Below are 115,343 nucleotides of genomic sequence, written 5' to 3' on the forward strand. Positions count from 1 at the left end.
CCAACCAACCAACCAACCAACCAACCAACCAACCAACCAACCAACCAACCAACCAACCAACCAACCAACCAACCAACACCTCAAACCGCTTACCGTGTTGCTAGTCACGCACTTCAACACACATCTATAGCTATCCTGCACGTCCGCAGGATAGAGACAGAAAAAGGGTCGTGAAAGGCAGCTATCCTGCACGCCCGCAGGATAGGATTCTAAATGGAGCCCAAAATCGTGTGTTGAAGGTTCCGAAAGAGTGAAGTTAATGCAAACGTGCAGGATAGGCGGTAAAAAGTGTGCCAGAGGGACGAAGTTGCTGCAGGAGTGCAGGATAGCTCATGTGAGGGAGTCAATTAATTGGTAGTCGAGTCGGCAACAGCCAGTCAGCAGAGCACAGCAAACAGCAAACACTTCAGTTGCTATCTTGCACAATAGCAGGATAGGGGCGCGAGGCGGCAGTAGGTTATAAGTGAGCATAAGGTGGAAAACCTCCGTCAGTCTACCAACAGTTATTGCAAGCTAAAGGTGTCTATAATTTCGCCATATTGGAGGGCATGTGTCTCCTTTTCTGCGAATAAGTTATACATAAACGAATCCACTCGTTATGCCTGAATGATTTGCTGAACGATGTGGATTTTGTTACTGCAAAGCGTTGCTAGATGTTTTGCCACTAACTTGCTTCGTAAAACCTTAAGGAGGTTTGAACACACATGGCAGTGGATCTGAAAACGAAGGAACATATTCGAGGTATTCGCAAGGCTGGCCGTATTGTCGCTGCCTGCCACAAAGCTCTCTCAAAACGGATTGCGCCAGGGGTTACAACGCAGGAAATTGATCGATTTGTGGAGCGATTCATGTTGGATCGGGGTGCGACTCCAGCCCAAAAGGGGTATAAAGGTTATCCGTTCGCAACATGTGCCTCTGTTAATGAGGTTGTTTGCCATGGTTTTCCTGATTCGGAACCATTGGAGACGGGGGATATTGTTACCATTGATATGGTAGCTGATGTAGATGGCTGGAAAGCAGATTCTGCTTGGACCTATGCGATAGGGAAAATAAACACGGCTGCCGAAAAGCTGCTTTTGGCCGCTGAGCAATCGTTGCAGGACGGTATAAAGCAAGCAGTACACGGCAATCGGCTAGGGGACATAGGTTATGCAATACAATCTCGGGCAGAGAGAGCCGGATTCGATGTGGTTACCGCATTCGTAGGCCATGGCATAGGCAGAAATATGCATGAATATCCAGAGGTCATGCACCGCGGCATACCTGGTCAAGGAATTGTGCTCGAGGAAGGCATGGTCATTACGATAGAGCCCATTATCACTGCCGGAAGAGCGGATGTCTATATTGCGCAGGACGGCTGGATGGCGCGTACACGGGACGGTGCATGGGCAGCACAGTTCGAGCATACCGTTGCTATTACCAAGGAAGGTCCTATCGTATTAACACGTTGGGACTGAAAAGATCTCTTGCATGAAAGCAACATAGAGACCGGATGATGCAGCCAATGCTGACTTCAATCGGTTATTTATAGAGAAGTACAATGGCACAAGATCATTGCTTTGGAGGAGTAAGAAAGAGGCAGGCGTCGTTATGACGCCTGCCTCTTTCCTTGCTAGCTAAGCTTCGTTTTACGATAATCCGATGGAGTTACGCCGAAGCTCTTTTTGAACATGCGGTGGAAGTAAGAGCTGCTGGTGTAGCCGCTTTTCACAGCGATATCTACAACAGAGTAGTCGGTGTTCTCTAAGTATTCTTTGGCACGCTCGAGACGGACGGTATTAATAACATCAACGATTGCAGCCAATGTTTGCTGCTTATACACCCGGCTCAAATAGATGGAAGACATATCAAGCTCATCTGCAATCCAGTTGAGACTAAGATTCGGATTTGCATATTCTTTCTGGATGAGATCATTAATCCTGCGAATCAGATCACCTTGCTTTGTAGAACGCTTCGTCGACAGCTTCGCTTGAATGTCATCGAATAAGGCGAAGAAAACCTCATTCAGTTCCTCAATGGTTTCAAAATGATCTGGCGAAGGAATGTGAATGCTCAAGCTGGCTTCCACATCCAAGCTGTTATTTTTCTGAATAGTGAACAATATATTGTTAACGGTCATCGTCAAATGCGAGATCGCAAGATGGACGACATGAATCGGAAAGGCGGCAGTTTCTTGTACAATTTCGGCGAACAGTTTTTTTGCTTCTTCCGTTTTTGAAGTCATCAATGCGTCAGTCAGCTTCCGCTCCTTGTCGACAGGGAAGTTATATTCTTTCGACTTTAAGGAAATGATATCTTCTGCATCAATGAGCGAGCCAAGCCCGTAAAATAAACGATGCTGGGAAGCCTCTTTGACAAGCTTGTACAGATTGGACAACTGCTGTGATTGGAAGCCTTCTGGGCTGTAGGTCACCGAAAGACCGATCTTCAAGAAATCCAAAGAGGATTGCTGAATTTGGGTCAACATATCACGAAGCAGAGCATCGTCAGGCTCTTCTGAATGATCGAGACGGTTAAGCAGCATAATGACGTAATCCGCGTCCATATCAACGGTTTCAACACGGTAATGCTTCAATCCAATTTCCCCGCCGATGTTCATAACGGCGAATTTGTAGACATGCAGATCGTCGCCGCGCGTTTGCTTCAAGGCAGCAAGCTTATCGATTCGCAGCATGACAACCCGATAACTGGAATTGAAATCGAATGTGATGCCGCTTTGCAGCAGCTTCTGCTGCTGTGAGCTCGTTTGCAGCGACTGTGACCCTTGAATCAGGCTTCGCAGCATATTTTGCCTAATGGTATAGGAACTGTTTCGCTTCTCGGTTTCCAGAATGTTCATTTTGTTCATGATTTGATGAATAGGACGGTACAGCATGCGAGACAGCAACCATGAAATAAATAAGCCGATGACGAGAATAATGACGGCGATTAGTATTGTCGTGTTCCGGATGGAATAAATAGCCTTCGTCACTTGCTTGTATGGCGTTATGCGTACATACTGCCAATCAAGCGTATCTGGCGAGGTAAAAGTAATAAGTGATTTCTTACCCTCAAAGTTGGTAACTACATAGCCAGATGGCTGGTTTTTAATGTTCTTGTTAATAAAATCGGAATCCTTATCGTTAACGGATCTTGGAAGAAGCGTATCGCCCGATAGTAAACGATCCTCATTGTCCAAGATATAGGATTTTCCTTCATTGTCGCTTTTATTGACACCGATATCTTTATTAATCCAAGCAGACGAAATATTGATAATGACGGCAGAGTTAATTTTTTGTGTTCTGCCGACAGCATCATAACCTAGATAGGTGTAGGCTTTCGTTAACTGCTCTCCATTCAGATTTTTGGTAACATACGTCCGAGGAATAGGTGTAAACGGACGGTACTGCTTGAAATTATCAAGAATGTCGAGAATACCTTGATCCGCAAGGTTGTCCTTACTGAATGTACCACTTTCGCCTTGCCGTCCAGCTGTATAGAATTGACCATTGGCCGAATTGTATACATAGATCGATTCAATGAATGGCATAGAGCTGAGGTAGTTGTTCAACTCGTTCATCGCGGCCGTCACATCATAAATATTCGGATCGTTATAAAACATAAGCTTGGAGATGGTAAAGGTTCGATACATTTGGAAAGAAAGCGATTGGGCGCTCTCGGTCATGCTGATTACTTCTTTACTTGTTTGGGTTAGGTTACTGACATCGGATTGGTAAGCCTTCTTCAAATCGATCTGCATGTAAGTGAAGAAGTAGAACAAGGAGGACACTAATAAGGTAAGTACAATGCACAAGGTAATTGTGAACAGTAGTTTACTGTATAATTTCCCGTTGTTTTTCAATTGTACGGCTGGCACTCAAACTCCCCCTCTATGTGTATGTATGGTAGCTTGCCGGACGAACAGCTTTGTTCACTATTATCAGGAAAGCGCTTCCGTATAATCGCTGTTTAAAAATAGGGTGAGTTTTGAAATTGTACGAATAATTCACTCTGCACTCACTAGGTGCTTTCATTATTATAATCGTCACCTATTGCTAGGTGCAATGAATGAAATTTATGAAGGTGAATGAAGCTGATTTTATGAAGTGAACAATCTATACCAAAGTGAACTTACTGGTGAAATCCTGTGATTTTAGTGATAATAAGCCGCGTTTTCCTATAGAAAGTCACTGAATTCGGTGCTAATCACAGAAAATGGGATTTATGCGCACCTTGCAATTTCGACTGCTGCATAGCCGACTTGGATGTCGCACAAGTACGACAATGTGCTGCTTGTGGATGTAGTTGAGAGTTAATGAGCGTATGACGAGCATGTGAATATTGAATGCGTAAGTGTGAGGTGTCCATACAGACTTGTATCTCAATTGCTTCATATGCCATTTTGGAAGGAGCAAAGGTGGTGGCAGCAATGTTACTTCCATTAATGAAGCTGAACGGAGGACTGTTGGTAAATGCTTCTGGCTTCATTAAGATGGAGGAATCAGCTTATATTGACCAGCTCGCCAATTAAAAGATAAATGATTTGGCCTGTTTGGAGCCGTTTGGTGTAATGAATCTGCAACAAGCATAAGACTTTTCGTACAACCAGGAGGCTGCCCATCCCGAATAAACGATCGGGTAGACAGCCATCTGGTTATTTTTATAACTGATTCTCAGTTAAATCACTTGTTCATGTACAAAAGAGCATTCCGATCATGTGTAGAATCGCGGAGTAACCATACAGAAGGTGCTGAGAAATCAGGCTTTTGCACATTGGATATGGCAGAGATGCACGGTTTTAAGCCATGCACCACTCGAAGAGGTGTTTCTTCTATATAATATACAGGCGTTTAAGAGCCTAAGGATAGTTCGCTCGACAACATTCTACGAAATTCGCCCTGCAAAGTCCCGATTTTCAATCCGTAATTAGTTACGAATACCTATTCAGGGTGATCGGATTTATGCTTCTTTTGCGCACAAAGCTAGTGAATTCAATGGTTTCTGCATAAAAGTTTAAATCGTTCACTCGTTCATTCACTATTTCGTTCACTGAATTTGCTTTCTTACTCTATCCCGCAAATGCCTGAAAGATGTACGTTGTTAACAGAGCAGACGACCTACTAGCGAACACAACTGACACCGCTGCCCTAAGAGCGGAAGAACGTTTCGCGAGTAGTAGTATAAGCAGCGCATGAGTGCATCATGTATGCGTTCTTATATTAGAAAAATAGAAAAGAACGCTGTGAGAGGAGACATCATCTGTATGTTGAAAAAAAATGGATTGCTTAAGGAACTGGTAACGAACCGTATACTCTTCCTTATGTTACTGCCGGCATTAATCTTCTTCCTAATTAACTCGTATGTACCAATGGTAGGTGTATATTACGCCTTCACACGTTTCGACTTCAACACAAGCTTGTTCAACAGTCAATTCGTTGGACTCGACAACTTTAAGTTTCTATGGCAATCGGGGGTTCTTGCAAGGCTAACCTTAAATACGATTGGGTACAACATTGTATTTATTCTACTCGGAAACGTACTGGCCATTGCGCTGGCGATTCTTCTAAGCGAGCTGCGGTTGCAGTGGTTTAAGAAGCTCACGCAATCGATCATGTTCCTTCCATACTTTGTATCTTTCGTTATTCTAAGCGTTATCGTGTATAACATCTTCAACTATGAGAGCGGATTCCTGAACTCAACACTGAAATCATTTGGAATGGAAAGTGTTGACGTCTACAATACACCATGGGTATGGATATTCTTGATCATTATCTTCTACCTATGGAAAAACATCGGATACAGCATGGTTATCTACCTAGCTTCTATTACAGGCATCAGCGAAGAGTATTATGAAGCTGCCAAAATCGACGGAGCGAACATTTTCCAACGTATCTGGTATATCACGGTTCCAATGCTTAAGACGACCTTCGTTATGCTCCTGCTGTTCGCACTCGGCAGCATTATGAAAGGACAGTTCGATCTATTCTACCAACTCATTGGTAACAATGGCGTTCTGTACAATACGACAGATATTCTTGACACGTATGTGTATCGTTCATTGAAAGTAACATTCGATATCGGAATGTCGACTGCAGCGGGTCTTTATCAATCGCTATTCGGATTCGTGCTTATCATGACCGTCAACTACATCATTAAGAAAATTAACGACGAATACGCATTGTTCTAAAAGATCTGAAGTATAGGCTACAAGCCAAGCTTACTGTAGGAGGTTCTAAAGTGAAAATTAAAGACGACAGTTATATGAAGTGGTTTAGACTCATTGCATTCGTAGTCATACTAGGAGCGACGGTTCTGTGCTTGTTCCCGTTCCTGCTTATCATATCGGCTTCTTTCACACAGAATGATGCGATTATCAAGGATGGCTACCATCTGATTCCGACCGTATTCTCCTTCGAGGGTTACGCGACGGTGTTCCGTTTTCCTAAGCAGGTATTGACTGCATATGGTGTTACAACGATGACAACGATTATCGGTACGACGCTCGGCTTGTTCTTTATGACAATGGCCGGCTACGTTCTACAGCGTAAAGATTTCAAATACCGGAATTTTTTCGCCTTCATGATCTATTTCACAACGCTGTTCGGTGGCGGACTTGTACCATGGTACATCTTGATTACGAAGTACCTGAAGCTAACCGATAAGCTTGAAGTATTGATTTTACCAGGCCTTATGACGCCTTTCCTTATTATATTGATGAAAAACTTTATTCGCTCCGCCGTTCCAGATGAAGTCATTGAATCCGCGAAAATCGATGGTGCCAACGACTTCACGATCTACAGCAGAATTGTTCTGCAGCTTTCTATGCCGGGTATCGCAACGGTAGGCTTGTTCCTAGCGCTGCACTATTGGAATGATTGGTTCACTTCTTCGTTGTTCATCAACGACACGACGAAGTACCAGCTGCAATACTACTTGTACAACGTTATTAACGCGATGAGCTTCGTGGCACAAATGGGCTCAGGAACAGGCGTCTCGCTTGGAGATATGCCGACCGAATCAACGAAGATGGCAATGTCCGTTATCGTTACAGGACCAATCCTATTCCTGTACCCGTTCGTACAACGTTATTTCGTAAAAGGATTGACGATTGGCGCAGTTAAAGGTTAGAACTAGACGAGGAAAGAGTTATTCCGAATCTAGCTAACATAGATAAGTACTTATTAAAAGGGAGGATTCACATGACTAAGAAAGCAGTAAAAACGGTCACTATGTTTCTATCAATTATCATGTTTATCAGCGTACTAGCAGCTTGCGGATCGAACAACAATGGAAATAGCGGCAACACGGCTACCAACGCCCCGAAAGAGACAGAGGGCACAACAAACGAAGGTACAGAAAAACCAGGTATCGACACTTCGAAAAAAGTGGAATTGCAATTTTATATGCTAGGTGATGCTCCAAAAGACATTGCATCTATTCAAGAGCAAGTAAACAAAATGGCATTGGAAGATTTGAATGCTACCGTTAAATTCAACTACACTTCTTGGACAGATTGGGATCAAAAATACAAACTGCTTCTAGGTTCAGGCCAACAAGTTGACTTGATCTTCACAGCAGAGTGGACACAATACCAATCGTATGCAAAAAAAGGTGCATTCCAGCCGCTTGATAAAATTCTTCCTGTAGCTGCACCAACACTTAACGCTTATGTACCAGCAGATATGTGGGAAGCTGTTAAAATCGACGGCCAAATTTTCACAGTTCCAGCTACGTACAAAGAGTATGTAACGAACGGTTTTGTATGGCGTGAGGATCTTCGTGAGAAGTACAATCTGCCTAAACCAGTTGATGTTGCAACATTCGAGCAATACTTGGATGGAATCAAGAAAAACGAGCCGACAATGACACCATTGTCCATGAACTCTGATGTGAAAACGAACCTTATGGATGTGTACAAAAGCATTGCACATACGCCAATCGGCGCTCTTCCTTACGGTATTGAAGTAGACTACAAAACACCAAGCGACGTAACTAGCTACTGGGGTTCAGATGTACAAAAAGAAGATTTAGTAACGATGAAGCGTTGGCAGGATAACGGCTACATGGTGAAAAACGTTCTAGCCGTTAAAGATACATTGCAAGATCAAGTAACAAGCGGTAGAGCAGCAGCTCTTCTTGGCGACAACCCTACTCGTTTCAACGATATGGTTATCAAAATTCAAGCGACTCACCCGGACTGGAAGCTTGGCTACCACCCGTTCCCATTAACAAACGGAATTGCAACACCGGTTCACCCGATCCACAACGGTTTCGCTATTCCAGCTAGCAGCAAAAACGCTGAGCGCGCACTTGCGTTCTACGAGAAAATGGTAACTGACAAACGTTATAACCTTCTTACACAGTACGGCGTTGAAGGCAAAAACTATGAAATCAAAGACGGCTACTACTCTATGCTTGGCGATTCCAACTCCAATGGTTTCTCTCGTGAGGGTATGAACGGCTGGGCTTGGAGAAATCCCGAGTTCATGCTATTCGACAAAAACTATGATGGCGTAAAAGCAATCTTCGATGAACTTGATAAAATCCAAACACCGGATAAGTTCACAGGTTTCGCTGAGGACTACACAGCTTACCAAGCTGAGAGAGCAGCTCTTGAGCAAGTGGAGAAGCAATACCTGTTCCCGCTTAATGCTGGTCTTGTGAAAAACGTGGATGATGGCCTAGCTACTTTCATGGAAAAAGCAAACCAAGCTGGTCTTGAAAAAATTCAAGCTGAGTACACAAAACAATGGCTTGCTTATGTAGAAGCACAAGGCATTAAATAAGCATTGAAAACTGGCTGTCTCAAAGGTAGAGCTTCTACCGATGAGGCAGCCTTGATTGTAAAGAGTTAAGACAGCGCTTACAAATTATCCATATATTTGAAAATACAATAACTTGAAGGTAACGACCTTCTCGTAAGCGCTCCAATTCGACCGAATGGGGGGAACAAAGCTCGATGAAATCAGCTCCTGCACTATCCAAATTACTACTGGCCTTTATAATCGTATTCTCCAGCATTATCCCTGCTTACGCTTCAGCGGAGGATGTTCCAGTTTCACAGCCTTCGACTGTATTATTCGAGGATGATTTCCAAGATGGCAACACGGTGGGGTGGACTCTAAACAATACATCTATTATTACTGTAGCGAATGATCCGGCTAACGTCAGCAACAAGATGCTGAACGTAAGCGCTGGCGATGAAGCAATCGCATTAATTGATAATAGCCAAGGCAGCAACTATGTGTATGAAGCAAAGGTCAAAAAGGTAGCAAATGGGTCTTTTCCAGGTATACTAGCCCGTTATACCGACGTAAATAACTATTATATGTTTCAGTTAGGCGACGGCAAGTACTCGCTTTCCAAAAAAGTAGGCGGAACAGTCACGACGCTTAATGACTTTACGACAACGATTACAACAGGCCAGTGGTATACCATGCGTCTTGTGGTTGAGGGCAGTGTCATTAAAGCATATGTGGACAATAAACTGATCACGCAAGTAACAGATACTTCTCTAGCTTCCGGTAAAGCGGGCTTTCGTTCTCGTTGGGAGAAGTCTGGCTTGGACGATGTTCAACTTAGAAGCATTGCAAGTCCTGTACCAACATCTCCTGCCAATGTACATGCAGGAGATGTAACGTCTACTTCTGTAACATTGACTTGGGACAGCACGGCGAGCGGAGCGAATTATCGTGTATATCGCTCGACACTCGAGAATTCGAATTATGCACAGATATACAGTGGTTCAGCTACTACATACGCGGATACGAGCCTCGCTTCAGGCGTGACTTACTATTATCGCGTCTCATCCGAGGTTGACAAGTACGAAGCGACTGCTGCAACACTCCCTGTAACTACGATACTCGTGTTGCCAGCAACACCGGATTTATTGCCAGGTATTGTAGCTGCCTATACGTTCGATGAAACGTCGGGCACGACTGCATCACCGACCGCTGCAAGCAGCAACCAGACGAAAGCAAATCTGGTAAACGGAGCAGCTTGGACGACGGGCCATACAGGCGGCGCGGTTGATCTTGACGGTGTTAACGATCACGTTACGCTTCCGAATGGCATTTTGAATGGATTAAACGATATGACGATTACAACTTGGGTGAAGCAGGACACGCTCAAGAAGTGGGGAAGAATTTTCGATATCGGTATCGGGACTAACAATTACATTTTCTTGACAGCAAGTACAGATGGCGATGCAACCCGTTTCGTGTTCAAAAACGGTGGGGCGGAGCAAATTGCGACCGTTAGCCCAGCCCAACAGATTGCGAATGAATGGGTGCATTATGCAGTTACGTTGTCTGGCAGTTCGGCCATTATGTATGTAAATGGCGTCGAGGTTGCACGGAACAACAGTGTTACCATTCGTCCTAAAGATCTTGGCAACACACTCCTTAACTACATCGGCCGCTCAGTTTTCAGTGCCGATCCGTATATGGATGCTAAAATTGATGATTTCTTCATTTTCAACCGCTCACTTGGACCAGCGGAAGTTGCCTTGTTCACAGCTCCTGAGGATACCGCTAAAGTGGCGGCAGATACAGCTGCATTAACACTAGGGGACATTAGCAAAGTCATGGCGGATCTCAAGCTGCCTGCTCAAGGAGCAAGCGGTACTAAGATCACATGGGAGTCAGCTGACGCGGCTATTATCAGCGCGGGCGGTGTTGTAACTCGCCCAGAACTTGGTGAGCCGGATGTCGGTGTGGTACTAACTGCGACAATTAAACGCGGTAATGCCGTAGAAACTAAAACCTTTAATGCTACTGTTCTTGCGCAATTAGCTGATGCTGATGCGGTAGCGACTGACAAAGCAGCACTTGTGCTGCCGGATTTGAGTGCTGTAACGGCTAAGCTAACGCTGCCGAAAGCGGGACCGAATCAAACGGTTATTAGCTGGAAATCTGATTTCCCTGTCAATCTAAGACCGGACGGCATGGTTAGCCGCCCAGCGAACGGTAAAGGCGATCTGGCTGTCACGCTAACAGCTACAATCACAAGAGGAACGGTGACGGAAACGAAATCGTTCTCAGTGACTATATTAGAGCAAGATACGAACAGTGGCTTTTTGCTAGCTTTTACTAGAAAAGTATCGAATGTTGATACACTGTTCTATGCGGTAAGCCGCAACGGCCGATCATGGACCGAGCTTACAAGTAATGCGGGCATTACGGATATTGCTCCACAACAAACATTCAAACTCATATCTGAAGACAAATGGTACAAATATGAGTATGCCAATGATGCTTGGTCCCTGTATACGAGTACGAATGGAACGAGCAACTGGACGAAGGATACGGGCAGCATCACGCTTCCATCCGGAGCGATATCGGGTAACTTTAAGCCGATTAACGAGACGGAATGGATTCAGTTGGTTAACCAATTATCTACACCAAGAACACTTGATGTGTTGAAGACTTCGACAAGAATTGGTTTTGAGCCAAGACTGCCTGATCAAGTGAAAATCGATTACACGAACAATCTTTATGTAACAGCAGAAGTCGAGTGGGATGTTATTAATTCATCTAAGTATGCTGCTGTAAGTACTTTTACTGCTGCTGGTACGGTGAAGGGTACGAGCACTCGCGTACAAGCTTCAGTGACGGTCATTGACGATAGCGCGTACAGCGACACGATTCGCAATGGCGAGTTCTGGTATGACGATGAGGGCGGCATGATTCAAGCCCATGGCGGCCACATCATTAAAGTAGAAGATACGTATTACTGGTTCGGGGAAGATAAAGGCCATAATTCAGCTGTGCTGAAGGGTGTATCCATCTATGCTTCTAAGGATCTGAAATCATGGGAGTACCGCAATACGGTGCTTACACCGCTGGATCATCCGGAGCTTGCTTCCGCGAAGATTGAGCGTCCGAAAATTTTGTATAATGCCAAAACAGGAAAATATGTGTTGTGGGGACACTGGGAAGAATCAGGAAACTATAACCAAGCGAACGTGATCGTAGCTGAATCCGATACGGTGGATGGCGATTACACCTACGTTAATCGTTTCCAACCTGGCGGAATGCAGTCTAGAGACTTTACCGTCTTCCAAGATGACAACGGCAAAGCCTACTTGTTCTCATCATCGAATAACAATGCGGATATGAATGTATTCAGGCTTACGGATGATTATCTGTATTTGGATGAATACCTGTACACGGCATTCCCTGGCGGCAAGCGCGAATCGCCAGCTATTGTGAAGAAGGACGGTATCTACTACATGTTTACCTCCGGTCTGTCCGGTTGGTACCCGAATCAGGGCATGTATGCGACAACGACCAATATTGAAGATAAGAATGCATGGTCTTCGTTGAAGAAATTTGGCGACCCTGCTACGTATTACACGCAATCTTCCTTTATCGTAAGCGTGTACGGCTCGGAGACAACGTCTTATGTCTATGTGGGCGACCGCTGGACACCGACTGCGCTAAGGGAGTCTCAGTACATCTGGCTTCCGCTGCAGCTCGATAATGGCTTGGCAGAGCTTACGTATTCGGAAGACTGGAATTTGGATGCGGCTACTGGACATTTCGAAACACCGAAGGATTTGCTTGTATCGCAAGGCAAGCCGGTAGTAGCGAGCTCATCAGCATCGGGGTTTGGTGCATCAGCTGCGAATGATGGCAATTATGATACGTATTACGATTCGGGAACGACGGCTTTCGGCAATACGTGGGAAGTTGATCTTGGTAAGGATTTTGACCTAAGTCGTATTGATCTGAGCTGGAGAGAGTGGAACGGCTCTGAAGTATATTATCAATACACAATTGAAGGAAAGAAATCGAGCAGTGATACCAACTATGAGATGCTGGTCGATAAAAGACAAAACACAACGCCTTCTTTCAACAGTGATAAGCTGACTGGAAGCTACCGTTATGTAAAATTAACGATTACAGGGCAAAAAGGACATACGAATAACGCAGGTAATACCGTAACTTGGTACCGCGGACTATATGAAGTGAAAATTTACAGCTCAAACATGGTGCTGGATACGCCGACTGGTCTAACAGCAAAGGCTGTTCAAACTTCAGCTGATACGACGAGTATTCAATTAGGTTGGGGCACTGTAACGAATGCAGCCAACTATGAGGTGTTCCGTTCAGACAGCTTGAATGGAGATTACACAAAAATTCATGTAGGAAGCTCTTCCTCTTACGAGGATATTGGGCTTGCATCTGGCAAGACGTATTACTATAAAGTGAAAGCGGTCCATGCGGGAGGCGAATCTGGGTTGTCAGCAGCTGTAAGCGCGAAAACCTTCGTTGTACCTGCAGCATCGATTATTTTCGATAACCGCAATAACATTTGGTATGATACAGACGGCAATGTGATGCCGATCGGAAGTTATCTCAAGGTAGGAGATATTTGGTACTACTATACGACTATAGGTGACGGCATGCGTTTCACAGACATGATCGTCTATAAGTCGAATGACTTCAAAAACTGGACGCTTCAAGAAGAGGTGCTCTTGAACGACGAATCACATGCAGAGCTGGCAGCAAGCAAGCTGGAAGCATTGAGTGTGATTTACAACAAGGATACCGGTAAGTACGTGGCATGGTTCCACTATGAGAATGATACGGATTACAATCTGGCAAGAGTTGCCGCAGCGGTATCGGATTCACCAACAGGACCATTCGTGTTCCAAGGAAGCTTCCGTCCACTTGGCAATGATTCACGCGATCTCACGACCTTTGTAGACGAAGACGGATCAGCATACCTGATCTCTTCAACGAATACGAACTCGGATTTGAAAATGTATAAGCTCAGCAGCGACTACTTGACGGTTGACCAAACCGCAAGCGCAATCACCGTTTATACGGGTAAGCACCGCGAGGCGCCTTCCTTAGTTAAGCATGATGGCGTATACTTCCTGTTCTCCTCTGGAGCTGCAGGCTGGAAGCCGACACAAGGAACGTATTCGACAGCAACGTCGATTACAGGGCCATGGAGTGAACCGCAAAAGATCGGCAATGCTTCGACATTCGGCGGCCAATCAGGTGCTGTGCTTACGATTCAAGGCACAGAAGCAACTTCGTACATTATGATGTCGAATCAATGGAAGCCTGCTGACCTCAAGACATCGAAGCGGGTATGGCTGCCAATCAGCTTTAATGGCTTGACAGCTTCTTATGATTATTCCGATTTCATTACGGTTGACCCAAGTACAGGTATCGTATCGTCCAAGACGGATGGGCAGCTGTTGTCGGCTGGCAAACCTGCAACGGCGAGCGATTGGAGCGGTGCGAACCGTCCACAATTCGCGAATGACGGCGACTATACGACAAGCTGGGTTGGAGAGAACAATACTTGGCCGAAATGGTGGCAAGTCGATCTAGGCGGGGAGTACAGCCTGAGCAGCATCCAGATTTCTTGGTTCCTGTACAATGGTTCCGAGGCTTATCATAAGTTCAAGGTTGAGACGAGCCTAGATGGTATCCAATACACAGTAGCACTCGATCAGTTGGACAATACAAGATACGGCTTCACCTCTGACAGTCTTACAGGTACAGCAAGATATGTGAGAGTACAGCTTGTTGATGCGGTACTTGTCAATAATCCGAGCAACTGGTACACACCTCAGCTTGGTGAAGTAAAGGTGTATGGACACGAGCTTAACGCGCCTATACAGCTTGCTCTAGAAGAAGCGACAGACAGTGCTCTGACACTTTCATGGAAAGCGATTCCGCTTGCTTTAGGTTACAACGTATATCGTTCTGACTCTATTGACGGCAGCTATGTGAAAGTGAATAGTTCTGCTATTACAGCGAGTCTCTACACGGATACAAATCTGACAGCAGATACGACCTATTTCTATAAGGTAACAGCAGTGTATGATAGCAAGGAATCTGCACAGTCGTCCGCATTACAAGCAGCAACGTTGGAATTGCCTAATGGTGTTCCAAGCGGGCTGCAAACGGATGAAGTAACGACTAGCTCTGTGAAATTGTCTTGGCAGTCAACTGACAACACAGGAACATTCAACGTATACCGCTCGAACCAAATCGATGGTGTTTACGTGAAAGTGAATGCGGAAGATGTTGCGGTTAAATCCTACACAGATACAGAGTTGAGCGCTGACACAACGTACTATTACAAAGTATCAACAGTTAGCAATACGGACGAATCGGAACTTTCTTCTGCTCTTGAGGTGAAGACGAAAGCGGTAGATTCTACACCAACTCCGACACCGGAGACGACGCCAACAGCGACACCGGAGACAACGCCAACAGCAACACCGGAGACGACGCCAACAGCGACGCCGGAGACAACGCCAACAGCGACACCGGAGACGACGCCAACAGCGACACCTGAGACGACGCCAACAGCGACACCTGAGACGACGCCAACAGCGACGCCGGAGACAACGCCAACAGCGACGCCTGAGACGACGCCAACAGCGACGCCGGAGACGACGCCAACAGCGACGCCGGTTTCTACTCCTACAATTGGCGGCGGAAGCAACACGAATAATGATTCTGTCATCGTAACCGATGGAAGCATCGCAATGAAAACATCTGTTGATGGAAGCGGCGTTCTGAATGCCCGCATCACGGAGGCTGATTTGAAGAAGGCGATTGAATCAAACACAAGCACTACGCTGCAAATTAAGGTAGATGCAAGCAATAACAGCACTTCAGGCGGCCTTAAAGTAACGATTCCTGTTGATCAATTGCTTGATGCTAATCAAACGGTGAAGAGAGTTGCGGTAAGCACGGCTGACGTGACCGTATACTTTGGCACGGAAGCGGCATCGGGAATTCTGACAGCAGATTCTAAACAGGTTGAGGTTGTCATTCATAACGTAAAATCGGAGGACCTTCCAGAGAGCGTAAGAGCACAGGTTGGTGGTCATCCAGTATATGACTTTACGTTATCTGTAGACGGCAAGGCAGTTAGTGAGTTTAATGCTACTGAGCCTATTACCGTTGAAATGAAATACACGCTGCAACCTGGCGAGAAGGCGCATCAAATTGTAATCTATTACATTGGCGCTGACGGCAAGCTTGAGGTTGTACGCAATGCGAAATTTAATGAAGCAACAGGCTTGATTAGCTTCAAACCTAAGCACTTCAGCCGTTATGCGGCAGCTCATGCAGGCGTAGTCTTTAAGGATCTATCGAAAGCGCCTTGGGCACAATCGATGATCGAGGCTCTAGCTGCAAGAGAAATCGTACGCGGCACAGGCAATGACAGCTTTGAACCAGCAAGAACGGTAACAAGAGCAGAATTCGTACAACAATTGCTTGGAGCGCTTGGTCTTATTGATGAGCAGGCAAGCAGCAACTTTGGCGATGTGACTGAAGGCGCATGGTACTACGCGGCTGTCGCTTCTGCAGAGAAGCTTGGAATCGTAAAAGGCAAAGCGAACGGTTCTTTTGGTGGGGGCGAATCCATTACAAGAGAAGATATGGCAGTCATGCTGTCTCGCGCAGTTGAACTTGCAGGTGTGAACAGCGGAGCAACAAGCGCTGCTTCGCAAGCCTTCAAGGATCAATCCGCTATCTCGGCATATGCAGCTGAAGCGGTCGAAGCGATGCAAGAGGCCGGTTATATTAACGGCTTCACAGATGGCAGCTATCAGCCTAAGCAGCACACAACTCGTGCGCAGGCTGCATCCGTTATTTTCAAATTGCTGAAGCTTTAATAGCTGGATTTAAGGAAGGGCAGATCATCCTCGATGAGGGTGATCTGTTTTTTTATTTTTGACGTGTTATTAGGTAGGTGGTTTTGATATATGAAGTGTGAAGCATGATGCAGGCGAGTGTCTATGCTGCAGTTAGTGCAATCTCAGACGGTGTTGATCGGGTTGCGTAGCGCTACACTGTAGAAAGTACAATAGAATGTGCGGAAAAGATGGTTATCGTCTAATAGCGGCTTCTTTCGATTGCAGTAACGACAACGTAGCGTTTGCGATCGTCGCTAAAAGTGGATTCTATAGTATAAAGTGCAATGTAGATGGGACAGGTCGAAGAATCTTACATTAGTATGAGGAAGCTGCGCGGTTGATGGTAATGGAGTCGTATCTATGTCCGATCGGCGTTATAATAGAAGAAAAGAATGAAATTCTGGTGGCTTAGGTAGGGGACGCGTGTAGGAACTGGAATCAAATAAAGGTATACGGTAGATTTCTCCACCGTTGGAATATCGGTTTTGAGGAGCGCAGTTTGAACGAATAGGGAAGAAGAAGAGGAGATGGCATGAATGAGCGGATTAATCGATCGATTGCGCAAAGGCTATGGTAAAAAGCTCGTGTCGCTGCATGCGTGGAACGGCTGGATTGTAGTTATTTTGGCGTTGACTGGACTTATTCTCATTGGCGGCTTCTGGCGTGGCTTTCTAGGCGAAGGCCGGGTCTGGATCAAATGGGCGCATATTGTCGTCGGTATCGCATCGATTCTGCCTGTCGTCTATTACCTGCTGCTCGCGGGCAAGCATTGGAAGCAGTTGAAGCAAAAGCCATGGCAGCGGTTTAATGTGCTGGTCGTGCTTGGCTTGCTTCTGGGTTGGTTCGGTTCCGGCGTGCTGCTGTGGCAGTTCAAGGCGGTAGGGCCATCGGTATCCAACGTAGCGCTAACTGTGCATGATTTGCTGACGTGGATTGGTCTGCCTTATATCATTTACCACTCGATTACACGGGTCAAATGGCTGAAGGAACCGAACCGCCGCACGGTCAAGGACGAACGGAAGGAAGCCGAGTCTGGAGAAGGGGCGTTGCATCCAGCAGCGGGCTCGCCTCAGGCTGTCTATACGCGAAAAGCATTCATACGTGGCGCGATCGGGCTCGGACTTGCTGTAACGGTCGGTCCCTCTTTCTTGAAATGGCTCGGAACCTCCCTTGGCAGTGTAGGGGGAAGCCAAACCATCGATAAGCTCATCGAAAACGATGCGAATAGTTTGGTGCCGCTGCCACAGCCATTGCCTGCATCGGCCCCGCCTACGGGAGGCGGTGCGATTGGGCAGTTCCGGGTGTACACGGTCACTCCGATTCCTTCTTTCACAAATGCGAATTGGTCATTCAAGATTGACGGACTCGTTAATCAGTCCTTTCAATGGGACTGGGAGAAGTTCGTAGCGCTGAAGCGGACGGTTCAAGTGAGTGATTTTCACTGTGTGACGGGCTGGTCCGTATACAAAAACACGTGGGAAGGCATCCCGCTCAAAGAGTTGTTGAAAATGGCAGGCGTGAAGTCCGGCGCTGAAACGGTGAAGTTTTATTCCGGAGATGGTGTGTACACGGACACCCTTACGCTTGAACAAGCCGATATGGACGATGTCATTGTTGCGGTGTTGCATGATGGCAAGCCCATTCCAAGCGATCTAGGCGGTCCCGTTCGTTTGGTTGTACCTAAAATGTACGCCTATAAATCGGTGAAATGGTTGAATCGAATCGAGCTGATTAAAGGTGAGCATGTAGGCTATTGGGAAGCTCGCGGATATGCAAACGACGCGTGGGTTTAGTTCATTTTTGGATATGTAATAGAAGCAAGAGGATGAAACGATAAGGAGCAAGTGGATTAGTTAAAACGGAAACATCGTCGTAAGGGCCATGAGCGCTGGGCGATGTTTTTTGTGCTGAAAGCTTGCCTCTAGCCGATTTGCCGTTGGGAATAAAGGAGCAGCGTAGAATGGAGAGCATACCTGACTCCATGAAGCTAAGAGTGACAGGTAAAGTTTAACAATGCCTCACTCTAATGCGAGTTGCAGATATTGTAAGAAAATAGCGATATACAAGTTGTATCATTTACCAGTCCCGTTGCTGGAGGGAAGCCAACATAACGGACGTGATTATTGCGTCAATTCCATAAGCAAAGCTGAGGCTAGGGGGCGCTGAACGATTCGCCCCAATCATTAGCATCAGTAAAACCAGCAGGCCGGTTCCAAGTGAAATGGGGTCGACTTGTGTTCATAATAGGTCTTCGTCACGTATAGTAACTGCGCATGTATTGAAAGGTTACTGTAGGGAAGTCGCTACCCATGTTGTTCCCTGCAAGCCCATGAAATGACTCTAGTTGTCCACGTCTAATTATGCTAAAATGGGATTGGCTCGCAATGTATTTATTTGCATAAAATAGAATGTTGTGGCTAATTTTCTTTGTGCGAATCCGTTCAAGCTCCTTTGTTTTGAGCTGCCACACTTCATATTACAATTCGTTATCTGCCTAAACATACGGTTCTAGCTCATAGATAACTAAGCATGATTCCGAGTTTTGTGAATAACATGATGAATGATGCAGCAGTCCGTATTCTTCTGAAACGTACCAGCCGCTCCATGCCATGCCAGTTGATGCGACTATACGATGTTGTACGAACGGAAGTGTAAGGATATTTTGTGGGAAGGCCTATGATATCGAAAGCGTTAATTGTTAGGTAGTAGTAGAAGGGAGAACGAATGATGAAAGGTTCAGGACTTAGTAAGGGAAGTAAGAGGGTTACAGCAAAGATCAGAGGTTATTTGATGGTGATAGCTATCATCTTATCGTTAATGACAGCCGGGGTTCCTGCATATGCCGGAGGAGATACTGGGAGCGGATCCAACCAACTGGTGGTGACTTATGACACCAACGGTGGCTCAGCAGTTCCCCCTCAATTTATGAGTTCTGGAGGTAAAGTGATTTTTCAGAGTATACCGACAAAGGAGTGCTTTAACTTCGAAGGCTGGTATTACGACAGTGCGCTGACGCAACGATACAATGCTTCAGATGCAATTACTAACAGCCTAACGTTGTATGCGAAGTGGGTGGCCTCGAGTACAAATGCACAATGCGGCAATGCTGCCTTAACCTCGACGATCGGTACAGTAAGTACCGGTGGGACGGTGAATGAGACCATTACTGTTCCGAGTGGCGTTAAGTTAGCTGCGCTGAAGGCAGCGATTACGCCGTCAGCGAATGCAACGTTCGAAATTTACAATGCAGATGGGATAACGAAAGCGACGACGCTGGAGACAGGCATGAAGATCATCGTCAGCCCGCAAGCTGGAACGAGTAAGGTAACGTATACGATAACAGTGAGTTCGCCGAATTTAGCATTAAATAGACCCGCATCGACTGACAGCGCATGCACCCCCTTACAAAATGCGGCCAAAGCCGTCGACGGCAGTGTGATTAATGACAGCAAATGGTGCTCCATGTCTAGCAACCGTTGGCTGCAGATTGACCTCGGTTCCGTGAAGCAAGTGAGCCAATTTGTCATCAAGCACGCATCGGAAGGCGGTCAGTCTGCTTCTTATAACACGAAGGCTTACAACATCCAAGTTAGCAGCAATGGTACGACTTGGAATACGGTGGTTAATGTAAATAATAATACGAGTGGCGTTACGGTAGACAATACACCGGATACGCAGGCCCGATATATCAGATTAAATGTCACGACACCTACGCAAACTTCAGATTCTGCGGCAAGAATATATGAGTTCGCGGTATTCGAGCAGCAAAATTTGGCATTGAATAAACCAGCGACGGTTGACAGCGTCTGCAACGCCTCGCAGACCGCGGCCAAAGCTGTAGACGGCAGCGAAATCAATGATAGCAAATGGTGCTCCCTATCCAGCAACCGTTGGCTGCAGCTCGATCTTGGCTCCGTGAAGCAAGTGAACCAATTTATAATCAAGCATGCATCAGAAGGCGGGGAGACGACCGCATATAACACGAAGGCTTATCATATCCAAGTCAGTAATAATGGCAAGGATTGGAGCACGGTAGTCAAAGTGACCAATAATACGAAAAGCCTGACGGTAGACGATATCACTCCAGTATCAGCAAGATATATCAAGTTGAACGTTACGACACCTACGCAAACCACAAACCTTGCTGCAAGAATCTATGAGTTCCAGGTATTTGGACCTTCAAATTTGGCTTTAAATAAGCCTGCAACGGTTGACAGCACGTGCAACGCCTCGCAAACTGCGGTTAAAGCCGTAGACGGCACCGTCATCAATGATAGCAAATGGTGCTCTAAGTCCAGCAACCGTTGGCTGCAGATCGATCTTGGCTCTGTGAAGCAAGTGAACCAATTTGTCATCAAGCACGCATCAGAAGGCGGGGAGACCGCCTCCTACAACACAAAGGCTTACAATATTCAGGTCAGCACTGATGGTGTGACTTGGAAGCAGGTAGTAAATGTAACCAACAATACGGGCAGCATTTCCGTAGACAAAATTGCTGCAGTATCAGCCAGATATATCAAGTTAAACGTTACGACGCCTACGCAAACCCAAAACGCTGCGGCAAGAATCTATGACTTTGAGGTATACGGACCTTCAAATTAGACGTTAAATATACCTGCTGCAGTAGCAAGTGCCTGCAACGCCTTGCAAACTGCGGATAAAGAAGTGGACGGCAGCATAACCCATGCTAACAAGTGGTGCTCCTTGTCCAGTAACCGTCTGAAAAAAATGTTGTTGTGGAGAGTATTATAATGGACGTGGAATAGTTCCAAAGTGGGTGTCCCAAAAGTCATAAAATGACGAGGGGCACTCTTTTTATTTGCAAAGATGATTTCCGAAATTCAGGAAAAAAGCAGGTAGACTCAGGACAGATTACTATAATGGAAATAAGAGACTTATATAGAGTCCATCTATTAGATATATACAAGAACCAAGGGATTAATAAAACGATTAATGGAGGCAAACTCGTGGGAAGATCATTCGCGAATTTGCATATTAAATCAAGAAACCTGGAGAAGATTGTCGAAGCATTAAGAGTACTAAGTGAAGAGCATGCCGAAGTATTAGGATTGCCAAATAATGAGGCTCAAGACTCCAAGTTTGTTATGTACATAAGCAAAAGCAACGAGAACTGGATAAGCGTGCTGCACGATTATTTTGTGTGAGGTACGGTGAAGAAAATCGGCGAAACGTTGTCTCGACTTATTGATGAGCCAGTTACGTTCCAAGGGGATAAAGAGCCTTTTTTCGTTATCAATTCGATAGGCGTTCGTTCCCTGCCGTTTGACAAACAGGATATTCCTTCCGTAGCTACCGTCGCGTGGTTTCAGTACGACGCTTTGATATTGAAGAAGCAACTTCAATAAAGTTTTCTTCTTAAGCTGCTTTGTTTCTGGCAAACGTCTGGCGAGAGAGGCGTCCTTGCGATAGCATAAACGGCACAAAAATAAGGTGCATTTTCGCGGCGACTCTCCCATAGCTTCAGTTGAATCGTAGTTTACAAAGATTATGATTGACACAGTGACATTCCAAATTTTATTATATTATTATACCTATATGAATAGTTGGATATATTTGAGGTTTCCTGGTAGGTTAAGTAAGCGATGATTACGAATGCATAAGATTTAAGCTGCTTTTGGCTACAAGGTTACGTGATATCTTCCAAAAAACGTGAATATCGAACGAGACACATTTTATCGCTGGCATGGGGGCTTCTGGATCTTAAAGTTGGTTTCATGCGCGGGCTAGTGAATGGAATCCCAGCATGGCCAAGTATGAATTGCGGTTTCACAACAATACCACATAGATCAGGAGAGGTTATCTTATGTCGGATTCAAGTAAAATCGTTCAAACTCTAAGTGCGTCTTCAGCTTATCAGATTGCCAATGTAACCAAGACTCCCCCGGTATTCGAGTCGATCACCCCAAGGTGGTTGACGCAGCTGTTTGAGTGGAAATCGTTAGAGACAGGAATATTCAGATTGATTAAAGTGAATGAAGGAGAGACAACACTCGACATCCTGTGCAGCGAGAACGACAATGTCACCATTGCTGAAGGCTTTGTTGATTACAATGCTAACCCGCGTGAGTATATCCTGAACTCGATTTCTACAGTTATCAATGTACAGACACGGGTATCCGACCTGTACAGCAGTCCGTATGATCTAATCAAGGATCAACTGCGGCTCGGCATTGAAAGTATTAAGGAGAGACAAGAGAGTCAGCTCATCAACAGCGATGAATACGGACTTCTGAAAAATGCGGCAAAGTCCCAGCGAATCCAGACACGCTTTGGTCCGCCGTCTCCAGATGACTTTGACGAGCTGATCTCGAAGGTATGGAAGGAGCCTTCCTACTTCTTGGCGCATCCGCGGGCGATTGCGGCTTTCGGCCGTGAGTGCACAAGACGCGGTGTTCCTCCTCAGACGGTACAATTGTTCGGATCTCACTTCTTGACGTGGAGAGGGATACCGATTATCCCGACAGACAAGCTTTTTGTTGATGGTCAGAAATCTCCAAAAGGAAAGGGAGGAAAGACCAATATCCTCTTAGTCCGTACAGGGGAGAAGAAGCAAGGTGTTGTAGGTTTATACCAAGCTGGGGTTCCGGGTGAGCAGTCTAAGGGGTTGTCCGTACGCTTCACGGGTATCGATAAAAACGGCATCGGCTCGTATCTTCTTTCCTTGTATTGCTCCGCAGCTATTCTCGCTGATGATGCAGTGGCGGTATTGGAGAATGTGGATGTAGGTAACTACTATGACTACCAATAAGTGGTTGCTGGATTCGGCCGTGCTCGAGGCACTTGCGAACGAACATTTTCCGGAATTTTCATCTTCGCCGCTTAGCGGAGAGAAGGCTTCATTGCCCGCATACGCACCTGCAGCATTGTCCTCTAAACCTGTCTTGCGTGAAAATGATTGGCTGCAAGTGATAGCGGACTTGTCCGAAGCGCACGAACAGCCGATTGTTCAGCAGATTTATCATCAACCTTTTGAAGGTGATTTCTCATCTCCAGGCTTGGGGAGTACTATTCCGCAACTAGGCTCAAAGTCTTTCGCTGACAGACAGAGCTATGCGCCTGTTATTGTACCGGCTTCAGGAATATATGCAGGTTCGTCGCAAGCTGGGTTCAATGTGAATGCGATACGCCACGATTTCCCGATTTTATCAGAGAAGGTGAACGGCAAAAACTTGGTCTGGTTAGACAATGCAGCGACGACGCATAAGCCTAAGCAGGTCATCGACCGGATCAGCTACTTCTATGCGCATGAAAATTCCAATGTTCATAGGGCAGCACATGAGCTCGCGGCGCGTTCAACGGACGCTTATGAAGGTGCTCGCGAGAAGGTCAGCAAGTTTCTAAACGCGCCTTCACCGAAAGAAATTGTATTCGTTCGCGGAGCGACCGAAGCTATTAATCTGGTAGCTAACAGCTACGGAAAGCAGCATCTTCAGAAAGATGATGAGATCATCATTTCGTGGCTTGAGCATCACGCCAATATTGTTCCTTGGCAGATGTTATGCGCCGAGACAGGGGCAAAGCTCCGTGTCATCCCAGTAGATGATACGGGGCAGGTTCTGCTGAGTGAGTATGAGAAGCTGCTCAGCTCGAAGACAAAGCTAGTGGCGGTTACGCATGTGTCCAATGCACTTGGTACGATTACGCCGATCGCGGAGTTGGTCAGCTTGGCTCATCGCTACGGGGCTAAGGTCCTTGTTGACGGCGCACAGGCTGTTTCTCATTTGAAGGTTGATGTGCAGGAGCTGGATTGCGACTTTTATGTCTTCTCAGGCCATAAAGTATTCGGTCCTACGGGTATCGGAGCACTGTATGGAAAGCCTGAAGTGCTGGAGGCGATGTCCCCTTATCAAGGTGGCGGCAATATGATTGTTGATGTTACATTTGAGAAGACGATTATTCATCCAGCACCTTATCGTTTTGAAGCAGGTACGGGCAATATCGCAGATGCAGTTGGGCTTGGCACTGCTATTGATTATGTGTCGGCTATCGGACTTGATACGATAAACAAATACGAGCATTTTCTGCTTGAATACGCTACGGAAGCGTTACATCGAGTGCCGGGCTTACAATTTATTGGCACAGCCAAAAATAAAGCAAGTGTGCTATCATTTGTATTATCTGGTTATACGACGGAAGAAGTTGGAAAAACGCTTAGTGGTGAAGGGATCGCGGTTCGATCGGGCCACCACTGCGCCCAGCCTATCCTGCGGAGATTCGGTCAGGAAAGCACGGTACGTCCTTCACTCGCATTCTACAACACATGCGAGGAGATTGATTTTCTTGCGTCGGTTCTTCTAAGATTGAAGAAGTTTTAAGCTTAATCGTGTAGGGTGAGGGGGAGTGGCCGGATGCGTTCCGGTTACTTCTCGTTAGCTCCCATTAATCGTTCTATAGAGGGGTAGAAGGAGGATAAGATGAGTAAAAACTTTCACGAGCAAATTGATCTTCTCGTTTCCACGATTGCTGCCAGCCATCGAGAGGTTCCGCTGATTATTTCGGTTGACTCCCACGAACTTCCCAACAAGGATACCGTTATTGAAATCATTCATTTACTTAGAGAACTGCTGTTTCCAGGATATTTCGGAAGGCAGAATATTAGTAACGCCACCATGGAGTATCGCATTGGAGAGGTACTGATTGAGGTACATAAGAAGCTATCAGAGCAAATCGACCGTGTTCTGAGCCATCATAACAATAGGCGTAACGAGTTTAGCGGGGAAGTGAAGCAATCGTCTGAGAAAATCGTTTGCGAATTTCTAAGCAAAATACCGATGCTGCGGAATGTGCTGGCGACAGATGTGCAGGCCGCCTTTGACGGCGATCCTTCTGCTAACGATACCGATGAGATCATCTTCTCGTATCCCGGTATTTTTGCGGTGAGTGTTTATCGATTGGCGCATGAGTTGTATTTATTGTCCGTACCGCTTCTGCCACGCATAATGAGCGAATATGCCCATAGCCTTACAGGGATTGATATCCATGCTGGAGCGACCATTGGGTCTTGGTTTTTTATTGATCATGGAACTGGGGTCGTTATCGGAGAGACGACAATCATCGGGAATCGAGTGAAGATCTACCATGGTGTTACGTTAGGTGCGCTCTCTACACGTGGCGGACAGGCGTTGTATGGTATGAAGCGCCATCCGACGCTGGAGGATGAGGTAACGGTATATTCCGGTGCTTCCATACTCGGCGGAGACACGGTGATCGGTAAAGCCGTTGTAATAGGCAGCAATGTGTTTATCTCAAAATCGGTACCGGCGGGTGCGAAGGTTACGGTAAAAAACCCTGAGCTTGTCATCAAAGGTAGCGAGCCACAAGAATTTAAGCAAGAGTCGATCATCGATTGGGTCATTTGAGGAGGTATGGATGATTACGAGTTGCAATAATCGATTTCCAACTCGAACTGGGAGTAACGGGTATTTGGGGAATTTTGATATGTTTGGAGAGCCGTACATATTCAACTACCGGCATTGGCTATATATAAGTGCTGGCGCACAAGGGGATCTCGGCGTATGGGGACTGGTAAAACGAATAGATAGTCAGTACCATATGCTAGTATATGGGGACTGGGGCTTTCATAGGAACAACGCTCTTGGAGGCAATATTCAGATACCTAAGCATCAGATTGAGGGATGGATCGAGCAGGCGATTCAGAATAATCGCTACGAGACGGTAAAGTAATCAGGGCAACCGGCTATTATAAATGTAGCATATGGTTTTATTGCCTCAGCATTGGCCGAACTCACACAGGGTTACATTTTCTCTGATGACGGTGCTTGGCATGGTGGACCCATTCCCCCTCCCATATTTGATTCACAATACTTCGTTCCAAGTAAAGCCAAATCCTTTGATAATGCTTCATGGTATGAGGGTTGCTTAGAAGATATTGTTACTGGTTATACTGGCAAGCCATTTGAACCCCAGTATCAGCTTTTTGAGAGGCATGAATTATCATCGGAGCAGCGATTAGTTTATTATCCTTCAGGCAGGTTATTTAGAGAAGGTCCAGCAAAAGAGGATCGATTATTAATAATGTTAAGTTGCTATGAAAAATTCCCTTATTTGTTCATTGATCGTACGTTGGTTATTGCGACGGAGGAGATTTTGACTAACCAAATGAAACTGATAGATATTACATATGGATTCAGAATATTCAACAACCCAATTGTGAAAGTACTAGAAGAATATGACAAATTGAAGACAGTTCTTGATCATCACGATACAAGCTTTTGGATCAACCCTCTGTGTATTAAAGATGGAGAAGAAATAAGAAAACAGATTACATAAACAAAGAATGCGAATTGTCTATATCTAGCTTTGATGTTCTTTAACTACGCATAGAATGGGATGTGCTCGACGGGGGAGGGCTGTAACCGGAGACGGGCTTCAACATCAAAATGTACAGAGCTTTATGAGGATTTTACAAAGATAGCTGCAGCTTTGCCTTGAAAGTCCGTGCAAGGTAAAAGGGGGGGGAGAGCAATGTCGGAGCACATATATAGACAGCAATTTGAAGAAATCATTCGTAATAATGAGTGGTTTATGTCCATATTGAGAGATGTACGTCTTTGCAATCCTCCAGATTGGTATGTAGGTGCGGGGGTCATTCGCAATATAGTCTGGGATTACCTGCATGGCTTGGTTGAAGATAACTATAATTCACGCGATGTTGATGTCGCTTTTTTTGATCCAAGCAACCTAACACCAGAACGGGATGCGGAGGTACAGCAGCAGTTGTCTGCCTTGCGGCATGATGTTCCTTGGGAAGCTACTAACCAAGCGGCTGTTCATCTCTGGTATGAGAGCGTATTTGGTTATTCCGTTCCTCCGTTGGAATCGACCGAGTCAGCCATTCGTACATGGCCTGAAACGGCTACGAGCATCGGTGTTAAACTGCTTGCGAACGACAGCTTGAACATTTATGTTCCATTTGGCTTGGAAGATCTGATGACCATGAAACTGCGTCGTAACCGAACCCGGATTTCGTTAGAGCTTTATCGAAAAAGAATTGCAGAAAAACAACCTGCTCAAAGATGGCCACGGCTTCAGATCATTGACGAGTATAACTAAGCGGAAGGAGAACGATATGCTTTGAATTGATCCCCCTTATGAAAAAAAATGTGTCCATCATTTCTGTGTCCGAACGTGTCGAGAAGCAAGCTGGGTACATTAGACAAGCTGGGTCTGAGCATTTCGCTATCACTAGTTTTGTAGTTGAGCCTTGTGAGGGCTAAATGATCATTCTATTGAATAACAAAACTTGCATATAAAATGCAGCAGAAATTTATGGTAATATAGTTGTGATAGATTACCATTTCATTTCATGGAGGCGCTTACTTTATGGACCAACAGTTGCAGCAAGAGGGGTATTTCGGGGAATTCGGAGGCAGCTTCGTTCCGCCAGAATTGCAGGAAGTGCTAAACTATTTGAGCGAGCAATTTTATAAGTTCAAAGACGATCCAGACTTTCAGGAAGAGCTTAGCTATTACCTGCGTGAATATGTTGGCCGCAAGAGTCCGCTTACGTATGCGGAGCGGTTGTCCAAAGCTTGGGGCGGACCCAAGATTTACTTGAAGCGCGAAGATCTGAATCACACTGGAGCGCATAAAATCAATAATGCCATCGGACAGATTCTGCTCGCTAAACGGATGGGCGCCAAGCGTATTATCGCCGAGACGGGTGCTGGTCAGCACGGAGTCGCAACCGCCACGGCTTGTGCCATGTTCAATATGGAATGTATCATTTATATGGGAGCTGAAGACATGCGCCGTCAGGCGCTTAATGTGTTCCGGATCGAACTGCTCGGTGCTACTGTCGTACCGGTTGATAAAGGTCAAGGTCGACTGAAGGACGCGGTGGATGAAGCGCTGGGTGATCTGGTTCGCAATTATAAAAATACCTTTTACTTGCTTGGTTCCGCAGTAGGTCCGCATCCGTTCCCGACGATGGTCAAGCATTTTCAGGCGGTCATTAGTGAAGAGTCTAAGCAGCAGATACTGGAGAAGGAAGGCCGGTTGCCTGATGCTGTGGTAGCTTGCGCAGGTGGAGGTAGCAATGCAATAGGTGCATTCGCGCATTACATCGACGAGCCGAGCGTTCGCCTAATCGGTGTTGAACCCGATCAAGCTCCGTCCTTAACGGAAGGTGTTCCGGGCATCATTCACGGCTTCAAATGTTTGGTGTTGCTGGACGAGGAAGGTGAGCCGCGTAAGACGTATTCGATCGCTGCGGGTCTCGACTATCCGGGCATCGGGCCGGAGCATAGCCATTTGAAGGTGACAGGGCGCGCCGAATATGCGACGGTTACCAATGAAGAAGTGCTGGAAGCATTCCAAGAGCTGTCTCGTACGGAAGGCATTATTCCTGCCCTAGAAAGTGCTCACGCAGTTGCCTATGCCAAGAAGCTGGCACCGAGGATGAGTGAGGATCAAATCCTTATCGTTAACCTGTCGGGCCGTGGAGACAAGGATGTCGAGCAAGTATTCCAGATGATTAAATAATAACGCCGGCCAGGAGCCTCCGTATTGGAGAATTTCCTGGCTTTTGTTCTATAATGGATTACATAGATGAACGAAAGAGGCGAATTAGAATGAATAACATCGTGTCGTTGGAATGGCTGAAGGAGAAAATAGGTGACCCGAAACTAGTTATCGCGGATTGCCGTTTTCGTCTGGACGATCCTGCTGCAGGACTTAGAGCATATGAAGAGTCGCATATCCCGGGCGCTGTTTATTTGGACCTGGAGAAGGATCTATCAGGTGAGGTGGAGGAGTATGGCGGACGCCATCCACTTCCGGATATTTTTGCAATGACTGTAACGTTCGGCAAGGCAGGTATAAGCAACGACTCCATTGTGGTTGCTTATGATGATCAAGGCGGAGCGATGGCTTCCCGGCTGTGGTGGCTGCTGAAGTATATGGGACATGAGCAGGTGTATGTGCTGGATAAAGGATTCTCGGCTTGGGCTCAAAAAGGGTTGGCGATAGCAACCGAAAAGAAAGTGGTGCAGCCTGCGTCGTATCTTGCAACAGTGCAGCATACTATGCTAGTTGAAATGGATGAGGTCAAGGAGCTGCTGGGCAGCGAGGGAGTCACACTTATCGACTCACGTGAAGCTCCTCGCTACCGAGGTGAGATTGAGCCGATCGACCGCATTGCCGGCCATATTCCGGGGGCAATAAACCGTTTCTGGAAGGACAGCTTAACGGAATCGGGTGCTTGGAAGGATGTCGCTGCTCAGTCTGAGCGGTTCCATGACTTGGACAGGAACGGCGATATAATCGTTTATTGCGGCTCCGGCGTCACAGCTACGCCGAACGTCATTTCGTTGCAGGAAGCGGGCTTTGCGAATGTACGGTTATATGCGGGGAGCTGGAGCGATTGGATTAGTTATGAGGGGAATGCGGTCGCAGTCGGAGACGAAGGAGAACCGCGTAAGGCATAACAGTATACAGATTGTGAATACATCGTCTTTGGGCCTGTACGCCCTGGCGGTGTATTTTTTATGCCCCGAAGTCAACACGGAGTCAACAATCTAGCCCTGAAAGTACTTACGCAGCGAGCTTACCCGGCCGGGAGATCATGTTTGTGTTTAAAAAAATTAGGCCTAGGTATGTCCAACTATAGTGGTGTTGCTTGCAGGCTATCGTATGTAAATCAACAATACAAAAGTATAAATTTAGCAATCAACATAGAGTCAACAATCGCTAGTGAATTGCAATAAAACAAGGATTAGCCCGCAGACAGTTTGTTCAACCGCCCGCAGGCTAATCCTCCGTTTATTGCTCTACTCGCTCTATTGTGCCAGCATGTTCAGCAGAGCCGTGACTGCCTCGGCTCTTGTTACAGAGGCTCGAGGGGCGAATTCGTTATCTCCTCGTCCTTGCATAATGCCTGTTTTATTCACAGCAACGACGCTACTTTTCGCCCATTTTGGAATATCCTTGTCGTCTGTGAACCCTGTTATCGCAGTCTCGTCGAGTGTCAACTTTAGCGCCGTTGCGATTATCGCCGCCATCTCAGCGCGTGAAATCTCCTTATCTGGACGGAAAGAGCCGTCAGTATAGCCTTTCATAATGCCCAACTCGACCGCTAACGAAACTTCTTTCTCCGACCAGCTTTTGATATGATCCTTATCAGTGAAAGTTAGTTCCGTCCCCGTTCCTTCTAGCTTCAGCGCATTGATTAGCATTACAGCAAACTCTGCTCGTGTTACGGTTTGATTAGGCCTAAACGTATTGTCAGGATATCCTCTAACAATATCTCTGCTAATTGCAATAATGTTGGACTCTGCCCAATGTCCCGATATATCGGTATAAGGTACTATTTTCCACTGCGCATACAGCGTCACATTCGCTGATCCCATGGTAAACGCAGCATTTGGCATATACTCTTTTCCGCTTCTATCAGCAGCCGTGTTCCAGCCTGCAAACGCATAGTCCGTTTTCTCCAAACTTCCCGTGTTGCCTAATAACGTTATCAATTCGTTTTGCCCATAAGACTTGTTATCCGTAGGTACGGTTCCTCCCGTGTTACCGTTACCGTTATAGGTTACGGTATATGTCGGGGCAGCCGGAACCGAAACTGGAGCTGGAACTCGAATGTATTGCGCGTACAGCGTCACATTCGACGCACCCATGCCGAACGTTGCATTTGCCGCATATGATGTTCCTGTTCCGTCGGCCGCCGTGTTCCAACCTGCGAAGGTATTGCCCGTCTTCACCAGGCTTCCTGTGTTTGCGAGTACGGTTACTGTTGCATGTTGCTCATACGGATTGCTATCCGTTGGCACGGTTCCTCCCGTGCTACCATTGTCGTTATACGTTACGGTGTATGTCGGGTTGACCGTCCACTGCGCGTACAGCGTAACGTTCGACGCTCCCATGCCGAACGTTGCATTTGCCGCATATGATGTTCCTGTTCCGTCGGCCGCCGTGTACCAACCTGCGAAGGTATTGCCCGTCTTCACCAGGCTTCCCGTATTTGCGAGTACGGTTACTGTTGCATTTTGCTCATACGAATTGCTATCTGTTGGCACGGTTCCTCCTGTGCTACCATTGTCGTTATACGTTACGGTGTATGTCGGGTTGACCGTCCACTGTGCGTACAGCGTCACATTCGATGTGATGCTGTACGTACCGCCTGGGGAATAAGGTGTTCCGTCCCCGTCGGCTGTTGTGTTCCATCCCGCAAACATATAGTTCGTTTTCACCAATCCTCCAGCACCTGGTACCGTTACGGTCGCGCCAGGTACATACGGAGTGCTATCCGTAGGTGTGGTTCCTCCAGAGCTGCCATTGTCGTCATAGGTGACGTATACGGGGTCATAGTTCTGCAATAGAACAGAGCCTACTCCCACAGCCACATAGGTGCTGCTACCGTAAATGACACCAGTAAGGAGATCTGTAATTCCCGAATTAGCATTCGTCCATGTCCTTCCGTCGCTAGAGGTCAAGATCGTACCCTTGTCACCCACAGCCACAAATTCGCTATCACCATAAGTGACATCTAGAAGGTTATTCGTACTGACCAATGGTTGGCTCGTCCATGTTATCCCGTCGGCGGAGGTCAAGATCGCACCATTGTCACCCACAGCCACAAAGGTTCTGCCATAATCGGCTGTGCCATTATAGGTTACGCTAATTAGATGTTCGGTGCCCGATGTTTGACTCGACCAAGTCGCTCCGTTGTTAGTAGAGGTCTCAATGGCTCCGTTAAGTCCCACCGCTACAAACACATCAACACCAACGATGTTAGCATAGGTGACGTCAAAAAGAGATTGTGTTGAGCTTCCAACTGATACCCATGTCACACCATTATCGGCCGAGGTCCATATCTGGCCTCCTGCGCCCCCCGTGCCCACCGCAACAAACATACCATTGAGGTATTCAACGGCGACGATATCTTCTGATCCGCCCATAGAATTATTGACCCAAGTACTCCCGTTGTTAACAGAGGTCAAGATTGTTTCATTGCCCCCAACCGCTACAAACATATTGTTGCCGTAAGCAACGTCAAAAAGATGTGTCGTTGTATCCGACGTTTGCTGCGTCCAACTCTCTCCGTCAGATGAGGACCAAATATTCCCACCATATCCTACTGCCATATACGTACCGTTTCCATAACTGACTCCATCAAGATAAGGCGTTTCCGTAGTTCGGTTTGTCCAATGTTCCAGAGAGGCTCCGAATGCAAAAGTAGGAATTATTGTTACAAGTATCAAGAGTGCCATTACCAAGGAAATACTTCGTCTGATCACTATTTCTCAAAACTCCTCTACTGAATTAAATACTATTTTTCAAACTACTATTTTGTCCATTTCAATCGACAGCCAGGTGTTGCGGACGCCGTATTGGAAGAGAATACGTTCCGGTTCCTTCACAACCTGTACCGGAAAAACGAGCCAGTTGGAGTGCCTGAGCCGCTCGTGCTGCTTGAATTGCTTGAACTACTTGAGCTATTCGTGTCGTCTGTAGCACTGACAGTACCGCTATTATTTAATAGTACCCCCTCCAGCAGAAAAACCGCTAATAATGAACAACCAGTCTTTTTCCATATTCCAATTACGTCTGTTATCCTCCCAAAATTGAGATGTGGCCCTTCGTTTTGTTTACGTATGTAAACAAGCAAGTGCAACAAATTCAATTTTAGCTTAAAACCAACAGGGTATTCTTAATGAAATCTTAACGAATTTAAAGACCTAAAACACAAGCAGGCATAACATGACTCAAATTCTAATTGTTGATGACCAGGCAGAAATTCGATTACTCCTGAATTTAGTTCTTCGGTATCTTAATTAGAAACACGGTCTCTACATTGGGAATACTCGTCAATTGAATGCTGCCATGATGTGCTTCGACGATATCTTTAACGATAGATAGTCCGATGCCAAGGCCTTCGCCCTTTCTTCCCCGATCTATACGATAGAATCGTTCAAAGATTCTTTCCTGTTCTTCTGCAGCAATACCTGGGCCTCTGTCCTTCACCGTTAGGCATACCGTCTTCTCTTTCTCAAACAACCCAATCTGGAGATACTCCCCATTCTTTCCATAACGAAGGGCATTATCGAGCAGGTTGCGGATCATCCTCTCAATTAGCGATGCATCTATAACGGCATACACTTCATTCTCCGGCAGTTCCACTTCCAGCAACAATTCCTGCTCGTCTATAACGAGAAAGTAATCAGAGGCGATCTTTCGAATGAGCTCGGATAAGTTGTGAGAAAAAACATGGATCTCCAACGTATCGGCATCCTGTCGCGAGATGTCCAGTATTTGATCAAGTAATTTGTCCATGTATCGGGAACGCTGGTGAATGATTTTGGCGCTGGTCTGCAGTTCCTTCTCATCTTTATATTGACCTGTTCGAATAATTTCGGCATAGCCGAGCATCATGGTTAGGGGAGTGCGCAGGTCGTGAGACAAATTGGACAGCAGAAGCTTGCGGTTGTTTTCTAATTGCTCGATTTGAGCGACTTGCGTCCGTATCCTTCGTGTCATGTCATTATAATGTCGAGTGAGATGACCGATTTCATCTTTGGATGTATCCTTGAGCTCCATTACGTTCGCTTGGATATTAACTTAATTCAGGGCTGCATTTAACTTGCGGATACGCAGGTTGATAGAGTAGAAATACCATGAAGACAGTAAGTAGGGTACTAAAACTGCGACCAATAATGGTAATGCAAAAATAAAAAGGACTGCGAAGGTACGAACGTAGAAATACATTTGGCCCGGCTTTAAAGCATGAGTAGGCAGTCCCATTAGTAAATAATAGGTTTCCCCATTCTGTTCTGCTGCATAAACCAGTGAAACCGAATTTCCGTCGGTCGATAGCGTATAACGCATGTCGAGAAAACGATCGGCCAGTTCTTTAAACTGATAATATTTCATTACGCCGGAAGAGTGGTATATCGTTGTGCCATCAGAGACGATCCATTCAAAACGGATTTTCGGATGTTCCTTGGAAAAAGGCGTTAAAGCTGATTCAACTCCATGCTTACTGAATACTTGCTGCTCCTGCACGGATTCTAGTGCGGAATGTGCAATCTTGTCCAGGATGTGCAAGCTATATCCATTATTATCTACATTGTACATCATTTTAAAGAGAATGAGAAATACAACCAGGCTTATTACGTAGCTGAAAATGACGAAAATCCACATTTTTGTGAGAAGTTTCATAGTCCGTCTCCCGATAAACGACATTTCGAATAGTATGAATATGGTGGGAAGACGAAGGCAGGGGTTCTAGCTTTTTGCGTAGTCGGTATATCAAAACGCTTAACGTGTTATCATCATAATTTTCGTGATTCCAGATTTGCTGATAGATTTGTCTTTTGGTTAATACGCGATCTGGATTTTTCATAAACAAATGAATGAGTTCGCACTCCATCTGAGTCAAGGTATAGCTTTCTTCATTATGAATAAGGAGTAGATTGTCAACATCGAGTTTCAAATTATTCAGTTGAAGCACAGGGGTTTTGAGATGGGCTTTGGGACATAGTCGTCTGAGATTGGTTTGTAGACGGGCAATAAGCTCCATCGGACTAAAGGGTTTAGTAACGAAATCTACTGCGCCGAGACCGAGTGCAGTGATCTTATCTTCTTCGTCTCTTGTGGCACTAAGCACGATGACCAGTAGCTCCGATTCATTCTCTCGTAGATAGTTTACCGCGGAGCGCTTGATTTTCTGAAACTCTCTTGAAAAATGGGCTGCGGAAGACAACAGATCGAGAATATTTTGGAACGTTAGCTCGCTATAGCGCTATTGCCGACTAAGCGGAGGATCAAATTGATTATGAAGCCGTATTGGCGGCAGACCTTTAGAAAAGGCTGATTAATTTCGTACCAAGTATGGCTACTGACAATCTTGAGGATGTAAATTTAGAGCCATTCCATGTAATAAGGTTTTCGACATACCCTAATGTATCGGAATTAGAAGTACCAATAATTCGTTGAAGGGCCAGTAAATCATAGCCCATCCTATTTTCGTTGGTAACTATGGGATACAATGCACCTAAAGCAAGAACCTCACCCTTGATCGGTTGTTTGAGTTTTCCATTTTCGTCGTAGTATTGTGATAAATAATCATAGCCTTTGTAACTAATGTCTATTGTGAAAAGCACGTCAAGTTGAGGACTCCCTACACTTACTTTGTAAAAGTCTTCATAATTCACATTGAATTTGTACTTATTATTATATTTTTCAAAATCAAACATTTCACTTAGAACGTTATTCTTGAAGGAATAGATATAGAAAATGCCATATCCGCCGCTTCCTCCTGAATCAATACTTACAAAGATGTCCTTTACGTTGTCCTTAGAAAAATCCCCAAGGAATAGCCTAGGATTATATCCCGCATTGTTTTGAAGATTTACTGTTGTAAATTGGTTAGAATGTCCGTCTTGAATAATAAGCGTAATATTATCTGCGAAGATTCCATTGGGTTTATTTCCATATAAATATACGTTATCCATTATTCCGTCCCCGTTCACATCTCCTTGCTTCATATCAAGCAAAGTAATGCTTCTGTAAGTATACTCTTGGAATTGTCTGTACAAATTAAACAGCCCCTTTTCATTAGTCAAATACCCTGTGTCTACAAATATGTAGGTTAATAACTATATGATTGTGTAGATGCCCATGGACGGCTCTTTGCACATAGTACAATTTATGAAGTTATCCGTCGGTTCGATTGCCGTTACGCTGGCTTATGAAGCGAGGTCGGTTGACACTCTGGAAATTTCTGATATATAATTAGGATGCTAATTATATGAACACGATCTCAGAATGGAGCCGTAACGCATGTCTCAATCCGTCCTATATTTGAAAAGAACCTATATTATTATGCGCAAAGAGCTTGACGTGCGGTTAAGCACATTCAATCTGACGACTTCGCAATTCGAGACCCTGGGTTATTTGGCCCAATCCGGAGGGATGGAGCAGCAGAAGCTCCAGCATCATAGCGGGATTACATCCGCGACGTTGACCGGAATATTAGATAAGCTGGAGGCTCGGTCATACATCTCCCGTAAGCCTAGCCATACAGACGGAAGGGCTAACGTTGTGACGCTCACGCAGCAGGGCAACGAAGTGTTCGGTAAGCTGGTTGATCTTATTCTGGAATTCGAGAACGAGATGCTTAAAGGGTTCACGCAAGCCGAGAGAGATTTGCTGGGACAGTGGCTGCAACGAGTGGCCAAGAACTTAGGGGATAAGGAATATTATTAATAAGGGCTTTTAGCCTTCGCTAATAGCTAGCATCCTAGCAATCTGAGAGGAGGTGAGTGCAATGCAGCGAATATAAGGACGAAGATGAATAACGTTTGTTTTTATAGCTAGCATCCTAACTAATAGGGGGGTTATTATGCGAATCGTAGTTACGGGAGGAACAAGCGGAATCGGTTACGGGACGGCGCGCTTAGCAGCTGAAAGCGGTTGGAAGGTGACGATTGTCGGTCGAAATCGAACGCAAGGCGCGAAAATGGCCGCCGAGCTAGGGGTGGACTACTTTTATGCAGATTTGTCCAAGATGTCGGAAGTACGTCGATTAGCGGAACAGCTCGAAGAACCGATTAATGCGTTAGCGCTGTGTGCGGGAGGCATATCTACCGACAAAGAGGTCCGGCTGACCAATGAAGGATTGGAGGCGACCTTCGCAAGTAACTATTTGAGTAAATTTGTGTTATCGGAGATGCTTCTTCAGCAGAACAAAATCGTACCCGGCGGATGCATCGTTATGGTAGGTGGCAATGGCGTCCACAAGAAGGTTTCAACCGCTTGGGCTGAACCTCAAGCCGGTCTGCAGGCCGCGATGAAGGCGGCGCTTGCGGTCGATCTCTATGCTTCCGAGCTCGCCAAGCGATATCCGAAGTTACGCGTGCATACCTGCTATCCGGGAATGGTTCAAACGAATTTATTCCAAGAGGCGCCATTGCTGTTCCGATTGATGTCTCGATTATTCGGCCAGCCGATAGCCAAAGGTAGCGCGTATCAAGGTCGGCTGATCTTGGAAAAGCATTCGGGGGTGCATTGGAAGCAGGATCGCCCCATGCGTTTCCGCGTTCCCTTGCCCGAAGGCCAAGAAGCCGAGGCGCTATGGGCATATAGTCGACAATATATTTGACCACATAACAAAGGAGGTTAAGCATGCGCTATAAAGCAGGCTGGCTGGTGCAAAATCATATTTTGGCGTTGACGCATTTTGAACCGGTTGTAACGATGGAGGATTTCCGGGATATTGCTAGGGATGCGCATATGGCCTTGCAAGAGGTTACGCAACCCTTTCACCTTCTGATCGATAATCGGATTATCGCCGACAGGACGGTCGCCACTCTGGATTCGATGTTGAAAGCTCTGCCGATCCTCCAACATGAGCACCTGCGATGGATTGTTGTCGTGCTGCCCGAATTCGTCAAAGAGACTGCAGTTGCTAGACAAGTCGAGCGGCATGGAACGATTCAATTGAAACTCGTGGACAGTCTTACTTCCGCATTCCGGCATCTCGTCCGTGAGGATGACCGCATAGACGGGGTGGCTGGCATGGAATCGAGTTGGAGCGATTGGATTTCTTACCCTGACAATCCGATTGCGACGGGAGAAGAGTAGTACCCACGAGGGCTTTCCCGACGCGGGATTGGAGGCTATGACATTCTGGCGGGAGCCGGGGTGTTGTAGCCTCTTTGGAGTTCTTTTGCAAACAATCTGCATACAAGCTGTTGTAGAAAACGCTCGCAACCAACCAGGGCAACCACTGGACTAGGGGGGCAAACTGACCGATGCAAGCGAGCTTTTGTCGGCGTGCCTCCAACCACAAGATCGGCAAGCTTTTCCGTGCGGAATCGGAGGATGATCGCCGTTCGAGGCTATTCTCTGACGTTTCGCTGGCTGTCAAGTATCGGGTATCGTTCTTTCCCCATCCCACCCATCTACCACCGGCATTCCTTTCCATGGCGTTCCTTCCACTTGCTCTCCCTGTCCAGTGTAGCGATCTCGCGGCTTGGACCTCCTTGTGTTCCCAGCCCTTTCGTCTACGGTACCTTACTGGGTGGAGCGTGTCCCGAGATAGTGCACCGGAGCGAGACTTGGCCTCTTGTTTCCTGTGCCCGGAAACATGGTTGGAGTCTACGTAGGCCGGGGACAGACGGGAACCCTCGAGCTTGATAAAGGGCTGAGGGATTTTGATGGCCCTGAATATACATAAAGAAGGGAGGAAGCCTCTTTCAAGTGATTAATTGCTTTCTTAATTCTTTCAGAATTCTTTCATTGTGCTATGTTATCCTTTGAATTGATAAACTTTCGAATTGATAAACTTCACAATAAGAGGAGAGAGAATAAACAAATGAAATGTCTGACACAGAAAAAATCGCTATTTGTAAAAGTAGCTTTGGCAATCGCTCTACTATTTACGGTACAGACGCCTTTACAATCATTTGCAGCACACTTCCAGAGTATAACCAGCTATTCGGCAGGCATTAGAACTAATGATGTGACTAGCGCCGATTTTGACAAGGATGGTAATCTAGATCTTGCTATTTCAAGCTATTCTAATTCCATTTCAAACATCTCAGTTTTACTTGGCAATGGGGATGGTACCTTTGGAGCCTCGACCCAATACGATGCCGGAGGTAAGGCTGAAGCCATAACGAACGCGGACTTCGACGGGGATGGGAACGTCGATTTGGCAACCGCTAACAGGGATTCTAATACGATTTCTATTCTACTAGGAGATGGTAACGGGGGCTTTGCAAGCGCATTGGTTACTCCTGTAAGTACCAGTGTTTTTTCGCTTGCTGCAGCGGATTTTAATAATGACGGGATAATGGATTTGGTAGTGTCCCCTTCGGGAGACGGATATGTGTTTGTGATGTTGGGGAAGGGGGATGGTACCTTTGATCCTTACACTACAGTAGGTATTGGGGCAAAATCTTATCAAGTTGCAACTGGAGATTTTAATGCGGATGGTAATCCGGATTTTGTGGTATGTGCTTATGGTGATCATGCAGTTAGTGTTGTTTTAGGAAACGGTGACGGAACCTTCAATCCTAAAGTAGCTTATAGTACTGGGGAAAACCCGAGAAGAGTAGTTATCGACGATTTGGATAAGGATGGATCCTTAGATTTGATTACGAGTAACTTTTCAGGTACTGTTTCTATTCTACTGGGGAATGGCGACGGTACATTTAATAGTACGGTTAATCAATCTACTGGAGGGGTCGAACCGTGGGCTGTCTTAGTTGGAGACTTTACTGGCGATGGGGAAGCAGATCTTCTAGTAGGCAATTTTGATTCTACATTCCTCTCAATCCTGACTGGCGTTGGTGATGGAACCTTTGAAACAGCAACTGCCTATAATATTAGTTTGGGCAAAGTAATCAACTTTGTTAGTGGTCATTTTAACGGCGATAGCATGTTGGATGTGGCATTTGTTAGAGAACCTACAACTAATCTCTACGTTCTTCTAGGTAATAGTAGAAATGCAGATTTACAAGAATTGAGCCTGTCAGCAGGGGGAGCACTGAACATACCATTCAGTGCGGGTACACTCGGTTATACATCGAGCGTAGATTATAGCGTGAATGAAATAAACGTAACGCCGACCGTATTCGATTCTACGGCTAGGGTGACCGTGCAGGTGAATGGCAGTGGTATGCCGAGGGCGGTAGCCAGCGGGGATGAGAGCAGTGCATTGCCCTTGAACGTAGGCGTGAATAGGATTGACGTGGTGGTCACTGCGCAGGATGGTACGACAAAGAAAACGTACACGTTGGAGGTAACTCGCTTGCCCCAAGTCGTAATACCCGCAACGCCTACTGTTAGCGCGAACGCGAATCTTGACGGTTTAAGCCTGACAGAGGGAGCAACGTTAAGCCCTGCGTTTTCTTCAAACGTATACAGCTACACGTCAGGCGTGGCGAATCACATAGGCGGTATTAGCATAATCCCAACGTTGGCGGATGCGAAAGCGACCGTTAAGGTAGGCATGAATGGGGGGGCGCTAGAGGCAGTTGCTAGCGGAAGCCCGAGCGGTACAATGCCGCTGAATGTGGGAGAGAACGTACTAAATGTGATCGTGACGGCCGAGGACGGCACAAGCAAGAGGTATACCATTTCCCTGACTCGTCAGATCGAGACAGTAACTGAGCCTCAGGAAGTTGTATGTCCATTCACGGATATTGATGAGCACTGGGCAAAGACAGCGATCTGTGAGGCAGTGACCTTAGGGATTGTTACAGGTGTTAGTGCAAATACATTTGCACCGGACAGAACCGTTACTCGAACGGAGTTTGCGGTCATGATGCTGCGCACGCTTGAAATCCCAATTGACGAAGAACTGGGCACTCTTCCGTTCAGTGATAAGGAAAGCATTCCAGACTGGGCAGCGACATCAATCTCCACAGGTGTAACTGAGGGGATGCTCAGTGGTTACTTGGACGGCAAGTTCCGCCCGCAGCAGACCATTACGCGAAGCGAGGTGGCTGCAATGATTGCGAAGGTAATGAAGTGGACGGCAACAACCGAGCATTATTCAAGCTATGCCGACGGGACTAGCATTTCAGAGTGGGCACGAACTTATGTGGAGGCGGTACATGTGAGAGGGCTAATGCAGGGTCGCGGAAACAATCAGTTTGTACCAAATGGGGTTACGACACGAGCGGAAGCTGCAGTCATGATGTTGAGGCTATGGAACAAACAATATGAAATGAATGTTGCTCCCACAAGCTGAAGCGTATGCGGGGAGTTGGAGCGATTGGATTTCGTATAGCGAGAATCCGGTCGCGGTGGGGGACGAAGAGAAGTCTTAAGTAGACATATAGTATGCGCATCTTGAATACATCGCCATATGGGGCTTGTCCCTTGGGCGATGTATTTTTTATTTGAAGTCAACACGAAAAAAAGCGAAACTCGATTCGCACCGAAGTAGCGCAAGAGAATACTTCGGATAGGGATTAAATGTCCAACCTGCATCTTTGGGCCTTAGTTGGAATTCAACTCGGCTTGTTTCAGAAACAGGGTGGATGTGAACGAGAAGACCAGACATACATGACAATGTAACGGGGAAGCAGATTTGGTTGTCATGAGTCATGGGGCATACCAACGAATGGATGCACGCATAAAACTGTAATCCAAGCTTTTGGTCGCAGAAAAACAGATTTACGAGGGGATGCCATTGCTTGATCATGATCAAGTCATGGCAAGGATGCGAAAGAAGATCGATGCAGCCCAAGAAAAAAATTAGTTATTCACCGACAGCAGTCGATGATATGGATGGAATTTTTTCGTATATCACTGGGGAGAATGCTCCTGCGGCAGGACAGTATGCTGAGAAGATTGGATGAATCTATTTTTAAATTAGCCGATTTCTACAATGTGGGTTCTATGCTGCCCGAAGGGACTATCTTCGGAAATTGTTTAGTGCATTTTAAAGAATTGGTTCTGGTTAAACAATATCGCACGGTCTTCAAATGAAATAAAACAGTATATCTATTGAAGCAGAGCAAGGTGAGTTTGTCGCCGTCGCTCTGTTTTTTTATGGAGAAAAACCAACGCCACGTTGTACTAGTCGAGCATGTTACTTACGCTACTTGTGATAAAATTTATGGAAAAAGGTTGTATCTTTTTAGCTGTTCGGTCGTCTAACAAGAAGCTGGCAGAAGGGAGGGACGGGCTGGAAAGCTTTGCTGATGTCTATAAAATGTATGCGGATCAGGTTTATCGATATGTGTTGTCGATGACAGGTGGTTGGGATCAGGCGGAGGATCTAATCCAGGAGACTTTTTAACGTGTTTACTTGCATATTGGTAGATTTAGAGGCGACAGCTCCTTATATACCTGACTATGTCAAATTGCGCGTAAACTATACCTGAATGCAGGGAAGCGAGGAAGCAGGGAGCGCCGCAGCAGTCAACAGCAGCGGATGCAGCAGGCTGCGCCCCAGAGCCAGGGTGATTTTGCAGCCGATCTTGTGAAAAGAGAGCAGGCGACAGCGCTGCATCACGTGCTGCACCGCATGCCGGAGCCATTTAAGGAGGTGTTCACGCTCCGCGTGGCTGAGCTGTTTGGCACTATATTACAGTCATATAAATTTTACGAATTGACCAATTTACAGTGTCAACTGCTTTGACAGAAGTACATGGTGTCCGTTCATTGCATGTCAAACACCGACACTGAGGTTGAGTCATTATTTAGAGAATAAAAAGGATAATTGTCAAAATATATCGAATACCGAATATATAAATGGATTAATCAGCTTACGGAGGAATCAATCATGATTAGAAGCACAAAATTTCTTATTCCCCCTGCGCGAAAAGCACTGATCGAAAGGCCTCGGCTGACGCGAAAACTGGAGGAAGGCATGGAGGTCAAGCTGACGTTGCTGTCTGCCCAAGCCGGCTACGGCAAAACGACAGTATTAAGCGAATGGGCGCGGCAATGCGGCTCTCTGGTTGCCTGGGTTTCGCTGGATAAGTACGATAACGATTGGAGCGCATTCTGGAGCTGTATTATGGCGTCCATACGAGAAAGGCTGCCTCGTTTCGGTGAATCAATAGGCTTTCTGCTAGAACAGGAGTCGGCGGCTTCCATTGATTCCGCCATTGCGGCGTTTTTAAATGAACTTAGCACGATTGACAGCGATTTTGTTCTGATTCTGGACGACTACCATGTCATTTACAATGCACCTGTCAACGAATCGATCAGATATATGCTGCAACATCTGCCTCAGCATGTCCATATCTATATCGCATGTCGTACCGAGTTGCCTTTTCCCACGACCAGGCTTCTTGCAAAAGGCGAGATGCATGTCATTAGAATCGAGGACGTGCGATTCGAGCTGGAGGAGGGTATTGTTTTCTTCCGGGAGACGACGGACTTATCGCTAACGAAGCAGCAAGTCGTCACATTATTTAAACAAACGGAGGGCTGGGTGAGCGGACTTCAGCTTGCGGCCATCACGCTGAAACGAAGCGGCAATATCGCAGATACCATTCGTCAGTTCAACGGCCGACAGCGTCAAATCTCCGATTATTTATTGGAAGAAGTATTCGGGGACTTGCCGGAACCCTTGCGGAGATTCCTGCTATCCACCTCCGTTCTGAGCCGTATGAACGGGGAGTTGTGCGCTGCGGTAACGGGACAAACCGACAGCCAGGGCCAACTTGAGCGATTAGAGCAGTTGAATTTGTTTATTATTCCTTTGGACGAACAGCGCTATTGGTTCCGGTATCACCATCTTTTGGCCGAGTTTCTGCAGCAACTGAGCGCCAAGGAACATCCGGAGCTGTGGAAACAATCTCATCGTCGGGCTGCGATTTGGCATGAAGCTGAAAGGCTCTACGAGGAGGCGGTGGAGCATTACATAAAGGCGCAGCAGTCAGAGGACGCCGTTCGGCTTATCGAACGTATTATGCCGGCTCTCCTATTATTGAAGAGCAATGTGCTTTTAAGATGGATTGCGTCTTTGCCGGAGAGCAGCTACGCACACAAGCCGACGTTCGAATTGTTCTACATCTCTAAATTATTGATGGATGGAAAATGGAGTCAAGGGCTGCACAGGATCGAACAAGCAGAAAAGCGGTTCCAAGCCATGAAAGCCTTTATCCCTGAGCCCGAATGGAATCAGTTGATTGGCAATCTCTATTATCTAGGCGGGATTTTCTCGTATTTACAGCAGAACTTGCCGCTGACCTCACGCTATTTTGAGCTGTCGGAGCTGTATTTGCCGGAGGGAAGCAGTTTCCAGCAATCATCAAGCAAACGGTATCAGGGGCATGAAGGGTTTATGGATCTTCTTTCGCTGACTGACGAACTTCGCGAGGTGGAACAATTTCTGCTGAAGTGGATTAAGGCTTGGGAGAAGAAAAGAGTCTATCCGCATATCGGCTACCTGTATTTGTCGTATGTCCTGCTTCTATACGAGTGGAACCGGTTGGAAGAGGCGGAGTCATATCTCAGACAAGCGATGAGCCGAGAGGATCTGCGGACCAACGTATGGATTTGGATTCAGCTCGGTATTGTCTCATCTGGGCTTCAACAGGCGGTGGAAAGTGGATGTCAAGCGGTCGAATGGCTTGGCCAGTTCGGCTCGAGCGTCGATTCGCCCGATCGGCAAGTTATTTGGAAGAGAATCATAGCGGAGCAAGCCCGGCTTTTCCTAAATCAGGGGCAGCCACGGGAAGCATACGATTGGTTGGAGCAGAGTGGGATGTCGCCTTCTGATGAAGTCTCGGACCGCCATTACGAAGAGTATCTGGTTCTGGCAAGAGTTCTTGCAGCGAACGACCGGACAGAGGACGCACAGCAATTGCTCGAACAACTGGAGCATCTGGCAGACAAGGAGAATCGTTTGCGGGGCCGAATCAAGCTGAAGATCGTACAGAGTTTGGTGCTTCGGCAATCCGATCGTCCTGAAGCGGCGTTTGCTCCCTTGCAAAGCGCCTTGCAGCTCTCGGAACCGGCGGGCTATATTCGCAGTTTCCTCGACGAGGGTCCGCTGATGGTTGAAATGCTGGACGATCTTCTAAACGAACGGCAAGATGCTGCGATGTCACCGTCGCAATTGAAATATATCCGCCTGCTTCTTGAAGCTGCTGGCAATGGTCGGTCCAATAAGCTTTTGCCGGATGATGTGCTGACTGAGAAGGAAGAGCAGGTGCTTGTTTTGCTCACGGAGGGCTTGATCTATAAGGAGATAGCCGATCAACTAAGTATTACCCTGGACACGGTAAAGTTCCATGTAAAGAATGTCTATCGCAAGTTAGGGGTACATAATCGGGTGCAAGCGATTCAACGAGTCAAAGCAGCACCGGCATCCGGTTTGAGGCGATAATAGCGGGGATAAAGCTCTTAGACAGTGCCTATAGGTACTGTCTCTTATGCGTTCGGCAGAGCGTGCAGCGATAAAAAGCCTACCCGATTTAGTGTTGCCGACCTACCCGAAAGGGCGGGTCAAATCTATTAGTCTTTCTTTTATAATAGAAGACAGGTTTAATGACGATTGTAAGAGGAGTGTTGAGACTACATGATGAAGCGCGGTTTTTATTTATTCACGGTATTGTGCATGCTAGCGGGATTACTTCCCTCGTATGCTTCAGCCGCGAACGCTAATGCGTTTCTAAGCGGATTGACGATGTCCGGCGGAACGGCTTACGAGGATAAGTCGGACGCGTTATTTTTGAGTTACTACGCAGACGTGGCGAACGATGTGAGTGAAATCACGGTTACGCCTACGGCGCAGGACAGCAAAGCGACAATTCAGGTAAACGCTAAGGATGTGGACAGCGGCAGCGCTTCGGAGGCGATCGCCCTGGATGTTGGCGTTAATACAATTGCAATTCTGGTCAAGGCGGAAGACGGTGCGCAGAGAAACCACACCTTGACGGTAATCCGTGCGGGGCTTCCGGGCAGCGACGCGAAGCTGAGCTTTTTGAACGTAACTACGGAAGACAAGAGACCGTTTGGTTTAGGATTCAACTCGAGTTTGCCTAATTACGACATAGGCTCCGTTACCGACATGGGCAGGCTTCTTGTGAAGCCGGATTTGTCGGATATCGCGGCCACGGTGACGATAAACGGAATACCGGCGGCAAGCGGCAAGGATAATTCCGTCGATCTGAGCTTGGGTACGAACACGATTACGGTGAAGGTGACGGCCCAAGACGGCACGACAACGAGAATCTACACGGTTAAGGTCAAACGATTGGCCGCTTCGGATGCTTATTTAAACGCTTTGACAATATCTAGCGGCACGATTGCGAGGGATTCGACGGACAATTCGAAATTCGCGGCAAGCGTAACGAGCGGCGTGGGCAGTATTTCGGTTACGCCGACGACGCGAAGTGAATTTGCAACAATCAAGGTAGACGGAGAAGCGTCGCCAAACGGCGGAGCATCGAGACCGATTGCTCTGAATGTGGGAAGCAATACGATTGCGATTATGGTAACAGCGGAAGACGGAACGACGCAGGGATCCTACACGTTGACAGTAACGAGGCCGGCAGCTGCGGTAACCTTCAATTCGCAGGGAGGCAGTCCGGTCGCGGGCTTGACGGACGTCATGCCGGGCACCACGATTAGCGAGCCGATTACGACCCGTGAGGGCCACTCTTTCTTGGGGTGGTATGCCGATTCGAGTTACAGCAAAAAATGGCATTTCGACACGGATATAGTTGAATCGGACCTCACGCTGTACGCGAAGTGGGTTCAAGCCTACACAATCGTCTTCGAAGCGCAGGGTGGCAGCGGCACGATCGCATATCTAACCGGCGTCACGAAAGGACCAATCAGCGCTCCGGTTTCTCCGGTCAGAGAGGGCTACACCTTCGCGGGCTGGTACAGCGAAGCGAGCTATGTAACGCCATGGTACTTCGAGACGGATATTGTGAACAAGAGTATGACGCTGTATGCAAAGTGGACGGAGGGCCAGAGTTACACCGTATCCTTCGATTCGCAGGGAGGCCCTGCGTTTGCGAGCTTGACGGGCGTCGGCCCCGGGGAGAAGATTCGCATTCCCCTTCTAACTCGGGAGGGCCACTATCTCGAAGGCTGGTATAAAGAACCGAGCTATGCGACACAATGGAATTTTGCTGCGGATACGGTAAATGCCGACACCACGCTCTATGGAAAGTGGGTAGCGGTGTACACGGTCACCTTCGACACGCAAGGAGGCAGTGCTGTTCCGGACAAGTTGACCTATTCGGGAACGATTCCGACTCCGGCAACCCCGACCAAATCGGGGTACATCTTCACGGGGTGGTATAAGGATGCAAGCCTGACGACGGAGTGGAACTTTTCGGCCGATCCGGTGAACAAAGATATGACGTTGTATGCGGGTTGGTTCTCTGAGCCGGGCTACACGGTTACTTTCGACGTGCGCGGAGGCATCGAAGTGGACAGCATTACTGGTCTATATCCGGGAGCCAAGATCCCGATGCCGGCAGGCCCTTATAAAGAGGGTGAGTACGAATTCGACGGCTGGTACAAGGAAGCAAGTCTTGAGACGCCGTGGAACGTGGAGACCGATACGCTCAGCGGCGATACGACATTGTATGCGAAGTGGAAGGATAGCACGTATTCGGTCACATTCGAAATAGGAAGCGGCTACTTTGAAGGTGATCTCGAGACCCGATTGCTCCATGTAAGCCGCGGAGCGAAAATCGCGAAGCCCCCGAATCCGATTAGTAGATCCAAAGGGATTTATTTCAACGGCTGGTATAAGGAAGCGAGCCTTGAAACACTATGGGATTTCGATACCGATACGGTGATGGGTTTTACTTCTATATACGCGAAGTGGACGAGAATGTTTGAAGTCACTTACATCTCGGAATACGGCGGATACTCGAACACATATAAAGTTTTTGCAGGCTCGAAGCTCGAAAAGCCGGCTGATCTGACGTTTGAGCACTATACCTTCAAGGGCTGGCATATCCGTGGAGGGAAAATGTGGAACTTTGATACCGATACGGTGAGCGATGATCTCTCCCTCTTTGACGAATGGGAGCTCAACAAATACACAGTAACGTTCGATTATCAGGATGGCAGAGCCGGCATCCCCGTGTTAGTAAGCTATGGAGATGTTACTGCCCAGCCGTACGTACCGGAGAAAGACGGGTACACGTTTGAAGGCTGGTACAACGACACAAGTTATGCAACGCCATGGGACCCTAGGTTCAATGCGGTACTGGGAAATATGACGCTGTATGCGAAATGGGCGGCTATTTCGGCAGTGACGTACACGGTGACATACGACACGCAAGGAGGCAGCGCGGTAGCGGCAGCAACTGGAGTAAGCTCCGGAGCGAAAATCGCGAAGCCGACGGACCCGACGAGAGTGGGGCATACGTTCGAGGGCTGGTACGGTGAAGCAAGCTATACGACGCTATGGAGCTTCGGCATGGATACGGTGAGCGGCAATATGACGCTGTATGCGAAATGGACGGCTATTCCGGCAGCGACGTACACAGTGACATACGACACGCAAGGAGGCAGCGCGGTAGCGGCAGCAACTGGAGTAAGCTCCGGAGCGAAAATCGCGAAGCCGACGGACCCGACGAGAGTGGGGCATACGTTCGAGGGCTGGTACGGTGAAGCAAGCTATACGACGCTATGGAGCTTCGGCATGGATACGGTGAGCGGCAATATGACGCTGTATGCAAAGTGGACGGCTATTCCGGCGAGCAACAACGCGAATCTGATTGCGCTTAGCTTGTCGAATGGAAGTTTGAATCCGGCGTTTGTGTCGGACACAACGAGCTATACGGCGAGCTTGGCCAATGGTGTTAGCAGCCTGAAAGTTAAGCCGACGGCGGCGGATAGCAAGGCTGAAGTGACGGTAAACGGTAAGGCCGTGGAGAGCGGAACGGCTTCGGAAGCGATCAGCCTGAGCGTGGGAAGAAACACGATTACGGTGGCAGTGACTGCGCAGGATGGCACGACAACAAGAACATATAAACTGATCGTGCAAAGAGCGGCAGTCTCGATGGTTAATTCTGCAACACCGATACTGGTAACGCCAGGCATACCCGTATCTATTGAAGTTCCCTTAGGCATAACGGATGCCAATGTTGCCGTCTCTCCGGTACCGGTGGGATCAAACAAAGAAGCGACTCTGCCACTAGTAGACGTGAAAGTGGCTACTTCATTGGGCAATGTGAGCGTAGCAATTCCGGAAGGAACGAAAATTACGGCTCCCGCGAGCTGGGACGGGATAATAAAACTACCGGTCGTACTGAGCGCTAGCAGCGTATTGGTTAATAATGCCGAAGTAAACGCCGTCATTGAAGTAGGTTCCTCGGACGTATCATTGACCTTCGATCATGCGGTGCGTTTATTAATCCCGAACATGGGGGGGAAATCGGTCGGGTTTGTAATCGGTGGCATGTTTACGCCGATCACAGGCACGATTTCGGAGGACACCCAAGCTGCGGCAGACAGTGAAATAGCAGCCGGAGGCGAAGCTAAAATCACCGTTGGCAGCGACATTGTCATTTGGACGAAACACTTCACGAAATTTGTGGCCTATACACCAGTTACGATTACACCGGATACACCTCCTACTGCTGGCAATGATGGAGGCAGCACACCATCCGATCGTTTTACGGTTGGCGCATTCTTCAGTGCCGAGTTCACTCTAGGCGACGTTAAGTTTTCAATTCCGGAAGGGGCTACGGACAAAACCATTCAAGTAACCGTGGACAAAGTGGCCGATATCTCAAAATTGCCTAAAAATGTTTCCCTTCAAAGGATTGGGGATGTTTACGAAGTAAAGAAAAACAGCGATGGAGAATTTATAAAGCCAGTTACGATAGGACTTACTTTTGACAAGTCAAAGGTAGACTTCAACAAGAATGAAGCAGCAGTCTATTGGCTAAATGAACAAACGAACAAATGGGTGGTACTGGACAATGCGAAGGTGGATCAAGCGAGCGCCACTGTATCCGGTTCTGTCACCCATTTCGGGAAGTTTGCCGTTCTCGTTTCGGAACGAGTTCAGATCCCCTCACCGTCGACAAGCGAAACAATCTTGACCGATATTAAGGGCCACTGGGCAGAAGCTAATATTCGAGATTTAGTTCAAACAGGGGCAATCAACGGATACACGGATAGGACCTTTAAACCAAATGACTCTATTACAAGAGCTGAGTTCGTCTCCATCTTGGTAAAGGCTCTCCGGTTGACAGCGCCGGATGGCAGCGCCTTTGACGATACAACAGACCATTGGGCTAAGGATTTGATTGGTACGGCCGCAGCTTTGGGTATTGTTTCCGGTTTTGAAGATCATACCTTCCGTCCGAACGATCTGATTACTCGTGAGCAAATGGCGGTGATGGTAGTCCGCGCGTTGAAGCTGGATGTTTCAAGTAAGCCCGTCAGCTTTTTGGACAATTCGGATGTTTCCAGTTGGGCAACGGAAGCTATAGCTGCTGCAGCCGAAAACGGGTTAATTAACGGTTATGAGGATGGTACTTTTAGGGCGAAAATCAATACCACTCGTGCAGAGGCTGCTGTCGTCATTCTTAAAGCGATAGCTCTTCATAAATAAGGTAAAAGAATGGCACCCGATTGGGTGCTTTTCTATTTCACCGAAAGGCGGGTTCAAGGGAGCTCGTTAACCTTAAATGGATAATGATATTATAATCTTATCTAGCGCGCCAGCATAGCATGCAACATTTTCCGCAAGGGATGGGATGGATACAAATCGATTACTCGGGCGTCATCACGCAACTATTTCCCGTGAGATCAAAAGATCTTGCTTTGAAGAATCGTATAAATCATTGCCACAAAAAGCTTATCTGCAGCGTAGAGCTGCCAGCACACCGATCGGTAAGTTCACTACGGAGCGCACAAGCGCGGCTCTTTCCTCGACTCGAAACAACGGTATCTAACTCCCAATGGCCAAAGGTTTCCCGTTTGCGAACCTCGTTGGCTAATAGGGGTTCCGACGAGGAATCGACCTCGTGTTTCCAGTGGGGTTCCAATGAAAACGGCAATGGTCTCCTGCGGGAATTCTTCCCCAAGGGACACGACTTTGCAGAGGTCACGGATGAAGAATTGGCTGGAGCCGTTCGTATTATTAACAATCGTCCTCGAAAATGTCTAGTTTGGAAGACCGCTCACGAAACTTTCATGGCCGAAGTGTCGCACTTAGCTTGACAAACCGTCGCTCGAAGTCAACACGGAGTCGATTCTCGCTCTCTGAAAATACTTTCATGAAGCTTCGGACCGAGCATCTGCTCATATGTTTCCCGTTAAACCATACAGAACCCACGTTTATCGCTTCTCTAACTTTGTACGTACAAGAAGAAAGGCAGGTATCCCTCCTCTTTTGAGTGGCTAACCGGCCCTATTTTTAAAAGTCAACAAAAAATGAAAATGTACGAATTATTCAACCGGAAATCAACATAAATTGTCGATTTATGTCGAACGCTTGTTCGAAAAAAGTCTTTTATTGAATTGATAAATATGGTATATTTCTTTTTAGCACTCATGGATGGTGAGTGCTAAAAAAATTAAGGTGAGTGATAGGTGTAATGCATGAATATTCTGTAATAGGGCACCCAAGAAAGACAATAATACTTATACTTGCTCTCGTATCAGGAGCTATTAGTAAAGGTGTTACATACTTACTTGAAACATGGATAGTACAGTTAAATATTGTGGTTAGCTTCACTATTAGTACATTTACCGTTTTTGCATTAATGTATTTTCTTTTTAATCACTTTATATGGAAGTGGAAGGTTTTCTCTAAATTCCTTCACTTTCCTAATTTGAATGGGGAATGGGAGTGTATTGGTTTAAGCAACAATATTAAACAACAAAAACAATATCATTGGAATGGTACAGTGGTGATCAAACAGACGTGGGATAAGATGCTGGTTTCTATAAAGACAGGTACATCAACCTCCCAATCTATGAGTCTAACTGGAGGTATAAAGCATTTCCCAGGATTGGGGTATAAAATGTCTTATCACTACGAAAATACTCCAAATGTTTCTGAAGTGGAACTAAAAAAACATGAAGGTTTTTGTATTCTTACATTCGATGAGAAGAAAATAAGTGCAACAGGTTGTTACTTTAACAATATTAAAGATAGAGCGACTTATGGGGAAATGAATTTGAGAAGGAGAGAAGAAAATGGCGAAGTACGATTACTCAAAGAGGCTAGATAGCCTAAAGAAGAGAAGACAAGGCGATGAGTTGGTAAAAAAGTCGATTACAGGAAAATATGAAATTTTAACAGAATCGTACGAACATCTTTCGGAAGCCTCTACAATAAAGTATGTTATTGGAGCCATGCTACCCGTTGATGCAGAATATACAAAAAACACATTTACTGAAGCGGAAAGGGTTCAAAATCATCTTCAAGGCTTAAAAGAAAAGGGATTTAATATTGAATTTAAGTACCAAGGTTCGGTAACAAATAATACGCATATAAGAAGGCATAGTGATATCGATATATTAACACTACATCTCGGTTTTATTAACCTAGAGCCTCCTCAAAGTACAACATCACCGTATAAAGGAAATCCTGTACAAGAGTTATGCAACTTACGAGACGAAAGCTTTGGCATATTGAAAAAGGCTTTTCCAGCGGTCGATATAGATAACAGTGGCGCAAAATCAATATGTTTAAAAGGCGGTTCTTTGAAGCGCAAAGTGGATGTGGTCCCATCTAACTGGTATGACACCATATTGTATTCACAAACTAATAAAGAGTATTACCGGGGTGTTATGATTCTTGATTATAAAGAAAAAAAACAAGTTGGGAATACACCTTTTTATCACAATAAGTTGTTAAATGATAAAGACAGTGTAACGGCGATGAATTACAAAAAAGTTGTTAGATTGTTAAAGACTATTAAAGCAGATTCAGACCAGACAATTAACTTGAGCAGTTATGATATTGCATCACTAATATACCATATGGGGAACAACGATTTGTTAATAGGTAAGTCACCTCTGAAACTACTTCGTAAGTCTCTTGACTACATGAAATTTGTTTATGAGAACCACGTCTACAGAAATGGTTTGTTGGTCCCTGACAAATCTAGAAGCATATTTGAGCCTAACAGAGCCACAAATAATGATTTAGGGCTACTTATTATTGAACTCGAGGGGATTTACGAAGATTTGTTGGACGATTTGAAAATCTTGGGTAACAACTTGGACAAAGAAATTATTGCTTAGATCTACCAATAACTCAGGCGATTTTTAGTTTATACCGCCTGAGTTATAAATATTACTATTTTCATCTCTAATCTGACCGTTCTCCCATGTATGCAAGCGAATGGCGGTGTTGCTGAGCAAGCTACAAAGCTACAAAAAGAACTTCGCGTCAAAGAACAAGAAGTGAAAGTACTCGCTCGTGAGCTGCAACGGAAGGAATCTGCCTTAGCGGAAACAGCTGCCTTGCTCGTGTTGCGAAAAAAGGCCCAAGCGATCTGGGGGGACCAAGAGGACGAATGATCAGTGCCTCAGATCGTCAATTAGCCGTATCACTGATTCAGGAAGCCGTAGAAGCTGGTGCAAGGGAATTCTTAGCGTGCAAAGCGCTTAAACTTACACAAAGGACTTTACAACGTTGGCGAAATCAAGACGTATGTGAGGATCAGCGACCTCATGCAAAACGACAGTCACCAGCCAACAAGCTTAGCGATTCCGAGCAACAACAAATCATTACCCTCATCCATCAACCTAAGTTTAGGAGCTTACCGCCTAGTCAGATTGTGCCAGGGTAAGTATATTGGATCAGAATCCACCTTCTATCGCGTCATGCCCCAAAACAAGTTACAGTATCATCGCGGGCAAAGTGCAAAACCAACATCTAAACTACCGACGAGTCATTGTGCAACAGGGCCAAATCAAGTCTGGATGTGGGATATTACCTAGCTTGCAGGCCCTGTGAAAGGCTTCTATTTCTATCTCTATATTGTCATCGATTTATTTAGCCGAAAAATCGTGGCTGGGAAATTTGGGAGGAAGAATCCGCAGAGCATGCAAGCCAATTAATCCATAGAACCGTACTAAGTAAGAAATGTCTGATCCGCAAAAGTCCCCTCGTGTTACATTCAGACAATGGAAGTCCCATGAAGGGCTCAAGTCTGCTAGAAATGCTGTATAGTCTTGGTATTACACCTTCTAGAAGAGTAATGACAACCCCTATGCGGAATCCATATTCCGAACATGTAAGTATCGTCCTGAATACCCCATAAACGGCTTTGAGAACATACATAAAGCTCGTGAATGGTTGCTGCGTTTTGTACATTGGTACAATGCAGAGCATTGTACCAATGGGCTTAATTTTCTGAAGCCTAACCAAAAACACCAAGGACTAGCGAAACAGATATTTGAGAAACGACAACAGGTCTATGAAGCAGCAAAAGCCTTACATCCAACACGTTGGTGTGGAAGTACCCGCAACTGGAGTTTAGAAGAAGAAGTGTGGCTAAACCCCGAAAAAGTGAAATCTATACAAGCTGGGCAAAATGCTGTAAATTAATCGTTACTTTTTTCATGAGATCACGACAACTATCTTGACAAACACCGAATACAGGAATCATCTCTTATGTGTCACCTAACACTCTTTTTTAAATGTGTCCTTGACTAAGGGACCAGTTCATGGAGAGTGGCTACTGGCTCTACTTTTATTTTTAGAATGTTTACCTACCATGAACCTCGAATCTGACTCAGCAATAAAGCCAACATCTTATGCAGGTGGAAGCATACATCAACGTAAAGTCAACAATGAATAAAATAATACACTATTAGGATTTTGATACTAGTATTGGAAGTGCAACTAAATCAATTCATCTGTAGGCTGTCTATATTTTTGAATTAATACCGAACCACGGCTACTTAGAGCTTCCAATTCTTGGTCAGTCCATGTTTCTTTCTCCTCTTGTGTGAGATTCTCGAAAGCTTTTAATTCTTCGAAAATTAACTCATCCCTAACATTATTAATACGTTCGTGCATTTTATTGTAAACGGAAAACCAACGAAGTCTGTCCCCGACCCAATTAATAAGACGATCTCTTCTTCTTTTTTCGAAATCGATTTTTCTTTCAATCTCTTCTTGTTCCCACCTATGAACTAAATTATTTACCTTATCTAAGGCCGTTTCTATTTGTTCTAACTTTTCTGTAAACTGTATTGAATTGAGGAATGAATCGATCTTTTGCTGAGTCTGAGCTATCTCTTCTTCCTTTAATTTGAGTGAGACGATCAATGTATCCACTTCACTTTTTTGTTTCTTTATTTTTTTATTTAGCCATCCGAAAAAACCAGTGACTAAAATAAGCAAACTTGCCGCTCCAGCCAGAAGCCAGTTAATTATGTTTGACAACAGTATGATCTTATCATCTTTTGTTTTTAATAAGGCATCATAAACATCACGAATCTGAACTTCATTCTGGTTGGGGCTAGAATCAGTAGGAGGAATTGTTTCTACAACTTTGTTGATATCGTTGATAGAAGTAGCCAAAGGTGAGAGCTTTGCGGATGGTTCGGCGAATATTGGTTTTTGAATTTGTGCAATCATTAGTATACAAATAATAAGTACTCGAAGTAATGATCTTTGAATCATTGTTGTAGCTCCTTATATATTCTAGGATGTGTCTGAAAACTAAAAGACTTTGTGGTATGATTTGATAAAATGATTGGAGCATCCACCATAATTCAAAGAAGGTATGAACTAAGTGATGAACAATGGGAAAAAATTAAAGATAAGTTCACTACCTATCAAACAGGATGTCCGTCAAAATCAAGTAATCGCACGATGTTCAATACCATTCTTTGGATTGCTCGTAGTGGTACTGCTTGGCGTGATTTGCCAGAAGAACGTTATGGTTCATGGAAAGCCGTTTATGCAAATGGAGAGAAATGGAATTACTTGGCGCTATCATCGAAGCACTTCACGTAGAACCAGATTATGAAAATTTGAGTATTGATTCTACATCGGTTAAAGCCCATCAACGCAGTGCCGGTGCTAAAAAAACCAGAAGGACACGAGGTAAATCAACATATCAGCATCAGTCGTGGCGGTAAGACAACTAAACTTCATACGGTAGTCGATAGTTTAGGAAATCCTCTCGCTTTTCTTCTGACGGGGGTCAAGTTTATGATACCGGTCCAGCGATCGATTTGCTCCAGGAGCTCGATATTACGGGAAGCCGCATTCTTGGCGACAAAGCCTATGGCTCAGAAACGATTCGAAATTGGATTACGGCTAAGCAGGCGTTTTACACTATTCAACCTAAAGCGAATAGTCAAAATCGATGGAAAGTCGATTGGTATCGTTACAAGGAACGGCAATTGGTTGAGTCTTTTTTTATAAAATCAAACACTTCCGCCGTATGGCTACTCGTTACGACAAGTTAGCCAAGTCATTCATGTCGTTTGTATATATAGCTGCCATCTTCAAATTGTCTAATAATGAGTTTTCAGACGCGTCCTAGATTCCTTAGTAATAATAGCACGATTTGTATTAGATTTTAAGGTGATAAATTGTAATTTTGTAATTAGTCGATGTCTAATAGTGCCATTCACTAGTACCATAATGATTTTTCGTTGACTTTATTAGTACATCCCAGATATTATCTAAATCAGCATGAAGACGTTTATGATCTACTAATTCCATTAAATGTGTAATATATGTACTAAAACTGAGCTCCTCCTTGTTTGAATCCTTCATGAATTTGTATTTTTCAATGCTAGACTTATCAAATCCTAATTCCATGGCTTCATCCTCATCAAACGAGACATGAGTAGCCCAAAGAAGAGAAGAAAAAGATTTATAGAGGCTTTTCCCTTCGATGTCTGATTTAAGTAGTACTTGCCTATAGATTTCTTTAATGACGTTAAACAAATATTCCGCATTAGGCAAACTTTCTATTTCTATACGAACATGTTTTGAAGTTTGAATATTACCTCCATTTCTATTAATTACATTAGATGGCCTGTAGATTGCTCTATCTCGAATATAACAAATTTTTTCATAAAGTCCTTTAATACTCTCGTTAGGTTTTTGAGAATCAGCATGTACGAAATTTTCATATAAAACTCTTTGTACTTCATCTAGATTAGTGATATCTATTCGCAGTTCCTCACAATAATCTTTGATGTTTTTGTGAGCTATTAATGTGGAGAGATCTTGTTCTAATTCACCGAATTTATTCCATACACTAGGCATTTCTGATGGGTTTGATAAGTCATCAAAGTCTACTCCTAATTTTACGATACCATTGGAACAGAATTTTTTTGGAACCTCTATTTTATATTGCTGATTGATAAGCATTAATGAAACGAATAAATGATAAACAGTGTAGTATGTGGTAACTGCTCTACTGATTCTTAATCCTCCAGCTGTTTCTATATCCTTTACAGACTCTAAAGCTCTTAATTCAGATAACCCGATTAATGATTTGTGAAATGATAGAGCAGCACATAAGCAAATGTAAACCATATTAAAATTATTACTGTTGTCTATGTAATGAGATTTTCCAACTTTAAGATATGTGAGTTGAGTATTCATAGATACACTCCTTTATATTGGTTCACTTAATGTCATAATACCATGATGCTCTTTATCTATCATTAACTATAAGTCTGTTTAATCTTGATTAACAGGGTGAAAGTATTACAATGTAATCTATCATAATGAAATAGGTGTTTTTCTTCACGGAAATCACGTCTTATTGACTGAGACAAAATAATTGAATCAAAGACCTATCTCAATATCTTTTTGCTTTGTTTTAATCAATGAATCTCCTGCATATATTGTCATGGAACAGATGACAACTGGAGCGATTGGATTAGTTATGAGGGGAATCCGATAGCTGTCGGTGACGAAGCGAACCTAAAGAAGGTATAACAGTATCTTAACGATAAATAAGCCGCCATGTAGCCCTAGGGTCGTGGCGGCTTATGGCCGTGTGTACGTACTAAAAGGGAGCATAGACGCAAGTAAAGTGAAAAAGACTGGACCCGAACGAATGAGGGCCAGTCTATAAGAAATCACGATTGCGGTAGAGTAGATTTCTTGCGAAATTATACGAAAATAACCTTGACTACATCCCTGTCGATGAGAGCCCCCGTACTGTTATAAACCAAAGCGATAATAGGGTAGGTTCCTCCTAGTAAGGTTCGTCTTACCCATTCCGACCGAAATGGGCATGTTCCTTCGCAGAGAGCTCTCGCAAGGAATATATGATTGTAAACAGCGATTGACAAAATAGAGGATCTGCCTAATACTACTAATTGATAATCATTATCAATATTTTAAAATGAAATCAACTTAAATAGATTGTGGGTCAGATCGGAGTGAAAGGCAAACATGAAGCTGGAAGACCATATTGTCGCATGGAATCATGCTGATGTTAAAGTATTGGATATTCGGCATACGGTGATGGAACCAGGGGACAAGCTGCAGGGCTATATATTACCTGCATGTGGATTTATCTACACTGTGCGGGGGACGGCCGGTTTGAACCTCAACGGAATAGATTATGACGCAGACCGTCACTTTATCGTGCATGGTGGCAAAGGTATGAGACTAAGCATAGAGGCAGGGGAGCTGTTTGAATATTATCTATTATTCTATAGAGCCTCGTTGCCAGGAAGAAAGGATTTAGCAAGACTTTTGGAACGCAGCAATCCATTTCGGATGCAGTATGGCTTCGAGTCCGTGGAGCCATTGCCATTGCACTATCAACTAATGGCAATGGAACAAATCTGGGGACAAGGAAGCCTGGTGGATAGAATTCAAGTTAAAGGCTTGTTCTATCAGTTCGTACATGAATTAATGAAGCAATTTATAAAGGATGGAATTAATCTCAGGCAACCTGATGTTATCGGGCAGGTTGTTCGTTATATCGAGGAGCATCATCGTCACAATTTATCACTTGAATCGATAGCCGAGCAATTTAATTACAGCCCGCGTCATTTATCGTCGCGCTTTAAGGGAGAGAAGGGGGTCAGCTTGATTGAATATATGATACGCTTTCGGCTTCAGCATGCCAAAGAGCTATTACGCTGCACTGAAGCTCCTCTTCGCGATATTGCAGAAGAAGTTGGCTATAGCGACGTCTATTATTTTAGTCGTTTGTTCCGTAAATATAATGGTCAATCTCCTATTCGATTCCGCAAGGAAAGCAGGCAGATGAGTTCATCTGACAATCGTCCATTTACCGCCGTCGGATTCTCCATTGGCGAGAACATATCCTCTCGATATAATGTGTTTGAAGATGATAATCATTATCACAACAAAACAATCGGAGGGTCTTCACCAATGAGAATAACAAAGACATCAAGTTTTATTGTAGCGATGCTGCTCAGCCTTACCTTGCTTTTAAGTGCATGTGGAACTGCAAACGTTGGTTCTAATGCCACGAATGCTAATGGATCCAAAGCTCCTGAAGTTGCATCATCAACCAATAATAAAGCTGCAACTGACAATACCACTAAGGAGGCTGAGACAAGAACGATCTCTACGACGAAAGGAGATATTGTCGTTCCTGCTCATCCGGAGCGGGTTGTCGTTCTATATCTTCAAGGGGATCTTGTTGCTCTCGGTATTAAGCCAGTAGGAACTTCAAGTGTCTTTGAAGGAGCTGCCTTTGCAGAAGAGCTGGCGGGGATCGAGAACCTAGGCTCATGGTATGAGCCTAATCCAGAGGCTATTATGGCAGTAAAGCCGGACTTAATCATAGCTGCTTCTGATGAAACTTACGAAATACTTAAGGATATAGCACCAACGGTTCCTATTCCTTATGAAAAAATGTCGACGGATGAACGCATTATGAAGATTGGCGAGGTATTCGGCAAGGAGCAGGAGGCAAAAGCTCTATTAGATGATTTCCACAAAAAGGTGGAGACGAGTAAGCAGAAGCTTGATGAACTTGGAATTTTGGATAAGACCATAACCATAATCGAGGGCGGCCAGAAAGAGATGGCGGTTATTGATAGCAAGCTTTACGGAAGGGGTTCTCAAATCATTTATGAATATTTAGGGCTGAAAGCACCTGAAATTATTCAGAAGAAGATTGATGGAAGAGAGAAGGCTACTGGAGGGTTTGTTTCCTTAGAAGTGTTGCCTGAGTATATAGGCGACGTCGTGTTCCGCTCGGTATGGGATGGGGCGGATGATTTGTCGGAAAATCCAATTTGGAACAGCATTCCAGCAGTCAAAGAGGGTAGAGCGATCGAAATTGGATTTGATTTCTCTTATTATTCCGATATCTACTCTCTGGATAAGCAGCTTGATTTTGTAGTTGAGAAGCTAGTGTCAGCGTATGAAAAAAAGTAAAAAGCTAGATGATAGAACAACTGATATTCCTCATTTAAAGGGAAAATCGTATTTCGTACTGTTTTTACTCATCGGGATATTGCTGCTGCTGCTTTCGGTAGCAGCTTCTATCTCTTTTGGATCTGCTTCCATGAGCCTGAAAACGGCATGGACAGCAGTTTTTAAATTTGATCCTGAACTGACCGAGCATCAGATTATCCATGCCCTTCGTATTCCGCGTACGGCGGCTGATCTTATTGCGGGCATGTGTCTTGCAGTAGCAGGAGCGGTCATGCAAGGCTATACGAGAAATCCGTTAGCTGATTCGGGATTAATGGGAGTAAATGCAGGTGCAGCTTTTGCAATGGCTGTTTCACTCGCTTTCTTCCCAGGGCAACTGCAGACGACAACATTGCTCATTAGCTTTATTGGCGCAGGACTTGGCGCAGGATTGACGTATTTTGCGGCTTCATTGAATCGCTCAGGAATGACACCTCAACGACTGGTGCTAGCTGGAATATCATTTACGATGCTATTTGGCGCTTTGGGATCATTTATTTCATTAAACTATGGAATTGGTCGTGCCCTTGCTTATTGGACATCGGGTAGTGTGGCAGGAGCGACATGGTCGGAAATCAAGCTAGTTGTTCCCTGGGTCTTAGGCGGGCTGGCATTGTCGCTATTCATTTCACGTTCTATCACGGTTTTAAGCTTGGGTGAAGAGATAGCGAAAGGCTTCGGGCAACGAATTGTTCTCGTTAAAATGATAGCTACGCTTGCGGTTCTTTTACTTGCAGGTGTAGCTGTTGCGCTTGTAGGACCAATCGGTTTTGTAGGACTGATTGTGCCGCATATCATGCGTTTTTTTGTAGGCGTAGATTATCGTTATATTATTCCAGCATCAGCCATTTATGGAGGCGCGCTTATGGTTGTGGCGGATATCGCAGGCAGGCTGATTAACCGCCCGGCAGAGACGGCACTGGGCATTATTTTTGCAATGATTGGCGTTCCTTTCTTCTTGCTAATTGCGAGCAAAGAGAGGAGAGCGATCAAATGAGGGCTGTTAAATCCTATAAGGCGACAATATGGATGGTTTTTCTCTCCATACTGCTTCTTGCCGGAGCTATTCTTAGTCTTAATATGGGAAAAATGTCCCTTAATCCGCTTGACGTTTTTCAAGTGTTGCTTGGACAAGGCCCGGAAGAGCATCATCTCGTTGTGTTTAAGTTTCGCCTTCCTCGGATCGTATTAGCGATGCTTGTTGGATTTGGGATGGCACTGGCCGGTACGGTTATGCAGGCGCTCTTGCGCAATGATCTGGCTGATCCCGGCATGCTTGGCATTAGCTCAGGCTCAGGTCTTATGGTGTTGCTGATGATCTCAACGATAAGCATTCAAGGCGCCGCTATGACCTTATTGCTGCCATCCATGGCATTCGTGGGTGGTTTGCTGGCAGCAGCCCTGATCTATGTTCTAGCTTATAGAAAGCGTCGTATGATTTCCTCTACACGACTTGTCTTGACGGGTGTTGCGATTAATATGGGGTTAAGTGCTCTGTCGTTATTTCTGACCTTAAAGCTTGATGACCAGAAGTATGAGTTTGCGCAGCGTTGGCAAGCAGGATACCTATGGGGAGACAAGTGGTCTTATATCAGCTTGCTGGCACCGTGGGTATTATTGCTATTCGCGTATCTTTATGCCAATTTTCGGACGTTGAACGTCTTGGTGCTAGGCAATGAGATCTCGATAGGAGTAGGAGTCGCTGTAAAACGGAAATTTATGCGCTTGGCGATTGCCGCTGTTGGCATTGCTTCTGGTTGTGTAGCGCTCGGTGGTTCGATCTTCTTTATTGGATTGATTAGTCCGCATGTGGCTCGCAGGCTGGTAGGTCACGACTACAAAGTGCTTCTGCCAGCTTCAGCGCTAATTGGCGCGATATTGCTGCTTACAGCAGATACGATTGCGCGAACGGTCAGTTTTAAGTCGGATATTCCAGCAGGTATTATTGTCACGATGCTGAGTGTGCCTTATTTTCTATTTTTGTTGATGCGCTCAAAATAAATAACGATGAGTCAAAAGCCTCTGAGCGTGCTCGAAGGGAAATAGACTGACCCCGAATGAATAAGAGCCAGTCTGCAAGAAATTGTAATTCCGGGGCAATGTATTCCTTACGAAATTATATGAAAGTAACCTTGACTACATCCCTGCCGATAAGAGCCCCCGAACTGTTATAAACCAATGCGAGAATATTGTAAGTACCGCCTTGCAGCATAATCTTCGTACTGTTCGGCAGCGTATGATTAATGTCGTATCCGCTGGATGGCATGTAATTAAAGCCCGAATAGTAGCTTCTTGTTCCGTTGTTCGTCTCCTGAATGTGGAGCTCGTACTGGTAAGCCCCCATTGGCTTCGTAATGCCGATATAATTCGGAACCGCACCGATGCTATTCGGATAAGGGTTAAACACATAAACCCCATTGGCTGCGCTCGCTTGGGAAGCGATCCCAAGCAGTAAGCCGATGACCATGATAAGCGAAAACATCTTCTTCATTATTCATTCCTCCTAGTAAGGTTCGTTTTACCCGTGTCGGCCGAAACAGGTATGTACCTTTGCAGAGAGCTCTCGGATTAAACATATCACCATTTGGAAGAAGTAACTATATTTAGAATTTCGAATTGTATGTCTATTTCTATCGTGTTTTTTCTATTAAAAAGGAGATTGCTCATTGCAGGCAGCCTCCTATATATGCTTGGGTTTACAGCGATATCAGACTGAAAAAAACATAATGATTATAATCAGACGAGTTTTCTCTTAGGGGAGAGCTCGTCTTCTCTTTTTTTCTGTGAGGAGAATGAAAGTACACCTGAATTTGACTATATTGCTACGTTCGGATTATATCATTCGCGTGTACTAGAGCCCTTGTTGCTCAAGCAGAGAGGTTCTTTCATTATTCTTTCATAGGAGCATGTTATATTTGCCGTAGTATAAATTTGTATTAAATGAACAGAGGAGGAAAGCAGTAATGAAAGCACGGTATGGGGCTAGGAAAGCAATTGTATGTTTCATTATATTTGTAACGTTTTTTGGCAGCATTCCAAGTTGGGTAAGTCCAGAAGGGTCTCACGTTCAAGCTGCAGGAGGCTTTGCTGGGGGAGATGGCTCTGTCATGAATCCGTATCTCATTGCTACAGCTGATCAGTTAAGTGAGGTTAGGTTTTATCCGAATAGTTACTTTGAATTGCTTAATGATATTGATTTAAGCAATTATGGCATTGGTCATTCATGGGAACCAATAGGCGATTATTCTAATCCATTTGAAGGGAGTTTAAATGGTAATAATCATACAATCTCAAACTTGTATGTTAACACTGATTTTTCAAATGTATATTTAGGATTATTTGGTTATATGCAAGGCTCTGGTAGTATAACAAATGTAGTGCTCGAAAATGCATATATAGAGGGTGACTACGAAGTAGGTGCCCTAGTAGGATATGTTAGTGACGGAACATTCGAAAATATTACGGTTACAGGATCTGTGTATGGGCGTGAAGACAATGTAGGTGGGGTAATCGGTACTAGTGAAAATACCATATTCACTAATGTTAATGCTGACGTATATGTAGAAGGCTATGAATATATAGGTGGTCTATTCGGTAACGTTATAGACGGTACTATTCGTAATAGTAGTTCAACGGGAAATGTATATGGGCATCAGTATATAGGTGGGCTAGTAGGTGCTCTTAATCAATCATTAGTTAGTGAAAGCCATTCTCATGCAGATGTATCTAATACGGATGATGATATGGGCGGATTGATTGGAAATAGTATGAAATCTCATATTGAACATTCATATGCTACGGGTGACGTAACGGGAGAAGATGATTTAGGGGGATTGGTTGGGTACAGCGAAGAGACAACCATTGAATATTCATATGCTACTGGTCATGTAACAGGAGGCGATGATGTAGGTGGCTTAGTAGGTGATAATGAGGGAGGTACTATCTCTAATAGCTATGCTACAGGAGATGTGATTGCAGAAGCATATGTAGGTGGGTTGGTAGGCGAGAATGAATCTCCTGCGACAGCGGATTCATTAATCGAATATAGCTATGCGACAGGAAGTGTAAGTGGAATTAGTGAGATAGGTGGAGTTGTAGGCTACAACTATATGGGTTTTGTTCATAATAGTTATGCAACAGGAGCTATAACTGGAGAAGATATTGTAGGTGGTTTAGTAGGTGATAATCTAGAGGGAACTGTTAAATATAGCTATTCAATTGGACATGTAACCGGTGATTATAATGAAGGTGGATTAGTTGGCTCTAATATAGACGGGAGTATTGTAGGCAGTTATTATGATACCGAAACTTCTGGACAGTCGGATCATCTTGGTACTGGATTAGCTTCACAAGCAATGAAAAAAATTGACTCCTATGTGGATTGGGATTTCGATCATATATGGCAGATAGATGTTCATAATAATGGCTATCCTTATTTTAAAGCGTATCAATCTTTTATCACTTATGTAAGTAATGATACAGATCCAGATGGTGAACAGACAATTAATAATGCCTATACTTTAAATTCCCAAGTAGTTGTAATTGGAAATGACTTGAATTGGGGAATGCCGGGTTTCATTTTTAATAATTGGAATACAGAAAGAGATGGTACCGGAATCTCATACAGTGAGGGTGACACGATCTCATCTCATACAAGTATTCTATTATATGCCATTTGGATAGAAAACAGTGCGAAACTCAGCGGGTTGCGTTTATCGGAAGGAGCAAGTGTAAGCCCAATCTTCTCAGAAAATGTAACGAGCTATACAGCTCATGTTGCAAATCCTGTTAGTCGTATCAAAGTGATACCAGACTTTGTTTCTTCCGCTTCAACAGCGAAAGTAGCAATTAACGATGAAGCGGCACAGACAGTACGTAGCGGTGAAGAAAGCGATGAGCTTAACTTGAATGTGGGTGTAAATACAATTCATGTCGTAGTCACAGCGGCAGATGGAACTACAACTAGGACGTATACCGTGACTGTAACGCGTGGAGAATCTCAAAACGTAGGAATTCCTTCTCTTAGCTCCAATGCTGATATGAAGCAATTAAGCTTAGATATAGGCGAAAAGCTAGATGCTGAATTCAGTTCAAATATATTGAGCTATACACTAAAGGTAGATCATAGCGTTCATCAAGTAAGGATCACTCCAACTCTAGCGAATGATAAAGCAACGGTAGAGTTGCAAGTGAATGGTGTTGCTTATGCTGCTAAGAATGGTAGCGAGAGCAGTGAACTGCCACTAGTATTAGGTTCTAACGTCATTGAAATCATCATAAAAGCGGAAAATGGTGCCAATAAACGTTATACGCTGACAATTGTACGTAATGAAGAAACAGCAGTAGATAACAAATGCTTATTTGAAGACATTGAACATCACTGGGCAAAAGCAGACATTTGCACAGCAGCAAGCTTAGGGATTGTAAAAGGAACGAGTGCTCTTCATTTTTTGGCAAATACTGCGATTACTCGTGCGGAGTTTGTCGTCATGTTGCTTCGTATGCTGCAAGTCGAGCAGTTTGAGGAATCAACCCCTACTTCTTTCCTTGATCAAGACCGTATTCCAGAATGGGCTCGCCCAGCCATATACACAGCACTTAAGCAAGGAATAATAGAAGGATATGTTGATGGAACGCTTCGTCCACTTGATACTATAAATCGGGCAGAAATGGTGGCTATAATCGCACGAGTTATGAACAGGCCAGAAGGTAATGTTAAATTATCAGCTTTTTCGGATGATGCAGACATTCCCGAATGGGCTAAAGGATATGCACAATCTGCGCTGGAGCATGGCATTGTAACAGGCCGCGTGAATAATAACTTTGTACCTTTTGGTGTAACAACTAGAGCGGAAGCAACAGTTGTTATGCTACGACTTCAAAAAATCTTATAGCTATTATTAGCTTTGAGATTGGATTTTGGAGACTATGCATATTTAATTTGAAGTTGAAATAAGGGCGCCTAAATGGGTGCCCTTATTTCGTTTATAGAGTGATACGCTTGATCTCCTATTTCTAATAGGGGGAACGAGCGTACGCAACTTAAATGGAGAAGAAGCTAAAGCTTATGAATGGTGAAATACGAGGAAGAAGTACTGGAGAATTGCAGGAAGTCCCATTCTACAGTCCACGTTACATAACCAATAAGGTATAGTTGTAATAATGCTTAACATATCGGAGGTTTTCAGATGAAAACAAAAGATGTTATTTATATGATCTATAACGAAAATGAACAGTCAGTAACATCAATGGGGATTGAGTTTATTGATTTTATTCATTGTCTTACAGTGGAACCAAACAATATCTTGCTCCTTGCATCGGGATATACAGGTGAGGACTTTCATCATGGATTAAGGTTAGAGTTCGTAAGAAAAGAAAATCTAAATGATCTATATAAAGAAAATGTGTATGCTTATGGCGATTTTTGTTGGGTGGATTTTGATGAAATGATTTCCCTTGATGATCTCGCACCTCATGAAAAAGCGGAGTTGTTGTATTTGGGTCATTATAAGCAACCACTAAGAAGCCCCTTTTTTGAAAAGCTCAATAATAAGTTTGTATATTTGGCACATGATGACGGTTGGTTTAACAAAATTTTCTACAAGGATAAAAATCAATATATGGATGTATTGGGGCGGCTGGTTTCAAATAAATTGAAGCCTTATCAACAGAATGTGCAGCCACTAGGTCAAGATATTGTAGAACAATTAGCATTATTCGCTAAAGATGGAATACTGGTTGATTTGTATAGAATGATTAAATCTCGAAACAGCATAGAAATCCAGTTTAATATCATTGGAAAAATGATGGACTTTGATGATGTTTATAACAACATGGAAAGACACAAGGCAAAGTCTAATTCAGAATATTGGCTTGTGTATAAAAAAGGGGAATGGACGTTGCAATTGAAAGCTAAGAGAAGCTAGTGGGTTAATTTCCTTCATTTAGGACTGTCCGATATGGTGTTAATTGCCGCAGGCCAATTTCATTCGCTTGCGCTAAAAGCGCATGGCACCGTCATTGTATGGGAAGTAACAATAATGGTAGAACGATCGTTTTATTTTCCCTTTCTCTATCTATTAAAGGAAACTGAATCGCTGTAACGATCAACATACAGGGAGCACCGACTAGCTTCGCTATCCCTGTTCGCGTCGAATCGTATCTTAAATCTAGCAAAACGTACATGGTTACGTTAGCGCTCGATGAGACGAAACCAAGTGTGGAGTTCATTGCTAATGGTCAGGCTGCTGTGGAACAATCTGGTATAAATTATTGAAGAATAAGGTGGCGAGGATATTGGATGATATACAACACGTGAATTAGCATCGACATCGTTACAATATGATGGAACCTAGATTCCGGTATAATCCTCATTATGTATTGCGGGGGATTCAGGATGGGAAGGAAGAGGATGAAATGAATAAAACCGATCGAATGTTGGCCATTGTTATTGAGTTGCAGCGTAAAGGGGGGCTGCGTGCCGAGGATTTGGCTGCAAAGTATGAGACGAGTATTCGTACGATTTACCGTGATATGCAAGCGCTTAGCGAGGCGGGCGTTCCGGTAGCGGGTGCGCCGGGTGTAGGGTACTCTCTGATGGAGGGCTACTTTCTCCCTCCGATCAGCTTCACGGCCGAGGAAGCGGTGGCGCTGCTTGTTGGGGCAGATTTCGTCAGAATGAGGCTGGATACTGAGTACGGCGCGAGGGCTCGCAGCTCACAGGAGAAGATCGAAGCGATTTTGACTGAGAATGTACGTGAGGAGACAGCGCGGGTACGGTCTGCTATTCGATTGCTGAATGAAAGTACGGGGAGAACGCGCATCCAGGAAAAGGAAATGTTTGAGCAGTTGCGCCGGGCGATTCTACAGAAGCGCAAGATTTATTTCCGATATTCCAAAATCCTGCCGGGACAGGACGGGAATCGTCACAGCGAGCGCACGGCTGATCCTTATGGGCTTGTCTTTTCCAAGGGGGCGTGGGTACTTATTGCTTTCTGTGGATTGAGACGTGACATTCGACATTTCCGGCTATCTCGCATGAATGAGCTTGATGTACTGGAGGAATCGTTCACTATCCTTCCCGGTTTTAACCTTCAAGACCTCAGGCCCCCAGACGATCGCAACGTTACCGTGCAGATGCTGTTTGATCCATCTGTCTGGGACCATGTTCAGGAATCGGACAATTATTATATGGAGTCTTTCGAACCGAGGGAAGACGGCTGGCTGGCGACTTTCAGTGTCCGGCGGGTTGAGGAGCTGCTTCAATGGACGCTTGGGTGGGGCGCAAAGGTACGTGTGCTGGAGCCGGAATCACTGCGGCAACGATTGCGTGAGGAAATCGAAGACATGCGTGAACGCTACTGACAGACAGATGTCAGTAGCGTTTTTGTATGCTGGAGTCAGCCAAAGCAAAAAGGAGTTGGATTCAGCCATGGATACGAAGGAAACGTTGCGCAAGTTTGAGAATACGGTGAGCGGCTATATACGGGAATTAGATCGCTTTGATCTTGAGCAACTGCTGTGGAAGCCTGCAACAGATGAATGGTCACTCGGTCAGATGTATATGCATTTGATCCTTTCCGCACAGTTCATGCAATTGAGAAACGTCGCACTTTGCCTCGCGCCAGATGGTGGCCCGATCTTCTCTTCGATAGGAAAGACGAAGCAGGGGGAGGAGCTGTTCACGACGGGAAGTTTCCCGCCTGATCGCATCAAGGTTCCGCCGTCACCTCAATACACGCCGCCGCAACCGGAAAGCAAGGAGCAACTGGTGAACGGGTTAAAGGATACGGTTCGTCGGATGGTCGAGATCGAACCAGCGGTGGCGTCAGCGTTCAATCAGACGACCCAAGCACGATCAGAAACGGGAAACGAGATCGTGCAACAGAGGGTTGTCCACCCGCGACTTGGTGGGTTGCATGCATTCGAATGGTTCTGTTTGATCGAGATGCACTATCGCCATCATTTGCTCCAGAAGAAGCGTTTGGATGATGCTTGGAGGGAGGCACATGTCTGAGGTAGGGCTAGATAGTGGAACCCCTTCCTATTGGATAGGTGTCGTTTCGGCATCGCATGTCCAGCGGGGGGTTAGTGGCGGATTTGCTCAGTTATGTCATGGTAAATCTACATCGCTGCGAAAGATGCGGAAGGGGGATTGGCTTGTATATTATTCTCCTCGTACAGAGATGGGAGGAGGGGAGCCGCTACAAGCGTTTACTGCTATCGGTAGAGTGATGGATGATTGTGTGTACGAATATGCGATGTCCGCGACGTTCGTCCCTTTCCGCCGAAATATTGCGTACGTTCCCTGCCGAGAAGCGAGGATAAAGGATTTACTTGATCGGCTTTCCTTCACCAGCGGAAAGCGGAATTGGGGCTATCCGTTTCGTATGGGCCACTTCGAGATCAATTGTGAAGACTTCCTGATCATCGCGGAAGCGCTGCAAGTAGATTTTGGAGTAGAACGTTTATTGAAGTCAGTATAAGATCGAAAGACTATCCTTCAAAGGATGGTCTTAAAACTTACTTTTGCAGAAAACACCGAGAACCGGGTCACAAGTATCGGCAAGTTCGACGGCGTGAATAGGCCTGTAAACCGAACAATCCCGAATCTCTTCAAGAGAAACGGGATTGTTGGAGTTGTATGGCTATTATCGCTGATCCGCAGAGGCTGCTTCAAGCCTGCTTGTGTAATCATGGGTTTCGGATGCTTCTTCAATCGCATGAAACGCCCAGTGCGTAGCGGGAACATCGCTCCAGGATGGCTGGATCCAGCTCTCCCCGCTTCGATGCAGGATAACGTTAATGGTTGTAACGGCTTCTGCGCGTGTCAGTGGTCGATCGGGACGGAAGGTACCGTCAGGATAACCGGACACGAGCTTCTCTTGCAGGAGAGCTCCAATCGCCGACTGTGCCCAATGATTGGCAGTGTCTGAGAAGAAGGATTCTGTCCCGCCAGACAGACCCTGCCAACGGCTGACAATCGCCGAGAATTCTGCTCTGGTGACATAAGCTTTTGGTTTGAAGGTACCGCCTGGGTAACCCTTCATCAGACCTGTTGAAGCTGCGTACTTCACGGCTTCATCCGACCAGTACTGGTGTGTCAGATCGGACAATGCCGCCTCCGAAGTTCCTGTCTGCGTTTCCCCTTGTGCCTTCAGGCGGTATAGAACAGCCGCTAATTCATCGCGGGTCATTCCTTGATCAGGCCTGAATGTACCGTCGGGATAACCTAGCATATAGGCATCATGCTGGGAAACAACGAGTGGTCCTTCCAGCTTAAGAATCGTAAATGTACTGAACTTGTTAATGCCAAATGCTAGGCCTGGTAATCCCTTCTTGAACTCGACTGCTTCCGGCTTGACCAGTTCGCGGTCACCATCGCTGTGCTCAATGAAAATTGCCAGTTCTGCTAGGTAGGCATCCCGTGCCTTCTCATCGGCAGGCAGCTCGACGCCGAGCAACGGAAGCACAAGCTTGACTGCACGGCTAGTCAGATTCGTTTCAATGGTCATCGGGCGAGCTACAACCTGAATGTTCTCGTCAGAAACAGCCTCTCTGACAACCCGTTCGGCTCTTGCACGTTCCTCCACCTCAGCACGCTGAGAGGAATCTTTGATCGGAACGAGCCGGAAGAATAGATCCTCTGTCACATTGGTCAGGGATGCATTAGGAATCGTAATTGAAGCATTGTCAGAGAAAATTTCAAGATCCATGCCGCCCTTAGACAATAAGTCCAAGGCGGTCCTCGGAATTTGAAGCAACAGTTCTGAGACTTTATCTTCACTGTCAGGGATAACAATTCTTGCTGTTGTCCGCCCTGCAGCCTTCGCTCCTGCAACACTTTCCGCTGCCTGCTGATCACCAAAAGTAACTTGATCGGTTATGCGGCCGGAAGCATCCTTCGTCCGCCGGATGGTCGCAGCGGCGATGGTCGTACCATCGCCGTTATCTACGATAATCGTCAACTGTTCGCTCCCGTCACTAGAGCCAGCTGTACTTTGGGGTCTAGGTGTAGCTATCGGTGTCGGCGTAGACTGAGAAACTGTAAAGGACATGTCCAGCTCGTTTGAAATGACAGCGTTCAAATTGATAGGACGGTTATCGTCAGATGCCAATACCGTAGAGGCCCAGACAATCAGCAGGATAACAAGTATGGAGACGGTATAAAGTGTAGTCTTTGTTCTTTTCATTGCTCACCATTCCAATCTTGTATCATTCCATTAGCTCGGTGCAACGACCGTGTAGCGCACGTTCGCTTCATCACTGAACGAATAAGCGGTTCCATCCCCATCTTGATCATACTTGAACGTGATTTGAGAATTAGGCACCATCGAATACGTAGGATAGTTCAAACGAAGCACGCTCAAGCGATCTCCTGCTTCCATATCAACTGGAATGGTAAAGGTATGGGTTGCTGCGTCGTAATACTCTTCAAGCAGAGCGATGCGTTTCTTATCTGTAGCCAGGAATCCGTCAATTTCGCCATCACTGAAGTTTGGTGTCATTTCACCTAGATTAACAACCAGTGTACCTGTTGTTGCTGTAGTCAGCGTGTTCGAACTCAAATACAAAATCATATCTCTATGCTGAGCAGGGTCATCCTTTTGCAGGGATCCGCTTACGCTGGACTTCTCAGGCCCTGGAGTCTCATCAACAGCCAGCAGGCTTGCTGTAAACGGAGTATTAGGCAGCGAGACAGCTTTAAACGTTATATCGAAGGCATCAGTTAGTGCTGATGAATCAGAATCGACTTCAAGCCCCTGCTTGATTAAGTAATAGGTATTGCTGCCATCTACAAATGAATTTACATCATTTCCATCCACACTTAGTGAATCTACTGCAGAAGCATAGCTTGTCGGGATTTTAAGCAGTACGCTGACCGTCAGGTCGTCGTCATTTTCTACTCCAGGACTTACATAATAAGTGACTTCCTTCTCTACATCCTTGCTCATATTAAAGGTTTGTTTATCCAACTGCAGTGCCGCCGAATCCCATGATAGAACAACAGTATCCTCTGCATCCACGTCTGCTGTTACTTGAAACTCCGCCTGTAGCTCATTACCAATCTGATTGTCCAGTAGACTGCTGGCGCCGCCGGCATAGGCGGACGGAGCTGCGCTCACTGCTAAACAAGCCGATAATGCAACGCTTGCGTATAGCATTTTACGTGTTCTCTTCATTTCTTGCATGTTCGTCTCGTCCCTTCTAGTAGGTAAAATGAATCGGAATCGCAGGGAATAGACAGTATTCGACGGAATCCCCTTTTTTTCGATTGCATTTATTGTATCACCCGTCAAAATTGGTCCGTAACGCCTATTTTTAATAGGCCCTTAGGTAATAGAAGAGACGAAAAGAAATGCTGTTTTATTTGCGGAGATAAAGGTAAAAGCTGGTTCCAAGACCGGGCTCGCTCTCTACACGAATAGAGCCGTCATGCTTCATCATCACATTCTTGCAATAGTAAAGCCCAAGCCCATAATGGGTAGTCATCTTTTTCGTGGAATAGAAGGGATCAAATATATACGGCAGCTCTGCCTTAGCTATTCCTTTTCCCATATCGTGGATGGAAATGATCACTTCCCGGGTTGTCTCCGCCAGTTGAACGGTAATCTGGCCCTGCTGACTCATCGCCTCCGCTGCATTATTAAGTAAATTCGTCATCACTTCTTTGAGATGAACTGAATCGAAGTACACCTCCTGAACGGGCTCCAGCGTACGCAGGAGGACAAGCTCCGGCGGACACACACTCTCGAAGCCCTTTAGGGAGGATTCTATGACGTGCAGAGGATTATCCTTCTGCATGTTCACTTTAATGGCCTGTATAAACTCGTTGAACTTGCCCATCATCGTCTGAACATGCTGTACGGATTCGGTGGCGGCTGTAATCATTCCGGCAGTTTCTCGGCTGCTGTCTGACAGTTGAGCTTCACCTTGAAGTTCCCGCTCAATCTGATGGAGCAGAATATCTATTTTGCCAATCTCATTCTTGATTGTGTGGTTTAGCAGATTGGAGCCGCCCTTTAAGACATGCAGTGATGCGTCGACCTTCATCATCTCAACCTTGAATCTTACTCCGAGTATGCCTCTCGTCAAGCCAATTAGAATAAACAGCATCAGGAAGCCTGTACCAAACCAATGGTTATATTGAAACAGATCGATCCCCTGCATATAAAAGACATAGCTTGCGATAAGGTACAGAAGTGCTGGCAGAGCAAGCAAATTGGTAAGCAGCCGCTCGCTGCGTTTGAACGGATGTTTCTCATAGGTATTGGAAACAACAAGCTGAATTGCACTAAACCCTAGTGAAGAACAGATAAGCACGAGCATAGGCAGCTCATTCCTACCGGCATAATTGATAAGACGGCTAGGGGAAAGAGGTGTCATGACAAGCACAATCACAGCTGCTATAAAAAGAAGAATGCCGTACATCCGCTGCTGCCGCTTGTGCAGCAGACCTGAATATACGACACCAAACATTCCAAAGGTATAGGCAATAGCAGCATCGGACGCGGCATAGAGTGAGTTAATCCACACATCGTACCTTACTTCTGGATAAGCAGTGCCTACCAGATAGATCATAACACTGCTGCTGGCTGCAAATAAGGCAATACTTAACCAGCGGAAAGAGGCGTCCCGCGGATTCAACCACAACACCACCGAAGCTATTAATAACGTAATGACCAGAGCAATAATCATCGTTCAAGCTCCCGTTCGGTCAACCCTCTGCTCTTAATGATCCGAACGACATCTTTCAGTGATTTGGAGTTGAACTTGCGGAGAATGCTCGTAATTTGATTCTTCAGCGTTCCTTCCGACTTGCTGAGTGAGACCATCATCGACTGACGGCCGTTGCCCGCTTCGCTGAGCGATATGATTTCTCTTTCTGCAACAGTTAGGCGGTTATACTGTTCGCTTTCCTTAATCCGTAAAAATTCCTTGATCAGAATAGATTGCGGTGAACGGGAGCGCGATGCTTCCCGGATGGTTTCGGGGATTTTTCGGAAATCAGTTTTACTTATATATTGAACTGCGCCTGCAGTAAAAGCATCCAGAATAATGCGTTCATCATCAAGTGAAGTAAGCATAATAACCTTGGCTTCATGTCCGATCAGATTAAGTTCAAGTGTAGCCTGGAGTCCGTCCAGATGGTTATGGGTCAGGTTGATGTCCATTAGAACAATATCAACCTCGTTGCTTGTACAAAAGGCAAGGGCACTTTCCTTGGTATCAGTGGAATGAACGACCTGTAGATCGGATTCACTGTTCAGAAACCTGGTCAGCATACTTCTCCATATCGCATCATCTTCGACAATCAGAATTCGGATCTTCATGGATTTCCCCTTCGAGAGAAAGAATAGCGGAGCCCTACTATTTTACTATGTAAATAGAAGGATAGTAAATCATTTGACAGGGGATATTGCCGACAATTTCAACTGTATTAATAGTATTCATATTCAGAATAAGGTAAGGGGGCTTATATGTAGGGAGGGAATCCCTGAATAGAGGAAATTATACATTTTTTTAACCATGAACGGATTCGAAGAACATTAAAGAAGCTGACACCGGTAGAGTACCGACGCCAGCTTTCAGCTTAGAGCCTTTTCAATATATACAAAAATAGGGCTTGACCCGTTACACTCGATCTTTATATTTCATCCATTCAAATCCTTTAGCCGCTTATGGCAGCAAAGCTTTGGTTACATCCTCCACCACGGCTAGATTCGCCATATAGGCTGAATTGATCCAGTGGCCGGAGGATACATGATGAACGCGATTGTTTTTAACGGCAGGCAGTGTTGCCCATAGTGGCAGGCTGCCGAGCAGCACGCGCACCTGTTCTTTGGTTTGTCCTTCTGGCGTAATGATGAACAGCTCGTCTGCATCAAGTTCAGGTATCTTCTCGAACGATATCGATCCGAAGTTGTCAGGCGTCACCTTAGACAGTTCATGTGCTTGCAATCCAAGTTCGCCGTATAGCAGCTTACCAGACAAGAAGTCGCTCCCCACAAGATAGAGTTCCTTTTCCGCTGGCCATACGATCGCAATCGACTTGCCCTCAGCTGATTTCGACAATTGCTCCTTCGTGTCGGAAATTTTAGCTTCGTATTCGGTCAGTTTCTGATCTGCGACATCTTCTTTGCCCAGTAGTTCGGCAACCTTGCGTAATTGCGCTCTCCAATCAGATGTCTCTCCATTGAACAAGTAAGTCGGAGCAATCTTGGCAATCGTCTCATAGCTCTCGATTGGAAGGAAGTGTGAGCTGATCATGATAAGATCGGGCTCGAAGCTCAGTGCAGCTTCGGGGGAGAGGCCGCCCATCAGCTCGATCGTAGGCAGATCAGCCAGCCATGGCTCGAGATGCTCCTGTACCGTGCCGGCTGCCGCATATTTGGCTACAGGCGTTACGCCCAGCGTGACTAGCGCATCTTCCATATAAGGAGCGAGAATCCGCTCAGGGGATTCAATCTCGAGCGGATGGTCATAATCGTCGGTGACGCTAAGCGCGACCGATGTAGCGGAAGGCGATTCGGATGCGGCAGGCGAAGCCGAAGGCGCGATATTCGTACTGTTGGAATTGCCGCAAGCACTAAGCAACAATACAGTGAATATCATCATTATAAGCGTGTATTTTCTAGCGTACTTCTTCATAGTAGGTTTCTCTTCCCCTTTAGCACATGTTTTGATAATGATTTTCATTATTATTTACATTATGCCAAAGAGTTTGTTTTCTGCAAATGGACAATTACCGAACCAGAGGTGGATAATTACCAAACAGAAGGGGGTTACTTAACGAGCATTATGGAAGATGAGCTTAAATATTTTGCTGATCATAGGGTGGATGACCGACAAATGCTCTTCCCCTTCGATCAGCATATACGACAGATTCAATCCTCGATTCTCATACGGCTGTAATCTCTGATAGAGCAGCGTCGCATTCTCGATCATGGACGGATCCTCTTCAGATCCGATTGCGATAATAAGCTCAGCTTGGATTTCTCTTCGTACGAGCCTCTCCTCGAATGCTGGAAGCCTGCGCAGCAAATCGTAATCGTTCCAATAAATCGAAGGACTTCCTGCGATAAACGTACGGAAGGGCGAGGGGCGATTGAACAGCGCATACAAGGAGAACAGACCTCCCAGCGAATGGCCGAATAATGACTGCCTGGTTACATCAACCGGATAACGACTTTGAATGAATGGCAAAAGCTCCTCCTCAAGGAATGTCAGGAAGAAATCCGCGCCGCCTGTTGGGGGCCAAACCATACCATCGGAACGCACATCTGATTCCGGAGTCTCGACGGTGAAATCGTATAACCTGCGCCCGTAGACGAACGGCTCATCCGAATCGTAGCCGATTGCTACAATTAACCCTGGCGTGAGTCCGTGGGGATGCCAAGACTGCATTCGCAACGCTTCAGTCATAGAGCCGAAATGAGCGTTGCCGTCCAGTGCGTATAATACGGGGTAGCCTTCGGCTGGAGGCGATCTCATCGGTTCCGAGACGAGAATACGATAGCTGAGCCCCGTGCGTTCTGCCCGCAGTATGAACGTTTCTGTTCGAGGAATCTCATAGGTCGAAGTAGTGGTAACGCTGTTCTCCGCCTTAGCCCGGGATGGTATGGGAGGCCTTTCCGCTTCTTGTCCGTAGAACGCAAGGAGCACTTGTGGGAATTGCCTGACGATGAATAGCGTATCATCCGTTCCTTCTTCGTCCAATTGGAAAGCTAGCCGGCTATCGGGAATTCCCTGCGCTTGCCAAAGCTTGCAAAGCTCGAGCGCATGAACCACATTACGCGGAACAGTGCGATCATCCATTCCTTCCTGTGCTCCTACGGAGAGAAAGATCCGAAGATGATCGGAAAGTGCCGGCTGTTCGCGTAGGAATGCCATTAACCCAACATGTCCCAACGAAGGCGATAATAATCCGATATTACCGAATGCATCAGGCCTGGAGTACGCCGTAAATAAGGTGATTAAACCTCCCATTGAACTGCCGATGATGGACGTGCGCTCGACATTCGGATCCGTACGGTAATGATTATCCAGATAAGGCTTAATGCGATCCGCTAGCTCATCGACATAAGCTCGACCTTTCCCGCAGAATACAAGTGACCCGGAGGGAGCCTCTGCGGGGGACCACGGACGATATTCCGCTTCCCTGTCGGGTGTCTCGACGCCTGCCAATATCAGTTCCGGCAGCCACCCTTCTAGAAACAAACGGTTCAGATGATTGGCACACTGCTTGAATAGTTCACCCCCGTCTTGCACATAGACGATAGGGTATCTCTTGTTTGAGGTGAAGTAGGATGGAGGCAAATAGAGGTTTATTCTCCGCTCTCCAATCGTTATACATTCCTTTTTTGTCATATAGCCAAGACCTGCTCTCTTCGTCCCAATCACCGGATCAACCTCGGCGATTTCGTGATCTTTACATGCTGACACCCATTATAAATAAACGTAGCGTATCCCAAAATAGACGATTATCGAAACAGATGTGGACGATTGCCCAAACGGCTGCGATACTCGCCTGGAGAACAGCCTTCGTATTTCTTAAACAATCTGCCGAAATAATGCGTATCCGAATAACCGACGCTTTCTGCGACTCGGACGATAGCATAATCGCTGGAGGCGAGCAATTGCTTGGCTCGATCCAGACGGTGGCGTATGAGATAGTCAATAGGGAACCGCCCCGTATATTTATTGAACAGATAGGAGAAACGTTTGGCTTTCATGCCGCAGCGTGCTGCAAGCGATTCGACGGAGTGATTCTCCATATAGAACCTATGTATAAAAGCGATCATCCCATCAATTTCGCTGCGATTTTCTTGCACGCGTCCGGCTTGTGCGGTGGACAGCATCTCGTGAAGGATGCCGAAGAATAGCTCCTTGCAGCGGATTAAAGCTATATCGCTCGGCGTGTTCCATGCTTGGTTAAGCAAGTAAAGCTTCTCCGCCATGACAGGATTGTCTCCATATTCCATCAGATAACTCGTCATATGACAGGGGGTGTCACTTTCGCTCAGTGTCGCCGAATTTGGTGCCAAAAGTTCATAATGGACAAGCGCGTATTCTAGGTCTTCTTCCACGCAATGCCGCAAGCGCATGCCAGCCGCCCCGTTGACAGCCTTGCCTCCCTCGACGACGTAGACCATATCATCGAATTCAAACGTCGCTTTTCCTTTAATGGCGAACAGCAAGCCGGACACTGCGATCGGCTCATCAGCATCATTCTCCGGATAATAGACATTCGATTTCAGTACGCCGAGATACACGCGTTTAATGACCAGTGCACCTTCAGCGAATTCTTTGGCGATCGCATTAAAGTCGATCTTCACGTGTCATCCTCTTCTTTCCCATCAATTTCGTTTATTGTAGCAAAGTTTCTGTGGCTAGTGCATCTGCTCCTAGATGATAAGCACCATTTTGCTAGCAATACGATGTACAGACGAAGTATACATGGTTCTCCGTTTCCAACTAGGCCGAGGTACTAGACAAGCGCACTAGCAAACGTTAATAGATCTCATATGCTAGAGAAAGGGGGAGGTGGACATTATGGGATATCCAAGTACAACGGTGAAGAGCAAATGGGTAAAAACGAAATGGCTGCTTAAAAGGGCAAGTATACGAAAATATGTTCCTCACACGTTACTATTTAACCGAGGCAACCTCAGCAGTATGCTATCTCGATATTCAACCGTCTATTTCAAACCTACCGGCGGCACAGGCGGCTTTAATATTAATCGTATAAAAAAGCTGGAGAAAGGCTATCAAATTCAACTTAACGCAAAGAAAAAGCGTTATGCGACAGTAAATGCTCTCCATAACCAATTGAGGAAACGTACATCGGGGCAATCCTATTTGCTGCAAAAGGGCATTCAACTAGCCACTGTAAATGGCAGACCCTTCGATATCCGCGTCATGGTTCAAAAAACGAACGGCGGCGTATGGAAGAGCACTGCGATTTTCACGAAAGTAGGAATGCCCGGGAAAGTCGCGACAAACTACCATCAAGGCGGTGATCTGGGATACTTTCGGAAAACGTTGTCTAAAGCAGGCTTCAGCAAGAACACGATCGATCGGAAAGAGAAAGAGTTAAAGGAGCTTGGCAAATCTGTCGGCCAATTATTTGACAAGCATAGCAGCGGATTTCGAGAGCTGGGTCTCGACGTTGCCTTAGATAGAAAGGGTAACGCTTTTATTCTTGAAGTGAATACAAGACCTCAGTTCTACCCATTGAAGCAAATGAAAGACAAAAGCATGTATCGCAGCATCATGTCCTATGCCAAGCAATACGGAAGAAAAAGGTAGATGTAAAGAATGACCGCGTGTTGCCTAGACGGCACGCGGTCATTCTCATGGAAGCATGTTGGTTGGACTTGCTCTAACAACAAGAGCCGGGAGGCCGTACCGGACGCGGGTTGAAGAGCTGCTACAGGTTGCCGGAAGGCGGGCTGCATCTGCCTAAATTGGCTAATCCGTTTAAATGATCGCTCCGATATCATGCTGGCCGACGATAAGCTTAACCGGCTCTAAGTAAACCCGCGTGAGCGTCGGTCGCGCGACGAGATCGATTTCGATATCCGCGATTTTATAACGAGCGATTTTGCCATCCCTTTTATCGTAAACGACATTGAATTCCTTCAATCCTACTTGTTGAATCAGAACGGAGGACCCGATCGACAAGGCAGCCGTTTCGAACTCCCCATGATCGAACAACACTTCCGAGATAATTTCTTCGTCCATATCCACAATCGTGACCTGTTGGCAAAACTGGTATTGCATTCGTAGACATCTCCTTTAGGTGGTATTGATGCAGTATGAGCGGAGTGGATGGCCCATGCCGCTCTTCTTACTTTATCGGATAAATCGGGCTGCCCGTGTAGCGTGATTTTGACCTATGTACAAAAAAAGGGTTGGAAAATCGACATCTTTTCCGGCTCTATTGCCGATGTACTTTACATCTTAATATTGCGGAGTCAGGTTCGCATGAGCAGCTAATGATGAATAAAGGTCTATATCACATGCTGGTTAGTCAGCCGTTAGAATAATTGGAATGGATCTTGGTAGACCTATCAAAATCAACCTCTTCAATAAACTCGATAACTTCTCCGTTGGGACTGTGGATGACAGCATTTTTCACTACAAGAGGCGGTTCGCCAAGAGATAGGTAATCCGGTTCGATAAAAGCCTTTGCTCCATGAGCAAGGGCTTTTTGATACATGTCATCTACGTTATCTACATAGAAGGCGAAATGTAATAACGCTCCGTGAGCAATCTCTTCTTCAGACGTTGCTCTCTTCCCTTGTGCTGGAATGACTGCATCGTTATCAAAGATCTCAATGCAGGTTCTTAGGTCAGGTGAAATCAGCATAGATGCTTCTTTAATTTGAAATAAGGGCAGACTCCAATGATGACCTAACTTGAATCCCAAAACTTCAATATAAAATGAAAGGGTTGCTTTATAGTCTTTAGCTTGGATCGCTATATGTGAAAGTCCTTTTACGCTCATCTATAGTCACTCCCTTAAATGTTTTGTGTTTATTATAGTTGCTTTAAAACTTGAGATACATGCAAAAGATAAGTATTTTATAGTAAAATGGTTATTTAATATAAGGTATTTCAATTGGATGGGTTTATTATAGTAAATAGAGTTTTTGGGGGGCTTGATATGGAACATCATATGGATGACATTGATAAAAAAATCATGACATTACTTCAGTACAATGCACGAATGCCCATATCTCAAATCAGTAAAGAGGTTTCGATGTCGCAGCCATCCATTAAAGAAAGAATAATTAAACTGGAAGAAAAAAATATTATTTCTGGGTATTATACAGCTTTCAATTTGCGTGATCTGAATCGAGGCACGACCACTTTTATTCTAATAAAAACAGAACAGTGCCAAGCACTCACTGAATTTTGTGAAAATGCTATGGAAGTGACTGATTTATTTCGTATTAGTGGAGAATATAATTATCTCATTAAGGTACAAACTGCATCTATTGAGGAGCTTGCTGAATTTCAAGATCGCCTCATCAAGTTCGGGCCTTCAAAGTCTCATATTAGTTTAAAAAATATGTTGGAAAACAGGGTTTTGCTGTGAATGGATAGAATGCTACAACACAGAAAGGAGCAAGGCAGACATAATGACACCAACCGATGAGCATCAAAAAAAACATTGGAAACGGGATATTATTATCTTTTTGAGTAGTCAGACCTTATCGTTATTCGGTTCCTCACTCGTTCAATATGCTATTATGTGGTACATTACGCTGACTACAAAATCAGGCATGATGATGACGTTATTTATTGTCTGCGGGTTTATTCCAACCTTTCTATTATCGCCATTTGCAGGTGTGTGGGCGGACCGTTTCAATCGGAAACATCTTATATGGATAGCAGATGCTATGATTGCTATTGCGACACTGCTTCTCGCGATCACGTTTTTACTTGGCTACAACGAGATTTGGCTATTGTTTGTCATTGCTGCTGTCCGCGCGCTTGGAGCGGGTATTCAGGCGCCGGCAGTTGGGGCAATATTGCCTCAAATCGTGCCAGAGGATAAGCTTACGAAAGTAAATGGAATAAACGGAAGCCTTCAAGCGCTCATGATGTTTGTTGCGCCGATTGTAAGTGCGACGCTGCTTACCATGGCAACCATTGAAGCCATTTTCTTTATCGATGTCGTAACAGCGGCGATAGCAATCTTTACACTATTGGTCTTTCTGAAAATACCGTTGCATAAAAAGGCGTCTGATACGCAAACAACCAGCTATTTGGAGGATTTCAAACAAGGTTTAAGCTATATTAAAAATCACAGCTTTCTCAAAACCTTTTTTATATTTTTCGCCTTCTTCTTCGTGTTGATGGCGCCGGCTGCCTTTCTAACACCTTTGCAGGTGACACGCAGCTTCGGAGATGATTATTGGCGATTGACCGCTATTGAAATTGCTTTCTCAATCGGGATGATGCTTGGTGGAGCCTTTATCGCATCATGGGGCGGCTTCCGTAATAAAGTATATACGATGACCATCGCTAACTTGATTATGGGCGTTTGTACGATCATTCTAGGGATTGCTCCGCTATTCTGGATTTACTTAGCTGCGATGGCTGTATTCGGCGTGGCTGTGCCCATCTTTAATACACCAACGACTGTCTTGCTGCAAGAGAAGGTGGACCCCGATTACATGGGGCGTATATTCGGTGTATTCGGTATGATATCGACTTCAATGATGCCAATCGGGATGCTTATATTTGGTCCGCTTTCGGATGTGGTTAAGATTGAAGGACTTCTCATCGGGACTGGCTTGTTCATGGTCATCCTCTCCATTGTCTTTATTCGCAATAAACGTTTGGTTGAAGCGGGAATGCCGGCAACCAAGGATGCTTCACAAGAGCAGAAGTGAACGAGGTACGGTGACAGTAAGGCGGGGAGCATAGGGGGACAGCGCGAGCATATATCCCGCTTACCCAATCGCAGATAGATTTAACTTTAAGAAGGGCGACGGGATACAATCCTGTTCGCCCTTTTTCTATAATAATCTTTCACCCTCAATAGCTCATCAAGCTTATTCGACTGTAACGACGCAAGCAACATATCTGCCATGCTGACCAGGTAAGCCGAGATTAGGCGTACCATCTTCATTCCAGTCCATACGCTGGATACGTGTATGTCGATTGGGATCATACAGCGGCTCGCCATCGATTTCCTTATAAGAGCGCGCATGATAGACGAGTATATCACCTTCTCCAGCTTCATCACGGGTAAAGCTATTATGGCCAGGGCCGTACTCGCAGGCTGCCGGATGGCTGCTGAACAGGGGCACTGGGGATTTGGTCCATGATTCAGAATTCAGCAGATCGCTGGTCGCTGATGCGGTGAGCAAGCCCATACAATATCGATCATCGGTTGCGCTTGCTGAATAGGTCATGAACACGCGGCCGTTCCGCACAAGCACAGCGGGTCCTTCATTTACTTTATGGCCTTGCTGCTCCCATTCAAGCACTGGAGACGCGATAAGGACTTGCTCGCCTTCAATCGTCCAAGGATTGCTCATGCGTGCGATGTAGAGGCCCGATACCTCATCGATCTGTGCCCAAGCCAAGTAACGAATGCCGTTTACTTCGAAAGTGGTGGCGTCCAGCGTGAAACTCTCGAAATTCATAACGATTTTGCCTCTTTCAAGCCATTCCCCTGTGCATGGATTATCTGCTCCACATTCCAGTACATACTGACGAATTGCCCATTTGTCTTCAGCTGTTCCGGCTGCAAAGTAGATGTACCACTGTCCTTCGATATAATGCAGCTCCGGCGCCCATATATGGTTGCCCATCTCCCCGGCAGCATGCTTGGTCCAAATGACGGTTTCTATTGCAGTGGCAAGTCCTGAAAGCGTTTGCGATCTACGCAGCACGATTCGGTCATATTCAGGTACGGAGCCTGTGAAGTAATAATAACCGTCTGTGTGCTTGATGATGTAGGGGTCAGCACGGTTCAAAATAAGCGGGTTTGGATATTCTCCCCCGGCCAGTACTCCCTGTACGACGAATATATCTGGTTTGTCGTATTGTTCGGTCTTGATCTGCTCCCAGTTAACTGGTGTATGCTCCCCATCTCCCGTATCGATCGTTGCAGGAAGGTTAGGATGACTGCCGATGGCAGTAGATAGATATATTTCTACAGTTGAAGTGGTGGACAAGCTGCTTCATCTCCTTTGTTGCTTATATATCATTCCGCGTGCAGCGGCTTCGTTTCATTATAAAAGATGCGGGCAAATCCGCCAACTGGAGATTAGGTTCATTTTCACACTACTCAAGATGGAAATAAATCATTGATTTTATAGTTCTCTAATGTAATATTACATGTGTGGAATATAAGGAGTGATTAATAATGAATCGTCTATCTAACGTGGAATTTATGTTGCTGCATATTATTGCAGAATCCAAACAAGCATCAGGGTATCAAATCAATAAGTTAATAGAGCTTAGAGGTTATAGGGAATGGGCAAATATAGGCACGACTTCTATTTACTCCGGATTGCAGAAACTGAAAGAGAAACAACTGATCCGATCCGAAGATGCAGGTCATAAGACAGGTAAAGGACCCTCCCCCTCCATGTATGTTCTGATGGAAGCGGGTTTAGAAACATTAAGAAATGAAATCATCATAAGCCTATCCACTACGCGGGAGAGGGATAACCGTTTCGATCTTGGAGTCGGGGCGCTTCCTTTTATAGGAAAACATGAAGCTGCAGCAGCTTTGGGAAAACGGAATGACTTTCTGGAGGAGACATTGAGAAGCATATACGAGAAATATGAATCCCAAGGCGGTGATCGATTGCCGTTGCATGTTAGGGCTCTTTTTCTTCACCCGATGAGTCTTATCCGGCATGAACAGACATTTGTTGCAGAACTGATTAGTGAATTAACAAAGGAAATGGAGAGACATGACCATGGTTATTGAAAATTTCACTCCTTTTAAGGGAGAACATTGCGAGACTACAGCGATGGGCAATCTCTTGCAGCATGAAGGGATTCAATTATCGGAGCCGATGTTATTCGGTATTGGACAAGGCCTTGGGTTCATTTATTGGGATTCGAAGGGGATGGACTTTCCTTTCATTGGAGGCAGAGTAAAGCCGGATGAATTGTCTGCTTGCATAGCATCTCGGCTTAATTTGACGATGACTGTGCAAGAAACCTCATCTGTCACAAAAGCGATGCACAACGTACGGAACCGTATCGAGCAGGGGAAGCCTGTAGGACTTAAATTAGATTCGTATTATTTGGATTATTTTACGAACAAAATACATTTTGCAGCGCACTATGCAGTGATATACGGAATGGATGATGAATACGCCTATATGTCAGATACAAACCAACAAGGCGGTCTTGTAAAAGCGCGATTGTCGAATTTGGCTGCGGCTAGAAACGCAAAGGGAGCTATGAGCTCCAAAAATCTCTCCTTTGTGATCGAGCAAACAGAAACCCTCCCATCACTTGTACCCGTTATACGGTCATCCCTTATCAATAATGCGCATGACTATTTAAATCCGCCCATCCGCAATATAGGAAACAAAGGGATCAAAAAAATGAGCGCTGAGATTGTGAATTGGCCTTCCAGGAGCAAAGATTTAGAGAAAGATCTGTGTTTGACCTCTTTATTAATGGAAAGAGCCGGAACCGGCGGTGCTTTGTTTCGAAACCTGTATCGAGATTTTCTGAAAGAGTGCCTTGATTTGTTCAGCGATTCTAAATTAGAGCAGGCATATTTTAGGTTTGTGGAGATCGCGCCGATGTGGAGCAGTGTGTCTGCGTCAATTGATCATGCAGGAAGAACGGGCAATCAACAGGAGTTAAGGCGTGCATCCGAGTTGTTGGCCGACATTGCGGAGAGAGAACGAGTGGCAATGGAATGGATAGGGAGCCTTTAACTTTGGCGAATGGACGCCGTTTATCTTATTGTCGGTGGTATCGGGTATCAACTGTGTGATCTTCGCATTGGATGTCATTAATTCTGTTCTGATCTTAATGAAGCCAAGGAAAGCTGTGTTCTATAGAGTCTATTACCAGGCGAAATGACACACCAAAATCTATTAATCTCCATATGATAGCAGTGAATCTACTAAATCATATGAAGGAGATGATAGGAATGTCGGGAAAAGGGGGAAGTAAGTGCGGAGGAAAACGAAGCTCAGGCAACAAAGGCTCCAAGAACCGAAGTCATGGGGATAGAAGCGGAGGCTACAGTAGTGGAGGAAATAAAAGCTGCGGCAGTAATACTGGCAGCAAAAACAGCAGTGTCCTGAACATTCTTCTCAACATTGGTGTAGGGACAGCTAATATTCGTATCCATTTCGATGGGACATCGCATGTAGGCATCTATATGGGCATTTCAGAGGGCAGCGTCATTCTAAATGTAAAAGGCATCATAACGTATATCAAACTGCTTTCGATAACGGCCGTGGAGGTTGGCGTCAAACAGAATCGAAAGCGGTGCTCGAAACAGACTGGGAAACAGAACTGGAAACAGAATCGAAAACAGAGTGGAAAACAGTCTTGGAAATGCAAAAAAAGATAGGTTTCTTAAATGGGACAGCCCTCTCGGCGTTTGATAGTCGTCGACTGGGCTTGTTCAGTCTTAGATCAAAGCAGCGTAAATACATAGCAGAGGTGATCTAGAATGACAAGAGTGCGTGATGTGAGACTTTTCATTTCCATTTTCGTATAAAATTAGGGGATTACCATTACGAAACGAACGGAGGAGCAGCAATTGCGTTTGATCTTAGAGAATATCGTCAAGCAGTTTGAGGATAAACAGGTGCTTCAAGGAGCAGGCTTTACCTTTGAGAAGGGGAAGATCTATGGGCTGCTAGGCCGTAACGGAGCAGGCAAGACGACGCTGTTCGACTGCTTGAGTGGAGAGAAGGATATGGATGGCGGGCAGGTGCTGCTGGAGGAGAATGGCCGCACACGGAAAATAAGCGAGCAGGATGTTGGGTATGTGTATTCACTTCCGATTCTGCCAGAGTTCCTGACGGGCTTCGAATTCGTGAAGTTTTTTATGGATATCAATCGGGATAAGGTGCGGATGGAGCAGACGATTGACGAGTATTTTGACATGATGAGCATGACAGCAGAGGATCGCCACCGATTGATTAAAGGCTACTCGCATGGGATGAAGAATAAACTGCAGATGCTGCTATTTCTCATCACGAAGCCGCCGGTCATTCTGCTCGATGAACCGCTCACCTCCTTCGATGTTATTGTTGCTCTGGAGATGAAGAACATGCTGAAAGAAATGAAGAGGGATCATATTCTCATTTTCTCCACACATATTTTGCAATTAGCTTCCGATCTATGTGATGAGTTAGTTGTATTGAACAAAGGTAAGCTGTCAGCCGTACCATCAGAGCTGCTGCATAGCACGGAGTTCGAGCAATCCGTCATTAACCTGCTGAAGGATGAGACGCATGCTGAGAACCATTAGTACACTGCTGGCTCTTCGTACATCGATCACAGCGAATCTGCTCATCTATTACATTCAGAAGCTGCCTATTATCGGAAAGCTAGTAAAGAACAGTCTCTATGCTAATTTGGATCTTAAAAAGGGCGTCGCTATTATTGCGCTGCTGCTCACTCAGCTATGGGGATTTCTACTGCGATTTGTTTATGTCGGATTACTTATTTTCATTCCCGTAATGGGATTGGGAGAGGATGCGGCAGAGGAGTATCGGCTATCGCAGTTTATACATATGTTCACCATGATCAGCTTTGTGGTCGCGGCCGTCAGCGGTGCGACTGTACTTGAACCGAAGCGGGAGAAATACTTGGCTGTCAAGATGATGAGGTTGTCTCCTAAGAGATATATGCAGGCATCGCTCGGCTATCGATATGTTACTTTTGGGGTCTATTTGCTCCCTGCTATGCTTGTTTTCGGGACTCTGCTTGGAGCCTCCGTCTTAGAAATGTTTCTATTAACGTTATTAATTACGCTGTGGCGAATTATTGCAGAGTATGGACATCTTAAGCTTTTTGAGAAAACCGGCATGGTACTCATCAAACAAACTGCAATCGTATGGAGCGTTATAATCATTGGATATGCTGCTGCGTATTTGCCGCTTCTGCTTGGCAAGGTTCTGTCCACGAATTCGATTCTTATGAGTCTGCCTGTCTGCATCGTTATAATAGCAGGAGGTTTATTCGCAGCGATACAGCTTGCCCGATATTCCAAATATAGAGAAACTGTCGATGTCGCCAGTAAACGGGATGATCCTCTGCTGAATCTAGGCCAAATGATGAATGATGCGCAGAAGAAGAGCGTGAGGTCGAAGGATAGCGATAATGACTTAAGCCTGAATCATAAGCATAAGATGGAAAGGAAAGAAGGACATGCCTATCTGAACGCCATTTTCTTCATCAGACATAGAAGTCTGATCATTGGTCCTATGAATAAGCGGTTAATGATCATCGGTGCTGTTGGAGTGGCTGGTGTCATTCTAATGCTTCTTTCTCATGGGCAGCTGTTTGGGATGCAATGGAGTTTGGGTATGATCTTCCCGTTCTTGCCGCTAATTATGTATTTCATGTCGACAGGTGAGAATCTATGCAAAGCGATGTTCTACAACTGCGATCTTAGTCTGATGAGGTATAGCTTCTATCGCAGCGCAGCCTATCAACACTTTCTGATTCGACTTAGGCGAATGCTGAGCTTGAACCTGCTAGTTGCCGCGGCTCTTGGAGTGTCATTGACAGCTGTTACAGCTGCAGCGGGAGGAGAGTGGCTGAGCAGAGAGCTGCTTTTATTTTGGATATGTGTGATTGCAATGGCCATCTTCTATACCGTACATCATTTGTTTATGTATTATATTCTTCAACCGTATTCGACCGAACTTAATATGAAAAATCCACTATATTTTGTCCTAAGCATGGCCGTGTCTTCTATGAGTGGAGTTAGTATTGTGCTGAGGCCGCAAGCCGATTCATTCACGGTTATTACGGTTGCTGCAGCTCTAGTCTATGTGTTAGTTTCTATTGTTCTAGTAAAGAAGTACGGGTCGAGAACGTTCCGGGTGAAATAACGGTTGAAGTTGAAATTCCATGAATGATTCATAGCTTGTCATACTATATTAGCTATGGAAACTATTATGAGATGAACTACAAAGCATGAAGGAAAGAGGGATCACGATGTGGGAACGTAAAGAATTGAAACAAAGAGCGAAGGAGGTACTGCGAACATCGTATTGGAAGGCGTTTTTGGTGAGCATCATACTGGTGTTTGTTAGTGGAGGGGGCAGTCCTCCAAGCTTTAATTTTGGATCATTTGGTTCTTCAGGTGCTCAAGGCTCCTCCGGATTAGAGGTGGATTGGGAGGCTATCGCACCTTTCATTCCTGTCTTTATCATTATTTTCATTATTGTCTTTTTGTTAGCCATTGCCTTTCGAGTTTTTCTCTTGTCTCCTCTTGAGGCCGGTACGATGCGTTACTTCAAGCAAGCTGCGGAACATGAGGTGAATCTAAACCATATTGGCTATGCGTTTAGCAAGCACAGATATTGGGATATCGTGAAGGCGATGGTATGGAGAATTTTTCTGAACTTCTTATGGTTTCTGCTCCTTTTTATTCCTGGAATTGTGAAGTCGTACGCATACAGCATGGTGCCGTTTATACTGGCGGATAACCCTAACATTGGCTATAGGCGCGCGGTCGATTTAAGCAAGCAAATGACACGGGGGCATAAATTCCGCATATTTGTGCTTGATCTAAGCTTTCTCGGCTGGATTCTGCTAGGGATGTTGGTATTTTTCGTCGGCGTTCTATTTGTATTGCCATATGTGAATGCGACGAAGGCGGAGCTTTACCTGAAGCTGCGTCAACTGGCGCTGAAGGAAGGTCTGACAACCGAAGATGAGCTGCGGCTGAATCAGACACCTATTGCTTAACAAGTTATTTTGTCACTGCTAATACATTAGCCTGTTCTATCCTTCGTTTAATGGAAACGGCAGCCTGTCTTCTGACAGGCTGCCGTTGCGTTTTATTCGGTTATTTCTGTGTAGCTTGGGGCGAGTCGAAGATGGAATGCCCTACGTCTCTAACGGCGTCCCATATCTGCTCGGGGAAGTATTCAGCGCAACGACGGAGCGTCCACGCATGCGCCCTTGCATGATTTGAGAAATCGCGGCGGGAAGATCGGACAGTGAAATCTCATGCACGATAGAGTCCAGCAGAGCTTCATCCGGCTTCCATTCGGTGGCGATCCGGTTCCAAACCGCGCGTCTAACGTCCATCGGGCATAAGACCGAATCGATTCCGAGCAGGTTAACGCCACGCAGAATAAATGGGTAAACCGAGGTAGCCAGTTCCGCTCCTCCAGTGAAGCCGCTAAGCGCGACGGTGCCGCCGTATCGGACTGATTTCAAGACGTGAGTCAGGGACGTTCCACCTACCGGATCGACGGCTCCGGCCCAACGCTCTCGGTAAAGGGACTTGGATTCCGGCACCTCCAGCTCCGAGGGTGAAATCGTTTCCCGTGCGCCGATATTCATTAAATATTCGCTTTCGGAGCTCTTGCGGGTGCTAGCCGTCACCTCGTAGCCTGATTTCGCCAGCATTGACACTGCCCAGCTTCCAACGCCTCCGGTGGCACCGCTCACCAAGACGGGACCTTGACCCGGCTTCAGTCCGTTCTCCTCCATACGGTGCACCGATAACGCGGCCGTGAATCCGGCTGTTCCGATAGCCATTGCGGCCTTCGCATTCAGACCGAACGGCATAGGCACGACCCATGCCGCAGGGACACGCGCGAACTCACTAAACCCTCCGGGATGTGACGCCCCAAGTCCGTATCCGGTAATGAGCACTTCATCTCCTTCATTTATCGACGGGTCAGACGAAGCGATCACGGTGCCGGCCAGATCAATACCGGGAATGTGTGGATACTGACTGACGATTCCGGTTCCCGGTATCGTACTTAGTCCATCTTTGTAATTAACGCCGGAATAAGCTACCCGGATTGTTACCTCTCCTTTTGGTAGATCGTCCATGGCATATTCCACAATATCCGTCCTCAAGCTCGATCCTTGCCAGTCCACTGTCAGTGCTCGATAAGTTCCCATTCTAGTTGTCTCCTCTCAAGTCGTTATACCTGTAATCCTATCCTTGCCTTATCCATTTGTCTAATTTATAATTCTTATTTAATTCATGATATTTTGTTATCTAAGAGGTGGACGATCCCGTGGAATGGCAACAGATAGAATACTTCATCGAGGTAGCGAAGTTACAGCATATGACGAATGCGGCCAAAGAACTGTCTGTCACACAGCCTGCATTAAGTCGTTCCATCGCTACGCTGGAGAAAGAAATCGGCGTGGAGTTGTTCGAACGCCGAGGACGCAACCTAGTATTAAATCGCTATGGAGAGATTTTCTTGGAGCGATCACAGACCGCTTTGAGAGAGATTGAGAAGGCCAAACAAGAAATCGCGGACCAAATCAATCCATGGTCAGGAATCCTCTCTCTTTGTTTCCCCCATATCCTTGGTGCTGAGCTCTTTCCCACTATGCTTGGTGCGTTCCGTGAGCGATATGCGGATATTCGCTTCGAACTGAATCAATGCACCACAGATGAGTTGGTCTTACAAATTTCCAACAATAGCTGCGATTTTGGAATAACGACTTGGGAATCGGTTAACGAAAATTTCCATTGGCATTTAATCGGAAAATCGGAACTGTATCTGGCCATGCCTCTTCATCACGCTTGGGCGAACAGGAAGAGTATTCGCTTAGAAGAGCTCCACAGGGAGCCTTATGTAGGGTTAAAGCCTTCTTGCGCGTTAAGCTATACGGTTGAGGAACTACTGACCCGTTCTGGAGTCGAACCGAACACCGTTTATCGTGCGGATGAGTTAGATATGGTTGCCGGATTAGTATCCGCAGGTTTCGGAATCTCATTGTTGCCGAAGACGTTGGGCATCCGCCATTATCCGATGGCTTGGGTTAAAGTGAGCGATCCTGTAAGCGAGCTTACGGTCGGACTTGTGTGGAAGAAAGATAGAAAACTGACTCCGGCATCCGAGGTTTTCCTAGCTTTTGTTCAAGAGAGGTACCCCAGAGCTTCGGAGTAAATCAGGTCAGGTTTAGGGACCAAAAACGAAAATCCGCGGCTTTCCACTTTCCTCAGTTACCGCTAGGCTTATCTGCCGATTTCATACTGTGAGAGTTCCGTTAATAATTACTTCGTAATTCAGTAACACTTTGATGACATTACTATGTGAAAATCCTGTTATACGGTTTAATAGGCGTTTCATACTAGGAGGGAACATCAGGTGTTACGAAAGAAATTAGTTATGTCTGCGCTTAGTTTTTCGATTATCTTTAGCTCGTTTAATCTGCCTCAATCTTCCGCTTCTATTGCACACGGCGAGCCCGCTACTATGGTTGAAGCGGAGGCGCAGGCAGAACAAGGCAAGTGGGTGACAGGTGAGTACCACACTCACACCCATCAATCCGATGATGCGCAGGGGACGCTTACGAGTGTGCTTGACGCCGCTTTTGAGAACAATGGTCTCGACTGGCTGGCTACGTCTGATCATCTGAGGTTGTCTAGCCGCGATAACGATGGCAACGTACTTGCCAGCCCGATCCCGATGTCCAAAGCAATAGCGCTATATCAAGCGCCTAAAATAAAGGAGTTACAAGAGGCTGGAAAATATGCCGGCAAAACGATTTCTACCGGCTTTGAATGGGATATGCCAACTTACGACCATGCTAGCGTCGGCATTATGACGGACGAGCCTGGATCGGATGAGGCGCTCAAGGCCATCAATCAATTTGAATATTTGTTTACGAATCGTGACGCAAGCCTGTTCGATTCAGCGGATGTAACGAAGTGGAACGCTGCCGACAGCAGAGCTTACACAACGTCTAACGACGCGCGTAAGGCTTTCCAATGGCTTGCAGATCATTACCCTAACAGCTATGCACTTATTAATCATCCTTCCAGAAAAAATGGGACAAGTGCGGAGATCAAGGTACAAGACATTCGTGATATTAACAATATAGCACCCAATATCGCATTCGCTTTCGAGGGTATGCCGGGCAACCAGATGGCTCCCGACCGCGGCGAGACCGTAGATTCCTACGGTGGCGCAGACATCCGAATTGCGAAGCTTGGCGGCATGTGGGATGCGTTGCTCGGAGAAGGACGCAGGTTCTGGAGCTTCGCAAACTCCGATTTTCACTTCAACATCAGCGCGGATCGCAAATACTCAAGCGGATACAGGCCTGGTGAATATTCCAAGAACTACACCTGGCTGGAAGGTGAGGGCATGAATGCGATCGTAGACGGCATGCGCTCCGGCAAGTCCTATTCCGTAAACGGTGATATTATTAATGCACTGGATTTCCGTTTGTCAGGCAATGGAGACACGAAGGAGATGGGCGAAGAGCTGCAGGTGTCGCCTGGGGATGATCTGCTGGTCACCATTCGCTTCAAAAGCCCGCAAAAAAACAACAACGGCGACCCGGTGAAGGTCGACCATATTGACCTGATTGCCGGTGAGGTGACAGGCAAAGCACAGGCGGGAACACCTGCCTACAGCAAGGCGACGAACGATACGACGAAGGTGCTCAAACGATTCACAAGCAGCGACTGGACAGTGGATGCTGAAGGGTATTATGCAATGACGTATGAGCTGCCGTCAGTTGATGTGAATCAATATTTCAGATTGCGCGGAACGAATCTAGGCACCGATGTGGCTGGTGAGACAAGCAGCGGTGAGCCTTTGCTAGATCCTAAGACGACGACGGCGGACAATGAAACACGTTTTGCCGAAATCAATAAACGCAATTATTCGGACATGTGGTTCTATTCCAACCCGATATTTTTAGATGTGCCTTATACCAATAGCCAAGCTGTAGAGGAAGCGCTGGTTCATATTGAGCTTCCTTTGGAGACTAGCTCGGATGTAATGCTGCCGCTTCAAGGCAAACAAGGCGCAGTGATAAGCTGGGAAACCTCGGACGCTTCGATTGCCGCTATTATGTCCGGCAAAGCGAAGATTACACGCCCAGCTCTTGGCGAGCCTGATCGTAAAGTTACCCTGACAGCAACAGCAACCAAGGGGGGAGAAAGCGACTCCCGCGCATTCGAGCTGACGATTAAGTCCACCATTATTGATGATATGATGCTGTGGTATACGTTCGACGCTGCGGATGCGAGCTTGCTATCCGTACCAGACAAGTCTGGTAACGGACATGCCGGCACACTTATTGGTGGAGCGGAGCTCACGAGCGAGCATGGCGGCTTAGTAAAGCTGGATGGAACGAATGATGCGGTACGACTGCCGGATGGTATTCTGAAGGGCATCACAGATGCAACGATTACGATGAATATCAACGTAGACCCGGCTTTGGTTCGTCCGGCTTGGATGTTCTCCTTCGCTTCGTCTCAGGCGGCGGTGGCCGGCACGAAATATTTGGGCCTCATGGAGGATGGAAGCGGTCGATTCCGTGCATCGATTACATCGAACTGGTATTCGGATGAGCAGACGGTTTCCAAAGGCTCAGCCCTTAGCAGGGGAGTATGGAAGAAGGTAGCTTATTCGATCTCAGGCAACACAGCGACTTTGTATGAGGACGGTGTGCAAATTGCGCAGAACACTGGACTTACACTGACGCCCCAAAGCATGGAGCAAACGGTAGCCAACTACATTGGCAGACCAGCGTATACAGGTGATAAGTATTTCAATGGCAAGGTATCTGATTTCCGAATCTATGCAAGAGCACTGGCAGCGGAAGAAGTTGCAGCCGTAGCTGCTGAGGATGATGCCGGTACGGTTGCCGACGACAAGTCTGCGCTTAGCCTTGGAGATACGAGCGCGGTAATTGCGAATTTGACATTGCCCGCGAGTGGTACGAATGGCAGTACAATTAGCTGGCAGTCGAACAATACCTCCGTTGTGGGAGTGGATGGAACGGTTGTCCGTCCGACTGACGCCAAAACAACGGTCACTTTGACGGCTACTATTAAAAAAGGAACGAAATGGGATAGTAAAAGCTTTACAATCGTCGTGCTCGCAACCGGAGATGCAGGGGATGTAGATCTGGATAAGCAGGATTTGAGTATAGGCGGCAAGAACGTCTCCTCAAATCTAATTTTGCCAACGCTCGGCGCTAACGGCTCTACGATCAGTTGGCAATCGAGCAATCTATCCGTTATTAAAGCGGATGGCACGGTAAATCGACCTGCGCAAGCGACTAACGAGAAGGTATCGCTTACGGCTACCCTTACTAAGGGCGGCGCCACAGCTACCAAAGTGTTTGAGCTTATCGTGCTGTCGCAGACACCAGTGATCGCGCATTGGAAATTCAGTCAGGACAATGTCGTTAAAGGCACTTTAGCAAGCGGCGACTTGCAGCTAGGAGATTTATCAGGCCTCGGCAATGATCTCGCTCTCGTTACTACAGGAAACAGCAGCTCTTCTGAAGCTACCGATATGCTGAAATGGGCCGAGGACGGCAATAGTCTCGTATTTAATAATTACAAGAATGCACCGGTAGGCAAATACTTCAAGACCGTCGCAGATGCGATGGTTAACAAAGAAAAGTTTATGAACGGCTATACGATTGAGATTTTGTTCAAAATGCCAGAAGAATTCACTCCAGCGAAGCATCAATGGAGCGGTATATTGACTAGACAGGGCACGGGTAAGGAAATCGGCAAAACAGTAGGCGAGCCTGAGGTGCTTACTTCATTATCAGTCTCGAACCTGCAAGAGCTTCAGTGGGGAAGCTACCCAACGAATATGAACAACATTTCTACGGCATGGTCATTTACGCTCGGTAGTGCCAAGCACTGGTATCATACGGCTGTTGTGAACGATGGGCATCACACCAAAATATACATTGACGGAGTGACGGATTTCCGTAATCCTGCGGAAGAAGCAATTGGCATTGAAGCGGTTAACGGCAAGGGCTGGAATGTCGGAGCATCTGAATATAATGGTGCTTTGGACGGCCTGTTCGCGGGAACGATTCAAGAAATTAAAATAACGGCCAATGCGCTTCCACAAGACAAATGGGTAACGCAGGAGTTCGACATTGATGGCATCATCGAAGGTACGAATGAGGATTTGCCGTTACTAAGCAATGATGATACGTATTCCATTGCGTTTATACCGGATACGCAGAATGAGGTCAGGTATCAGCCTGAAATTTTCCATGAGCAAATGCAGTGGCTGGCTGATCAATACGGGCCAAACCGTATTGCGATGATCGCTTCGCTTGGGGACATTGTCGATCAATCATGGGTGGGCCAGCAGTGGATTGAAGCGGATAAAGGCTTCGACAAGCTGGATAGCGCAGGCGCTCCTTATATCATCACGCGGGGCAATCATGATGTCGGCGGATCAGGCTCTTACACTTATCTGAACTATTTCGGAGACAGCCGCTTTGCTGGCAAGTCTTACTATCATGGCGGTTCTCCAACCGGCTACAGCTCTTACGCGATTTTCGAGGCAGGCAGCTACAAATATATGGTGCTGTCCATTGACCGTGAGCTGTTTAAGTCGGATTTGAAATGGGCGCAAAATGTGCTCAAGGAAAATAGCACACTGCCGACCATTATTATTTCACACGAGAGTCTAATCATTGCACCGAATGGCAAACTCGCCTATAGCGGCAATGGTCAGTCCTTATACGACGACCTTGTGAAGAACAATAAGCAAGTATTTATGACAATCGGCGGACATAATCACGGCACCGACCACAGAATTGTCAAAAATGGAGCAGGACAAGACGTAATCGAGATGCTTGTCGATTACCAGTCTTATTACCATGGCGGAAATGGCTGGCTGCGTTTTATGGAAATGGATGAGGCGCAGGATAAAGTAACGTTCCGTACGTACTCGCCATGGGTAGAAACACTGGCAGAGAACGAGCGCACCTTCTTCGACCTGAAACATTTGCTTGGCAAGACAGAAAACTTTACGCTTGATTTTGATTTTGACGAGCGCTTCAGCTTTTATAACAAGGTTGGGGCCGTAACAGGTATCGCTACGGATGGCTCAGATCCACTGGCAGGGGCATTAGTAAGCCTATCTATAAACGGCAAGCTATACTCTGCACTAACGGCTTTTGACGGCAGCTTCCGAATGAACGATGTTCCGGCTGGTACTGGCTACGTACTGACGGTAAGCAAAGCGGGCTACAGCAGCAAATACGTGGATGTGAGCATTGTCTCTAATCGCACAACCAATGCAGGTGGGGCAGATCTCACACCACTGTCCTCTAATTTCTATAACGTACAGTTTGATGCAAACGGTGGGGAGACGGAAGCGAACCCGTTATGGATTAAGGTTATCGAGGGCGGCAACGTTGCTTCCTTGCCTGCTGCTCCTGCCAAAGCGGATTACGTATTCAAAGGCTGGAATACGCAGCCAGATGGAAGCGGACAGACGTTTACGGCAACAACAGAAGTGAATGGCGCACTGACGGTCTATGCGCAGTGGACGAATTTGCTTCTACGCTACGACTTTGATTTGAACGCAGCGCATGGTACGATCGTGTCTGACAAATCGGGCAACGGCTACGACGGAACGCTAATAGGCGGTGCGGAGCTGACCACAGAACGCGGTGGTTCCTTGAAGCTGGATGGGATTGACGATGCGGTTCGTCTTCCGGACGGCATTCTGGATGGGCTTGTATCGACGACGATTTCGATGAATATATACGCAGACCAGTCGCTTGCCCGCCCAGCATGGTTGTTCTCCTTTGCGACAGCAGGGTCTGCAGTGGCAGGCACCAAGTATATGGGACTACTGGAGGATAATAGCGGTAAGCTCAGAGCTTCGATTACGCCGAACTGGTATGTAGCAGAGCAGACGGTCAGCAAGGCAACTGAGCTGGAAAAAGGCAAATGGAAGTCGATAGCTTACACGATTTCTGGCAATACGGCGACATTGTACGAGGATGGCGTACAGGTTGCACAGAACACGAATTTGACGTTAACACCGCAAGACATTGAGCGGACCATAGCCAATTATATCGGTAGACCGACTTACTCGGGCGACAAATATTTCAAGGGCCAAATCGCTGATTTCCGTATTTACTCGCAGGCTTTAGCGCCTGAAGAGATTGCAGACCTGTCCGCAGAGCAGTCGGCAGCTTACGGGTCAGTAAGCGGAATGGTGATAGATGCGTCCGGACCGGTATCGGGAGCTGCGGTTAGCCTAACCGTCGGAGACAGGAGCTATGAAACACAGACAGCTGCTGATGGAAGCTTCATTATGGGTAAGCTTCCAGAGGGGACTGGCTACACGTTGACCGCGAGCAAGGCTGGATACATCAGCGGCAGTGCGGACAATGTGAGCGTAACAGCAGATCAGATTACGAGCGGCATTGCGATTACGCTGGAAAAGCTCATTACAACCTACACGGTCACGTTTGACAAAAACGGAGGAAGCACTGAAGCAGATCCGTTCTCAGTGACAGTGGTCTCTGGTGAAACAGTGGTCAATCTGCCAGCAGAGCCAGCGCGTACGAATTACACGTTCGCAGGCTGGAATACAAAGGCAGACGGAAGCGGCGCGATATTTACAGTGTTGACCCCAGTAACATCGGATATGACGGTCTATGCGGAGTGGAAGCAGGATGAGCCTGAGGAACCAGAAGTGAAGACCGGAACAATCGCGGGTACGGTAACTGACGGGGTCATTCCCGTAGCAGGTGCGAAGGTTAGTCTGACCGTCAGCGGCAGCGTCTACTCGGCGGAAACGAACGAAGCTGGTATGTACAGCATTGTCGAGGTGCCGGAAGGTACGGGCTATACGTTGACTGCAAGTAAAGCTGGATACGGTAGCGGCAGCGCAGACAATGTGAGCGTAACGGCAGGTGAGGTTACGAGTGGAATTGCGATTACGCTCAATAAAGTCATTACAATCTACACGGTCACTTTTGACAAAAACGGTGGAAGCATTGAAGCAGATCCGTCCTCAGTGACGGTGGTCTCGGGTGAAACGGTCGTCAATCTGCCAGCGGAGCCAGCGCGTACGGGTTATACGTTCGCAGGCTGGAATACGAAGGTAGACGGAAGCGGCGCGGTCTTCACAGCGTTGACTACGGTGACAGCGGATATGACGGTCTATGCAATGTGGAGGATAAACAACGAACCGGGTGGAAATCCGTCTAATCCATCTAACGGTACGACGCCAGCCAATCCGTATATCCCGAACGAGCGTATTACTACGGAGCCAGCACGGGTCTTGGTTAATATGACAATGGGCTCGACGCTTGTATCCAACAAACAGATGTCCGACCTCGTCGCTAGCAACAAAGAACGGGATATCGTACTGAGCGGCCAAGGCTATACTTTTACTTTTGCAAAAGGTGCAATGGCATCGCTCCAGGGAAGTGGGGACTTTGACTTCGGACTCCGCTTTAACGGCGGAGATACCTATAGTGATATGGTAAAGCTTGCAGGAAATCAAGCAGCGCTTGCCATTAATTATAACTTTAGCGGGACGCTTCCGGGAGAAGTTACAATTAAACTGATGGTTGGTTCTGAATTTGCTGGCCGCACCTTGTATTATTACTTCTATAATGAAACGAAAAAACAGCTGGAGCTGGTTCAAAATACAGTTGTTGATGCACAAGGCTTCGCAACGGTGAAGCAATCTCATTTCTCGGACTATATATTTACGATTGCGCCACTGGGGCAAGTGAGCACAAGTAAAGGCAGCAAAATCAAAGTATCAACGGATGTGAAAGGCCACTCTATCCATACCATTGTTCCGTACTATACAGTGGAAGGAAAGACAGTTCTTGTTCCATTCAGTACGAAGCTTGGCGATACGATGCACCTCATTGGTGATTTAGCGGCTGCGTATCTATTCAAGGATAATGCAAAAAACTTCTCCGATATCGGAACGCATTGGGCTCTTGAATCGATCGAATTCGTAACGGCTCGTGAATTGTTCAGCGGCACTGCAGCAGAAGTCTTCAGCCCTAATCAGGCGATGACCAGAGGCATGCTAGTTACAGTCCTAGGCAAACTATGGGGAGTCGATTCGGGCAATGCGCCGGCTTCACGCTTCACAGATGTAAGTGTGGATGCCTATTATGCACCTTATGTCGAGTGGGCCGCACAGAACGGTATCGTGTCGGGCGTAGGCAATGGCAAATTTGCACCGAATGAAATCGTGACTCGCGAGCAATTAGCGGTCATGATTGCGAAGTTCCTGAACTTCGGGCAGCTGACTATAAGCGACGAAGGCGCCGGAAGCACGGACAGTGCAGGATTTGCAGATGAGAGCAGCATTAGCGTATGGGCAAAAGCGAGTGTTGCTGAATTGCTGAACGCTAATCTCATTACGGGCAGAACGAGCGGTCAATTCGACCCGAAAGGTCAGGCAAGCAGGGCGGAAATCGCTGTTATTCTCAAACGCTTGATTGAACGTGTTGTGCAATAATGTAGAGTAGCTTAGTGCATTAAAGATTAAGGAACTTAATGAATAGTTACAGGTAGCGGTCTCTTCGCAATGGCGGAGGGGCCGTTTTTATTGGGGGTAACGTAAGGGAAGCTATGTCTCTATGCTGAAAAAACGGCTAAGAGAATAACGTTTTTGATGAAAAGTTAAAAATGTGAGGTTAATCAATTTGAAGACAACAAGTTCAAACTATAGAGGCAATTCAATAATTGAAGAAAGGAGTCGTTAATTGATTGGGGAGTAAAGAAGAGGTAGACGGCAGTATTGAAGCTGAGTATGCCATATATCAAATAAAAAGAGTGCTAACATCTTCTGGGGGAATCAAGCGACCCATTTCAGAAGAGAGAAGCACTCATTGTTCTATGTGTATTATATGTGTTAAGGGTATCATGTATTCCTCATTAATGTCAACTTGTCAGCGTATTTGAATAAGGGCTGCTATTAAACAAAATGTAGTTACGTTAAGAATAGCGAAACAACTCTTGAAATTATGGTATGACAATTATTAAGTATAGTAGTATTCTGAGTTTAATATACAAATTATTGGATTAAATCAACTGAGAGGGGATAATGGGAAATTGAACAAAAATTTCACCACAAAAAAATACTTTATTGATGGATTTAAAGATTACATAAAAAATCAGCATAAATCACTATCTAAAATCTATATTCCGAGTATAAGAGAATTACTGATTGATTATATTGAAATTCACAATGAAATTACTTCAAATTTTGAGCTCGAAAAATTAGAAAAGTCTAGAAAAGAGCTACTTGAATCAATGAAGTACTTTATTAAAAATTCTATATTTAATAAAGATAGCCTTTATAAAAAAGAGTTGACACTCCTAATTAATCAGATCGACAAATTAAGCGAAAATGATAATCAGAATAAAATGAGTTATGCAAGTATACATAAGATTTGCAACTCATTTATTAAAAAATTTAATACCAGAAATATATATACTGATATTGTGAATTTGGTGAAAATGAATGATAAATTAATTGAGTCTGAATTAGCAATACATTCTCTTATCAATGAGCTAGTTTTTGATGGCTATTCGTTAAGATATTTAGATTCTTGGGCGAAGGAGAAACTAGGAGTCGAAGTTAAGGAGGATACTATAGATAGTATCCTAGATAGATTCTGTGATTTAAAGAGAAGAAAAGATACATTTGTGTTTTACATTAATATATTCGAAAGTGATTATTTTAATCATGATTCGACGTATATAGACTTTAATATTTTATTAGTAAAACAAAATTATGATGAATTAGATCTTGGGTTTTGGAAAGATGGTAAAGAAAGAAAACGATATCTACAAGAAGCTTCGGGATATCAACTTTGCAAAATTGAAATCACTGCATTGGATTATTATAAAGGAATCGAGTATATATTAAGCTCAATTAGTTCGTATTTCCAAATGATTGCTTATGTGACTACAGAGAAACAGAATCCACAGAGTCTGCTTCTCGATAAAATTGTTTGTAAACTTCCGAATGATACATACAAAAATCTAAGAATCACAGATGGAACATCTGCAGATAATAAGATTCTGTTTTATAAAATCGAAAATAGGGAACGACAAGATGTTGAAGACTTTATTCTATATAGGGGGCAGGTTTTTTCAGATAATTTAAAAACCCAAGAAGTATTTAATATACAAAGAGCATTGAATATTGTGAAGGATCAGCATCATCACTCACAGGAAAATAAGATTATTAACTTATGGGCAGTCTTGGAGTATGTTTTGACTTTCAAAGAGTCAGGTGGAAGTATTATCTCAAAAATTAAGGATATAATTCCTAAAATAACATGTTTGTATATAATGAAAGATAAGATTAATATATTTTGGAGTAGAATATTTGAGTATAGTGATAAGGATATATCTATAATTAATGAATTTTTAAAATGTAAAAAAGAAGGGGAGCAGTATCAATATGACCTTAAACTCCTTCTAAGCTTTATTCATGAGAAAGGTCCAAAGTTAGCAGACGATTTAAAGTTTGATAATAATTTGTATAGAGCTTTTTTGGAAATTGGGCAGTTTATTTCTAATCCGAAGGCATTATTTGATTACTTGGAAAATAAAAAACAAGAAATTAAACATGATTTAGTTAGGAGTTATAGAGCACGGAATGTTCTTATTCATTCTGGAAAAGAAACACAGGCAAATCTAGACTTTAAAGCTCTTCGCTTATATTCCTATAATAATAATCTTCTCGGATTGATAATTTATTACTTATACAGAAACCCTCAGTTTAAAATAACGGAAATATTAAACTCCATTGATTACACTTATGAAAATTATATCGAAGGTTTGAAAGAAGGAACAATTGTTCCGGAAGAAATATGTAAACCTAAGTATCTTTTTATCGGCTAGATATTTAGATAAATGAAAGGCATCTTATTATGAGGTGTGAATTAGAAATATCACCATAAGAAGCGCGCCTAGGACAACGTGTACTAATGAGGTTCAGGACAAACAAGCCTAGATTTCAAATAATTGAGGCTTGTTTGTATGCTTTGGAGAGGATTTACGCTTTCATCCTGCTCGACGAAATAATAGAGGACTCCAGCCTCAGTGAAGCTGCTGAATATAGAAGCCCAATCAATCGTGCCTTGGCCGACCTCCGTGAAATCTCCGTTAGGATCCATATCTTTCACATGAATAAGCGGGGATAAGCCTTTATAAGCGAGTAAGGTAGATTGCGGGTCGAGTCCCGCTTTCTTCACCCAATACATATCGAGCTCAAGCTTCATAACGTCGGTGCCGACACCAGTTAACAAGCGGTCAATCGTTCTTTTTCCATCTCGCAGTTCAAATTCTTCTGCGTGAGGATGGTACAGAAGCTGCATGCCACGACGCTGAATGGCCAAGCCAAGCTTGCGCAGTAAACCGATAGACGCTTTCAACGATTTGGCATCGGCATAACTCTCCTTGAACAAGAAGGTAACGATGTAATGGGCTCCGATGGTTTGGGCATAATCAAGCTGGCTCTGCAGGTTCTCCAGCGTCAACGGGTAGACGGAAGTAGATACGATTCTTAATCCGAGACGACCAAGCTCTGCCTTCAATCGCTCAGCTGGAATATCCGCATATCCCCAGCTATAGGGCTCCACTAGCTTGTAGCCGATCGCTGCGACCTTCTCCAGCGTTCCGAAATAATCCTTCTCCAGCTCGTTACGGAGTGTGAAAAGCTGCAATCCTGGTGGAATGGAAGTCAGCTCTCTTAGTTTATCGCCGCATCTTATGAATTTCATTGGCTCCTCCTCGCAGCTCTCATGATTGCAATCGTTTGGCTATCTCATCCGCCAGCCCGCTTGTCGATATGACGCTGTTATCCGCCACGTAAAGTCCAACAATGCCATGGACTTGGCCCGAAGGGTTCGTCACGGATGTTGACGGGTCTACACCCATTCTTCTAAATGTATATGCGGCGAGTGGGAGCAGCGAGTCAGGAAATTTGTACGAATAGGTTAAGCAGCACTACTCGAAGGCCAAGAGATTCATATAGCTTTCCTCATGGTTATTCATCTTCCGATACACGGAACGAATCCAAATAGCTGTGAATTTCTGCTTCTGGTGTCTGGAGCAGCGTCCCGAGCATCGTCTGAATGGCGCGAAGGGATTCCACTTTCTCGTCGATCTCGGTCATTTTGCTGCGAACGTATTCCTTTAACGTTTGAGGGTCCATAGTATGGCCGAGCAGATGCAGCACTTCTTTAATTTCCTTGAGCGAGTAGCCGAGCGACTTGGTGTCCTGGATGAATTTAATTTTGACCAAATAATCGTCCGCGTACAGCCGATAGCCACCAGGGCTTCGACGGGGAGCTGGCAGTATGCCGCTTTCCTCGTAATAACGAATCGTTGCCATGCTGAGACCAGTTCGCTTGGCAAGCTCGCCGCGTGTCATTCCTTCCATGACTGGTTGCCCTCCTTGTGCTGCCCGCTTGTTTATTTTACTGCTGCTTTTTTGTATAGGTATCGTCGAAAATAACCTCTGGATAGCGAGGGGATGGCCCAGCTAGAAGCGGCTGCTGCGGTTCATTCTTCAAATACTGATTGAAAAAGGCGGTGACGTAAGAGCGTGTAATATCAACTGTGTGCTCCGGGTCCACGCCTTTGGCGAACAGCTTGGGTGAGAGCAGTGCGATGTCGGTAAAGCTCTGATGGATGAAAGGCTCCACAGTCATATAATAAGTGTCGTTAGTGCTTTTCGTCATAACCGAATTCAGATCGTCAGCGAATTCCTCGAAAAAGACGTATACCTTCTTTTTGTTCGCCGGATCAAGGCTCTTGGCAGTATCTCCTGTCATCATATACATGAACGGCTGCGTCAAGCCGTTAAGGGCTACATCTCCCCAGAAGCCGCCTTCTAGGCTTACCCCTGCTTTGAAGCGACTATCCTGTGCCAGCGTCTCTGCGGTCGTTGCCCCGCCATAAGAATGGCCGAAAATACCGACACGGCTCAGATCCAGCCTGCCGTCAAATCGTTGTTCAGGGTCTTTCTCATTCCATACAGTCAAGCTGTCTAGCACGAAGCTGGCATCGGCTGCTCGGATGGCGACTTCTTTAATATTATGGTTATAAAGCTCTGCCGGCGTCTGGAATTCGGGTTCTGCTTCGTATAGAACCGAGCGGCCATCAGGAAATTCAATCTTCGCGGATGTATAAGGATGATCGATGCCTACGACGATGTAGCCCTGACTGACCAGCTCCTCAATAGCCGTCATACTCTGGAAGCGGGTCGAGCGAATGCCTGGAGAGAAGAGGACAATTGGATAGCTTGCTTCGGCAGCGGATAACGCAGCTCCTTCTACCACATGAGTTGGAATCTGTGTAACGTAGCTGAAAATGTGCTTAGGTATGCCGAACACGAGGCTGATCGCTTCCCCGATTTCCAAAGGGTAGTGCTCCATGGATGTTTGCTTGGTCTGATCCTTATCTACCGGATACCACACGTTGATCATCAGCTCGCGCTTTTCATTTGGTTTCTCGCTGTGCGTTTCGTCGCGGGATTCATCTGTCAGATGCCGCGCGATAGTGCCGATTCCATAGCTGCCGCTAGGCTCCGGCATCGTGAAAACAGGCAGCAGCATGCTGAGAAAAACGGAGGAGCTATTGAGAGCCAGCACGACGAGGGCGAGCAAGCTTTTTCTCCATACAGCCATAGGACGTGATGAATTGCGGGCACTGAGGTTTCCGCTAGGATTAAGCAGCCTTAGGAATAAACCGATAAGCAGGAATAGCGCCGCTGCGTAGGCTGGAACCATTTGCAGGCGGAAAGAATCAATGATGCCATGCAGTGCTATAACGAGAGCCAATGCACCGAACAAAGCGATATCCAGCTGTTGCTTTCTTCTCGCCAATAGCATGCCACCGGCAACTGCCATAATCATTAAAACGACGATCAAATCCCATACATTCATTATACTGTACCTCCAATAGTAGTTCCTTGTCCTCCATCTAGAAAGACTGGAGCTGGATGATACATGAAGTATAAGGCTTGAAGTTTACTTCAAGGTCAAGGGTTATTTGTTAGGCATTGCAGCCATTGTAGACAGAGCATAACGCAGGCTTCCATTTATTAAATAAGGCCAGATCTCCTTGTTGGATAATTCTGGCCTTTGTGATGTCAATTGCTCTTCCATATCAGATAGCTCGTTTAAGTGAAACAATATAAACGAACCATTAGTCATTATTCTTCAGTTGGTACGGTACGAATATCACCGATAGTTCCTGCTGTAATCGCGAGGTGTTGGAACCTCACCTGACACCCTTCGCTGATCGGCGCTTGTGCAGCAACGCCTACTTTAATCTCCTCGGGGAAGTCCATGCCAAAGTATCGAACCAGCTTCCATTGCTGCCCGTCGAGCGAGTAATGAAAGGCAAAACAATTGCCCGATCGTGCAGCACGCAAATAAGGCTGCTGCACTTCTAATGGGCTGGAAACGCAGTCGTCCGAGGTATTTCTGGTTACTACGCTTAGAATAGAGGGATGATTGTCAAAAAACTCGAAGCATACTTTTGCCCAATTACGGTCATCCGCCATAAGCATCAGGCAGCCGGAGTCATATAGCTGCTTCATCTCAACGTTGACTCTAGTCACGATGCTGAAGTCTCCCTTGATTAAGGTATATAAGTAGGGAGCAGAATCCTTATAGGTGGCCCCGGATGGATCAATAAAAAAGTCGGCGATTGCAGGTGCGGAGATGGATAAGCTATGATCGGCGTTAAAACCCCAATGACTAGGCTCGTTCAACCATTGCAAATCGGAAGATAAGGCTCGCTCAGAACAGTCTTCAAATACATTCATGGTATACACTCCTCGGTTGTGGTTGTCATTCGACAAATAATCAATTCAGTTCTAATATACTACAAGTTTTCTAGTTTTTGCATATCTACTTTAATGTTAATTTTCTGCTCTGCCAAACTAAAACCCGCAAAATAGCCGCTTTTCAGCGTGCCTATCTTGCGGGTTTGGAGGTTGGATTCAAACACAGCCGGATGACGTAGATTTAACGCCGGCTTAAAAACGGAAGATTGCAATAAATAAAGTGAACACCAGAAAAACGATATTCACTCCTATCTCCCGATATTCCTTACGAGTAATATGGAATATGGCACCGAAAATTACAATTGCGGAGAGTCCAGTTGCGGCAATTGGCGTCCATACAGTGGCGATATTTGTCGCTTGAGGCAGGACGAGTCCAACTGCTCCGAGCAATTCTACAAACCCGATAAAGAGGACGAACCCTTTTGAAACGTCTGATACCCATCCCCAAGACTCTTTTGCTTTCTTATACTGAAACGTCTTCAACCACCCCGAGTAGACAAAACCGATTGCTGCTAGTCCTTGAATGATCCATAATGCGATATTCATTAATGTTTCCGACCTCCTGACTATTTGTGCGCCATCCAATAATGGTATAGTAGACCCTAGTCATTAATTCAACAAGTAGGCACTTTATCTAAACAGAGTAACTAAAAAGTGACTTAGCAAAGCAAAATGAAGTAAGGGGGAGTTCTAATGAAGGAGTATTGTAAATTTGAATCTGCGCTGGATATTCTAGTGGGGAAATGGAAGCCTGTCATTCTGCTTCAGCTTATTTCAAATGGCATAATGAGATTCAGCGAACTTCAAAGGGCGATTCCGGATATAAACAAAAAGATGCTGACCCAGCAGTTAAGAGAACTTGAATATAACGATATCGTACATCGCGAGGTGTACAATCAAGTCCCTCCGAAAGTGGAATATTCGATATCGGATTATGGGAAAGGCTTAAGCGCTGTGTTACAGCCATTGAACGATTGGGGAGCAGCCCATATGGAGCACATGGATACGCTATACGGTGTAGACCGCTTAGGCAAGGAATAACATTCTAGAGGTGGTGTGGGACACACCTCTAGTAAATGGGTTAGCTGCATGAATAGGTATGACCGCCATATTTGAACGATGCCATGTATGTAAGCGAGCCCGCCAAGGGCTCGCTTTTTTCGATGAAATATCCCCATTCGTAGTTCCTGTACGTGTGTATGAATGTAAAGATTATAAGCTTTAATCCATTCCAGGCTGCCCTGAAAGACAGTATCTTTAGGATTAACAATTTGTATGTCGTTAGGGGGATAAAAGGTGAACCATTTTTTCAATCGAGATATTGTGCTCGAGAATGCTCATGTCAAGCTAGTTCCGTTTAGTGAGTCTTATGAAGACGAGCTTCGGAACATTATTTTCGATCACGAAATTACAAAATATACGGGCAATCATTTTGTTGATCAGGATGATCTCAAACGTTATATGAGTAGCACGATTGCGAGCCGAATGGACAATTCGTCTTATCCATTCATCGTCATTGATAAGGCTTCAGGCCAAGTGGCGGGGTCTTCACGATTCGGGAACATTGTATTCCATAGTAAAAGACTTGAAATTGGCTGGACATGGTATGGAGCAGCGTTCAGAGGAACGATTGTTAATCAAGCAACAAAGTTTGAATTGTTAACCTATGCTTTTGAACAAATGGAATTTAATCGTGTGCAGTTCAGTGTGGATGCTGAGAATATGAGATCGCAGAAGGCTGTTCTTAAGCTCGGGGCTACGCAGGAGGGCGTCTTCAGATGCAACTATATGGATGCAAATGGACAATGTCGTGATGATGTGTATTTCAGTATTCTCAAGTCGGAATGGCCGAAGCTGAAAAGAACGGTATTTCATACAGTTATAGTCTAATGTCATTGACTAAATTGGTTTATAGTTATAAACTAACTGCATAGGTTTATAACTGTAAACCAGTAAGGAGTGTTGGGGTGAGTAACTTGAAGCTATGTGAAAGCGATTATCGCTTTATGCTTGTCGTGTGGGAGAGCGAGCCTGTGGCGTCGGGAAAGCTGGTAGCTCTATGTGCAGAGAAGCTTGGCTGGAAGAAGCCCACCACATATACTGTGCTTCGGAAAATGTGTGAAAAAGGAATACTTAAAAACGACGATACGATTGTTAGCTCTATTATCCCCAAGGAGCAGATACAAGCTTATGAGAGTGAACATTTTATTGAGCGAACCTTTGCAGGCTCTTTGCCTCAATTTCTTGTTTCTTTTTTCGGCAATAAAGCACTCTCCAGTAAGGAAGCGGATGAGCTAAAGCGGCTGATTGATGAACATAAGGAGGGGTGAGTTATGGAAACGTTGTTTCTGAACATATTCAATATGACCCTCACCGCAGCTTATGTGATCGTTGCTGTACTGCTCATCCGTCTGCTGCTGAAACGAGCGCCCAAAAAGTATGCCTATTTGCTGTGGGCTATTGTACTGTTCCGCCTTGTCTGTCCGGTGTCAGTTACTTCGGAGTTCAGCCTCTTCAATGCTGCCCCCTTTGATATGACCGTAGCACAAAAGAACGGCGAAGCGGCGCTTAGCTATGTCCCACCTGATATCGGCTATATGGATAAGCCGGGGATGACGGTGGGAATACCGACCATGAACGCGATCATAAGCAGCAGTCTGCCGCCTGCGGCACCGACGGAAAGCACGAATCCGCTGCAAATATGGATACAGATTGGCTCAATTGTATGGGGTTCAGGCGTGGCGGGCTTGCTTCTTTATGGCATCGTTTCCTACTTCCACTTGAAACGGCATATGGCTACAGCCGTTCGTCTGGACAATCAAGTATTTGAGTCGGATACCATTCAATCACCGTTTATTCTTGGTTTTATGAAGCCGCGAATTTATGTTCCTTTCGGGCTTCGAGAGCAGGAACTGATGTACATTCTGAAGCATGAGGCTTACCATTTGAAACGAAAAGATCACCTAATCAAGCCGCTCGCCTTTGTTGTTCTTGCCTTTCATTGGTTTAATCCGCTTGTGTGGATGGCCTTCGTATCGATGGCTAAGGACATGGAGATGAGCTGCGATGAGAAGGTGCTGGAGGAGACGGGTTCGGACATTGCAAAGGCGTACAGTACATCATTACTCGCCTTTGCGACAAATCGGCGGTTTCCAGCAGCAAGTCCTCTAGCCTTCGGGGAGACAGGCATTCGGGAGCGAGTGAAAAATATTTTGCGGTTTAAAACGCCCAAAAAACGAGCAATCGCCTTCTCTGCTTCCGTCTGTATACTCGCTGTCGCCATCTGTGCCACGAATCCTATTTTGCATGGAGCTGTGGAAGCGACAGATGAACCGTATGGCAGCTATCGTTTTGAGAAGCAGGTCTATATGAATCTATTGAGTTCGCAAAGAGCTTTTGAAGGATTTAAGGAGTACTACACGTTAACCGAAAACTCGCTGACCATAACCAATGAAGTCAGCAATCAACAGACAATAGCTGCAGCCTTTAATCGAACCGTTTTAGATGAGCAACAATACAACAGCAGCTTTATGGTGCCGGGCGTTCAAGTTCCTGATATTTCAAGCTACAAGGAGCGTTATCAGTACGTGCTTAACGATTCGGCCGTTGATCCAGGCTATCGTCTTTATCTGCTGGACAATGAGGTATGGCTGGTGAAAATGCACAAGGACAAGGCAAATACACTAAAGAGTGAATATGTATGGAGTATTTATCAAATTTCGAAGCTTGACGAGGGCGTATCTGGTAATGCTGCTGTATTGGGAACGCAGGATGGTGTCGATGCTTTTCTAGCTTTGAATAAGGATTTCAAATCAAGCTTCGAAGCAGACAGGTGTTATAACATCACACCGCAATGGATTACAGAAAACTCTGATTATCGGATTTTCAAATATAGTCAATCGGCAGCTTCATTTCTGCTATATGAAGGAGTCGTATATCCGCTTGGTGAGGAGCTTGGTGGCTTTGGCGTAACGAGCATGGCTCTAGACGATCTGGACAGTGACGGGAAAATGGAATTGTTTTTCACTTATTCATGGGGCTCGGGTATTCATCGTTCGCTTGTGGCTTATTTCAGCCCGACTGCCAAGGAAGTTGTGACCTTGCCATACGCGCATTGGAATGAGGATATGACTATCGTGACTAACCGTGATGGCAGTCTGTCCCTGTATGGAGCGGCTATCACGAACATGGCGGGTTTTGCTCATTTCGTAGTAGATCGAACTGATTTCGTATCAGATATCGTTTACGTAAATGGGCAGATTTCATTGAATGCTGCAGCGACGGAGTGAATGGTTCTATTTTATGGAAATAAGTTTGAAGGGCTGCAACAGGTTGCCATGAGGCGCTGTGTTATAGCCCTTTTTTTGATTTTGATCGGTCTAATCGACCTTGATTGTAAGCTGTATCGCTGCGCCATTATAACAACGAAGGAATGCCCGCAAGCTCGGCCCTCAATCGCTGTTCCAGTTGGTCAAGATCCCAAGTTTGCTTTGAGAATCGGAGTGGGCTTATGCTTTCTTTGAGCGTGAATCGGCCTTCCCCTACAATGATAGGCACCCGAGCGTTCTCCAGCAAAGGAATATCGGCAACTGCATCCCCCGCGCTAAGCAGGTGAAGGGAAGCGGAAGCTTGAAACGGAGGAAGCAGCAGCACGCGATCCTTATCTACCCCGTAGTTACTTGCTACTTGTCCGGTCAGCCGACCATCTTGTTCTGCCAGCTCGAACCCGTAGATACCCTTTATTTCGAATTTTGCAGCATAGTCTCTGAGTACCTCGGCGGGAGCACCGCTCACCAGATAGACATCGATCTCCAACTGCTTCAGCAGCTTAAACAGAAGGGAGGCATCTGGGAAAAGAGAAGTCTCGTTCACAGTCAAGTAGGAGGAGACGCAGGTTCGGTATCGTTCAAGCTCACATCCTGCGAGTGCGTTAGCGAACGCCTCGCAGGTTTGGAGTGTGTAGTCGGCGTAAGTGATTTGCTCGGCATGGTAAGCCAATTTGAGTTGTTCAAAAGTTTCCGTAAGCGTCTCGTTAACGAGACCTTGCTTCACTAAATAGTCGGTTAAGCCATAAATGGTATATCCCTGATGGATTGTATTGTCCCAATCGATAAGTGCATAGCGCACGGTAACACTCCTCTTGAACTAGCCTTTTTTATCATAATCGCATATTTGCGATGGAAATGTCTTGACCCTCCAGTCGGCTGGAGGGTTATTATTTTTAAAACAGTGTAAACCAATCGGAATTTAGAAAGATAATCGGAGGGAACATGAATATGATACTTAGATCATTGAAATTATTGGCAGTCGGCGTAGTTGCGACAGGAATACTGGCGGGCTGCGGCAGCAACGAGAAGGGAGCGGGAGCAGCGAAGACGGAATCGGTCACCGTTATTCTGGACTGGACGCCGAACACAAACCACACAGGCTTGTATGTAGCGTTGGAGAAGGGATATTACAGCGCCGAAGGGCTAGACGTCGATATCATTCAACCTGCGGAAGGAACGACTGCGACGCTGATCGCTGCGGGTAAAGGCGACTTCGGCGTAAGCTATCAGGAGGACGTAACGTATGCGCTGACGAGCAAGGACCCATTGCCGATCAAGGCGGTTGCTACACTTATCCAGCACAATACATCGGGCTTCGCCGCTCCTAAGGATAAGAACATCACATCTGCAAAGGATTTCGAAGGCAAGGTATACGGCGGATGGGGCTCACCTTCAGAAGAAGCGGTGCTTAAGGCAGTTATGGAAAAGAACGGTGCCGACTTTGGCAAGCTGCAGCAGGTTGATATTGGAAGCGACGACTTCTTCGCCGCAACGAGTAAAAATATCGATTTCGCTTGGATATTCGAAGGCTGGACAGGAATCGAGGCCAAGATTAAAGGCGTCGACATCAATTACATCGCGGCAAGGGATCTTGACCCTGCACTCGATTACTATACGCCCATTCTAATTGCGGGCAACAAGCTGTTGAAGGAGAACCCTGAGAAGGTTCAGAAGTTTTTGAAGGCGACGGAAGAGGGCTACCAATACGCGATTGAGCATCCAGAGGATAGCGCGGACATTCTGCTAAAGTATGCTCCAGAAATCGACAAGACGCTGGCGGTGGAGAGCCAAAAGTTCCTCGCAGACGAGTACATTGCCGATTCACCGGCATGGGGTCAGATGAAGGAGCAGGTTTGGAGCGCATATGCACAATTTCTTAAGGATAAGGGCTTGATTGAGAAGGAGCTGGTAGTCTCAGACGCGTTTACAAACGAGTTCCTGCCCCAGAAATAACGATCTCACGGGTAAGAGGGCTCCATCAAGGGAACAACGGATACGATGGAAGCGTTCGTTACAAAATCTCAATTCTAATTAAAAAGGAAGTAGACTTCATGAGACACCTAAAGGTTATGCTGGAATACTTTTATCCTTGGACGAATTCGGCTGGATTGTACTATGCAAGGGAGCAAGGCTGGTACCGTGAGGCGGGGCTCGATGTTGAATTCACTGTACATGATCTTGGCAGGGGAGACACGCTCGCTTACCTAGCCAGAGGAGAAGCGGACTTCGGAATCTTCCCAAGCAATCGGCTGCTTGTCCAGAGAGAAACACAGCTGATCGTCATTGGAGTTGCGGCGATTAACCATCGAGCGATGGAAACGATTCAGACGGTTCTAAGCACAGGAATTCGACGACCAGCCGACCTCGCCGGCAAGAGGATCGCGATGAACCCGACGCCGCGGGGGCTTGCCATGGTTCGCCAGCTCGTGAGCGCGGACGGTGGAGACCCGGATGCAGTTATTATAGTCGACGCCGGAACGAGGGAGCTAACTCCTGATGCCATTGCCGCTGGTGAAGCGGAAGCGACGTTCGGCAGCTACTGGGCGTGGGAGATTCTAATGGACACCGGCGTTCCAGAGAAGGATCGCCTTGTCTGGCCAGTAGACGAAATCGGCGCTCCACCGTATCACAGTTACCTGCTTGGCACGCAGGAGGAGCTTACGAAGAATGAGCCGGACGTCGTACGCCGCTTCCTTCAGGCAACGAGCAGGGGGTATCTTGCGCTTGCTTCCGAACCGTTCGCAGCGGTTTCGCTCTACGAGAAGTACGTTCCGTACTTTCCTAAGCAGCTCTTCGAACGCTCTCTACCGCTGATTGCTCCCACTTGGCTGCATGACGGAGCATGGGGACACCAGCGTGTTGAGCTTATTGAACCTTATGCAGAGTGGCTTGCTGCACACGGTATCCTTCATAACAAGGATAGTTGGCGTACTGCGTATACAAACGAGTATCTTCCACAGGGGGATGCAATATGAGCGCGCGAGTTCAATCGGCGACGACTCAGGCTCATGGCATGGGCACGGAGCTGGTCCGGCCGGATTGGGCACAGATTACTCTCGAGGAGACAAAACGGCTGTTCGGCCGGTACTCTAATCTGGCCGATGTGACGTCTCTCCTCTGGCATAGCCCGCGTCCGTTCTCCAGCGCGACGATTGTCGAAACGGCTGAGGGGCGTCTTTTTGTAAAAAGGCATCATCATACTGTGCGGGACGTCGAAGGACTGAATGAGGAGCATCGGTTTATCCGGCATCTTCGGACGCACGGGAGTCCGGTAAGCGAGATTCTGGAGGGGACGGATGGAGCGACGGCTTATGCGGTGGAGGGATGGACCTATGAAGTGCATCGCCTTGCGAAAGGGACTGACCTGTACCGAGACGCTGTCTCATGGAGTCCCTTCCAGCAGGAAGCCCACGCCTATGCGGCTGGAGAAGCACTCGCGCGTATGCACTTAGCGGCGGAAGGCTTCCAGGCCCCTGCGAGATTGGTCCGCCCGCTCGTCTCCAGCTTCTCGGTCTTTGGTTCAGATGACCCCAGTGCGAAGCTGTCGGCTTACGTTGCAAGCCGTCCCTCTCTATTGAATTACTTGCATACTCGCTCATGGGAGAAGGATTGCGAGAATATTCTATTCCCGCTGTACGAGCGGTTTGCTCCCTATATTAATATGCTGAAGCCGCTCTGGACTCATAATGATTGGCATTCGTCCAACCTGCTTTGGGAAGAGGACGGTGATGCTGCAAAGGTGACGTCCATCCTCGACTTCGGGTTGGCAGATCGAACGAACGCGGTCTATGATCTGGCGACAGCCATTGAGCGCAACGTTATCGATTGGCTTGCACTGCATGAAGGCAAGCAAGACGGTCTCGTGGCATACGAGCACTTGGAGGCACTGCTCTCCGGTTATGAGTCAATTCGCCCCTTGAGCACAGATGAGCAAAAAGCGCTTGAGGCAATACTGCCCCTCGTTCATGCAGAGTTTGCGCTATCCGAGATCGATTATTTTATCGGCATTGTGCGATCGACAGGCAACGCGGATATGGCTTACGACCTTTACCTGCTTGGACACGCGGAATGGTTCCAGGAACAATATGGCCAAGAGCTGCTGTCCTATCTCCGGTGCAGAACTTACAGATAAACGCGCAGTATGCCGAGCGATTCGTGTTGACAAAGCAAGT

At 45.8% G+C, this 115,343-nt stretch carries 82 protein-coding genes and 5 pseudogenes; 58 read left to right on the top strand and 29 right to left on the bottom strand.

The window, feature by feature from the left end; translation table 11 throughout:
- Positions 1-704: 704 nt before the first annotated feature.
- Complete coding sequence (gene map / locus FGT79_RS19115) at positions 705-1,457, top strand: type I methionyl aminopeptidase (protein WP_138754444.1); 753 nt, start codon at positions 705-707, stop codon at positions 1,455-1,457.
- 155 nt (positions 1,458-1,612) lie between these two features.
- On the opposite strand, the gene FGT79_RS19120 is transcribed toward map, so the two are convergent.
- A complete protein-coding gene (locus tag FGT79_RS19120) occupies positions 1,613-3,856 on the bottom strand; it encodes a helix-turn-helix domain-containing protein (protein WP_138754445.1) in 2,244 nt (747 codons plus the stop codon).
- A gap of 1,386 nt (positions 3,857-5,242) precedes the next feature.
- Here FGT79_RS19120 and FGT79_RS19125 point away from each other — a divergent pair.
- The 7 genes from FGT79_RS19125 to FGT79_RS19155 all read left to right on the top strand — a co-directional run bounded on the left by FGT79_RS19125 (position 5,243) and on the right by FGT79_RS19155 (position 21,825).
- Entirely contained in the window at positions 5,243-6,166 is a 924-nt protein-coding gene (locus FGT79_RS19125) for an ABC transporter permease (RefSeq protein WP_171056328.1), read from the top strand.
- A 50-nt stretch (positions 6,167-6,216) separates the two neighbouring features.
- Positions 6,217-7,107, top strand: a complete 891-nt coding sequence (locus FGT79_RS19130) for a carbohydrate ABC transporter permease (RefSeq protein ID WP_138754447.1) — start codon at positions 6,217-6,219, stop codon at positions 7,105-7,107.
- Positions 7,108-7,172: 65 nt separating this feature from the next.
- Positions 7,173-8,765, top strand: coding sequence for an extracellular solute-binding protein (locus FGT79_RS19135; protein WP_171056344.1), 1,593 nt, complete (start codon positions 7,173-7,175; stop codon positions 8,763-8,765).
- A 173-nt stretch (positions 8,766-8,938) separates the two neighbouring features.
- The gene (locus tag FGT79_RS19140; RefSeq protein WP_138754449.1) at positions 8,939-16,639 is read left to right on the top strand and encodes an immunoglobulin-like domain-containing protein; all 7,701 of its coding nucleotides are present in this window, start codon (positions 8,939-8,941) and stop codon (positions 16,637-16,639) included.
- A gap of 557 nt (positions 16,640-17,196) precedes the next feature.
- Positions 17,197-18,453, top strand: coding sequence for a molybdopterin-dependent oxidoreductase (locus tag FGT79_RS19145; protein ID WP_138754450.1), 1,257 nt, complete (start codon positions 17,197-17,199; stop codon positions 18,451-18,453).
- A gap of 931 nt (positions 18,454-19,384) precedes the next feature.
- Positions 19,385-21,262, top strand: a complete 1,878-nt coding sequence (locus FGT79_RS19150; RefSeq protein WP_138754451.1) for a discoidin domain-containing protein — start codon at positions 19,385-19,387, stop codon at positions 21,260-21,262.
- A gap of 365 nt (positions 21,263-21,627) precedes the next feature.
- Complete coding sequence (locus FGT79_RS19155; protein WP_246096501.1) at positions 21,628-21,825, top strand: hypothetical protein; 198 nt, start codon at positions 21,628-21,630, stop codon at positions 21,823-21,825.
- A 33-nt stretch (positions 21,826-21,858) separates the two neighbouring features.
- On the opposite strand, the pseudogene FGT79_RS32595 reads toward FGT79_RS19155, so the two are convergent.
- Positions 21,859-22,137: pseudogene (locus FGT79_RS32595) on the bottom strand (YheC/YheD family protein); the annotation flags it as partial.
- A 347-nt stretch (positions 22,138-22,484) separates the two neighbouring features.
- Here FGT79_RS32595 and FGT79_RS19165 point away from each other — a divergent pair.
- The 8 genes from FGT79_RS19165 (at position 22,485) to FGT79_RS19200 (ending at position 30,129) form a co-directional block, all read left to right on the top strand.
- Entirely contained in the window at positions 22,485-23,429 is a 945-nt protein-coding gene (locus tag FGT79_RS19165) for a family 2A encapsulin nanocompartment shell protein (RefSeq protein ID WP_138754453.1), read from the top strand.
- Positions 23,416-24,996, top strand: a complete 1,581-nt coding sequence (locus FGT79_RS19170; RefSeq protein ID WP_138754454.1) for a family 2A encapsulin nanocompartment cargo protein cysteine desulfurase — start codon at positions 23,416-23,418, stop codon at positions 24,994-24,996. The genes FGT79_RS19165 and FGT79_RS19170 overlap by 14 nt, the downstream gene beginning before the upstream one ends.
- A gap of 99 nt (positions 24,997-25,095) precedes the next feature.
- On the top strand, positions 25,096-26,040 hold the full coding sequence (locus tag FGT79_RS19175; RefSeq protein WP_138754455.1) for a serine O-acetyltransferase: 945 nt from the start codon (positions 25,096-25,098) through the stop codon (positions 26,038-26,040).
- 10 nt (positions 26,041-26,050) lie between these two features.
- Positions 26,051-26,365, top strand: coding sequence for a hypothetical protein (locus FGT79_RS19180; RefSeq protein WP_246096502.1), 315 nt, complete (start codon positions 26,051-26,053; stop codon positions 26,363-26,365).
- Between the two features lie 51 nt (positions 26,366-26,416).
- The gene (locus tag FGT79_RS19185) at positions 26,417-26,971 is read left to right on the top strand and encodes a hypothetical protein (protein ID WP_138754456.1); all 555 of its coding nucleotides are present in this window, start codon (positions 26,417-26,419) and stop codon (positions 26,969-26,971) included.
- Positions 26,972-27,166: 195 nt separating this feature from the next.
- Entirely contained in the window at positions 27,167-27,754 is a 588-nt protein-coding gene (locus tag FGT79_RS19190; RefSeq protein WP_138754457.1) for a nucleotidyltransferase family protein, read from the top strand.
- Positions 27,755-28,024: 270 nt separating this feature from the next.
- Entirely contained in the window at positions 28,025-29,185 is a 1,161-nt protein-coding gene (gene trpB / locus FGT79_RS19195) for a tryptophan synthase subunit beta (RefSeq protein ID WP_138754458.1), read from the top strand.
- An 89-nt stretch (positions 29,186-29,274) separates the two neighbouring features.
- Positions 29,275-30,129, top strand: a complete 855-nt coding sequence (locus FGT79_RS19200; RefSeq protein ID WP_138754459.1) for a sulfurtransferase — start codon at positions 29,275-29,277, stop codon at positions 30,127-30,129.
- Between the two features lie 351 nt (positions 30,130-30,480).
- On the opposite strand, the gene FGT79_RS19205 is transcribed toward FGT79_RS19200, so the two are convergent.
- The 5 genes from FGT79_RS19205 to FGT79_RS19230 all read right to left on the bottom strand — a co-directional run bounded on the left by FGT79_RS19205 (position 30,481) and on the right by FGT79_RS19230 (position 36,243).
- Positions 30,481-32,943 (bottom strand): InlB B-repeat-containing protein, encoded by a 2,463-nt coding sequence (locus FGT79_RS19205; protein WP_138754460.1) that lies wholly within the window; start codon positions 32,941-32,943, stop codon positions 30,481-30,483.
- Between the two features lie 517 nt (positions 32,944-33,460).
- Positions 33,461-34,243 carry a sensor histidine kinase gene (locus tag FGT79_RS19215; RefSeq protein WP_138754461.1) on the bottom strand — a complete coding sequence of 261 codons (783 nt, stop codon included), beginning with the start codon at positions 34,241-34,243 and terminating at the stop codon, positions 33,461-33,463.
- 21 nt (positions 34,244-34,264) lie between these two features.
- Positions 34,265-34,864, bottom strand: coding sequence for a hypothetical protein (locus tag FGT79_RS19220; protein WP_138754462.1), 600 nt, complete (start codon positions 34,862-34,864; stop codon positions 34,265-34,267).
- Positions 34,785-35,408, bottom strand: a complete 624-nt coding sequence (locus tag FGT79_RS32600; protein WP_171056329.1) for a response regulator transcription factor — start codon at positions 35,406-35,408, stop codon at positions 34,785-34,787. The genes FGT79_RS19220 and FGT79_RS32600 overlap by 80 nt, the downstream gene beginning before the upstream one ends.
- Positions 35,409-35,505: 97 nt before the next feature.
- Positions 35,506-36,243, bottom strand: coding sequence for a VCBS repeat-containing protein (locus FGT79_RS19230; RefSeq protein ID WP_138754464.1), 738 nt, complete (start codon positions 36,241-36,243; stop codon positions 35,506-35,508).
- 244 nt (positions 36,244-36,487) lie between these two features.
- On the opposite strand from FGT79_RS19230, the gene FGT79_RS19235 reads away from it, so the two are divergent.
- The 8 genes from FGT79_RS19235 (at position 36,488) to FGT79_RS19275 (ending at position 50,720) form a co-directional block, all read left to right on the top strand.
- Positions 36,488-36,913 (top strand): MarR family winged helix-turn-helix transcriptional regulator, encoded by a 426-nt coding sequence (locus FGT79_RS19235; protein WP_138754465.1) that lies wholly within the window; start codon positions 36,488-36,490, stop codon positions 36,911-36,913.
- A 136-nt stretch (positions 36,914-37,049) separates the two neighbouring features.
- Positions 37,050-37,808, top strand: coding sequence for an SDR family NAD(P)-dependent oxidoreductase (locus tag FGT79_RS19240; RefSeq protein ID WP_138754466.1), 759 nt, complete (start codon positions 37,050-37,052; stop codon positions 37,806-37,808).
- A gap of 23 nt (positions 37,809-37,831) precedes the next feature.
- A complete protein-coding gene (locus tag FGT79_RS19245; RefSeq protein WP_138754467.1) occupies positions 37,832-38,290 on the top strand; it encodes a hypothetical protein in 459 nt (152 codons plus the stop codon).
- A gap of 733 nt (positions 38,291-39,023) precedes the next feature.
- Positions 39,024-41,408, top strand: coding sequence for an FG-GAP-like repeat-containing protein (locus tag FGT79_RS19250; RefSeq protein ID WP_171056330.1), 2,385 nt, complete (start codon positions 39,024-39,026; stop codon positions 41,406-41,408).
- Between the two features lie 448 nt (positions 41,409-41,856).
- Positions 41,857-42,021, top strand: a complete 165-nt coding sequence (locus FGT79_RS31285; protein ID WP_171056331.1) for a type II toxin-antitoxin system RelE/ParE family toxin — start codon at positions 41,857-41,859, stop codon at positions 42,019-42,021.
- 260 nt (positions 42,022-42,281) lie between these two features.
- The gene (locus FGT79_RS19265) at positions 42,282-42,464 is read left to right on the top strand and encodes an RNA polymerase sigma factor (RefSeq protein ID WP_171056332.1); all 183 of its coding nucleotides are present in this window, start codon (positions 42,282-42,284) and stop codon (positions 42,462-42,464) included.
- Positions 42,465-42,950: 486 nt separating this feature from the next.
- Entirely contained in the window at positions 42,951-45,509 is a 2,559-nt protein-coding gene (locus FGT79_RS19270) for a winged helix-turn-helix domain-containing protein (protein ID WP_138754470.1), read from the top strand.
- A 192-nt stretch (positions 45,510-45,701) separates the two neighbouring features.
- On the top strand, positions 45,702-50,720 hold the full coding sequence (locus tag FGT79_RS19275; protein ID WP_138754471.1) for an InlB B-repeat-containing protein: 5,019 nt from the start codon (positions 45,702-45,704) through the stop codon (positions 50,718-50,720).
- Positions 50,721-51,021: 301 nt separating this feature from the next.
- Here the strand turns inward: FGT79_RS19275 and FGT79_RS19280 are convergent.
- Positions 51,022-51,148: pseudogene (locus FGT79_RS19280) on the bottom strand (IS30 family transposase); the annotation flags it as partial.
- On the opposite strand from FGT79_RS19280, the pseudogene FGT79_RS31970 reads away from it, so the two are divergent.
- From FGT79_RS31970 to FGT79_RS32605, 4 genes and pseudogenes are all read left to right on the top strand, one after another.
- Positions 51,134-51,331 (top strand): annotated as a pseudogene (locus FGT79_RS31970) (transposase); the annotation flags it as partial. The pseudogenes FGT79_RS19280 and FGT79_RS31970 sit on opposite strands and share 15 nt — an antisense overlap.
- Positions 51,332-51,708: 377 nt before the next feature.
- Positions 51,709-52,347 carry a Cap15 family cyclic dinucleotide receptor domain-containing protein gene (locus FGT79_RS19290; RefSeq protein ID WP_138754472.1) on the top strand — a complete coding sequence of 213 codons (639 nt, stop codon included), beginning with the start codon at positions 51,709-51,711 and terminating at the stop codon, positions 52,345-52,347.
- Entirely contained in the window at positions 52,313-53,365 is a 1,053-nt protein-coding gene (locus FGT79_RS19295) for a nucleotidyltransferase-like protein (RefSeq protein ID WP_138754473.1), read from the top strand. Before FGT79_RS19290 ends, FGT79_RS19295 begins: the two co-directional genes overlap by 35 nt.
- Positions 53,366-54,332: 967 nt before the next feature.
- Positions 54,333-54,677 (top strand): annotated as a pseudogene (locus FGT79_RS32605) (IS3-like element ISPpr7 family transposase); the annotation flags it as partial.
- A gap of 297 nt (positions 54,678-54,974) precedes the next feature.
- Here the strand turns inward: FGT79_RS32605 and FGT79_RS19310 are convergent.
- Positions 54,975-55,760 (bottom strand): hypothetical protein, encoded by a 786-nt coding sequence (locus FGT79_RS19310; protein ID WP_138754475.1) that lies wholly within the window; start codon positions 55,758-55,760, stop codon positions 54,975-54,977.
- Positions 55,761-55,829: 69 nt separating this feature from the next.
- Here FGT79_RS19310 and FGT79_RS19315 point away from each other — a divergent pair.
- Positions 55,830-56,631: pseudogene (locus tag FGT79_RS19315) on the top strand (IS5 family transposase).
- 74 nt (positions 56,632-56,705) lie between these two features.
- Here the strand turns inward: FGT79_RS19315 and FGT79_RS19320 are convergent.
- The gene (locus FGT79_RS19320) at positions 56,706-57,707 is read right to left on the bottom strand and encodes a hypothetical protein (RefSeq protein ID WP_138754476.1); all 1,002 of its coding nucleotides are present in this window, start codon (positions 57,705-57,707) and stop codon (positions 56,706-56,708) included.
- An 801-nt stretch (positions 57,708-58,508) separates the two neighbouring features.
- Here FGT79_RS19320 and FGT79_RS19325 point away from each other — a divergent pair.
- The 3 genes from FGT79_RS19325 to FGT79_RS19335 are packed head-to-tail and all read left to right on the top strand — an operon-like array spanning position 58,509 to position 62,519.
- Positions 58,509-60,479 carry an AraC family transcriptional regulator gene (locus FGT79_RS19325; protein ID WP_138754477.1) on the top strand — a complete coding sequence of 657 codons (1,971 nt, stop codon included), beginning with the start codon at positions 58,509-58,511 and terminating at the stop codon, positions 60,477-60,479.
- Positions 60,466-61,515, top strand: a complete 1,050-nt coding sequence (locus FGT79_RS19330; protein ID WP_138754478.1) for a FecCD family ABC transporter permease — start codon at positions 60,466-60,468, stop codon at positions 61,513-61,515. Before FGT79_RS19325 ends, FGT79_RS19330 begins: the two co-directional genes overlap by 14 nt.
- Complete coding sequence (locus tag FGT79_RS19335; RefSeq protein WP_138754479.1) at positions 61,512-62,519, top strand: FecCD family ABC transporter permease; 1,008 nt, start codon at positions 61,512-61,514, stop codon at positions 62,517-62,519. Before FGT79_RS19330 ends, FGT79_RS19335 begins: the two co-directional genes overlap by 4 nt.
- Before the next feature lie 115 nt (positions 62,520-62,634).
- Here FGT79_RS19335 and FGT79_RS19340 read toward each other — a convergent pair whose 3' ends face one another.
- Complete coding sequence (locus FGT79_RS19340) at positions 62,635-63,009, bottom strand: hypothetical protein (protein ID WP_138754480.1); 375 nt, start codon at positions 63,007-63,009, stop codon at positions 62,635-62,637.
- A gap of 472 nt (positions 63,010-63,481) precedes the next feature.
- Here FGT79_RS19340 and FGT79_RS19345 point away from each other — a divergent pair, with 472 nt between their 5' ends.
- The 6 genes from FGT79_RS19345 to FGT79_RS19370 all read left to right on the top strand — a co-directional run bounded on the left by FGT79_RS19345 (position 63,482) and on the right by FGT79_RS19370 (position 70,003).
- Positions 63,482-66,412, top strand: a complete 2,931-nt coding sequence (locus tag FGT79_RS19345; protein ID WP_138754481.1) for a GLUG motif-containing protein — start codon at positions 63,482-63,484, stop codon at positions 66,410-66,412.
- A 294-nt stretch (positions 66,413-66,706) separates the two neighbouring features.
- The gene (locus tag FGT79_RS19355; RefSeq protein WP_138754482.1) at positions 66,707-67,444 is read left to right on the top strand and encodes a hypothetical protein; all 738 of its coding nucleotides are present in this window, start codon (positions 66,707-66,709) and stop codon (positions 67,442-67,444) included.
- Between the two features lie 33 nt (positions 67,445-67,477).
- A complete protein-coding gene (locus tag FGT79_RS32610) occupies positions 67,478-67,621 on the top strand; it encodes an RCC1-like domain-containing protein (RefSeq protein ID WP_425465030.1) in 144 nt (47 codons plus the stop codon).
- Between the two features lie 313 nt (positions 67,622-67,934).
- Positions 67,935-68,882 carry a helix-turn-helix transcriptional regulator gene (locus tag FGT79_RS19360; protein ID WP_138754483.1) on the top strand — a complete coding sequence of 316 codons (948 nt, stop codon included), beginning with the start codon at positions 67,935-67,937 and terminating at the stop codon, positions 68,880-68,882.
- Positions 68,883-68,949: 67 nt separating this feature from the next.
- Positions 68,950-69,534, top strand: coding sequence for a DinB family protein (locus FGT79_RS19365; protein ID WP_138754646.1), 585 nt, complete (start codon positions 68,950-68,952; stop codon positions 69,532-69,534).
- Positions 69,527-70,003, top strand: a complete 477-nt coding sequence (locus FGT79_RS19370; RefSeq protein WP_138754484.1) for an EVE domain-containing protein — start codon at positions 69,527-69,529, stop codon at positions 70,001-70,003. Before FGT79_RS19365 ends, FGT79_RS19370 begins: the two co-directional genes overlap by 8 nt.
- Positions 70,004-70,168: 165 nt before the next feature.
- On the opposite strand, the gene FGT79_RS19375 is transcribed toward FGT79_RS19370, so the two are convergent.
- The 4 genes from FGT79_RS19375 to FGT79_RS19390 all read right to left on the bottom strand — a co-directional run bounded on the left by FGT79_RS19375 (position 70,169) and on the right by FGT79_RS19390 (position 74,851).
- Entirely contained in the window at positions 70,169-71,710 is a 1,542-nt protein-coding gene (locus FGT79_RS19375) for an S-layer homology domain-containing protein (RefSeq protein WP_138754485.1), read from the bottom strand.
- A gap of 30 nt (positions 71,711-71,740) precedes the next feature.
- Positions 71,741-72,682, bottom strand: a complete 942-nt coding sequence (locus FGT79_RS19380; protein ID WP_138754486.1) for a hypothetical protein — start codon at positions 72,680-72,682, stop codon at positions 71,741-71,743.
- Positions 72,683-72,884: 202 nt separating this feature from the next.
- Positions 72,885-74,216 carry a sensor histidine kinase gene (locus FGT79_RS19385; RefSeq protein WP_138754487.1) on the bottom strand — a complete coding sequence of 444 codons (1,332 nt, stop codon included), beginning with the start codon at positions 74,214-74,216 and terminating at the stop codon, positions 72,885-72,887.
- Positions 74,213-74,851 (bottom strand): response regulator transcription factor, encoded by a 639-nt coding sequence (locus FGT79_RS19390; RefSeq protein WP_138754488.1) that lies wholly within the window; start codon positions 74,849-74,851, stop codon positions 74,213-74,215. Before FGT79_RS19390 ends, FGT79_RS19385 begins: the two co-directional genes overlap by 4 nt.
- A gap of 177 nt (positions 74,852-75,028) precedes the next feature.
- Between FGT79_RS19390 and FGT79_RS32615 the strand changes: the two genes are divergently transcribed.
- Positions 75,029-75,115, top strand: a complete 87-nt coding sequence (locus FGT79_RS32615; protein WP_484217461.1) for an IS3 family transposase — start codon at positions 75,029-75,031, stop codon at positions 75,113-75,115.
- An 82-nt stretch (positions 75,116-75,197) separates the two neighbouring features.
- Here the strand turns inward: FGT79_RS32615 and FGT79_RS19400 are convergent, their stop codons facing one another.
- The 3 genes from FGT79_RS19400 to FGT79_RS19410 all read right to left on the bottom strand — a co-directional run bounded on the left by FGT79_RS19400 (position 75,198) and on the right by FGT79_RS19410 (position 78,856).
- On the bottom strand, positions 75,198-76,169 hold the full coding sequence (locus FGT79_RS19400) for an ABC transporter substrate-binding protein (RefSeq protein ID WP_171056333.1): 972 nt from the start codon (positions 76,167-76,169) through the stop codon (positions 75,198-75,200).
- A 138-nt stretch (positions 76,170-76,307) separates the two neighbouring features.
- Positions 76,308-77,888 carry an alpha/beta hydrolase gene (locus tag FGT79_RS19405; RefSeq protein WP_138754490.1) on the bottom strand — a complete coding sequence of 527 codons (1,581 nt, stop codon included), beginning with the start codon at positions 77,886-77,888 and terminating at the stop codon, positions 76,308-76,310.
- 113 nt (positions 77,889-78,001) lie between these two features.
- A complete protein-coding gene (locus tag FGT79_RS19410) occupies positions 78,002-78,856 on the bottom strand; it encodes a helix-turn-helix domain-containing protein (protein WP_138754491.1) in 855 nt (284 codons plus the stop codon).
- 217 nt (positions 78,857-79,073) lie between these two features.
- Here FGT79_RS19410 and FGT79_RS19415 point away from each other — a divergent pair, with 217 nt between their 5' ends.
- On the top strand, positions 79,074-79,829 hold the full coding sequence (locus FGT79_RS19415) for a YheC/YheD family protein (RefSeq protein WP_138754492.1): 756 nt from the start codon (positions 79,074-79,076) through the stop codon (positions 79,827-79,829).
- A 171-nt stretch (positions 79,830-80,000) separates the two neighbouring features.
- Here the strand turns inward: FGT79_RS19415 and FGT79_RS19420 are convergent, their stop codons facing one another.
- Positions 80,001-80,303 (bottom strand): hypothetical protein, encoded by a 303-nt coding sequence (locus FGT79_RS19420; protein ID WP_138754493.1) that lies wholly within the window; start codon positions 80,301-80,303, stop codon positions 80,001-80,003.
- 250 nt (positions 80,304-80,553) lie between these two features.
- Positions 80,554-81,030 (bottom strand): VOC family protein, encoded by a 477-nt coding sequence (locus FGT79_RS19425; RefSeq protein ID WP_138754494.1) that lies wholly within the window; start codon positions 81,028-81,030, stop codon positions 80,554-80,556.
- 159 nt (positions 81,031-81,189) lie between these two features.
- On the opposite strand from FGT79_RS19425, the gene FGT79_RS19430 reads away from it, so the two are divergent.
- Positions 81,190-81,624 (top strand): Lrp/AsnC family transcriptional regulator, encoded by a 435-nt coding sequence (locus tag FGT79_RS19430; RefSeq protein ID WP_138754495.1) that lies wholly within the window; start codon positions 81,190-81,192, stop codon positions 81,622-81,624.
- A 43-nt stretch (positions 81,625-81,667) separates the two neighbouring features.
- Positions 81,668-82,927 carry an MFS transporter gene (locus FGT79_RS19435; RefSeq protein ID WP_138754496.1) on the top strand — a complete coding sequence of 420 codons (1,260 nt, stop codon included), beginning with the start codon at positions 81,668-81,670 and terminating at the stop codon, positions 82,925-82,927.
- Between the two features lie 162 nt (positions 82,928-83,089).
- On the opposite strand, the gene FGT79_RS19440 is transcribed toward FGT79_RS19435, so the two are convergent.
- Positions 83,090-84,220 (bottom strand): family 43 glycosylhydrolase, encoded by a 1,131-nt coding sequence (locus tag FGT79_RS19440; protein ID WP_171056334.1) that lies wholly within the window; start codon positions 84,218-84,220, stop codon positions 83,090-83,092.
- Positions 84,221-84,411: 191 nt separating this feature from the next.
- Between FGT79_RS19440 and FGT79_RS19445 the strand changes: the two genes are divergently transcribed.
- From FGT79_RS19445 to FGT79_RS19470, 6 genes are all read left to right on the top strand, one after another.
- Positions 84,412-84,984, top strand: a complete 573-nt coding sequence (locus FGT79_RS19445) for a helix-turn-helix transcriptional regulator (protein ID WP_138754497.1) — start codon at positions 84,412-84,414, stop codon at positions 84,982-84,984.
- Positions 84,968-85,954 (top strand): BtrH N-terminal domain-containing protein, encoded by a 987-nt coding sequence (locus FGT79_RS19450; protein ID WP_138754498.1) that lies wholly within the window; start codon positions 84,968-84,970, stop codon positions 85,952-85,954. The genes FGT79_RS19445 and FGT79_RS19450 overlap by 17 nt, the downstream gene beginning before the upstream one ends.
- Positions 85,955-86,172: 218 nt before the next feature.
- On the top strand, positions 86,173-86,601 hold the full coding sequence (locus tag FGT79_RS19455; protein WP_138754499.1) for a hypothetical protein: 429 nt from the start codon (positions 86,173-86,175) through the stop codon (positions 86,599-86,601).
- Between the two features lie 192 nt (positions 86,602-86,793).
- Complete coding sequence (locus FGT79_RS19460; protein ID WP_138754500.1) at positions 86,794-87,510, top strand: ABC transporter ATP-binding protein; 717 nt, start codon at positions 86,794-86,796, stop codon at positions 87,508-87,510.
- Entirely contained in the window at positions 87,494-89,101 is a 1,608-nt protein-coding gene (locus FGT79_RS19465; protein WP_138754501.1) for a hypothetical protein, read from the top strand. The genes FGT79_RS19460 and FGT79_RS19465 overlap by 17 nt, the downstream gene beginning before the upstream one ends.
- 106 nt (positions 89,102-89,207) lie before the next feature.
- Positions 89,208-89,963, top strand: a complete 756-nt coding sequence (locus FGT79_RS19470) for a DUF975 family protein (protein ID WP_138754502.1) — start codon at positions 89,208-89,210, stop codon at positions 89,961-89,963.
- Between the two features lie 141 nt (positions 89,964-90,104).
- Here the strand turns inward: FGT79_RS19470 and FGT79_RS19475 are convergent, their stop codons facing one another.
- Positions 90,105-91,136: an acrylyl-CoA reductase family protein gene (locus tag FGT79_RS19475; protein WP_138754503.1), complete on the bottom strand. Its 1,032-nt coding sequence runs from the start codon at positions 91,134-91,136 to the stop codon at positions 90,105-90,107.
- 119 nt (positions 91,137-91,255) lie between these two features.
- Between FGT79_RS19475 and FGT79_RS19480 the strand changes: the two genes are divergently transcribed.
- The 3 genes from FGT79_RS19480 to FGT79_RS19490 all read left to right on the top strand — a co-directional run bounded on the left by FGT79_RS19480 (position 91,256) and on the right by FGT79_RS19490 (position 102,885).
- On the top strand, positions 91,256-92,143 hold the full coding sequence (locus tag FGT79_RS19480; protein ID WP_138754504.1) for a LysR family transcriptional regulator: 888 nt from the start codon (positions 91,256-91,258) through the stop codon (positions 92,141-92,143).
- A gap of 201 nt (positions 92,144-92,344) precedes the next feature.
- Positions 92,345-100,486, top strand: a complete 8,142-nt coding sequence (locus tag FGT79_RS19485) for an immunoglobulin-like domain-containing protein (protein WP_138754505.1) — start codon at positions 92,345-92,347, stop codon at positions 100,484-100,486.
- Between the two features lie 596 nt (positions 100,487-101,082).
- Positions 101,083-102,885 carry a hypothetical protein gene (locus FGT79_RS19490; RefSeq protein ID WP_138754506.1) on the top strand — a complete coding sequence of 601 codons (1,803 nt, stop codon included), beginning with the start codon at positions 101,083-101,085 and terminating at the stop codon, positions 102,883-102,885.
- A gap of 83 nt (positions 102,886-102,968) precedes the next feature.
- Here FGT79_RS19490 and FGT79_RS19495 read toward each other — a convergent pair whose 3' ends face one another.
- From FGT79_RS19495 to FGT79_RS19520, 6 genes are all read right to left on the bottom strand, one after another.
- Positions 102,969-103,766, bottom strand: a complete 798-nt coding sequence (locus tag FGT79_RS19495; RefSeq protein ID WP_138754507.1) for a sugar phosphate isomerase/epimerase family protein — start codon at positions 103,764-103,766, stop codon at positions 102,969-102,971.
- A gap of 19 nt (positions 103,767-103,785) precedes the next feature.
- The gene (locus FGT79_RS19500) at positions 103,786-103,923 is read right to left on the bottom strand and encodes a GMC oxidoreductase (protein ID WP_138754508.1); all 138 of its coding nucleotides are present in this window, start codon (positions 103,921-103,923) and stop codon (positions 103,786-103,788) included.
- A gap of 109 nt (positions 103,924-104,032) precedes the next feature.
- Positions 104,033-104,428: a MerR family transcriptional regulator gene (locus FGT79_RS19505; RefSeq protein ID WP_138754509.1), complete on the bottom strand. Its 396-nt coding sequence runs from the start codon at positions 104,426-104,428 to the stop codon at positions 104,033-104,035.
- A gap of 37 nt (positions 104,429-104,465) precedes the next feature.
- The gene (locus FGT79_RS19510) at positions 104,466-105,935 is read right to left on the bottom strand and encodes an alpha/beta hydrolase family protein (RefSeq protein ID WP_138754510.1); all 1,470 of its coding nucleotides are present in this window, start codon (positions 105,933-105,935) and stop codon (positions 104,466-104,468) included.
- 269 nt (positions 105,936-106,204) lie between these two features.
- A complete protein-coding gene (locus FGT79_RS19515; RefSeq protein ID WP_138754511.1) occupies positions 106,205-106,822 on the bottom strand; it encodes a DUF1349 domain-containing protein in 618 nt (205 codons plus the stop codon).
- Positions 106,823-107,035: 213 nt separating this feature from the next.
- A complete protein-coding gene (locus FGT79_RS19520; RefSeq protein WP_138754512.1) occupies positions 107,036-107,389 on the bottom strand; it encodes a DoxX family protein in 354 nt (117 codons plus the stop codon).
- Positions 107,390-107,536: 147 nt separating this feature from the next.
- Between FGT79_RS19520 and FGT79_RS19525 the strand changes: the two genes are divergently transcribed.
- From FGT79_RS19525 to FGT79_RS19540, 4 genes are all read left to right on the top strand, one after another.
- Entirely contained in the window at positions 107,537-107,884 is a 348-nt protein-coding gene (locus tag FGT79_RS19525; RefSeq protein WP_138754513.1) for a winged helix-turn-helix transcriptional regulator, read from the top strand.
- 255 nt (positions 107,885-108,139) lie between these two features.
- Positions 108,140-108,733: a GNAT family N-acetyltransferase gene (locus FGT79_RS19530; protein WP_138754514.1), complete on the top strand. Its 594-nt coding sequence runs from the start codon at positions 108,140-108,142 to the stop codon at positions 108,731-108,733.
- A 77-nt stretch (positions 108,734-108,810) separates the two neighbouring features.
- The gene (locus FGT79_RS19535) at positions 108,811-109,173 is read left to right on the top strand and encodes a BlaI/MecI/CopY family transcriptional regulator (RefSeq protein WP_138754515.1); all 363 of its coding nucleotides are present in this window, start codon (positions 108,811-108,813) and stop codon (positions 109,171-109,173) included.
- Between the two features lie 3 nt (positions 109,174-109,176).
- Positions 109,177-111,132: a M56 family metallopeptidase gene (locus FGT79_RS19540; protein ID WP_138754516.1), complete on the top strand. Its 1,956-nt coding sequence runs from the start codon at positions 109,177-109,179 to the stop codon at positions 111,130-111,132.
- A gap of 127 nt (positions 111,133-111,259) precedes the next feature.
- On the opposite strand, the gene FGT79_RS19545 is transcribed toward FGT79_RS19540, so the two are convergent.
- The gene (locus tag FGT79_RS19545; protein WP_138754517.1) at positions 111,260-111,970 is read right to left on the bottom strand and encodes an HAD family hydrolase; all 711 of its coding nucleotides are present in this window, start codon (positions 111,968-111,970) and stop codon (positions 111,260-111,262) included.
- Positions 111,971-112,122: 152 nt separating this feature from the next.
- Between FGT79_RS19545 and FGT79_RS19550 the strand changes: the two genes are divergently transcribed.
- The 3 genes from FGT79_RS19550 (at position 112,123) to FGT79_RS19560 (ending at position 115,303) form a co-directional block, all read left to right on the top strand.
- Positions 112,123-113,124, top strand: a complete 1,002-nt coding sequence (locus FGT79_RS19550) for an ABC transporter substrate-binding protein (protein ID WP_212758618.1) — start codon at positions 112,123-112,125, stop codon at positions 113,122-113,124.
- A gap of 98 nt (positions 113,125-113,222) precedes the next feature.
- Complete coding sequence (locus FGT79_RS19555) at positions 113,223-114,146, top strand: ABC transporter substrate-binding protein (protein WP_138754519.1); 924 nt, start codon at positions 113,223-113,225, stop codon at positions 114,144-114,146.
- Positions 114,143-115,303, top strand: a complete 1,161-nt coding sequence (locus FGT79_RS19560) for a phosphotransferase enzyme family protein (RefSeq protein WP_138754520.1) — start codon at positions 114,143-114,145, stop codon at positions 115,301-115,303. Before FGT79_RS19555 ends, FGT79_RS19560 begins: the two co-directional genes overlap by 4 nt.
- Positions 115,304-115,343 lie beyond the last annotated feature (40 nt).

The organism is Paenibacillus sinopodophylli, assembly GCF_005930355.1.
Taxonomy (GTDB): Bacteria; Bacillota; Bacilli; order Paenibacillales; family Paenibacillaceae; genus Pristimantibacillus; species Pristimantibacillus sinopodophylli.

Bases quoted from the DNA above. Each gene is read 5' to 3' on its own strand.
- map (WP_138754444.1), top strand. From the start codon at position 705: ATGGCAGTGGATCTGAAAACGAAGGAACATATTCGAGGTATTCGCAAG.
- FGT79_RS19125 (WP_171056328.1), top strand. From the start codon at position 5,243: ATGTTGAAAAAAAATGGATTGCTTAAGGAACTGGTAACGAACCGTATA.
- FGT79_RS19140 (WP_138754449.1), top strand. From the start codon at position 8,939: ATGAAATCAGCTCCTGCACTATCCAAATTACTACTGGCCTTTATAATC.
- FGT79_RS19145 (WP_138754450.1), top strand. From the start codon at position 17,197: ATGAGCGGATTAATCGATCGATTGCGCAAAGGCTATGGTAAAAAGCTC.
- FGT79_RS19150 (WP_138754451.1), top strand. From the start codon at position 19,385: ATGATGAAAGGTTCAGGACTTAGTAAGGGAAGTAAGAGGGTTACAGCA.
- FGT79_RS19165 (WP_138754453.1), top strand. From the start codon at position 22,485: ATGTCGGATTCAAGTAAAATCGTTCAAACTCTAAGTGCGTCTTCAGCT.
- FGT79_RS19170 (WP_138754454.1), top strand. From the start codon at position 23,416: ATGACTACCAATAAGTGGTTGCTGGATTCGGCCGTGCTCGAGGCACTT.
- FGT79_RS19175 (WP_138754455.1), top strand. From the start codon at position 25,096: ATGAGTAAAAACTTTCACGAGCAAATTGATCTTCTCGTTTCCACGATT.
- FGT79_RS19180 (WP_246096502.1), top strand. From the start codon at position 26,051: ATGATTACGAGTTGCAATAATCGATTTCCAACTCGAACTGGGAGTAAC.
- FGT79_RS19190 (WP_138754457.1), top strand. From the start codon at position 27,167: ATGTCGGAGCACATATATAGACAGCAATTTGAAGAAATCATTCGTAAT.
- trpB (WP_138754458.1), top strand. From the start codon at position 28,025: ATGGACCAACAGTTGCAGCAAGAGGGGTATTTCGGGGAATTCGGAGGC.
- FGT79_RS19200 (WP_138754459.1), top strand. From the start codon at position 29,275: ATGAATAACATCGTGTCGTTGGAATGGCTGAAGGAGAAAATAGGTGAC.
- FGT79_RS19215 (WP_138754461.1), bottom strand. From the start codon at position 34,243: ATGGAGCTCAAGGATACATCCAAAGATGAAATCGGTCATCTCACTCGA.
- FGT79_RS19220 (WP_138754462.1), bottom strand. From the start codon at position 34,864: ATGAAACTTCTCACAAAAATGTGGATTTTCGTCATTTTCAGCTACGTA.
- FGT79_RS19235 (WP_138754465.1), top strand. From the start codon at position 36,488: ATGTCTCAATCCGTCCTATATTTGAAAAGAACCTATATTATTATGCGC.
- FGT79_RS19240 (WP_138754466.1), top strand. From the start codon at position 37,050: ATGCGAATCGTAGTTACGGGAGGAACAAGCGGAATCGGTTACGGGACG.
- FGT79_RS19245 (WP_138754467.1), top strand. From the start codon at position 37,832: ATGCGCTATAAAGCAGGCTGGCTGGTGCAAAATCATATTTTGGCGTTG.
- FGT79_RS19250 (WP_171056330.1), top strand. From the start codon at position 39,024: ATGAAATGTCTGACACAGAAAAAATCGCTATTTGTAAAAGTAGCTTTG.
- FGT79_RS19265 (WP_171056332.1), top strand. From the start codon at position 42,282: ATGGAAAAAGGTTGTATCTTTTTAGCTGTTCGGTCGTCTAACAAGAAG.
- FGT79_RS19270 (WP_138754470.1), top strand. From the start codon at position 42,951: ATGATTAGAAGCACAAAATTTCTTATTCCCCCTGCGCGAAAAGCACTG.
- FGT79_RS19275 (WP_138754471.1), top strand. From the start codon at position 45,702: ATGATGAAGCGCGGTTTTTATTTATTCACGGTATTGTGCATGCTAGCG.
- FGT79_RS19290 (WP_138754472.1), top strand. From the start codon at position 51,709: ATGCATGAATATTCTGTAATAGGGCACCCAAGAAAGACAATAATACTT.
- FGT79_RS19295 (WP_138754473.1), top strand. From the start codon at position 52,313: ATGGCGAAGTACGATTACTCAAAGAGGCTAGATAGCCTAAAGAAGAGA.
- FGT79_RS19310 (WP_138754475.1), bottom strand. From the start codon at position 55,760: ATGATTCAAAGATCATTACTTCGAGTACTTATTATTTGTATACTAATG.
- FGT79_RS19320 (WP_138754476.1), bottom strand. From the start codon at position 57,707: ATGAATACTCAACTCACATATCTTAAAGTTGGAAAATCTCATTACATA.
- FGT79_RS19325 (WP_138754477.1), top strand. From the start codon at position 58,509: ATGAAGCTGGAAGACCATATTGTCGCATGGAATCATGCTGATGTTAAA.
- FGT79_RS19330 (WP_138754478.1), top strand. From the start codon at position 60,466: ATGAAAAAAAGTAAAAAGCTAGATGATAGAACAACTGATATTCCTCAT.
- FGT79_RS19335 (WP_138754479.1), top strand. From the start codon at position 61,512: ATGAGGGCTGTTAAATCCTATAAGGCGACAATATGGATGGTTTTTCTC.
- FGT79_RS19340 (WP_138754480.1), bottom strand. From the start codon at position 63,009: ATGAAGAAGATGTTTTCGCTTATCATGGTCATCGGCTTACTGCTTGGG.
- FGT79_RS19345 (WP_138754481.1), top strand. From the start codon at position 63,482: ATGAAAGCACGGTATGGGGCTAGGAAAGCAATTGTATGTTTCATTATA.
- FGT79_RS19355 (WP_138754482.1), top strand. From the start codon at position 66,707: ATGAAAACAAAAGATGTTATTTATATGATCTATAACGAAAATGAACAG.
- FGT79_RS32610 (WP_425465030.1), top strand. From the start codon at position 67,478: ATGGTGTTAATTGCCGCAGGCCAATTTCATTCGCTTGCGCTAAAAGCG.
- FGT79_RS19360 (WP_138754483.1), top strand. From the start codon at position 67,935: ATGAATAAAACCGATCGAATGTTGGCCATTGTTATTGAGTTGCAGCGT.
- FGT79_RS19365 (WP_138754646.1), top strand. From the start codon at position 68,950: ATGGATACGAAGGAAACGTTGCGCAAGTTTGAGAATACGGTGAGCGGC.
- FGT79_RS19370 (WP_138754484.1), top strand. From the start codon at position 69,527: ATGTCTGAGGTAGGGCTAGATAGTGGAACCCCTTCCTATTGGATAGGT.
- FGT79_RS19375 (WP_138754485.1), bottom strand. From the start codon at position 71,710: ATGAAAAGAACAAAGACTACACTTTATACCGTCTCCATACTTGTTATC.
- FGT79_RS19380 (WP_138754486.1), bottom strand. From the start codon at position 72,682: ATGCTATACGCAAGCGTTGCATTATCGGCTTGTTTAGCAGTGAGCGCA.
- FGT79_RS19385 (WP_138754487.1), bottom strand. From the start codon at position 74,216: ATGATTATTGCTCTGGTCATTACGTTATTAATAGCTTCGGTGGTGTTG.
- FGT79_RS19390 (WP_138754488.1), bottom strand. From the start codon at position 74,851: ATGAAGATCCGAATTCTGATTGTCGAAGATGATGCGATATGGAGAAGT.
- FGT79_RS19400 (WP_171056333.1), bottom strand. From the start codon at position 76,169: ATGAAGAAGTACGCTAGAAAATACACGCTTATAATGATGATATTCACT.
- FGT79_RS19405 (WP_138754490.1), bottom strand. From the start codon at position 77,888: ATGACAAAAAAGGAATGTATAACGATTGGAGAGCGGAGAATAAACCTC.
- FGT79_RS19415 (WP_138754492.1), top strand. From the start codon at position 79,074: ATGGGATATCCAAGTACAACGGTGAAGAGCAAATGGGTAAAAACGAAA.
- FGT79_RS19420 (WP_138754493.1), bottom strand. From the start codon at position 80,303: ATGCAATACCAGTTTTGCCAACAGGTCACGATTGTGGATATGGACGAA.
- FGT79_RS19425 (WP_138754494.1), bottom strand. From the start codon at position 81,030: ATGAGCGTAAAAGGACTTTCACATATAGCGATCCAAGCTAAAGACTAT.
- FGT79_RS19430 (WP_138754495.1), top strand. From the start codon at position 81,190: ATGGAACATCATATGGATGACATTGATAAAAAAATCATGACATTACTT.
- FGT79_RS19435 (WP_138754496.1), top strand. From the start codon at position 81,668: ATGACACCAACCGATGAGCATCAAAAAAAACATTGGAAACGGGATATT.
- FGT79_RS19445 (WP_138754497.1), top strand. From the start codon at position 84,412: ATGAATCGTCTATCTAACGTGGAATTTATGTTGCTGCATATTATTGCA.
- FGT79_RS19450 (WP_138754498.1), top strand. From the start codon at position 84,968: ATGACCATGGTTATTGAAAATTTCACTCCTTTTAAGGGAGAACATTGC.
- FGT79_RS19455 (WP_138754499.1), top strand. From the start codon at position 86,173: ATGTCGGGAAAAGGGGGAAGTAAGTGCGGAGGAAAACGAAGCTCAGGC.
- FGT79_RS19465 (WP_138754501.1), top strand. From the start codon at position 87,494: ATGCTGAGAACCATTAGTACACTGCTGGCTCTTCGTACATCGATCACA.
- FGT79_RS19470 (WP_138754502.1), top strand. From the start codon at position 89,208: ATGTGGGAACGTAAAGAATTGAAACAAAGAGCGAAGGAGGTACTGCGA.
- FGT79_RS19475 (WP_138754503.1), bottom strand. From the start codon at position 91,136: ATGGGAACTTATCGAGCACTGACAGTGGACTGGCAAGGATCGAGCTTG.
- FGT79_RS19495 (WP_138754507.1), bottom strand. From the start codon at position 103,766: ATGAAATTCATAAGATGCGGCGATAAACTAAGAGAGCTGACTTCCATT.
- FGT79_RS19500 (WP_138754508.1), bottom strand. From the start codon at position 103,923: ATGGGTGTAGACCCGTCAACATCCGTGACGAACCCTTCGGGCCAAGTC.
- FGT79_RS19505 (WP_138754509.1), bottom strand. From the start codon at position 104,428: ATGGAAGGAATGACACGCGGCGAGCTTGCCAAGCGAACTGGTCTCAGC.
- FGT79_RS19510 (WP_138754510.1), bottom strand. From the start codon at position 105,935: ATGAATGTATGGGATTTGATCGTCGTTTTAATGATTATGGCAGTTGCC.
- FGT79_RS19515 (WP_138754511.1), bottom strand. From the start codon at position 106,822: ATGAATGTATTTGAAGACTGTTCTGAGCGAGCCTTATCTTCCGATTTG.
- FGT79_RS19520 (WP_138754512.1), bottom strand. From the start codon at position 107,389: ATGAATATCGCATTATGGATCATTCAAGGACTAGCAGCAATCGGTTTT.
- FGT79_RS19525 (WP_138754513.1), top strand. From the start codon at position 107,537: ATGAAGGAGTATTGTAAATTTGAATCTGCGCTGGATATTCTAGTGGGG.
- FGT79_RS19540 (WP_138754516.1), top strand. From the start codon at position 109,177: ATGGAAACGTTGTTTCTGAACATATTCAATATGACCCTCACCGCAGCT.
- FGT79_RS19555 (WP_138754519.1), top strand. From the start codon at position 113,223: ATGAGACACCTAAAGGTTATGCTGGAATACTTTTATCCTTGGACGAAT.
- FGT79_RS19560 (WP_138754520.1), top strand. From the start codon at position 114,143: ATGAGCGCGCGAGTTCAATCGGCGACGACTCAGGCTCATGGCATGGGC.